The organism is Pantoea sp. SO10 (assembly GCF_005281435.1).
GTDB classification, from domain to species: Bacteria; Pseudomonadota; Gammaproteobacteria; order Enterobacterales; family Enterobacteriaceae; genus Pantoea; species Pantoea leporis.
This window is the reverse complement of record NZ_CP040095.1, coordinates 3,448,064-3,563,406: the sequence shown is the minus strand read 5'-3', so window position 1 is coordinate 3,563,406 and position 115,343 is coordinate 3,448,064. Positions and strand designations below refer to the sequence as shown.

The window sequence follows — 115,343 nt, the reverse complement described above, 5'->3', positions numbered from 1 at the left end:
AGCATGGTCAGCACCAGCGCGATGCCGGTCAGGACTTTGTTCGGCGGGCTTTGTTGCAGGCCAATCGCCTGACGCAGCAGAGCCAGCACAATAATAAAGCGGGTAAAGCAGGTCATCATCAGCATCATGATCGGCAGCAAGCCGAGCAGCGTCATCAGAATCAGAATTTCAATTTTTACGCTGTACTCCTGGCCACCATTGGCGGAGGGCACAGCAGAGAACAACGGCAGTCCGTTCTGTTCTGCCAATGCCAATGAAGGCACCAGCAGCAGGCCAGCCAGCGCCAGCCCTCCTTTAATCCAGCCGGAATTGCGCATCATCATTAGCCCGCCAGTTCGCTAAGATCGCTGTTGTTGAACTCAATCAGGCGCAGGCCATATTTGTCGTTCAGCACCACCACTTCGGCTTTACCAAACAGAATGCCGTTCACTTTCACGTCCAGCGGTTCACCGGCCAGCTTATCCAGTTCGATGACCGAGTCGTTGCCCACGCCAATCAGGTCGGCGAGAGAGATCTCTACTGACGCCACTTCCAGCGTCAGCGTGACCGGAATGCGGCTGAACAGCGCGAGGTTGCGCGGTGCGTCACGCGTGACCGCAGTAACCGGCTCGGCTACTTCCGTTTCAGGCTGGTTTTCCAGGTTAAAATCGAGGTCCAGCGCAGTGGCTAAATCATTTAAATCGCTCATGTTATTCACTCGTACGGTCACTGAATTCGGAGAAAAAGAGTTTGCCGCGCTCTTCGCAGATTACGGCGCTAAACAACGGTTGATCGCCCACCAGCAGTGGAATGCGGTCATTCATGGCAAAGGGCAGGACATCGTCCGGCTTCAGACGTGCCAGGTCCGCTACCGTCATCGGCAGCGTGGCTAAGCGTCCGCGCAGGCGCACCGGCAACTGCTTAAAGCTGTGTGGACGGGTCGGCACCGGCGTGTTGCGATTCGCCTCGGCAGGTTGGCGCAGCGTGCTGAGTAAACGGTCAACGTGCGCGGCATCCAGCAGCAGCGAGAACTTGCCATTGCTGTAACCGTCAAGGAAGAAATCCACACGATAAGACCATTGGGTTAATAACGATGCCGGGTCCGGTTTAATGGTCAGCGCTTCGGTAAATAACTCGTCACCGCAAATTAAATGCACCAGCTCGCTGGCCAGTTTCATTTGCAAACGCTCTTCCGTTTTGGTTACCGGAAAATTATTGGCCGTTAACTCATGCTGGTCGTCGCGTGATAATCCGTAATAGTCGTGTAAAATATTCAGTAATAAGGCGCGGTCGAGGCGAAATGCCAGGTTGCCCAATTCACTGCTGAAAATGGTGGCCTGCTTAACCGCACAATCCATCTGAAATTGCATATCGCGCAAACTGACATCAACACGAAACTTCTTCAGAAAATAGATACCCAGCTTGGCGTCTAAGCGATCGCTATTATCTTTAAATACTTTCGGCACCTTGTGATAAGGGCGACCGAGTTTATTGACTTCCAGTTTCATCAGCTCAGGCTGATTCTCTGCGGTATAGATTCTCATCCGATTGGATTTCGTGCGCATCTTCATGCTTCCGTTTGTCAGGGCGAACCTGTCTTTAATAGAATGAATGCGATCCCGCTGGCGATTCAGCTTATCAGCCACATCTTAAATATTAAGGATTTGCTGATATAGGAATCTTCTAATCTTTTTAAGCGAGATGTTTTCTCTGATGCAAATTAAAACGTTTCTGTCTGATTAAAACAAGATGAGAAAACTTATTAATCCATTAATTTAAAACCGCGATTAAGATTAATTAAATTAGCTAAGCTGCTAATAAACATAGATTAATGTTTTAATATTGCGAAGATGCTAGCCAGGAATAGTCCGATACGTATACTCAGCGCACAACACAGGCGGAACCAGCAATTCGGCATCTTTACCTGGCTTGAGATAAGCCGATTCTTAATAACGAATAGTCTGGCTTGCACCTTAGGGCTACGTATGAAATATCATGCGTAATAAAGGCCAATCTTCTCTATACAGATGAGCCTTTTATTTGGTGTTCAGGAATTTTTTCATTATGAATAGGGCTGACTCAATGCAAAAGAATAACGATGATCGTTTTATCGCTCAGGCATCATCGAGTGTGAATCTGTTTGCACTGGCGCAACGTGTAGCAAAATTCAATGTGCCGGTATTAATTACCGGTGAAACGGGCACCGGTAAAGAGTGTGTGGCGAAATATATCCATCAACACGCATTCCCCGCTTCGGCACCTTATGTAGGGGTTAACTGTGCGGCGATTCCAGAAAATATGCTGGAAGCGATTTTATTCGGTTATGAAAAAGGCGCGTTTACCGGTGCGGTCAGTAGCCAGCCCGGTAAGTTTGAATTAGCCAACGGTGGCACACTATTACTGGATGAAATCGGTGATATGCCATTAGCGCTGCAGGTTAAATTGCTGCGCGTATTACAAGAGCAGGAAGTTGAGCGCCTCGGCAGCCATAAAAAGATTCCGCTCGATATCCGTTTAATTGCCTCAACGAATAAAGATTTGGAAGTGGAGATCGCCGAAGGGCGTTTCCGTCAGGACCTGTTCTATCGCCTGTCGGTGGTGCCAATGCACATCACGCCGCTGCGTGAACGTACCGCAGACATCCTGCCGTTGGCCGAACGCTTTATCGAAAAGTATAAGGCTTTCGTTAAACATCAACCGCGCATCACCGAATGTGGCCGCCAGGCGCTGGAAAATTACAGCTGGCCGGGCAACGTGCGTGAGCTGGAAAACATCATGCAACGTGGCCTGATTATGTGCGCCGATGGCGATCTGCACGCAGGTTGCTTCAACCTGAAAGTCAGCACCACCTTGTTGCCCGAAGTGATGGTGCAGCCGCTGGGCGATGCCGCCAACGCCGACGAATGCCAGATCAAGAGTCACGGTCGTCGCGCCGAATCGCAATACATCCTTGATTTGCTGAAACGCCATCAGGGAAACAAATCCAAAACCGCCGAGTTTCTTGGCATTACTCCACGCGCACTGCGCTATCGACTGGCCTCCATGCGCGAGCAGGGCTTTGACCTCGGCTGCGCCTGATAAAAGAGAACGACACAATGTTAGACAAACTTCCCGCTATCGGCGTGCAGGGCAACATGATGGCCGAGATGCAACGTATGCAGCTGCAGGCGCAAACCAGCCCTATCGCGCCGGCCAGTCAAATGGCTTCGCTTAGCACCCCGAGTTTCACCGAGGTGCTGAAGGGGTCCATCGGCAGCGTTGATCGCCAGCAGCATGTCGCGTCTGAGAAGCAAACGGCCATTGATATGGGCCTGAGCGATGATTTGAGTGGCGCGATGATTGAAAGTCAGAAAGCCAGTGTGGCGTTCTCGGCGCTGATGCAGGTACGCAACAAGCTGCAACAGGGCTTCGATGAAGTCATCAATAGCCCAATGTAAATGGAGTTGAGACGTGCTGGATAAATTACAAGCGCTGCTGCCTGCGAACCTGCAAGCCACAGTGAAAAAATGGCTACTCCCGGCGGCGATTGCGGCAGTCATCACCGCGGTGATCGTGGCACTGCTGTGGCAGAGCAATAACAAGTGGACCACGCTGTTCGGCACGCAGGAGAACCTGCCGATGTCCGACGTGGTGGCCACGCTAAGCGGTGAAGGGCTGAATTATCGCGTTGCGCCCGACAGCGGCATGGTGCTGGTGCGCGAAGGTGATTTGCCTAAGGCGCGTATGGCGCTGGCCGCTAAAGGCATCCGCGCAGCCACGCCTGACGGCTACGAGCTGATGGATAAAGAAGAGATGCTCGGCAGCAGCCAGTTCGTACAGAACGTGCGTCTGCGCCGCAGCATGGAAGGCGAACTGGCTCAGAGCATCATGGCGCTGGACAGCGTGGATTTTGCCCGCGTGCATCTCGGCATTTCGGAAACCAGCTCGTTTGTTCTTTCCAATAAACCAAACAGCACCGCTTCCGTGGTTCTGCGCCTGAAATATGGTCGTCAACTCAGCGACGAACAGGTTGGCGCGGTGGTGAGTCTGGTGGCGAACAGCGTGCCGGGCATGAAGGCCGAGTTGGTAAGCGTTGTCGATCAACAAGGCGCGCTGCTGTCGGCGAATATCGCTGACCAGCTGAAGGGGCGTACCGGCCTGCGTAACAGCGGCGAGATGGTGCAGCAGATGCGTGAGCAGGTAGAACGCAACATCGCCAACCTGCTGGTGCCGGTGCTGGGACATGAAAACTTCCGCGTGAGCGTGGTACCGCGCGTTGACTTCAGCCAGGTCGAAGAGACGCAGGAACGCTTCCTTAACGAACCGCGCGTGGCGAGTGAGCAACTGGCGCAGGACAACACCACCGAGCAGCTGGCGGTCGGTATTCCGGGTTCACTCAGCAACCGTCCGGCCAATGCACCCGCGCAAAACAACGCACAACCGCAGATGTCCTCGCGTAATCAGGCACAGCGCCAGTTCAACTGGGATCGCGATGTTCGCCATATCAAACATCAGGGCTATCAGGTGCAGAAACTGACCGTGGCCGTGGTGCTGAATCAAAACGCGGCGGTGGTGCAGGGCTGGACGGCGGATAACCAAACGCAAATCAACGCCTTGTTGACCAAAGCGGCCGGTATCGATAGCGAGCGCGGCGATGAGTTATCGCTGGCACTGCTGGCCTTTAATCAGCCGGAAGTGCCACCCGAAGCTGCGCTGCCGTGGTGGGAACGCGACAGCACGCTGCTGTGGGCAGAGCGCGGCGGCATTGGCCTGCTGGCACTGCTGGTGATTCTGTTTGGTCTGCTGCCGATGATGCGCCGTGTGGCGCGCCAGCCGGCCGTGAGCGAGGCGCCTGACGCCAGCGCCGCGCTGCCAGCAACCGTGGCCGAGGCGGAAGAGGACACACCGGTATTGCCGGGCAACAGCTTTAACGGCGACGACAACTTACCGCCGCAGAGCTCTGGCCTCGAAACCAAAATCAATCATCTCCAAAACCTGGCGCAGAGCGAAACCGATCGCGTCGCCGAAGTGTTGAAACAATGGATCAGCAGCAATGAGCGAAGCAACAGAAAGTAAAAATAGCAAAAGCAGCGACCAGACCACCAAGGTGCGTTCGCGTCTGGAGCAGGCCGCCATCGTGCTGCTGAGCATTGGCGAAGAAGCCGCTGCGCAGGTGATGAGCAAGATGAGCCGCGAAGAAGTGCTGCGCCTGTCGGAAACCATGGCGCGCCTGCACGGCGTCAAACTGACGCATGCCCGCCTGGCGATGAACAATTTTTTCCAGGAATACCGCGAACAGAGCGGCATTAATGGCGCGTCGCGCAGCTATCTGCGCAACATCCTTGAACGTGCGTTGGGCGGTGAAATCGCCCGCAGCGTCATTAACGGCATCTACGGCGATGAGATTCGTCATCGGATGGCGCGGTTGCAGTGGGTCGATACGCCGCAGCTGGCGGCGATGATCGCCCAGGAACATCTGCAGTTGCAGGCGGTTTTTCTCGCCTTCCTGCCACCGGATGTCGCCGCTGGCGTGCTGGCGCAGCTCGACGAATCGCGTCAGGACGAAATTCTCTATCGCGTGGCGCGTCTTGATGACATCAACCGCGATGTGGTGGATGAGCTGGATCGCCTGATCGATCGCGGCGTGGCGGTGCTGTCCGAACACGGTTCGAAAGTGCAGGGCATGCGTCAGGCCGCCAACATCGTTAACCGCATCAGCGGTAATCAGCAGGCGCTACTGGCGCAGCTGGAGATGCGTGATGAAGCGGTGGTGGATGAGCTGAAAAGCGAAATGTACGAGTTCTTTATCCTCAGCCGCCAGAACAGCGCGGTACTTGGGCGTCTGCTGGAAGAGGTGCCAATGGATCAATGGGCGGTGGCGCTGAAAGGCACCGAGCCGATGTTGAGCCAGGCGATTTACGATGCCATGCCGCGCCGTCAGGTGCAGCTGCTGCAGAACACCACTTCGCGCCTCGGTCCTGTGCCGATCAGCCGTATTGAGCAGGTGCGTAAAGAGATCATGACGCGCGTGCGTGAACTGGCGGAAAGCGGCGAGATCCAAATTCAGCTGTTTAGCGAACAAACGGTGGAGTAAGCGATGACCAGCAAACAGATGCGTTTGCATCAGTTTCCCCCGCTGCGCAAAGCCTGGCAGCGCGGTGACGAATCCGGCGTACCCGCTGACGCGGCGACGCTGCAACAGCAGCTGATGGATGGTTTTCAGCAGGGCATCAGCGATGGTTTTGCCCAGGGTTTAGAGCAGGGCAACAGCCAGGGGTATGAGGAAGGCGTGGCGCGCGGGCGTGCTGAAGGTAAGCAGCAGGGTTTTGACGCTGGCAAGCAGCAGGCGCTGGAGCACTTTCTCAGCGCCGGGCAGCCGCTGGATGCGTTGAGCAGGCAGTTACAGCAGCAGCTGGATGAACACGAAGAGCGCCGCAAAAGCGAACTGTTAGCGCTGGTGGAGAAAGTGACGCGTCAGGTGATCCGCGTTGAGCTGGCGCTGCAGCCTTCGCAGCTGCTGGCGCTGGTGGACGAAGCGCTGACCAGCTTGCCGGAGCGGCCGAAGCAGCTGCGGGTATTGATGAATGCGGAAGAGTTCAGCCGCATCAAAGAGCTGGAGCCGAAGAAGGTGAAAAGCTGGGGCTTAGTCGCCGACAGCGAAATGGAGCCCGGCGAGTGCCGCATTGTCACCGATGCCAGTGAAATGGATATCGGCTGCAATCAGCGGTTGAGCCAGTGCATGAGTGTGCTGCAGGAGAATTTGTAAGTGCGCGGCGGCGGGCTGCCCTCACCCCAGCCCTCTCCTGCTGGCGGGAGAGGGCTGGGGTGAGGGGCAGGCCGCACAGCACTAACAGGAACCATCATGACGCAATCCTTCAATAACCTACTGCAATCGCTGGAAAATATCCCGCTGGCGCGTGTCGCCGGACGGCTGGTGCGCGTTAACGGCATTCTGCTGGAAAGCGTCGGTTGCCGCTTAGCCGTCGGCCAGCGCTGCAACGTCGAGCAGGCCGATGGCACGCTGCTGGCCGCGCAGGTGGTGGGATTTGATCGTGATGTCACCTGGCTGATGCCGTTCAAAAGTCCGGAAGGGCTGATGGCGGGCGCCCGCGTTTTTCCCCAGGAAAAACAGAGCGACATCCTGATTGGCGAAAGCTGGCTTGGGCGCGTGGTGAACGGCCTCGGCGAAGCCATCGACGGCAAAGGCAAGCTCGGCGGCGATGATGTGCTGCCAGCCCAGCCCACACAAATCCATCCGCTGACGCGTAAAGCGGTGGCGGAACCGCTGGATGTGGGCGTCAACGCCATCAACGGTCTGCTGACCATCGGTAAAGGCCAGCGCGTTGGCTTAATGGCCGGTTCGGGCGTGGGTAAAAGTGTGCTGCTCGGCATGATCACCCGCAGCACCAATGCGCAGGTGGTGATCGTGGGCCTGATTGGCGAGCGTGGCCGCGAAGTCAAAGAGTTTATCGACCACGCGCTCGGTCCGGCTGGCATGGCGAAATCGGTGGTGGTGGCCGCGCCGGCAGATGAATCGCCGCTGATGCGCATGAAAGCCACCGAGCTATGCCACACGCTGGCGGCGTGGTATCGCGATGCCGGTTATGACGTGCTGCTGCTGGTCGATTCACTGACGCGTTACGCCATGGCGCAGCGTGAAATTGCGCTGTCACTCGGCGAACCGCCGGCCACCAAAGGCTATCCGCCTTCGGCGTTTGGCATCATTCCCCGGCTGGTGGAGAGCGCGGGCAACAGCGCCTCGAACGGCAGCATGACCGCCATCTACACCGTGCTGGCGGAAGGGGATGACCAGCAGGATCCGATTGTTGACTGCGCACGTGCGGTGCTGGATGGCCACATTGTGTTGACGCGTGCGCTGGCCGAAGCGGGCCACTATCCGGCGATCGATATCGCGCAAAGCATCAGCCGTTGCATGAGCCAAATCACCGACAAAGACCATCAGCTGGCGGCGCGTACGCTCAAGCAGCTGTACGCCGATTACATGGCCATCAAACCGCTGCTGCCGCTGGGTGGTTATGTAGCGGGCGTCGATACGCAAGCCGACCGCGCGGTGCGCTTGCAGCCGGCAATCACCAGTTTCCTGTGTCAGACGGTGGATCAACCCGCCGCGCTGGCGCAATCCATTAATGACCTGCTGGCCCTGAGCCAGGCATAAGGCAAGGCATGATCAGAAAACAAAAAATGATCGCCACCCTGACGCAGCTGCGCGAAATGCGCGAGCGCAAAGTGAACGATCTCAGCAGCCAGCTGGCGCAGCAAAAGCAGCTGGTGCAGCGCTATCAAAATAATATTTCGGCGCTCAATCGTTTGGGCGGCGGCACCGGCACAGAAGGGGCGAATGCCACGCAGCTCAGCAATCTGGCGCGTTATAAAACCAATATTCAGCGCGTGATTGATTGGCAGACGCAGGCGTCGGCACTGGCTGAAAAACAGCAGGATGAGCTGCAAACCGAGCTAATCAGCCACGCGTGTCAGGAGAAAACCGTCTCGCTGGTGCTGGAGCAGCAACAGCAGGCGCTGGCACAGGCGCGTCAACAACAACAGCAGAAACTCACTGATGCGCAGGCCATGCAGTGCTGGCTGCGTAATCGAGGGAAATTCGCATGAGCAATCGGCTGTTTAACCAATTGATGAGCAAACGCCAGCCGCTGAAACAGGGCGAGCTGCCATTTATCAGCGTGGTGACGCCAACGTGGAATCGCCGCGAGTTTCTGCCTTATCTGCTGTACATGTTTCAGTATCAGGATTATCCGGCCGATCGCCGCGAACTGGTGATTCTCGACGATTCACCGCAGAGCAACGCCGAACTTATCGCCTCGCTGACGCGCTACTCGCCGCATCCGGAGCTGATCCGCTATTACCATCACAGCGAACGCATGACGATTGGCGCCAAGCGCAACCGGGTGAATGAACTGGCGCGCGGCGAATACATTGTGTGTATGGACGATGATGACTTTTATCGCGCTGATAAGCTCAGTTACACCATTAACGAAATGCGTCGCCACAAGGCGTTATTTGCGGCATGTAATGTGATCCCAATTTGGTACAGCCATGTGAATCGCATCTTTATGAGCAGCGATAACGGGGCGCGTAACGTGTTGAATGGCACCTTTGCCTATCATCGTAACTTCCTGAAAAAACACCGTTACGACGATCGTGCCACCTTAGGCGAAGAGCTGGGTTTCACCAATCACTTCACCGCGCCGGTGCTGTTGCTCGATCCGTGGCGCTCGATTCTCTGCGTGTCGCACAGCAGCAATACCTTTGACAAAGACTTTGTCCTCGGCAGCTGTGAAGCCCAGCGCGTCACGCTGGATGAAGCGGTACCTGACACGTTTTTGCGTAAGTTTTATCAGCGCCTGCATCAGGCACCGTTATCACAACAGCCGAACTGGGCCTTTTTCCATCGCGTGGTGCTGGTAGGCGACGACGCCAACCTGCTAACCGCATTTAGCCAAAGACTGCGGGAGGCGGGTTTAACGCTGGCTCAGCTGGAGCAGATTGCGCCCGTGAAAAACGATTCCCGCCTGACGCATTTGGCCGTGACGCAACGTGCCCAGCGCGAGCAGTGGCCAAACTATTTGCTGCTTGATAGCCGCCTCGATTGGGTACGTCAGCAGCGTTGCATCGATGCTCTTAATCGCCTGCTGCGCGCGCTTGAACATATTGCGTGGGACGGTTTTCATCTGGCTGCCGAAATCGAGTCGGGCCATATTCTCAGCCAGCTGGAAGGCGTGGTCAGCGCCACCGTGCAATCGCTGCCGCATCTGGCCTGCTGTGTGAACCAGCAGGCGTATGCCCCCTTAATCGAACGTTTACAGGATCAGCTGACAGCAGCTGGTTATCTCAATACTGCGGACCTGCGCTGGTTTGCCCTCTATCCCAGCATGTTTTTCCGCAGCGAAGATGACAATGGGCAGGCATGTACCGCGCGCTTTTTCCGTAAATTAGGTGTCGTGCCGCAGGCCGGTGCACAGGAGCAACCATGAATACCGCAAACAGTTATACCCCGGAATATGTGACTCGCCTGCAGGCGCAACCCTGGCAGTGCCGCTGCGCTGGCTGCAACGGCGAAAAACCGTTGCAGCATCTGCGCTGGCGTGAGGAGCAGCGTGCCAGCGCCGATCTGCGTTGTGATGCCGCCGCATCAGCGATTTTATTTGATGTCGATGCCTTCGCCTTACAGCATACCCTGGCTGCAGCGCAGGATGCGCCGGCACTTTGCTCGCGCTTGCAAATGCTCAATCAACAGGCGATTTTCCTGCTGGGCAACGAAGAAGCCCCGCTGGCAGAGAAGCTGTACGCGGCAGGTGTGCTGCTGAGCAAATGCCAGCAACTGCAGGAAGTGGATGAGATTCAGCAGGTGGGTGAGGAGTTGCTGGCGTTGATGAACAGCGGACTGCTGGCGGAAGCCTTTGCTTCGCTGCCACAGATTGATGCGTATCCGTTAGCTGTGCTGCGCCAGCTGGCGCAGGTTGAGCTGGATGCGACCCTCGATCCGCTCACCGGCATGACGCTGGTAATGAAACTCAATGAATTAGCCATGCTGAGTGATGCGCAGCTGTTACCGCTGCTGGCGGAACTGCGTGAAGATGCGCAGGTGCAAACCGTCATGCAGCGGATGGCCACTGTGTGGCGTAACTATCTGCTGTGGCATGCCTATCACGGCGTGTTCCCTGGCACCTCAGATGCACGGTGGGAAGCGGCGTTTCTGCAGTTGTGCCAGCGTGTATTCGGTATGCAGATGATCATCGCGCTGTTGCTCGCGGAACAGTGTGAGCTGGATGATGCCACGCTGGCCGCGCTGTTTGCCGCCTGGGAGCGTCAATCGCTGCCTGTGTTGCGCGAAGAGAATGCGTTGTTGATTGGGTTGTCGTTGTTGAAGTAAAGGACGTGGCCGACAGGGCTGGCTTAATGCCTGTCGGTTAAGCGCTGAAAAAAAAATCACTGAGCGCCGCACACAGGGTAGCGGCGCAATTCATTGTGCGATCAATCGCGCCGCTGCGAAATGGGCGGCGGTTTGATGTGGTGCTTAACCGATCGGCATTTTTGCCAATGATGGCCGCTTAATTTACCCCCATAAACAAAAAAGTCGCCAATGTGGCGACTTTTTTTATGCAACAAGCGGGAGGTTATCGTTGATAGAGGAAGTTTTGCTGGCCTTGTCCGGTCAACGATCCCAGCGTTTCCTGCTGCATAGATAACAACAAACCGTTGCGCTCATTCATCTGCTGACAAGATAACGCACTGAGCTCCAGCGTACGCCACCAGCTTTCTGCTTGCTGTGCCAGCGCGGCGGGCAGGTACGGCATAAGCTGGCTGATGCCGCGGCTGTCGGAAGCCAGCTTCAGCGCCTGTAAGGTTTCGCTGCGACGCTGCGCCGAACCGTGTAATTGCTGATAAATGGCCAGCAACTGCTCATTCACAGACTGCAGGTTCATCGCATCGCAGGCGATCATCGCCTCACGCTGCTGCTGCAAAAGTGCCGTCAGCGCATCGTAGTGCTGCGTATCCTGTTTGATATCACGCAGCAGCGTTTTTACGCGTTCCGCGGTGCTGTTCATGAGCGATAAAAGTCCATCATGGCCTGCGCCAGCGTGTCGGTATCCACCTGTAAACGACCAGATTTCAACGCGTCCTGCATGGCGCTCACAAAGGTCGCGTCCACGTCTGGCATTTCACGCAGTTGTTGCTGTGCAGCCTGCATTGGGCCTTGCTCGGTTTTGTCGCTGCGTACTGCTGCGGCCTGACTTTTGGTTGCAACAGATGCGTCGTTCAGCGATGTAGTAACAGATTTAGCAACTGGCGCTATGCCAGTCTCATTACGGGTGATTTTCATTTTCTTATGTCTCGGGTCGATTACGGCATACCTGAGCACAACGACACTGCCCAGCGGAAACTTAAATTCCGCTTTTAGGGGGTGCCCGGCGCGACCAACATTCGCACCACGCCGCGATCGTCGACGCGCGCGCTCACCACGCGCTGGCTTTGCAGATTGCGCACTTTAATGATGTCGCCTTTGCGGCCTTTTTTCAGCGCTTCGCCCATCATCTTCGCCTGCACGCCATCCTGCTCGGCAATCATCACAATCTGTTGGCCGCGTTCGATCAATACCGGCTGGTCGAGATGGGCCGGCGCGATCGCCTGCAACTCACGCACACGTTTTTTCAGCGTAAAACCAACCGCCTCGTCGGGATGGGTGAGAAAGCCGTCACGCAGTCCCACAATATTGCGCTTCTTCATTTCCACATCGCTGGCCGCCAGCTGTTTGCCCCGTTCCAGCATGTTTTTCGCCACCAGAATCGGCAGATAGACATCCGGTTTTACCGTCACGGCAATTTCCCAGCCGTTGGCACCATCGCAACGAATGTCATAGCGCAGACGCGCCAGATCCCTGCGATCGCCGGCCGGCAATGCCGAGGTTAAGGGGCGCGCGCAGCGCTGAAAACGGCTGACTTCGGAAGGAATAAAGACGTTGAGCTTGCTGCTGAAATCTTTCCAGCCTTTCTGTTTAGCAATGCGCTGGATGTCAGACGTCGCGTTGGCGACGGCCTGATTATAGATCTGCTTACGTGCCGTTTGCGCCTCAGGCGCGGCAAAAATCGGTGTTGAAAAAATCAGCAGGCTGAGCGGAATCAGGCGGAAAAGCGACTTCCCGTTAAAACGCAATGTGTTCATAAAATTCTCACCAAATCAAAGATTTAAAAGTTGGCACGCTGTTTGCTTAATGGCGTGTGAATCGCAACTGATGAGGAACACCACATGGGGATAAGTTTTGACAAAGCGCTGGGGGCACATCCCGCCGCCTTACAGCTTCGACTTTCGCGAGCAGAGCTGTTAACGGCCAACCTGGCAAATGTGGATACCCCGAATTACCAGGCTAAAGATATTGATTTTGCCGCAGAGATGCAACGTTCAATGCTGAAAAGTTCGTTCACTTCTTCGCCAGCAATTCAGTATCGCGTGCCGTATCAACCATCGTCCGATGGCAACACCGTGGCGCTGGACGTTGAGCAGGCCGAGTTCTCGAAAAACTCGCTGGATTACCAAACCAGCCTGCAATTTCTCAGCAGCAAATTTATCGGCCTGAAGCAGGCTATTGAAGGGAAATAATTTTGTCTTTCAACGATATCTATCGCGTATCGGGTTCAGCAATGACGGCACAAACCGTTCGTCTGAACACCATCGCCAGTAACCTGGCCAACGCGGAATCTCCGGCAGCAAGCGAAGCTGCCACCTATAAGGCGCGCCGTCCGGTGTTTGCCGCCATTTATCAGAACAGCAAGCTGATGGATTCACCGGCTTTGGCGGGTGCGCGCGTGCAGGTGTTGGATGTGGTGGAAACCGGTACGGCGGTACGCCGTTACGAGCCGGGCAACCCGCTGGCGAATGCGCAGGGCCACGTCTTCTATCCCGACATTAATACCGTCGAAGAGATGGCCGACATGATGTCCGCGTCGCGCAATTTCGAAACCAACGTGGAAGTGTTGAATAGCGTGAAAAGCATGCAGCAAAGCCTGCTGCGTCTGGGTGAGGCTTAAGTATGAGTGTGAATAACGTCAACAACAGCGGCGCGGGCGTAGAGACCTACGGCCAGACGCCGCAGAGCAACGGCGGCACCAGCAGCATGTTCCTGACCTTGCTGGTGGCGCAGATCCAGAACCAGGATCCCACCAATCCCACCGACAGCGCGGATTACATCAATCAACTGTCGATGATGTCGCAAATGGAGTCGATGCAGACGCTAACCGACACCATGACCGGCGTCTACTACATGGCCGAAAGCATGCAGGCGATGGGGATGGCGAATCTGGTGGGCCAGCAGGTGTATGCCAGCAGCAACAGCATCAAGCTGGAAGGTAACAGCATCGATGGACGTATCAATCTGCAGCATCCGGCGGAAAACGTCACGCTGCACATCAAAGACAGTGCGGGCAAAGAGGTCAAACTGGAACTCGGTAAGCAGCAGCAAGGCGATGTCGGATTCACCATCGATCCCGCCACGCTTGGCCTGGCCGATGGCGACTACACCTTGAGCGTGGTGACCGATGCGGGGGAAGAGAAGATTCCGATTGAGATCGCCGGCACCGTCAACAGCGTGCGTTTCGATCCGCAGACGGGCGCACCCATGATCAACATTCCTGGCCTGGGCGAAGTGGCTTACAACACCATTCGTCAGTTTGGCAGCAGTAAAAATCCGGCGCCCGCGCCATTTCTTTCTCCTGACGCGAATGCAGCGCGTCGTTTTTCCTAAGGGTTTTTTCCATGAGCTTTAATATTGCAACCTCTGGCCTGAACGCGGTCACTAAACAGCTTGGCGCGATCAGCAACAACATCGCCAACGGCGGCACCGCTGGCTACAAATCAATGCGGGCTGAATTCTCGTCGCTGTACGCGGGCGGCCAGGCGATGGGCGTTGGCGTAAGCAGCATCTCACAAAGCATCACCCAGAACGGTGGTATTACCGGTTCTTCACGTGGTCTGGATCTGGCGATCTTCGGCAACGGCTTCTTTATGACCAAAGATACCAGCGGCAACGTCAGCTATAGCCGTGCGGGATACATGGGCACCGACAGCCAGGGTTACATTACCAATAACCTTGGTAAACGTGTGCAGGGTTATCCCGTGGATGCTAACGGCCAGTTGCAGACCGGCGTCATTGGCGATCTGAAAATTTCTGCAGGCAGCATTCCAGCGAAAGCCACCGACAGCATGGGCTTCACCGGCAATCTGAACGCCAATGCCAAACAGCCAGAAGTCACGCCGTTCGATAAGAGTGACAGCAAAAGCTACAACAACACTTACACCAGCAAAGTCTACGATTCACTGGGTCGCGAACACACCATCGAACAGTTCTTCGTTAAAACCGCAGACAACGAATGGGAAGTGCACTATTTCGTTGATGGAAATACGGCTACGCCAGCTTCACAACCCCTGGAATTCAGCACCAATGGCGTCATCACCTCGCCAACCAGCGCCGTCAACATTACTGCCGCCATTCCGGGCGCAGATGGACTTAGCATCGCGCTGGATTACGCGGGCACCAGCCAGTACGGCTCTGAGTTCAATGTTTCGAAAAACAGCCCGAACGGTTATTCCGCCGGTGAGAAAAACGGCGAGCAGATCGACGACGACGGCAAGATCTACGCGACTTATAGCAATGGCGAACGTCTGCTGCAAGGCCAGTTAGTGCTTGCTAACTTCACCAACCCGAACGGCCTCAACTCTGAAGATGGCACCGCGTGGTCAGCAACCAACCTTTCCGGGCAGGCGATTATTGGCGTGCCGAAAAGCGGCCTGAACGGCGCTATCCAATCCTACGCACTGGAAGGTTCTAACGTCGATATGACGGAAGAGTTGGTCGGCTTGATGAGCGCGCAGCGTAACTATCAGGCAAACACCAAAGTCATCTCGACCAATGATTCGATGATGAACGCCCTGTTCCAGGCGCTGTAATTATGGATCGCATGATTTATACCGCCGTCAGCGGCGCCAATCGCAGCCTGACGCAGCAGATGATTCACTCAAACAACCTCGCCAATGCCAATACCGAAGGTTTTCGTGCCGATCTCGAACGCGCGACAACGCAAGCGGTCGCGGGTGGCGGTTACGACAGCCGTCATCAGGTGCGCAGTGAAAACGGCGGCATCAACATGGCGCACGGCTCACTGCAGGAAACCGGTCGCGAGCTGGATATCGGCATCAAAGGCGACGGCCTGATTGCGGTGCGTGAAGGGCGTCGTGAGCTCTACACCCGCAATGGTCACATTGATATCGATGACATGGGCAACCTGTCGATTGGCGGCAAACCGCTAATCGGTGAGAACGGCCCGATTCAGCTGCCACCGTTTTCGCAGGTGGCGATTGGCGATGACGGCACCATTACCATCATTCCGGAAGATGGCAACGTGGCGGCAGCAATGGATGTTGAGCGCATCAAGCTGGTGGATATTCCCGCCAATCAGCTGCGCAAAAACAACGACGGCTGGCTGATGGCCAATCGTCTGACCGCGCCGCGCAGCGAGAACGTGCAGCTGGCGAGCCAGCATCTGGAAGGCAGTAATGTCTCGGCGGTGAATGAGATGGTGCAAACCCTTTCGCTCAGCCGTCAATTTGAAGCGCAAATCAAAATGATGAAAGCCGCAGAAACCCTCGTGCAGGCAGGCAATCGCCTGATCCGCGGCAGCTAACAGGAAGCAAAGCAATGAATCCAGCTCTTTGGGTCAGTAAAACCGGTCTGGCGGCGCAGGACGCCAAAATGGCCGCCATCTCTAACAACCTGGCGAACGTTGATACCACCGGCTTTAAACGCGATCGCGTGGTGTTTGAAGATCTGTTCTATCAAACGCAGCGTGCGCCTGGCACCCAGTTAAATCAGAACAACCAGACGCCAACCGGCATTCAGTTCGGTAGTGGTGTGAAGATCCTCGGTACGCAGAAGCAGTTCACTCAAGGCGCGATGAAAAACACCCAGCAGGAGCTGGATGTGGCGATAGCCGGACAGGGCTTTTTCCAGGTAGAAACCGCCGATGGCGACATCGCTTATACCCGCTCAGGCAACCTGAAAATCAGCGCCGATGGCGTGATGACCAACGCTCAGGGCTTGCCGTTGATTCCACAGATTGAGCTGCCGGAAGGCACCAAAAATCTCACCATCGGCAAAGACGGCACCGTCAGCGCCACCGTGGCGGGCGAAACCGATCCGGTTGAACTCGGCCAAATCACCCTGGTGAATTTCGTGAATCCAGCCGGGCTGGAAGCGACCGGCAGCAACCTGTATCGCGAAACCGCCGCCAGCGGTGAAGCGGTAGAAGGCGTACCGGGCGAAGAAGCCTTTGGCCAGCTGGAGCAAGGCTCGCTGGAAGGTTCCAACGTGCAGGTGGTGGAAGAGATGGTTGACATGATCACCGTGCAACGCGCTTACGAGATGAACGCCAAAATGGTGTCGGCTGCCGATGACATGCTGAAGTTCGTCACGCAGCAGATGTAATTTTTTTTGGGCGGAAGGTGTTTTTCCGCCCATCGGGTAAGGCCATAAAAACAATGACACTGACAAAAAAACTCACCGGTGGTTTATTGCTGACCGCCGCACTGCTGCTGACCGGCTGTGAAAGCCCGGCGCTGCTGGTGCACAAAGATGACGCCGCCTTTGCGCCGCCGGAAGATCTGGCCCAGCCAGACGTCCGCGTCAGCGGAGGTGGGCTCTATAACACCCAATATCAATGGTCGCTGATGCAGGATCGTCGCGCTTACCGCGTGGGCGACATTCTCACCGTGCGGCTTGATGAATCGACGCAGTCGAGCAAACAGGCGCGCACTAACTTTGGCAAAAAGAATGATGTCGAGCTCGGCGTGCCGTCGGCGATGGGCAAAACCTTTGATGATTTAAGCGGCTCGATTAAGGGCAGCCGTAACTTCAACGGTAACGCCACGTCGGCGCAGCAGAACATGTTGCGCGGGTCGATTTCCGTTGCAGTGCACAAAGTGCTGCCGAATGGCGTGCTGGCGATTCGCGGCGAAAAGTGGCTCACCCTGAACCAGGGCGATGAGTACATGCGCGTAACCGGCCTTGTGCGGGCCGATGACATTGAACGCGATAACAGTATTTCATCCCAGCGTATTGCCAATGCGCGTATCTCCTATGCCGGGCGCGGTGCGCTCAGTGATGCCAATTCAGCGGGTTGGCTCACACGCTTCTTCAACCATCCGCTGTTCCCGATTTAAGGTGAAGAACATGATCAGAATGACCGTTCGCTATCTGCTGCCGCTGTTCCTCGCGGCCGGAATGATGGCATCCAATCACGCGAAAGCGCAGGCGCTGAGTTCGCTGGTCGATATTCAGGGCGTGCGTGATAACCAGTTGGTGGGTTACAGCCTTGTCGTCGGCCTCGACGGCACCGGTGATCGCAGCCAGGTGAAATTTACCGGCCAGTCGCTGGCCAACATGCTGCGCCAGTTTGGCGTGCAGATGCCGCCAAAAATCGACCCGAAAGTAAAAAACGTCGCAGCGGTAGCGCTGAGCGCCACGCTGCCTTCAATGTATGCACGCGGCCAGACCATCAACGTCACCGTTTCATCGATTGGCGATGCGAAAAGCCTGCGCGGCGGCACCTTGCTGTTAACGCAGCTGCGCGGTGCTGACGGTGAAGTCTACGCGCTGGCGCAGGGCAATGTGGTGGTCGGCGGGGTGAAAGCGGAAGGCGACAGCGGCTCCAGCGTCACCATCAATACGCCAACCGTTGGCCGCATTCCTAACGGCGCCTCGGTTGAACGTGAAGTGCCGAGCGATTTCCAGGACAACAGCGCGGTGATGCTGAACCTGAAGCGCCCGAGCTTTAAAACCGCTAACAACATTGCCGTGGCGCTGAATCAGGCATTTGGTGCCGGTACTGCGGTAGCGAAAAGCGGCACCAACGTTTCCGTCAACGCGCCGCACGATCCCTCCGCGCGCGTGGCCTTTATGTCGATGCTGGAAGATGTACAGATCAACGCCGGTAAACAGCCGCCGCGCGTAGTGTTCAACGCACGCACCGGCACCATCGTGTTGGGTGAAGGCATTGTGGTACGTGCCGCCGCCGTTGCCCATGGCAATCTCACCGTGACCATCGCCGAGCGCCCGAACGTCAGCCAGCCTGGCCCGCTCAGCAACGGTGAAACCGCGGTGACACCGGAATCGGATATCAGCGTCGACCGTGGTCGTGGTCAGATGGTTAACGTGCCGGCGGGCACCAGCCTGCGCAGCATCGTGAATACCATTAACAGCCTCGGCGCGGCGCCGGACGACACTATGGCCATTTTACAGGCGCTGCATGAAGCCGGCGCACTCGATGCAGAACTGGTGGTGATCTAAATGATTGATCGTATCTCAACCCCTTTTAGCCCGCTGGCCAACGGCATTGCGGGCGGCGCGAAGCCCAACAATCTGGAGCAGGCGGCCGAGAAATTTGAGGCGATGTTCCTGCGCACCATGCTGAGCGAAATGCGTAAAGGCACCGATGCGTTTGCCGGTGAAAGTGGCATGTTCAGCAGCCGCGAAGCGCGCAACCTGCGTGATTTTTATGATGATGCGCTGGCGCAGGAGCTGGCGAGTCAGCGCAGCACCGGCATCGCCAACGTACTCATTCAGCAGTTATCGCCAAAGTAGACTTAATAAACGCAGCATGAATGTCGCTCTGCCCAGGCAGAAACGGTGAATGCGAGAGGAAAACATGAGCATTATTAATATCGGTTACAGCGGCGCCAGTGCGGCGCGTATTGGCATGAACGTCACGGCGTTGAACATTGCTAATGCCGCTACCCGCGGTTACAGCCGTCAGCGCGTTGAGCAGCAGGCGATTGGCCCAATGGGCAATCAGCGCCTGGCGAGCGGCAACGGTGCGGAAGTCACGAATATCCGCCGTATGGCCGATCAATTTCGAATTGGCCAGGTTTGGCATGCCAACACGCAAACCCGTTATTTCGACGAGGGACAATCTTATCTCGGTGCGCTTGAGAAGCTGCTGGGCACCGACACCAGCGGCATCGGCGACGGTTTAGATAATTTCTTCAAGTCGCTGAGCGGCGCCAGTGAGAAGCCGGACAACCAGGCGATGCGCCAGGATGTGTTAACCGAAGCACGCGCGTTGTCAACACGTTTCAACAATATCCAGTCGTTCCTGCAGAAGCAGCGCACTAATAGCCAGCAGCAGCAGCGTGATTTGACCGTCTCAATCAACAGCGTGAGCGGCAACATCGCGGAGTACAACAAGCGCATCAAAGAGACCGAAGCGATGGGCGGCGATACCAGCATCTTGCGCGATCAGCGTGATGAACTGGTGAGCGAGCTCAGCGGCTACGTCGACGTGCGCGTGCAGGAGAATGAGAAAGGCGAATACAGCTTGATGCTCCCTTCGGGTCAGCCGTTAGTAAGCGGCAGTGATGTGGGGAGCTTGTCGATGGAGAAGGACGCCAGCGGTGAGCCCTTCCTGCAGCTGAATTTTGCTGGCAGCAGCTATCAGGTGGATATGAAAACCGGTGGCGCGTTTGGCGCGCTGCATGATTATCAGGTCAATACGCTGAACGGCATTGAAGAGAGCATCATTGGCATGGCGGAGTCGATGGCCAGCGCCTTTAACGATCAGCTGGCTCTAGGTTTCGATCTGAAAGGCAATGCCGGCAAACCGCTGTTTGATTTCGATATCAGTAATCCTAACGGCATGCTGCAGGTTAACGATCTCGCCTGGGATGAGCTGGCATTCTCCAGCGATGCAACCGCCACCGGCGACAATAAAAATCTGCTGGCGTTGATTAGCATTAAAACCAAAACCTTCACCATTCCGGGCATCGGCGAATCAACGCTGGATAGCGCCAGTGCGTCGCTGATCAGCACCGTCGGCATTAAAAGTCGCCAGAACCAAACCGAGCTCACGGCGGCGGCTGCACTGTTAGAAGATGCGGTGATGCAGCGTGATAGTTACAGCGCGGTGAACTACGACGAAGAGTACGTTGGCCTCACTAATTATACCCAGGCGTATCAAGCGAATATGAAAGTGATTGCCACTGGCGATCAGATCTTCACCGATCTGCTGGCCCTGTTCTAAGGAAAATACCATGCGAGTGAATAGCTTCAGTTTCTCCAGCACCATGTTAAACAGCATGGGGCGCAATACGACCCAGCTCAATAAACTGATGATGCAGATTACCGAGCAGAAGCGGGTGCTTAATCCTTCTGACGATCCGATTGCCAGCACGCAGCTGTCGCAAATCCGCCGTGAACAAGTGGCGATTGGGCAGTACCAAAGCAATATCGAGCGTTTAGGCCATAGCCTGGGCCAGCAGGAAACGCTGGTCGATTCAAGCAGTAAGCAGTTACTGAACATGCTGGATAAGTTGCGCGAAGCCAACAACAGCAGTCACGGTGCAGTCGATATGGCCGGTTACGCGACCGAGCTAAGCGCCATGAAAGAGATGCTGGTAGAGCAGATGAACAGCCGTGACGAAAGCGGACGCTATCTGTTTGCCGGTACCAAAACCAATCAGCAGCCGGTAATGCGTGATGCGACGACGGGTGAATGGATTTTTGCCGGTAACCACGAAAGCAACAACACACCGGTGGCGAACGGTGTACTGATGAAATCCAACACCGATTTAGCGGCGGCCTTTGGCGATGATCTGAAGCTGCTTAACCAGCTTGAGACATTGTTAGACAAAATGTCCGATCCGACCATCGCACCAGAAAGTTATGCCGACGAAATGACGGCGATGATTGGTCAGGTACAGAGTACGTCCGATAATGTTGCCGCGATTTTCACCGAACTGGGTGGACGTCAGAACAATATGGCGTTGCTGCAGGATGTGCATCTGGATAGCAAAATGATCCACGATGAAGTGGCGAATGGGCTGGAAGGACTGGATATTGCCACCGCGATGACCAATCTCAACAACTACACGATGGCCACGCAATACTCCTATAAAGCTTATGGTCAGATCTCCTCACTTTCACTGTTTAACCTGGGGTAATCGACATGATGCAGGTGGAGAATCGTCTGGCGCCGGGATTGCGCGCTCCCGCGCTGCACAGCGCACCGCTGACGGCAAAAGCGCCGGTCAGCAACGTGGCCAACACCCCCCCGCGCCAGAGCAGCAACTTTCCCGATGCGCCGCTGATCTCTTCTCAGCCGCTGCGCTACAACGTTCAGCTGAATCAACAGCTGACGCGCGTGCAGCAGGCCGATCATTTTTTGCAGGCGACCGAAAGTCAGCTGCTGAAGGTGAACCACGCGCTGAGCCGTCGCGGCGATCGCCAGACGGCGTTAGCCGAAACGCAGACGTTGCAGTCGCTGCTGTCACAGCGTCAAACGCTGTCCGGCGGCAGTGTGAATCGCCAGCTGCAGGTGTCGCTGGAGGGAAAATCACAGGTTAATTTCCAGCTGCGGGATGGTCGGGCATTAGTGAATAATCCCCAGCCGGAACTGCTGACGTTTTCCCTTGCAGGCCAGCAGCGCGAAATCAGCGCGGCGGCGATTGCCGCCGACAGTACGCCGCAGCAAACGTTACTGAGTCTGAACCAGGCGCTGGGTAAGTGGGGCATTCATGGCAAGCTGGATGCGCAGCGCGACGTCCAGTTTCAGGTCGATGAGCAGCAATGGTCACGCGTGAACCAGCATCTCAGCGTGCAGGGCGGCGGCGAACGTTATCCTCAGAGCCAGTTTTTTCCGGTTAAACCGCAGGCGGAAACCACGCTCGAGGATGAAGTGGCACGCGTGCTGGCGAATCCGGCACAGCTGGAATCGCTGCAGCCCACGCTCGATAGCACGCTGGAGCAGCTGACCCGGCAGCGTAAGCAGTTAGTCCGCACGAAGGCGCTGGTGCAGCAACGTGTTGATAGTATGTCGAATTTCAACAGTGCGCAGGCGGATAGCCTCGCACAAGAAGTGGCACAGCAGTTAGGGCAGCGTAATTATGGCCGTGTTGCGGATGCGATGGGCGCACAAGCGAACGTGCCGCGCGCCACCGTGAAAAACGTGTTGGGCAGCGCAGCGTTGCTGCGCGCCTGAGGTTAATGTTGCTGGTTGATCATCAATCCTGACGGCATCACCAGCATGCGATTGCCTTCAAACTCCACGCTATTAAAAGTGACGCCGTTGTGAGCATTAAAGTTAAAGATGCTTTTAACCAACGGCTTATCTTTACTGGCGTGCACCATCAGCGGTTGATAGCTGTAAACCACGCCGTTCCGCGTATTCGCTTGAGGGGTTAACAATATTTTGGCGAGAAATTGCCGGGTGGCGATTTCGCTGGTCAGCGTCATTAATACACTGTCAGATTTCACGGCAAAAAACGGCACATACAGCTCTCGCTGACCGTCTTCCACATCGTAAATACCCACTTCAATACCGCTACCGGTAAAATCTTCATCAAATATCGTATGACTTGACCACGGCAACCAGCCACGTACTGCTGCGGTAATCAGCAGTAACAAGGTCAGCAGCGCCAGACTAAGGGTTGCAAGACGCCATTTCATTCAGCTTTCTCTCCATCTCTTCAGTGAGCAGTTTGCTCAAGGCTTGCTGGTTATCTTCGGCATTAAATACGGTCATCACTAACTGCTGATGTGTGCAGGCGCTTTTAAGATTCAACGTCAGATTGATCACATCGCTGCTGGCGGAATAGTAAATATCCATGCGGGTAGCGCGCTGCTGCAGCGTGGTGTTCAGCTGACGCAAAGTGTTGCCAAGGAGTTCGGAGATATCTTTTTGCCGGGTGCTGGCGTCGCGCGCGGTATTGGTCAGTTGCAACAAGCGGATTTGCGTTGCGCCTTCCAGCGGCAGCTGCGCCAGATAAGGTTGCTGCTGCAGTGACGAGCGCCATATGCCCACCGCGAGCGCGATAAAAATCACCAGCGTTACGCCGAACAGCGCCATCCACAAATGAGGAGGTTTAGCGGCTGGCGGCGCTGCAGGAGTGGGCGCGGCTGACGGCGTCTCGGCGACAACGATGGGGGCTTGTTCGGCAGGTAATTCCGGCGGTGCGGTGGGCGGAGGTGAAGGCGGTGTCATGCTTAGCAGCTGCAGATCGCTCTCTTCGTCATCCTCTTCATTGACACGTCGCTGGAAATGGCAAAACTCGGCTTCGAGAATATAGCCTTTCTTCGGCACGGTTTTGATAATCAGCTGCTGCTTACCATCATCTTCCAGCGCCACGCGCAGTGCATGGATGGCATTCGGCAAGCTATTGCTGCCAATGACACGACGTTCCCATACCAGCTGATTCAGCTCTTCACGCGATAAAATCTGCCCGGCATGCTGAATCAGCACCACCAGCAGTTTCAATTGATATTCACCGAGTCGCCGCTGTTCGCCGCTCTCCTGGTGGATTAATGAAGCACTGGCAATATCGAGTAACCAGTGATTGATAATGCAATCTGACGTCATCGTTACTTTATTTCCCTTGGTATGGCGGGCATTGTTATCACCATCGTCGTCGCATCGAAAAAACGGGGTTAGACGATTATTATTTTATTATGCAAGACTAGTCTCAAAAAGAAGTGATTTCAATGCGTTGATTTAAGAACGATGAGATTTGTTGCAGAAAAAACCGGGAAAAAGGCTCTTAAGAAAAAGCATCATTCCTAAAAAATGATGAATAATAGCTATCAATATGATTCATTTTTAAATAAGTCGATATTTATTAGTGCGTTATCTATTTTTATCCTGTGCTTGTTTATAGTTTAATTTATCGGGTCACTCTGCCGCCTTTATTTTACCCTCTATATTTCATTCGCAAATAAATAATATTTTTTTCGCGAAAAGATTTTAAATGCATTTAAGAGATTCTATTAGCGTGCCGTTTTCTCCTGTTACTTGAAACGGAATCATCGGATTCCAACCTTTGGAGATAAACCTCATGTTAACTATGTTTACAAACTCAGCAGCTATGTCCTCAACTAACTCCATGAACCGTGCAAACTCTGCACTGTCCACCGCAATGGAGCGTCTGGGTACCGGTTACCGCATCAACTCTGCAGCTGACGACGCAGCTGGCCTGCAGATCGCTACCCGCCTTGATGGTCAGGCGCGTGGTATGGGCGTTGCGCAGAACAACATCTCGAAAGCTACTGCCATGATGCAGACCGCTGAAGGTGCTTTTGATGAAGTGAACAACATTCTGTTCCGCATGAAAGACCTGGCTACCCAGGCTGCGGATGACACCAACAACGCCGATGACCGTGGTGCGCTGCAGTCTGAGTTCGATGCACTGAACGCCGAACTGGGCAACATCATGAGCAACACCTCTTACGGCACAGAAAAACTGTTTGCCAGGGATGCAAGTGGTAATGGTGTTGGCAAAATGACGGGTGAGTTGCAATTCCAGATTGGTGCTTCTAAAGATGAAACGCTGAAAATTAACCTGAGCGGCGCGCTGGGTAAAGTCAGCAACGCACTGACTAAACTGTCTGCGTCAGGCATTTCAGGTGGCGCTGCTGCCGGTAACGCCATGCTGGAGAACGTCACGGCTGCACTCGATTCAGTGGGTTCAATCCGTTCAGATCTGGGTGCCAACATCAACCGTCTGGGTCATACCGCGGCTAACCTGGCCAACATGAAAGACAACACTGAGCTGAACCTCGGCATCATCCAGGACGCTGATTTCGCTGCAGAAGGTGCAAAAATGAGCCGTCAGCAGATGCTGATGCAGAGCAGCCAGCAGATGCTGAGTCAATCTAAAGGTATGGGCCAGATGGTTCTGGGCATGCTGGGCTAATTCCCTTTTAAGTTTTGAAAAACACCGCTCTTGAGGCGGTGTTTTTATTTCCGCCTGTATTGAAATCGTCTTCCTGTATAGCGGAAACGTTTCTTCCCTCATTTTTATGTAACCAACTGAATAATAACAAAAATAAAAACTGGCACGCTGATTGCTATTAACAAGTCATTCGTAGGAGAAAAAAAATGAACATGAGTATGGATCCTTCCCAGTACGCGGAAATCCTCGCCCAGAACAGTATTGCCGCGATGCAGTCTCGTTTGGTGGCGCAGCAGAAAAAAGTTGCTAGCGAGCAGAGTGCATTAACGGAACTGAAAACGGCGCTAACGGATTTCCGTACTGCGCTGAAAGGCTTTGGTGCCAAGGGCGAGTTGGTGAAGAACAGCGCTAAGCCAAACATGGAAGGCTACGTCAACCTCAAAGCCAGCGCCAATGCCAGCAAAGGTCTGTATCAGGTCGAAGTCAAGGAAACGGCTGCCGCAAAGCAAGACTCGTTTGAGAAATTGACCGATGAGGCCGTCAAAAATGCCACCGGCACCATGACGGTTGAAGTGGGTGGAAAAGAGATCGATATCGATCTGACTAAAGTTGAGACCATGGCAGACCTGCGCGATGCCATTAACAAACATCCGGACAATCCGGGCGTCACGGCATCGCTGATGAAGGTCAACGGTGAAACCCGCATGTTGATGGGCAGTGATAAAACCGGCGATAAAAATAAATTTGAAATTACCGTTAGCGGTGATGCGGCTTTTGAGGCGGCGCTCACTGCGACCACTATTTCTCCTGCGCGTGATGCTCAGATCTCGATTGGCAGCATGGTCATCACGAGTGACTCCAACACCTTCAAAGACGTGATCCCCGGCGTTGAAATCAACGTGGTGCAGAAGACCGATCCGGCCCGTCCACTGGTAATCAGCGTGGAGAACGACGAGACGCAAACCAAAGAGCAGGCGCAGAAATTTGCGGATGCCTACAACGCGCTGTTCACCAAACTCGGGGAACTGACCAAAAGCGGTGGCGATAAAGATAAACGCGGCGCGCTGGCGGGCGATTCCGGCCTGCGCGTGCTGGAACAGCAGATGACGTCACTGCTGCGTCAAACCACCAATGGCAAAAATCTGAGCGACTTCGGTATCTCAGCGGATAAAGCCGGCAAGCTCGAAATCGACAGCGAAAAATTCCTTGAAGCGGTGCGTGATAACCCCGCAGCGCTGGATGCCATGTTCGGCGGCGCTGACGGCATCATCAAGAAGATGGACAAAAGTCTTGATAGCTTCCTCAGCACCTCGACCGGTTCCATCAAGAGCCGCCAGGAGTCGCTTGACCGCAAAAACACTCAACTCACTAGCAAAGCCGATCAAATCCAGATGCGCTATGACAGCAGCTATGCCCGCTACCTGAAGCAATTCTCGCGTGCGCAGGCAGCCATGTCGCAGATGGAGAACACATTGGCGAACTTCTTCGGTTAATGAAGGTGACATATGTACGGTAATACTTCCGAAATTCATGGCTACAACGATGCGGATCTGGCGATCCGCACCGCCGCCGCCACGCCGCATCAGCTGGTGCTGATGCTGTTCACCGGTTTGCAGGACGAGCTGGTGCGTGCCAAAGGGCACGTTGCCGCGAAGCGTTTTGAGCGTAAAGCCAGCAGCATTTCTAAAAGCATCGACATCCTCAATGCGCTGACCAGTGCGCTGGATTTTGAACGCGGTGGCGAACTGGCGCTGCGTTTGGCCTCCCTCTACGACTATTGCGTGTATCGCCTGTACGACGCCAGCCACAACTTGTCTGTTGCACAGATTGAAGAAGTGGAAGGCGTGCTGGTGACCTTGCGCGAAGGCTGGGAGGGCATGCAGCCATGAAACAGCAGTTTGTGGCGTTGGGTACGGCATTAGAGCAGGCCGCGCAGAATGATGATTGGCTGCAGGTCACGCAGATTGATAAGCAAATCAACGATCTGTTGCTGCAACTGCGTCAGCAAAGTCTCAGTGAAGCCACGTTAACGCAGGTAAAAATGCTCCAGCAGCGCCATCAGCAGGTTGCGGCGCAGTGCCGTGCGCGTGTGGAGGCGTTACGCCACAAACTGCAACAGCATCAATCGCAACGTCAGGCCCGGCAGGCTTACAGCCTGTTTGGCGACGAGCCAGGAGGGGCATGATGATCCCGTCACTCTCCTTTTTCGTTCTGCCAAACAGCGGTGCGCCCGCTGTTGCACCGGGTACGCCGGGCGCGACAGATCTGGCGAATGCGCCGCTGCCGCTGGTGCCGACCTTCATGCTCGGCGGCAGTGTGCCAGCGCCGGTTCAGGCTCCGCAGCGACAGCAGGATGAAAAGGCTGCGCCAGCGGAAAGCAGCGATCCCGAACAGCTGATGCAGCTGTTGCTGGACCCGACGCTGACAGCGCCGATTGCTACCCCGCTGCCAGCGGTTATCACGCCACAGCCAGCGGTGACGACGCCGCAGCCCGCGGATACCACGCCAACGCCTTTGCCGTTCAGCGCACCACAGCATGTGCCTCAACAGGCAGCGCTGGTGCGTTCGGTGACACTGCCGCAAAGCGCCCAGTCTCCTCAACCGGCGATGCTGGCGGGGCAGGTGATGACGCCGGCTGAAACGGCGCCGAGCCAACCGGTAAAACTGCGCTCGCCGCAGGATGCGCGCGATGCCAGTAAGCAGGTTGTGGCGATGATGCAGGCATCACCGGATGAGCCGCTGGCAAAAATGTTGCCCGCGCAAGTGATTGCACACAGCCAACAGCTGATCGCCGCCAACCAGACGAACGTCCAGCCAGTAATCAAAATGCAGGCCCCGCTGACATTACCTGAGGCCGCACACGAGAAAGCCGAAGTGCTGCGTGAAGCCCTGGGCGATCGCCTGCAGATGCAGGTCGATCAACGCACGCAAAAAGCCACCATTCGTCTCGATCCGCCGCATCTCGGCAAGCTGGATATTTCCCTGCATTACGAGGGCGGCAAATTGCAGGTACAGATTCAGGCAGCACAGCCTGACGTCTACCGCGCTTTGCAGCAGGTGAGCCAGGAATTACGTGGCGCACTGAGCGACCAAAATCAGGTGGCGGTCAACGTACAGATTTCGCAGCAGCAGGGCGAACAGCGCCAGGCGCCGCGTCAACAGCCCGAACAGGACGTGGTGCTGAGTAACAACATTGCAGAAGTGACGGAAGAACAACGTCACCGCGATCTTTCCATACTGACAACGGTATAACTTAATGAAAACTAAAAATATTGCTCGCAATGTTGCAATGGTGCTGGGCAGCTCCGTGCTGACCGCCGCGCTGGTTGTAGCAGGCACTGAACTGATTCATCCCGCCAGCAACACCGGCGAATCCCAGGGCTTCTCTTCTCTGTTTGAGAAAAAAGAGGCACCGACACAAGTGCTTTATCTGGAAGTCAAAAACCAGGTCATCACCCTGAAAGGCAACGGCAGCAAAGAGCGTTATTTGCTGCTCGATCTGGCCTACGTCGCTAACAGCGATGAGAGCCTGAAAGCCGCTGAACACAACCTGCCGAAGATGAAAAGCGTGCTGGTCGCGATGTTCTCCGGCATGGAATACGACGCGGTGCGCACCATGACCGTTGATGACATCCATATGCAGATGATGGCGCGTTATGAAGGCGTGTTCGGCAGCGATCAGCCGTTCTCCGACGTGATGATCTCCAAAATGGTTTTCCAGTAAGGGGATGTCATGAGCGTATTTAATGAAGTGACTGAACTCACGCCCGTCGAAGAGAGCCGCTATCTACAGCAGTGGCTGCCGCTGGTTAAGCGCGTGGTGCGCCAGCTCTCGGCGCAAACCGATGCGGTGATGGATCGTGAAGATCTTGAGCAAATCGCCTTGATGGGCCTGCTGGAATCGCTGCGTCGATACGGCCATCCCGACGATCATTTTGCCGGTTACGCCTTGCAGCGCGTGCGTGGCGCTGTGCTGGATCAGCTGCGTCTGCACGACTGGCGTCCACGTCGTCTGCGTCAGAAAACCCACAAAATCAATGATGCGGTGCGTGAACTGACGCGCCGTCTCGGTCACGAGCCGAATGAAGAAGAGTTGCGTGTGCATCTCAAGCTCAGTGCCGAAGAAGTGCAGGAGTATCTGCTGCTGGAATCGGCCAGTGCGATGGAGAGCTTTGACGAGCTGCTGGCGGGCGAAGGTTTAGGCCTTGGTCAGGCGCTGAGCGGCCGCGCGTTAGAGGAAGAAGTAGGGATCCAGCGCACGCTGAAAACGGCACTGGCATCACTTTGCGAGCGTGAGCAGCTGATTCTGAGCCTCTATTACCAGCACGAAATGAGCCTGAAAGAGATCGCTCTGGTGCTGGAACTGACCGAAGCACGCGTTTGCCAGATCAACAAAAAGATCGGCGAAAAGATTAAACAATTCTTCGAGTAAAACATCATGCAAAAACTGATTGGATTAATTGTGGTGCTAGGCAGCGTGATTGGCGGCTATACGCACGCCGGTGGTTTGCTCAGCGCCTTCTGGCAGCCCGGTGAGCTGCTGATCATCCTTGGCTCAGGGGCCGGTGCGTTGGTGATTGGTAACTCCAAAACCGTATTGAAAGATATGTGGTCGCAGGTACGCGGCACCGTTAAAGGCAATATCTATACCGCAGAATTCCAGCAGCAGCTGCTGATGCTGCTGTATGAACTGCTGGAACTGGTGCAGGACGGCGGTCTGAAAGCACTGGATGCGCATATCGAAGTGCCGGAAAACAGCGAGATTTTCCAAAAGTATCCGCTGATTCTCGCCGATCGAAGCTTCATTTCCTTTATCTCGGACAACTTCCGTTTGATGGCAATGGGCAAGATTAACGAACATGAGCTGGAAGGGATTCTCGAATCTGAACTGCATGCGGTAGAAGAAGAGTTGCTCAAGCCGTCACGCTCCATGCAGCGTGTTGCTGAAGCGATGCCGGGCTTTGGTATCTGTGCGGCGGTACTGGGCATCATCATTACCATGCAATCCATCGACGGCTCCATCGCGCTGATCGGCGTGAAAGTGGCGGCCGCATTGGTCGGTACTTTCCTCGGCGTCTTCTTCTGTTACTGCCTGCTGGATCCGCTGGCGAATGCCATGGAACAGAACCAGAAAAAGCGTCTGGCGGTGCTGGAGTGCATTCGTACCGTGCTGGTGAATCAGGTAGCGGGCAAGCCGACGCTGCTGGCGGTGGATGCGGGACGTAAAATGTTGCCACTCGATACCAAACCGACATTTGCCACGCTGGATGGCTGGGTCAATCAACTCACTGAAGGTGCGTAATGAAACACAATGCGCATCACACCACCATCATCAAACGCGGCGGCAAAAAGGCACACCATGCGCATCATGGCGGCGCGTGGAAAGTGGCCTTTGCGGACTTCACGTTGGCGATGATGGCGCTGTTTATGGTGCTGTGGATCATGGGCGCGGTGAGTGAAGAGGAGCGTAAAGAGATCGTCGCGCAATTGAACGGCACGTCGGTTTTTGATGGCACCAATTTCAATCCTTTTGACGTTGAGAACTCCGGCGGATCGGCGATTATCGGCGAAACCATGGCAATTTCCCCGCCGACGCAAACAGCGACTGTCAGCCAAGGTAAGGCTGACATCAGTTTGAATGCCGGCAGCAAGCCACAGGAAGATTTAGACAGCGTGCTGTCACGCTCGGATGCGGAGTTGGTGTTGTTACACAACCAGCTGCAACGGATGATCAACAGCTATAACGCGCAAAATTACCTGATGCTGGAAACCTTGCCACAAGGGCTGCGCATTCTGATTCAGGACGATCAGGATCGCATGATGTTCCCACGCGGTAGCGCGGTACTAACGCCATTCTTCCAGAAACTGCTTACCGAGCTCGGCCCGGTGTTTAACCGCATCGACAACAAAATCATGATCAGCGGCCACACCGATGCCGCGCAGTACAGCGGCAACGCCGCCTACAACAACTGGAATCTGTCTGGCGATCGTGCGCTGGCGGCACGCCGCGCGCTGGAGCGTGGCGGGCTGGAGAGTGCGCGCGTATTGCAGGTTAATGCCATGGCGTCACGCATGCCGCGCGATCATGACGATCCCATGAGTGCGCGTAATCGCCGCATCGAAATTCTGGTGTTAACCGATGCCGCTGCAGAAACCCTGTTCCAGTTTTATGGCCGCGAAGGGGAGAACGTTGTGAAACCTATCGCTGAGCGCCTGCGATAACCTGTCAGTGCCTTTGAATCGCTTTTTTTTGATTCGGCCGGTGGCGAAATCCACCGGTTTTTTTTGCATTAAATTCATGCCGCTTTGCGGCCTGGTGCGCATAAATGCGCGCCAGTTAGGGCGACTCTCATTCACCCGCACGAGATGTTAATTATGTTGCTAATAAATTTGGCTTTAGTTAGCTAAATCATTCTTTTTTGTGAATTTTGTTGGTGGGCGCACATTGCAATGCCACTTTGGTAAGCCACAATTAAGCATCGTGATTAACCGGAGAAAGAGTATGACTGCCAACCACTCCAGCCTGCTGTTACTGATGTCTTTCGCCGCCGGCACCTTTTCCGCTGGATCCTCCAGCAATCCGCAACATCTGATGTTATCGCTGCCGTCGGGCGGCGTGCCCAACAGCCTGCTGCCGCTGATCATCTGGCCCGGCATTGTGCCGTATGACGATGAAAATCCGACGGAAGACAGCGCCGCCTGGTTTGAAAAAACCTTTACCCGCAACGGCTGGCCCGCCGCATGGCGTGCGCCGATCTTTCCTTATACGCATTACCATCCGAACACCCATGAAGTGCTGGGTGTTGCGGCTGGCTGGGCGGAAGTGCTGTTCGGCGGCGACAGCGGTCGCATGGTGACGCTGCGTGAAGGCGATGCGGTACTGATCCCGGCGGGCGTCGGCCACAAACAGGTGTTTGCCTCAGAGGATTTTTTCACCGTTGGCGCCTATCCTGAAGGCATGTCCCCGGAAACCGTGCGTGATGAGCCGTCGCGTTTACGTGCGTCGAAGGAGAAGATCCAGCAGGTGCCGCTGCCATCCCGCGATCCTTTTACCGGTGGCGAAGGCGCGATGACGGAGATCTGGCTGCCAATCGCGCAGCAGCTAATGCACCAGTAAAGTGCAAAACAGCCATTTCCGTTGACGCGGCGCGTGTGCCTTACCGGGGCAAGCCTCTGGCACAGTTTGTGCAGGAGAGAGTGAGGTCCTCTGACAAGCGCCGGGTAAATCATGAAAGAAAGCTACCAGATAGCATCACAATTCTATGATGAGATGTGGCTGAGCGATGGCCAACACCGCGCTCACTACCAGCAATACTGGGAATGGTTACAACAGGCGGACAAAGAGGCCGTGGCGCGCAAACGTGAAGAAGCGGAACTGCTGTTTCATCGCGTCGGCATCACCTTCAACGTCTACGGTGATGACGGCGGCGCGGAACGTTTAATTCCTTTCGACAGCGTGCCGCGCATCATTCCTGCCAGCGAGTGGGCAATGCTCGATCGCGGCATTCGCCAGCGGGTACAAGCCCTTAACGCCTTCCTGCACGACATCTACCATCAGCAACTGATCCTCAAAGCCGGCATCGTGCCCGCTGAACAGGTGCTGGTGAACGATCAATATCAGCCCTGTATGCAAGGCGTCGATCTGCATCGCCACATCTACGCGCACATTGTTGGGGTAGACATGGTGCGCAATAACGACGGCGAATATTACGTTCTCGAGGACAATCTGCGCACGCCGTCTGGCGTCTCCTATATGCTGGAGAACCGCAAGATGATGATGCGCCTCTATCCGGAACTGTTCGCCGGGCAGCACATCGCGCCGGTAGAGCGTTATCCTTCGCATCTGCTGCAAACCCTGCGCGAAAGCTCGCCGGTCAACGATCCGGTGGTGGTGGTGCTGACGCCGGGCCGCTTTAACAGCGCCTACTTCGAGCACAGCTTCCTCGCGCAGCAGATGGGCGTTGAGCTGGTGGAGAGCGCCGATCTGTTCGTCAAAGATGGCGCGGTGATGATGCGTACCACCGCCGGGCCGTGCAAAGTCGATGTGATCTATCGTCGCGTTGATGATGCCTTCCTCGATCCTCTGGCGTTCCGCCCGGATTCGATGCTCGGCGTGCCGGGCTTGTTGTCGGTGTATCGATCCGGCAACGTGGTGCTGGCGAACGCGATCGGCACCGGCGTCGCCGATGACAAATCGATCTATCCCTACGTACCGGACATGATCCGTTTCTATCTCGATGAGGATCCGATCCTCAATAACGTACCCACCTGGCAATGCCGCAAACCGCAGGATCTCACCTATGTGCTGGCCAACCTGGCGAAAATGGTGGTGAAAGAGGTGCACGGCGCAGGCGGTTACGGCATGTTGATTGGCCCGGTGGCGAGCCAGCAGGAGCTGAGTGATTTCCGCGATCGCCTCAAAGCGCGCCCGGATAACTACATCGCGCAGGACACGCTATCGCTCTCCACGTGTCCAACCTTTATCGATAACGGCCTCGCGCCGCGCCACATCGATCTGCGCCCGTTTGCGCTGTGCGGCGCGGATATTCGTCTGGTGCCCGGCGGCTTAACCCGCGTGGCGCTGAACGAAGGTTCGCTGGTGGTGAACTCGTCGCAGGGCGGTGGCACCAAGGACACGTGGGTTCTGGAGGATGACGCATCATGCTAAGCCGCACGGCCAGTGGCCTCTATTGGATGGCGCGCTATCTTGAGCGCGCAGAACAACTTGCTCGCGTGTTAGACGTGACCAACCGTTTGTCGTTAATGCCGGTGCGCGGTGACCAGGGCGACGATCTGCTGCTGCCGCTTAATCTCACCGGCACGCGTGAACTGTTTGAAACCCTCAACGGCCGCTTCACCATGCCGCAGCTGTTCAACTTTTTCGCCCTCGACGATCGCAATCCGTGCAGCATTTTCAGCTGCTGGCAGGAGGCGTGGAACAACGCGCATGCGGTGCGCGGCAGTTTGTCGTCGGAAGTGTGGGAGAGCATCAACTCGACGTGGATTGAGATGCGCAATACGCGGCGGCGCGGTATTACCAGCGCCAACGCCGATAGCTTTTTCGATTGGGTAAAAGAGCGCTCGCACCTGTTTCGTGGCGCGATGTTCGGCACCTTGCTGCGCGGTGATGCCATGAGTTTTATCCGCATCGGCACACTGATGGAGCGCAGCGACGGCACCGCGCGTTTGCTGAGCGTCAATCAGCAACTGCTGGAACAACAGTCCGATTCGGTGCGCGAATATTATCGCCTCGACACCTTGCTGCGCGCGGTGTCGGCGCGTGAAGCCTACAACGCCATCTTTAAGCAGCAGCTGTTGCCGGATCTGGTGAATGAGATGCTGATCCTGCGCAGTGAAAGTCCGCGATCGCTGCACTCCTGTATTGATGAGATCGCTACCCAGCTCGAGCAGATCGGCAGCAGCGGCGAAGATCGTCCGCGTTATCTGATCACCGTGCTGCTGGCGGAAATCAGGTTTAGTACCTGGGAAAGCCTGACGCAGGAAGGGTTAACGCACTGGCTCAATGCATTCCTGACGCGCCTGAACGCGCTGGCAGACAGCATCAATCACACTTATCTGGAGGCGAAATGAGACTGAACATCGAGCACAAAACCCGTTACGCCTACGAGCAGCAGGTGACACTCAGCACCCAGTATCTGCGTTTGACGCCGCAAAATTCGGTGCATCAGCAAATTATCTCGTGGGATTTGGAGCTGCCCTGCGCAGCCACCTGCACGCAGGATGCTTACGGCAACGTGATGCATGTGCTAACGCTGGATACGCCGCATCAGCAGCTTGATATCGCCGCGCGCGGTGTGGTGGAGATCCTTGATGCCGGCGAGTGGGCACCCGATCCGGAGTGCGCCTTGTCGCCGCTGGTGTTTCTGCGTGCCACGCCGCTGACGCTGCCCAATCCTGAGATCCGCGAGTTTGCCCAGCGCTACTGGCGGCCGGAAAAGCCGCTCGCCAGCCTGGAAAAGTTGATGGATGAATTGCTGCTGAAGATGCCGTATCGTCCCGGCAGCACCCAGGTAACTGATACCGCCGCGAAAGTATTTGCCGCAGGCAGCGGCGTTTGCCAGGATCACAGCCACGTGTTTCTCGCCTGCTGTCGCACTCTGGGAATTCCGGCGCGCTATGTAAGCGGCTATCTCTATACTGAAAACGTTGAGCACGTCGCCACTCACGCCTGGGTTGAAGCCTGGCTGGATGGCAGTTGGCACAGCTTTGATATCACCAATAATACCCGCAGCACACGCCAGCATTTACGTCTGGCGGTTGGTGTGGATTATCTCGATGCCTGTCCGGTGCGCGGTATGCGGCTGGGCGGCGGCGGTGAAGATATGCTGGCGGTGGCTGCGGTGCTTCAGGTGCATGCGCAGCAGTAATCAGAACAGGCGTAACTATGACTTATTGTGTGGCAATGCGTTTATCGTCAGGGATGATTTTTGTCTCTGATTCGCGGACCAATGCGGGCGTCGATCATATTTCCTCATTCCGTAAATTGCATGTGTTTCAGGTCGATGATGAACGCACGCTGGTGCTGCAAAGCGCTGGCAATCTGGCTACCACGCAGAGCGTGCTGAGCCTGCTGCGACGGCATAACGGCGATAACGATCAACCCAATTTGCTGAATGGACGATCGCTGTATGATATTGCGCTGATGGTGGGTGAAACGCTGCGCGAGGTGATCAAGCGCGATGGCGAGGAGTTTGGCGGCACGCTGCTGCTGGGGGGACAAATTCGTGGCGAGGAGCCGCGTCTGTTCCAGATCTATCCGCAGGGCAATTTCATCGAAGCCAGCGTTGATACGCCTTATTTCCAGATTGGTGAGAGCAAGTACGGCAAACCGATTATTGATCGCGTGCTGCGCTATGAAACGCCGCTCAGTCAGGCGATGCAGTGTGCGTTGATTTCAATGGATTCCACGTTAGCGAGTAATATTTCGGTGGGATTACCGCTGGATGTGATGGTCTATCGCACCGACAGTTTCAGCGATAGCGAGCAATATCACATCACCGAACAGCATCCCTATTTTTCACAAATTCGTCAGCTGTGGAGCAAAGGATTGTTGAGCGTGTTTTCGCAGCTGCCACCGTTAAAACTCTAATTGAGTGGGGTCGCCATGAATGAACTGAACCCCATAACCTGGACCGTTTAGTTAAAGCGCTGCGTAATGCTGAGTCCTGTACGCTACCGGACTCAGCCCACCCAACCCCATTTTTATCCGCTTAGTATTCCAGAAGTGGATATAGTCTCCGATATCCTTCTCCAGCTCCTCTACATCACGGTATTTCTTCAGGTAAAACATTTCCGACTTCAGATGACCGAAGAAGTTTTCCATCACCGCGTTGTCCAGGCAGTTTCCTCTGCGCGACATGCTCTGTGTTATCCCGTTTTCCGCCAGGCGCTGCCTATACTCCGGCATCTGATACTGCCAGCCCTGATCGCTGTGAAGAAGCGGACGCTGCTCGCCCGTCAGATGCCGTAAGGCACTGCTCAGCATATTGTTTATCATCGGCATCAGCGGCTTACGCGCCGTTTCCCAGCCCACGATTTCGCCGTTATACAGGTCCAGAACCGGGGACAGGTAGCATTTTTCACCCGCAACGCTGAACTCCGTTACGTCCGTTACCCACTTCTCGTTCGGTGCCTGTGCCCGGAAGTTGCGCTGCAGCACGTTGCCGGCTGTTCGCCCTTCGGGCCCCCGACAGGACCGGTATCTCTTCTTTCTTACCGGCGACTGCAGGCCCAGCGCCGACATCAGCTTCAGCACGGTTTTCCCGCTCAGCCCCCAGCCGTGCTGCCTGAGCAGGCAGCCCATGCGCCGGTAGCCGTAAAGACTGCGATGCTCCTCCGACAGCCTGACGATGAGCGCCTTCACCTCTGCGTACTTATCCGCCGCCTGCTGGCGGGCAAGCTGATAAAAAAATGTGCTTTTCGGCAGCCGCGATACGCTCAGCAGCACCGGCAGGCGATGCCGCGTGCGCAACCGCGTCACTGCAGCGGCTTTTTCTCCCGCTCCCGGCGCTTTTTTTCCAGGATAATCTCCTGCATAACCTTCAGATAGTCGTTTTCGGCGCGAAGGTATTCGAGCTCCTTAAGCAGCTCTTTCTCCGTCATTGATCCGGCAGGTTTTGGTGATTTTGCTTTGTCTGACATTCGTATACTCCGCGTGCTGTTTTCGGGCGGGAAAGCGTAGTGGCCTTTAAGGCTGTACTGACGGGCCCAGGATTCAACCGTTTTGTATGAGGTGAGATTAAAACGCGCCGCAACCGCGGCGTATGACTCACCGGGATGAGCCAGAACGTAATGCGCCACCTGAACTCTGAAGTCGGAAGAATAACGCCGGTGCCCGCGGGGAAGCAAAGCCTGCTCACCGTGATGCTGATAGCGTGCAACCCAGCGGCGCAGGTTAGTAGGGGCAATGCTGAAGTGCTTAGCCGTTCCATCAATACCGGCATGGCCGCTAAGAAAATAGTGAATGGCCGAGAGTTTGAATTCGACGGGATATTTTGTCGCCATAGACCTGCACCTTCAATGTCAGATTATGGTCCAACATTTGGGGTGCAGTTCATGAATGGCGACCCGATCTTTCACACTAACTCATTCAATTTTGCTGTCATATTAATGCCACTAATCCCTTTTAAACCTAATTTACGCAGGATTTTTATTTTATAGGTACTCACCGTTTTACTACTGAGTTGTAATTGTGAGGCGATCTCTTTATTTGTCATTCCCGACGCCAGTTTCACCAACACCATCAGTTCCCGGCGCGTCAGGCTCATCAATTTTTCACTCTCAATTAACTCGTTTACCTCGGCCGCTTCCTCCGTTACCGGATAAAAACGCTTACCACATTCCACCTCTTTTATTGCGGTAAGGAGAGTGTCTAAATTGCCGCGTTTACACACATAGCCTTCCACGCCTAATTGCAAGCAACATCGTTGATAAAAAAGGCTTTCTGAAGCGGTATAAACAATGATTTTGAGGTCTGGCAACGCGCGCTTGATGTCCGTAATCAACGGAATGCCAGCGCGTCCAGGCATGGTGAGATCGAGCAGTAAAACGTCCGGACGTGTCCTATGCAGCTCGGTTATTAACAGATCGCTTTTATTAGCAGTGCCAGCAATGGCGTAGTGATATGACTGCAGTAATGCCTGAATGCCCGTACAGATTAACGGATGGTCATCAACAATAAATACCGAATGAATCATATGTGTAGCCCAGAGGAAAAAATAAAAAATAAACGCAAAGTTAAAACACCCTTTAACAAACAATTTAACTGGTGTGACCAGATTAATTCACGCTGCTTAACAATAAGCTTTAAGTCATGTCTTGAATTTGGGGTTTTAAGGTCAGTTTTTGTTTTTTATGCGCAAGAACAATGCAAGTGGCTGCTTTTTAGGCTTTCACGACGCCGCAGTCATAAATCTGAAAACAAGCCGTTTTAACGTCGAAGCGATAAACCGCTGCGTGTAAAAGGTGAATGATGTTTTCCGTTGATCAGCTTCTCGATACCTACTGGCCAGGTCATCAACCGGCAAACTGGCAGAAAAGCGCCCTGAAATGGGCCGTTCGCGAACATGAATTCCAGGCATTTGCCGCCCGCTATCGTCACCTGAAAGGCGTGGATATGGTGGAGCAGGTATTGGAGCATCTTGATGTGCGCTGTGAACTGAGCGAGCGCGATTTGGAGCAGATTCCCACGCGTGGCCCGGTGGTGATTGTTGCCAACCATCCGCTCGGTGCGCTGGATGGTTTAGCATTGCTGGCGGCGGTTTCGCAGGTGCGACGCGATGTGAAAATTGTCGCCAACCGCATGTTGATGATGCTGGAGCCGATCAACAACATGATGTTGCCGGTGGATAACATGGGCAACCGTACCAGCCGCGAACAGCTAACGCGCATGCAGCAGCATCTCGATAATCAGGGCGTGCTGATTATCTTCCCGGCGGGTGAAGTGTCGCGCCTTTCCAGCCGAGGCGTGCGCGATCGTCACTGGCATCACAGCTTCTTACGCCTCGCGGCCCGCGCTCGCGCGCCCATCGTGCCGGTGCACGTGGTGGGGCGCAACAGCCTGGCATTTTACGCCGCCGCAAAAATTGCCTCGCCGCTCGCGCTACTGATGCTGGTACGCGAAATGTTTCGTCAGCGCGGTTCGCGCATTAAGTTACACATCGGCGAACAGATCCCGTTTGCCAACTGGCATGATGGCCACACGCCGGGCAAAGAGCTGGCGAAGCGGCTGCGCAAACATCTGTATCGCATTGGTCAGGGACGACGCGGCTTGTTTCAGACTGAAGCGGCGATTGCGCGGCCGGAAGATCGCGCCGAACTGAAAAAAGCGCTGATGGAGAGCGAGCGACTCGGCACGCTGCCGGATGGCAAGCAGATCTACCTGTGGCGACGCAACGGTGCCAGCTGGGTGCCGCTGCTGCGTGAACTCGGGCGCTTACGGGAAGTGGCATTCCGCGCGGTGGGTGAGGGCAGCGGGCGTCGTCGCGACCTCGATAAATACGATGACGATTACTATCATCTGATTCTGTGGGACGACGATGCGCTGGAGATCGTCGGTGCCTATCGCTTTATTCCGGGCGCCGAGCAGCTGGAGCGTCGTGGGCTGGAAGGCATCTACAGCGACAGCCTGTTCCACTACGACGAGCGCATGTTGCCGATCATCAATCAGGGGCTGGAGCTGGGCCGCAGTTTTATTCAGCCCGCCTATTGGGGCAAACGCGGCCTCGATTATCTGTGGATGGGCATTGGTGCCTACATCGCTAAATATCCCGAAACCCGCTACTTATTTGGTCCGGTCTCGATCTCGGGCGGCATGCCGCTGGCGGCGCGCGATCTGCTGGTGGCGTTCTATCGTCTCTATTTCCCTACCGAACTGCCGCTGGCGACTTCACGCCGCCCTTATCCAGCCTCGTTACCGGAAGTGCTGGCGCAGTTCACCGGCGATAATTACAGCGAAGATTTACGCCGGTTGAAACATCTGCTGGCGAATCTCGGCACCGCCATTCCCACGCTCTACAAGCAATATTCCGAAGTGTGCGAGCCGGGCGGCGTGCAGTTTATCGATTTCGGCAGCGATCCGGATTTCAATAATTGTATTGATGGCTTAGTGCTGGTGGATCTCACGCGGGTGAAGCCCGCGCGCTATGAGCGTTATATCGGCATGCATCTGTGAATCGCGTCATGCCGCTTAGTTAAGCACGGAGCGGCTTTCGTTCGCCTTGAACCTGGGCAGTTGCAGCACTTCGGTGCGGCGACCGAGCAGAGGACGCCTGGCCGCGCCCTCTGCACTCCCGGGCCTTGCGCCAGCCCAACCCGCCGCTTCGCGGTGCCTTCACTCATTCACGATTCCTGACGGACCGGCGGCGATTCGCTCCTGCTCAGCGCCGCCTCTCGCCGCATCCCTGCGGCTCGCCCTGGAATCTCTCATTCGTTCAGCGGGTTAGGATGTCGCCCCAACACCCGCGCTGCAGCAGTGGTGCGTATCCTTAACTCAAAATCGCTATCCATCCGCTGGGATTGCCATTCATGGCAACCAGATGCGCATAAATGCAGACTCTCGAAAAACCAAGCCAGGCATTCTGAGACTGCTGGATGCTTAGCGGGCGATACCCCTGCGATGTCAGCGCGCTGCTTATCAGACAAGCATTACGCCATTTAGGGCGACCAGCTTCAATGTCATGGAATCGTCATCACAGTGTCGTAGGGTCTTAGCCGGACGGTTAGCGAAAGGCCAGAAACATGGCATCAATCACACTGCGCGGGCTGCGCAAATCCTTTGCGGCGCAGCCGGTATTGCAAGACATCTCACTGCAGATTGCGCAGGGAGAATTTATCGCCGTATTGGGCCCGTCGGGCTGCGGCAAAACCACCTTGCTGCGCCTGCTGGCCGGTTTTGAAACCGCCGATGCCGGAGAGATCCACGTGGGCGAACGCTGCTTCGCTGCGCCGGGCGTGCATCTGCCGCCGGAAGATCGTCAGCTTGGCGTGGTGTTCCAGAGCTACGCACTATGGCCGCATATGACGGTGGCGGAAAATGTTTCCTACAGTCTGAAAGTGAACGGCGTCGCGCGTGCCGAGCGCGAGCGCCGCACGCAGCAGGCGCTGGAGCTGGTGGGATTGGAAGCGTTCGCCGCCCGTCGTCCCGCCGATCTCTCCGGCGGTCAGCGTCAGCGCGTGGCGCTGGCGCGCTGTTTAGTGGCGCAACCGACCTTAGTTCTGCTCGATGAGCCGCTCGCCAACCTCGATGTCCACCTGCGCGCCACCATGGAAGAGGAGTTCCGCCGCTTCCATCATCACAGTCACGCCACCTTGCTCTACATTACCCACGATCAGCATGAAGCGATGGCGCTGGCCGATCGCATCGTGGTGATGGATGCCGGCCGTGTGATGCAGTTCGCCACGCCGCAAACGCTATGGCGCGAACCGGCGAACGCCATGGTCGCGCGCTTTATTGACGACGGCAAAGTGCTGCCGATCAGCGATATCGAACCGCTCGGCGAGGGCCGCGCTTATGCCACCCTGTGCGGCCTGCGCGTGTCGTTACGCTGCGCGCCGCATCAGTGCCCGCAGCCGCAGGCGCAAGCCAGTTTTCACGCAGTCGATTTCCACTTAGCCGCGCCGGGCGAACCACAGTTTGCTGCACGCGTGCAGCGGGTGATCTATCGCGGCGGCCACCATCAGCTCAACGTGACGCCGCTGGCCGCGCCCGAATGCAGCATCACGCTGCTGCTGGCCGATCAGCCTTTACCCGTTGTCGACGCCACCGTGGGTGTGGCGCTGCGTGACGGCTGGATTCTTCCTTCTTAATCTTCTAAACCTTCAGGGAAATGCTATGCGTACGACGTTCAACGTGTTGATGTTAGCCAGTGGATTCGTGATCTCTGCCGCCAGCTTTGCCGACGAGGCGCCAGCAGGGAAATTGGTGGTTTATACCTCGCAGGCACCCGAAATTGCCCAGCAAACCATGGATGCGTTTAAAGCCGCCTATCCCAATGTGCAGGTCGAGTGGACGCGCAACGGCACCACGCAGTTAATGAACGTGCTGCGCACCGAAATGATGAGCGGCGAAGCCAAGCCGGATGTGCTGCTGATTGCCGACGCCATCAACCTCGGCGCGCTGAAAAACGAAAACCATCTCTACAGCTACAGCGATGCGCCGCTTAGCCACATCAATCCATCGTTTTACGACAAAGACAAAACCTTCTTCGGCACCAAAATCATCGCCACGGTAATTGCCTACAACACCCAGCATGCGCAGCCGATTGATAGCTGGAACGCGCTGGCGGTGGAAGCCAACAAAGGGCAGATTGCGGTACCAAGCCCGCTTTACTCCGGCGCGGCGCTCTACAAGCTGCACACCGATATCAACACGCCGTCGATTGGCTGGAGCTTCTACAAGAAGCTAGCGGCCATCGGCATCGCGCCGCAGGGCGGCAACGGCCCGGCGCTGAAGGCGGTCGCCAGCGGGCTGGATAAGTACGGCATCATCACCGACGCCGACGTGATTCTGGCGAAGAAAAAGGGTTCACCGGTGGATCTGGTCTATCCCAAAGAGGGCGTGTCGTATGTCACCGAACCGGTTGCCATCATGAAAACCGCGCACAACCTGCCGGCCGCCAAAGCCTTCGTTAACTTTATGCTTTCCGAGCCAGGCCAGAAGCTGGTGGTCGAGCAGGGCAACCGTCCGGTGGATGATCGCGTCTCAGCACCGGCAGGCTTCACGCCGATCAATAAAATCAAGCTGCTGTCGCCGGACGTGGCGAAAGCGATCAAAGAAGATGCGGCAGTGCGCGATCGGTTCAGCGCGCTGTTTGGTGGCTAAGCATGAGCGTGTTGAGCAACGAATGGCGCAATGTGACGCGCAAAGCGCCGCGCGTTAACAGCGAACGGCTGATTCTGGCGCTGCTGGTGCTGCTGATTGGTTTGCTGTCGGTGGCGCCGCTGATGCGGCTGGTGTGGACCGCCATTGCGCCCAGCGGCGTGCCGGATATCGCACGCTTAACGCGCCTGCTGGCGAGCGATCGCGTGTTGATCGCCAGCGGCAATACGTTGCTCATCGCGCTCAGTTCTACTCTGATTTCCGTGGTGCTCGGCACCGCCGCTGCGTGGCTGGTGGCGCTTAGCGATCTGCGCGCCAAAACCGCGTGGGTGTTTGCGTTTATCCTGCCGCTGATGATTCCGCCGCAGGTGACGGCGCTGGCCTGGCTGCAGGCGCTGGCTCCGAGCAGTCCGCTGGCGCTGCTGTTCGCCACGCTGGAGTTGCCGTGGTTTGCGCCCGGCGAGCAGCCGCTCTACACCTTAACCGGCATTGTGCTGCTGCTCGGCACGCACAATGCGCCGTTGGTGTTCCTCACCGTGCGCGCCGGTTTGCGTCGTTTGCCCGCCGATTTGGTGGAAGCGGCGCAGGCCAGCGGTGCGTCACGCGCGCGCATCCTGTTCACCATTGTGCTGCCGCTGGCGCGCCCGGCGATTTTTGCCGGTGCCGCGCTGACCTTCGTTGCGGCGGCGGGCAACTTCGGTATTCAGGCGATGCTGGGGATTCCGGCGCGCGTGCCAACGCTGATCACGCTGGTGTATCAGCAGTTGAATGGCATTGGTGCGAGCGCGCTGCCAAACACCGCGGTGTATGCGTTATTGATTGCGGTGATTACGCTGGCGGGCATGGCGGCCAGCGCCTGGTTGGGCGGACGCCATGATGTGCGCGTCAACGGTGCACCGCGCCTGTGGCAGCAATCGCTGGGGCGCGGGCGTATGGCGGTTGAGGGCGTCGCCTGGCTGTGGATGGCGCTGACCTTGCTGTTGCCGCTCAGCGCGCTGTTGATCACCGCGCTCACCAGCGGTTTTGGCCAGGCGCTCAGCTGGCAAACGCTGACGCTGGAGAACTTCCGCGCCGCGTTGTGGGGTTATCCGGCGGTGCGGCAGGCGTTTCTCACCAGCCTCGGATTGACCACGCTGGCGGCGCTGATTTTAACGGTTTGCGCGCTGTTTCTCGCCTATTTCCTCAGCTGGCGGCGAACTCAATTAGTGCGCGGATTGTGGCTGGCGAGTGAACTGACCTACGCGCTGCCGGGCATTGTCACCGGCGTGGCGGCGATGCTGTTCTTCCTGCGTCCGCTGCCGATCGTCAATGTCTCGCTGTATGGCACGGTGTGGATCATCCTTGCCGCTTATCTGGCGAACTTCCTCGCGCTGGTGCTGCGTCCAACGCTGGCCGGATTCGCCCAGCTGGAACCAGCATTAGATGAAGCGGCACGCTTGTGCGGTGCCGGTTTTCTGCGCCGCATGCGCGACATCTTATTGCCGCTGGCGGCACCGTCGGCGCTGGCGGGCAGCGTGCTGGTGTTTCTCACCGCGCTGAACGAAATCCAGGTTTCGGTGCTGCTGGTCACCTCGCAAACGCAAACCATCGGACCGACCATCGTATTCCTTGACGAAGGCGGATCCGCGTCGCTGGCGGCGGCGGTGGGCTGTTTGATGATTGTGGTGGTTTGCTTATTAATGGCGGTCGCCACACGCCTGACGCGACGCTTGCCGCACGGCATTTTACCGTGGCAAGCGTAACGCCAGCCTGCCGTCAACGTATGATGATTTGTGAAGATCCTACTGAACATTTTCTCGCCACTGCCGATAACTTACCTACCAACATTTGTCTGCGGATGAATAGCGCTTGTCAGCGCTGCGTATTTGCGCTTAAGTCTGCATGATAATTAAGAATTTTCTTAAGTTTCGACGATACCAGCCCAGCAATAGGCGAATAACAATGAATAATAACTCTGACGTCATGTACCGACTTTTAGTACAGAGCGTGGTGGATTACGCCATTTACATGCTCAAACCCGATGGCACGGTGGCGAACTGGAATAGCGGCGCGCAGCGCGCCAAAGGTTACACGCCCGATGAAATCGTAGGGAAGAATTTTGCGCTGTTCTATAGCGAAGACGATCGTAAAAACGGCGCGCCGCAGCGCGGACTGGCGACCGCGACAGCAACCGGGCGCTTTGAAACCGAAGGCTGGCGTTACCGTAAAGATGGCAGCGCGTTTTGGGCGCATGTGGTGATCGACGCCATCCGCGATGAGTTTGGTGAGCTGCTGGGTTTTGCCAAAATCACCCGCGACTGCACCGAGCAGCAAGAGCAGCAGCGTAAACAGCGCGAGCAGGAACAGCGCTTTCGCATGCTGGTGGAAGGCGTCAGTGATTACGCCATCTATATGCTCGATTTGGACGGCAACGTGGAAAACTGGAACGTAGGCGCACAGCGCGCGAAAGGCTACGTTGCCGAAGAGATTGTTGGACAGCACTTCTCACGCTTCTACAGCGCCCAGGATCGTAAAAACCATATCCCGGAAAAAAACCTCACCACCGCCTTCAAAACCGGTCGTTTCGAAGACGAAGGCTACCGGTACCGCAAAGATGGCAGCGCGTTTTGGGCACATGTCATCATTGACGCAATCCGTGATGATGCCGGCAAGCTGATTGGCTACGCCAAAATCACCCGCGACTGCACCGAACAACAGGCGCTGCTGCGTAAACAACACGAGCAGGAGAAGAACTTCCGTCTGCTGGTGGAAGGCGTGCGCGATTACGCCATCTATATGCTGGATGTGCAGGGCCGCGTGGTGAACTGGAACAACGGTGCACAGCGCGCTAAAGGTTATCTGGCTGACGAGATTGTCGGCCAGCACTTCTCGGTGTTTTACAGTTCAGCGGAACGTCATGCCAATGCGCCCGAAGCTAACCTCGGCATTGCGTTGAAAACCGGGCGTTTTGAAGATGAAGGCTGGCGCTACCGCAAAGATGGCTCGGCATTTTGGGCCCACGTTGTTATCGAAGCGATTCATGATGAAAGCGGCAAACTGATCGGTTTCGCCAAAATTACCCGCGATATCACCGAACGGCGTGAGAACGAGCAGCAGCTGCTGCGCGCACGGGATCTGGCGCAGTCGCAGAGCGCGAAAATGTCGGAGCTGTCGGGTTTTCTCGACACCATCATCAGCAATATTCCCTCGTGCGTGATCGTTGAAGATGCCATCAGCCGTGAAATCCTGATGGTGAATGACAAAGCTGAGCAGCTGTTTGGCATTAACAAAGCGTTGATCATGCACAAGCGCCCGCACGAATGTATGTCGGCGGAGCTGGGGGATTACTTCAACAGCCTGGCGGATGTGGCGCTGCGCAGCGAAGGCATTCACTCGCGCGAACAGCTGCTGCTGACGGCGGGCGGCGAGCGCATTCTGCATACGCGCGCCACCACCATTAGCGGCAAAGATATGCGTCAGAACTACGTGATGCTGATTGTTGAGGATGTGACCGACCAGCGTGAAGCCGATGCGCGCATTCGTCACATGGCACATCACGACAATCTCACCAGCCTGCCGAACCGCGTGCTGTTCCGCCAGAAGCTGAGTGAAGCGCTGCGCGTCGACAGTCAGAACCACCAGGTCAGCGCCACGCTGTGTCTCGATCTTGATAACTTCAAAAACGTCAACGATGCACTCGGCCACCAGATTGGTGATGACCTGCTGCGCGTGGTCGCAAAACGCCTGCGCAGCGCGCTGCGCGATCACGATACGCTGGCGCGCATTGGCGGCGATGAGTTTGCCATCGTGTTACCCAATGTTCGTGCTGCCGATGAAGCGGCGGTGGTGGCGCAGCGGCTAATCGAGGCGATTCGTCCGCCGATCAACGTTGAAGGGCATAATCTGTCGGTGGGCTTGAGCGTTGGCATCGCGCTCACCTCGCAGGCCACCAACACGCCGGAGCATATGCTGCGCTGCGCCGATATGGCGTTGTACGAAGCCAAACGTAATGGCCGCAATCGCTTTGAACACTTCACCATTGAGATGGACAATCAGGCGCGCAGCCGTCGCGTGATTGAGAACGATCTGCGTGATGCGATTTCTGGTCGTCAGCTTAAGCTGTACTATCAGCCGATTACCAACGAGCAGGGCATCATCGGCTATGAAGCGCTGATGCGCTGGCATCACCCGATCAAAGGGCTGATCATGCCGAACGATTTCATCCCGATCGCTGAAGAGACCGGTTTGATTCACATGCTCGGCGCCTATGCGCTGTATGAAGCCTGCCGCGAAGCGCAGAGCTGGAACACCGAACAATCGGTGTCGGTGAACCTGTCGCCGCTGCAGTTTAAAAACAGCTCGCTGGTGTCGGTGGTGGAAGGTGCGCTGCGGGAATCCGGGCTGGCGCCGCATCGGCTGGAAGTGGAGATCACCGAATCGGTGCTGCTGGACGACACGCTCGGTAATATCCGCACCTTGCAGAGTTTGAAAACGCTTGGCGTGCAGATTGCGCTGGATGATTTCGGCACCGGCTACTCGTCGCTCAGCTATTTGCGTTCGTTCCCGTTCGACAAAATCAAAATCGATAAGTCGTTCATCAACGATATGGGCGACAGCCGCGAGGCGCTGGCGATTATCCGCGCCATTACCGGCATGAGCCGCAGCCTCGATATTCAGATTACTGCTGAAGGCGTGGAGAACGGCGAGCAGTTTGCCAGGCTGCGCGAAGAGGGTTGTACGCTATTCCAGGGGTATTTCTTTGGCCGTCCGCAGCCGTCGGAGTTGCGGTTGAAAGAGTTGGAATAGGCATAAAAAAACGCCCGACATGTCGGGCGTTCTCAATTTTTGCTGTGTGTAATCTTTATTATTATGCGCCGTGGCCGTCGACGGACATGTGGCCGAGATCTTTGTCCACCAGGAACAGGCCTTCGCCTTTGTTGCCGACCATCGCCAGTTTATCCAGCACGGTTTTGAACAGCTTCTCTTCTTCATGCTGCTCGGCAACGTACCACTGCAGGAAGTTGAACGTTGAGTAATCCTGGGTGGTTAAGGCGGTGTGCACCAGCTCGTTGATTTTTTTTGTGATCAGCTGCTCATGCTTCAGCGCTTCTTCCAGCACGTCGTTCAGTGAATTCCAGCTAATCGCCGGCGCCGCAATGCTGCCCAGTACCGGCAAAGCGCCGGCATCGCTGACGTAATCGAACAGCTTCTGCATGTGCTGCATCTCTTCGCGAGAATGCATTTTCAGGAATGAGGCGGCACCTTCATAGCCTTTATCGCAGCACCAGGCGCTCATCTGCAGATAGAGGTTGGCAGAGAAGAATTCGAGGTTCAGTTGGTCGTTTAAACGCGAGGTCATTTCAGCAGTTAACATGGCTGAGTCCTTTTTAATTTGTCAGGTGAAGTACGGCGAATTATGCATCAATCTATACTTTTTTGTGAAGGGTTTTTCGCAAAAAGGTTGAATTTATCTTATTGATTGTAAATGGAATTATTCCACATGTTGAATGCGAGGAGTTCTCACTTTTGACTAATTTTCATTCACGCTGGATTGATTATAGCTGCGCATCGGGCGATGCTGAGGCTTGCCTTTACTTGTCAGGAGCTTAGCGGTGTCGAACGTCTTAGAGCATTACCATTTTCTGCATGAAATTCCCGAACTGGGTTTTCAGGAATTTAAAACCTCTGCTTATATTGCCGATCAGCTGGAGAGCGCCGGAATTAAGGTGACGCGCGGCATCAATAACACCACCGGCATGGTGGCGGAAATCGACAGCGGCGTGCCCGGTCCGGTGCTGGCGCTGCGTGCGGATATGGATGCGCTCGGTCATATCATTGATGGCGTAGCCTGTGCGCGTCACACCTGCGGCCACGATGGCCATTCGTCGGTGGTGCTGACGGCAGCGCAAGAGCTGATGAAAGAGGGCGCGATCAAGAAAGGGCGGCTCAAGCTACTATTCCAGCCGGCGGAAGAGCTCGGTGCGGGTGCGCTGGCGATGATTGAGGGCGGCGCGCTGGAGGATGTGGAGATGATTCTCGGCTTCCATGTGCGTCCGCTGGAAGAGTGTCATGTGGGACAGGCGACGCCAGCGGTGATTTACTCTGCCTGCAGCACGCTGGAAGCCACCATCAAAGGTGCACCGGCGCATGCGGCGCGTCCGCATTTGGGCGTCAACGCGCTGGATGCGGCGGTGCAAGCGGTACAGGCCGTCAACGCCATCCATCTGCCGCCGGGTTTGACCTGGAGCGTGAAAGCTACACGCTTTCTGTGCGATGCGGGCGTGACCAACTCGGTGCCGGATGAGGCGCGCGTGGTGTGGGATCTGCGTTCGCAGGAAAACGCGCCAATGGCGGTGCTGAAAGAGAAAGTCACGCTGGCGATTCAGCACAGCGTGGCGGCGCTGGGTGCCACGGCCGACGTGGTGGTGCTAAAAGAGATGCCAGCAGCAGAAATTCATGAAGAAGCCACGGCGGTGATTCGCGCGGCGATTGTCGACGTGCTGGGCGACGCCGGTTTGCTGGATACCAAAACCACGCCGGGCAGCGAAGATTTCTTCTATTATCCGGTGAAAAACCCGCAGGTGAAAGCCGGTTTCTGGGGATTGGGAACCAATCTGGTGCCGGGTTTACATCATCCTGAGATGCGCTTTGAGCTGAGCTCGCTGGAGATTGGGGTGAAGATCTTCAAGGCGGCAGTGGTGCGGGTGTTGGGGTGATTAGAGGGTTAGGGTGAGGGCTATTAGGGCACCGATTCCCCCTTTCTGCGAAATATTGTATGCTATGCCGCCTCAATGCTGACGGGATTCAGGACTGCCGCCAATGTAGATCGCACACCTCTTGCTGTGAACCGACGCCACTGCGTCGCCATTGGCCGCGTTATCCTGCGGAATGACCTCGAAACGATTTATTCGCAGCGCGCTGTCCGCGTGTTGCCCTTGAAGAAGAATTCACTCAATGTCTAATGCCTCCTTTTTAGAAGAAGTGGCGCGCCGCCGTACCTTTGCGATCATCTCGCATCCGGACGCCGGTAAAACCACAATCACCGAAAAAGTGCTGCTGTTCGGACAGGCGATTCAAACCGCCGGTACCGTCAAAGGCCGCGGCTCCAACCAGCACGCGAAATCGGACTGGATGGAGATGGAGAAACAACGTGGTATCTCCATCACCACCTCGGTGATGCAGTTCCCGTATCGCGACAGCCTCGTGAACCTGCTGGATACGCCAGGACACGAAGACTTCTCTGAAGATACTTACCGTACGCTGACGGCGGTTGACTGCTGTTTGATGGTAATCGACGCCGCGAAAGGTGTTGAAGATCGTACCCGCAAGCTGATGGAAGTCACGCGCCTGCGCGATACGCCAATCATCACCTTTATGAACAAACTCGACCGTGACATCCGCGATCCCATGGAGCTGCTGGATGAAGTGGAGAGTGAGCTGAAGATCGCCTGCGCACCTATTACCTGGCCGATTGGCTGCGGCAAGTTGTTCAAAGGGGTTTATCACCTCTACAACGACGAAACTTACCTGTATCAAACCGGTAAAGGCCACACCATTCAGGAAGTGCGCATTGTTAAGGGGCTGGCGAATCCAGAACTGGATGCCGCAGTAGGCGAAGATCTGGCACAGCAGCTGCGCGATGAGCTGGAGCTGGTACAGGGCGCTTCGCACGAGTTCGATCAGGAGCTGTTCCTGAGTGGCGAAATCACGCCGGTGTTCTTCGGTACCGCTCTGGGCAACTTCGGCGTTGATCATATGCTGGATGGCCTGGTTAGCTGGGCGCCGCGTCCAATGCCGCGCAACACCGACGCGCGTTTGGTGGAAGCAAAGGAAGAGAAATTTAGCGGCTTCGTGTTTAAGATCCAGGCAAACATGGACCCGAAGCACCGCGACCGCGTCGCCTTTATGCGTGTGGTATCCGGCAAGTACGAAAAAGGCATGAAGCTGCGTCAGGTGCGAACCGGTAAAGATGTGGTGATTTCCGATGCACTGACCTTTATGGCCGGCGACCGTTCGCACGTAGAAGAAGCCTATCCGGGCGACATCATTGGTCTGCACAACCACGGCACCATTCAGATTGGCGACACCTTTACGCAGGGTGAAAACATGAAGTTCACCGGCATTCCGAACTTCGCGCCAGAGCTGTTCCGCCGTATCCGTCTGCGCGATCCGCTGAAGCAGAAACAGCTGCTGAAAGGGCTGGTTCAGCTGTCGGAAGAGGGCGCGGTGCAGGTGTTCCGTCCGGTGCACAATAACGATCTGATTGTGGGCGCGGTCGGTGTGCTGCAGTTCGAAGTGGTGGTGGCACGCCTGAAAAGCGAATACAACGTTGAAGCGATCTACGAAGCCATCAACGTCTCAACCGCTCGCTGGGTTGAGTGTGATGATGCGAAGAAATTCGACGATTTCCAGCGTAAAAACGAAGTGAACCTGGCGCTCGATGGCGGTGATAACCTCACGTATATCGCGCCAACCATGGTGAACCTCAACATCACTCAGGAACGCTATCCTGACGTGAGATTCCGCAAAACGCGCGAGCACTAATCGCCGCTACCAGCAGGGCCTGTGATTTTCACTGGCCCTGTTTTGTTTGTTACAGACTCCTCCTAATTCCGCTGTTTTTTTCTCTTTTTGGCGATATATCAACCACAAGAGCCAGCAAAAGCTGTAATCCCTACTACTATTATCCTGTCGGACGAGAAAAGAGACCTTTCGGGTTTCATTACGTCCAGTAACTCAGCAACGCCGTTCGTTGCTGGCGCATCCGCGATAACGGATGAGTTAACTGATAGAAGGATGATATCGATGAATAAGACTAAGATTGCTAAAACCCTGATTGCTGCCCTGGCCGGTTCTGCTCTGCTGAGCGGTGCGGCGTTTGCAGATGAATCACTGTCGCAGAAAGCACAGCAAACCTCCGACAGCGCGGGTGCGAAGATCGATAGCTCTATGAAAAAAGTCGATGGCTATATGGATGACAGCGGCATCACGGCTAAAGCCAAAGCGGCGCTGGTGGATGATGACGCAATTAAAAGCACGGATATCTCCGTCAAAACGCACGATGGCGTGGTGACACTGAGCGGCTTCGTGGCTTCTCAGGATCAGGCTGAAAAAGCCGTCGCGCTGGTGCAGAAAGTCGAAGGTGTGAAATCCGTCAGCGACAAACTACACGTTAAAGACAGCAAAAATGCTTCTCTGAAAGGTTATGCGGGCGATACCGCAACCACCAGCGAAATTAAAGCTAAGCTTTTAGCAGATGATATCGTGCCATCACGCAACGTTAAGGTTGAAACCACCGACGGCGTGGTGCAGTTATCAGGGGAAGTGGCGAATCAGGCACAGTCCGACCGTGCTGAGAAGATCGCCAAAGCCATTGAAGGCGTGAAAAGCGTGAAGAATGACCTGAAGGTGAAATCTTAACGCGAGCGACTCGGCACCAGCAGGTGCCGTTTCGTAATAAAAACAAAGGTGTAAATAAGCAGTTCGATTTTCACAATGGTAAAGGAGAGGCTTATGTTTCGTTGGGGTATTATCTTTCTGGTCATCGCTCTGATTGCTGCGGCATTAGGTTTCGGCGGTCTGGCGGGTACGGCAGCATGGGCAGCTAAAATTGTCTTCATTGTCGGTATTATTCTGTTCCTCGTGAGCCTGTTTACCGGGCGCAAACGACCCTGACTACTTGCGTCTCAATAGACGCTAACCCGCGAGTCACCTAAAGCGGAGACCGGTCTTGTGCGGCATACTACGAAGCCGCAACGATTGCAGAAGCAATTGGTCAGGGAACGACAATGACTGGTTCTCCGGGATGCTGCTTCGGCGACTCCCTCAGAGCAAGCAACACTGAGGGACATCCATTGGGCACACGTATTCCGTTGACATTAGGTTCATTCGAACCGCTGGCTTTAACTCCTTTTAAATCGAATAAAATCGCCTTGGTGTGCGAAGGCGGCGGTCAGCGCGGCATCTTTACCGCAGGCGTGCTGGACGAATTTCAACGCGCAGGCTTCAATCCTTTTCAACTGTTACTCGGCACCTCGGCCGGGGCGCAAAACCTGTCGGCATTTGTCTGTGGCCAGCCTGGCTACGCGCGACGCGTGATCTCCCGTTACACCACCAGCAAACTGTTTTTTGATCCGCTACGATTCGTGCGCGGCGGGCATCTTATCGATCTCGATTGGCTGATCGATATCACTAAACAGGAATTCCCGCTGGCGCTCAACACCGCCGAAGGGCTGTTTGCCAAAGGCAGCGAATTCTATATGTGCGCCTGCCGCAGCGACGATTACCGCGCCGAGTACTTCAACCCGATCAGCACCAACTGGCACGACATCCTAAAAGCGTCCAGCGCGATCCCCGGTTTTTACCGCAGCGGCGTGCAGATGGACGGCGTGAGCTATCTTGACGGCGGCATCAGCGATGCCATTCCGGTACGCGAAGCTGCGCGCCGTGGCGCGGACACCATTGTGGTGATCCGCACCGTGCCGTCGCAGGTGTCCTACACGCCGAAGTGGTTTAAACGCATGGAGCGCTTTTTGTCCGACAGCGCATTGCAGCCGATGATCAACATCTTGCATCAGCATGAAGAGAGCTATCGCGAGATTCAGCAGTTCATCGAGCAGCCGCCGGATAATCTGCGCATCATCGAAATCTGTCCGCCAAAACCGCTGGCGAGCATGGCGCTTGGCAGCCGCTTGTCATCGCTGAATCAGGATTACCATTTAGGCCGCCGCAGCGGGCGCTATTTCCTCGCCACGCTTGGTCAATGGTTGAGTGATGCTGAGCCGCTGGTGCGTTCAACCACGGTTACGCCGCCAGCCGCCGTGGCGAATGCGCCTGACAATCGCCCGCTGATTACGCCCGCGCTGGCGGAAAACGATGCTGATTTTGATAAAGGTTCGCTGGCATGAAGTTTATCGACACGCATTGCCACTTCGATTTCCCGCCGTTCGTTGATGATGCGCACGCCAGCATTGCACGCGCTGCGCAGGCCGGCGTGGAACGCATCATTGTACCGAGCGTGGATGCCAGCCGTTTCGCGCTTGTGACGCAACTGGCGCAGCAGCATCCGGCGCTGTATGCCGCGCTGGGTCTGCATCCAATCAATATTGCTGAGCATCAGGAAGATGCGCACCTTGATGAATTAGCGCGCTGGCTGAAAAAGTCCGATAGCAAGCGTGTGGCGATCGGCGAGATCGGTCTCGATCTCTATATGGACGATACGCAATTTGCCAAACAGACGCGGCTGCTCGATAAGCAGCTCAAGCTGGCGAAGCAATACGATCTGCCGGTGATCCTGCACTCGCGCCGCACCCACGATCAATTAGCGCTGCATTTACGTCGTCACGATCTGCCACGTCGCGGCGTGGTACACGGTTTTGCGGGCAGCCAGCAGCAGGCGGAGCGCTTTATTCAGCTTGGCTATGCCATTGGCGTTGGCGGCACCATCACCTATGAACGCGCCAGTAAAACCCGCAACACCATCGCCAACCTGCCGCTCAAGGCGTTGTTACTGGAAACCGACGCGCCCGATATGCCGCTGCAAGGATTTCAGGGGCAGCCCAATCGCCCCGAGCGGGCGCGCAATGTGTTTGACGTGCTGTGTCAGTTACGCAGCGAGTCCCCTGAAGCGATCGCCGATGCGCTGTGGCATAACAGCCAGCAGCTGTTCGCCTTGCCTGCCTGATTCTCACCCGACAGATTCTGCGTTTACGCTGCCTTACGCCTGATTAGCTACATTGATAAAGCTGAGAGTACACTTTTGCGTCCATTTTTGTGATAATAATAACAATGGCCATCACGGCGCATTCCCGCCTGGTTAGCGATTATTTGTGATAATCATCACTAAATAATTGTATTTAAATGACAGGTTTTCTTTTTCGTGTGACGTGAAGCGCAATTCATTGTCACGGTAGTTGTTAGAATTATCACATTCCCCGGTGGGTTGTGCCCGCCGATCTGAATTTTGGAGAGCATCATGACCGACCTGAAAGCATCAGCACAGCGCGCATTGCAACTGATGGATTTAACCACCCTGAACGAAGACGACACCGACGAGAAGGTGATCGCGCTGTGCCGTCAGGCGAAATCCCCAGCCGGTAACACCGCTGCCATCTGCATCTATCCGCGTTTCATCCCGGCAGCGCGTAAAGCGCTGCGCGAGCAGGGCACGCCGGAAATCCGCATCGCCACCGTCACCAATTTCCCGCACGGCAACGATGACGTTGAGATCGCGCTGGCCGAAACCCGCGCGGCCATCGCCTACGGCGCTGACGAAGTGGATGTGGTGTTCCCGTATCGTGCGCTGATTGCCGGCAACCGCGATATCGGTTTCGAGCTGGTAAAAGCCTGTAAAGAAGCCTGCGCGGCGGCGAACGTGCTGCTGAAAGTGATTATCGAAAGCGGCGAGCTGAAAGACGAAGCGCTGATTCGTGCCGCTTCGGAAATCGCTATCGATGCGGGTGCCGATTTCATCAAAACCTCCACCGGTAAAGTGCCGGTCAACGCGACGCCAGAAGTGGCGGCGATCATGATGCAAGTGATCCGCGACAAAGGCGTGAAGCAGCAGGTTGGTTTCAAACCGGCGGGCGGCGTGCGCACTGCAGAAGACGCGGCGCTTTATCTGCAGCTGGCGGACGACATTCTGGGTGAAGGCTGGGCGGATGCGCGTCATTTCCGCTTCGGTGCCTCCAGCCTGCTGGCAAGCCTGCTGAATACGCTGGGCCACGAAACCGCGACCAGCAAAGCCGGTTATTAATCTCTTTCGCTGATGGTTTCGCGCCGCTACGGCAGGTGCAAGCTGCCGTACCATTTCAATTTCTATCCCTTCAGGGAGGCAACCGTGTTCCTGCCACAAGAAATTATTCGTAAAAAACGCGACGGCCAGGCGCTGAGTGAAGCGGAGATTCGCTTCTTCATCAACGGCGTGCGCGACAACAGCGTTTCGGAAGGTCAAATTGCCGCATTGGCGATGACCATCTATTTCCATGATATGACGCTCGACGAGCGCGTGGCGCTGACTATGGCGATGCGCGACTCCGGCACGGTGCTGAACTGGAAATCGCTCAATCTCAACGGCCCGATTGTTGATAAACACTCCACCGGCGGCGTTGGCGATGTCACTTCGCTGATGCTCGGCCCGATGGTAGCAGCGTGCGGCGGTTATGTGCCGATGATCTCCGGGCGCGGCCTTGGCCACACTGGCGGTACGCTGGATAAACTGGAAGCGATTCCGGGCTTTGATATCTTCCCGAGCGACGATCGTTTTCGGCAGATCATTAAAGACGTCGGCATCGCGATTATCGGTCAGACCAACTCGCTGGCGCCGGCCGACAAACGTTTCTACGCCACGCGCGATATCACCGCCACCGTGGACTCCATTCCGCTGATCACCGCGTCGATCCTCGCCAAAAAACTGGCGGAAGGATTGGATGCGCTGGTGATGGACGTGAAAGTGGGCTCCGGCGCCTTTATGCCGACCTTCGAAGCCTCAGAAAATCTGGCGCAGGCGATTGTTGGCGTTGCCAATGGCGCAGGTTGTAAAACCACCGCGCTGCTCACCGACATGAATCAGGTGCTGGCTTCTACCGCCGGTAATGCGCTGGAAGTGCGTGAAGCGGTGCAGTTCCTGACAGGCGAGGCGCGCAATCCGCGCTTGCTGGAAGTGACGATGGCGCTGTGCGCGGAAATGCTGATCTCCGGCAAACTGGCTGAGAATGACGCCGATGCGCGCCAAAAGCTGCAGCAGGTGCTGGATAACGGCAAAGCCGCTGAACTGTTTGCCCGCATGGTGGCGGCGCAAAAGGGTCCGGCAGATTTCATCGAGCGCATGGACAGCTATCTGCCCGCGCCAACGCTGAGCAAAGCGGTATACGGCGATGGCGCCGGTATCGTCAGCGCAATGGATACGCGTGCGCTCGGCATGGCGGTGGTTGCGCTCGGCGGGGGGCGCCAGCGCGCCAGCGACAGCATTGATTACAGCGTGGGCTTGAGCGACGTGACCACGCTCGGCACGCAGATTGACGCGCAGCGTCCGCTGGCAATTATCCACGCTGCGTCGGAAGCGCAGTGGCAGCAGGCCGCCGCCGCCGTTAAAGCAGCCATCACGCTGAGCGACACTGCGCCAGCGATCACGCCGGTAGTTTATCGTCGCATTAGCGAATAACTGGCGCTTCTTCGTGCCAGGCAGCGGCCGTTCGGGTATACTGATCTGATCGCTTTTTTTTGACTTGTCATCGCGCATTGCGCAGGAGACTTGCATGAAACGTGCTTTTATTATGGTTCTCGACTCCTTCGGGATCGGCTCCAGCAAAGACGCCGATAAATTCGGTGATGAAGGATCGGACACGCTCGGCCATATCGCCGAAGCCTGTTTCGAAGGCCGCGCCAATGAAGGTCGCGAAGGCCCGCTGCACTTACCGAACCTGACCAAACTGGGCCTCGGCAAAGCGGCTGAGCTCTCTACCGGTCGTTTCCCGCCAGGCCTCGATCCCAACGCGGAAATCATCGGTGCGTATGCTTACGCCAGCGAATTGTCGTCCGGTAAAGATACGCCGTCGGGCCACTGGGAAATCGCCGGCGTGCCGGTGCTGTTTGATTGGGGCTACTTCAGCGATAAAGAGAACAGCTTCCCGCAGGCGCTGCTGGATACTCTGGTGAAACGTGCCGATCTGCCGGGCTATCTCGGTAATTGTCACTCATCGGGCACGGTGATCCTCGACCAGCTCGGCGAAGAGCACATGAAAACCGGCAAGCCGATTTTCTACACCTCGGCGGATTCGGTGTTCCAGATTGCCTGCCATGAAGAGACCTTTGGCCTTGATCGTCTGTACGAACTGTGTGAAATCGCCCGTGAGGAGCTGACCAATGGTGGCTACAACATCGGTCGCGTGATTGCGCGTCCGTTCGTTGGCGACAAAGCGGGTAACTTCGAGCGTACCGGCAACCGTCATGATCTGGCGGTGGAGCCGCCTTCAGCGACCATGCTGAAAAAACTGGTTGATGAGAAGGGCGGTGAAGTGATTTCGGTGGGTAAAATTGCCGATATCTACGCCGAGCAGGGCATCACGCAGAAAGTCAAAGCCACCGGCTTAGACGCGCTGTTCAACGCTACCATCGAGCAGATGAAGAAAGCGCCAGATACTTCGATTGTGTTCACTAACTTCGTTGATTTTGACTCAACGTGGGGACATCGTCGCGATATCGCCGGTTATGCGGGCGGACTGGAGTTGTTCGATCGTCGTTTGCCAGAGCTGATGGAATTGGTGAAAGAGGGCGACATTCTGATCCTCACCGCCGATCACGGCTGCGATCCAAGCTGGAAAGGCACCGAGCACACGCGTGAACACATTCCGATTCTGATCTACGGCCCGAATGTGAAGCCAGGATCGCTGGGATACCGCGATACCTTCGCGGATATCGGCCAGACCATCGCAAAATATTTTGGCCTGTCCAGCATGGACTACGGCAAGAGCATGCTGTAAAACAGCGCCCCAAATTTAATAAGGAAAATAACCATGGCAACGCCTCATATTAATGCAGAAATGGGTGATTTCGCGGACGTCGTGCTGATGCCAGGCGATCCGCTGCGCGCAAAGCACATTGCTGAAACCTTCCTCGAAGATGTGGTGGAAGTGAACAACGTGCGCGGCATGCTGGGTTACACCGGGACTTATAAAGGCCGCAAGATTTCGGTGATGGGTCACGGCATGGGCATTCCATCCTGCTCGATCTACACCAAAGAGCTGATCACCGATTTCGGCGTGAAGAAGATTATCCGTGTCGGTTCTTGCGGCGCAGTGCGCGCAGACGTGAAACTGCGCGACGTGGTGATTGGTATGGGTGCCTGCACCGATTCCAAAGTGAACCGCATGCGCTTCAAGGATCACGACTTCGCGGCGATTGCTGACTTCGACATGGTGCGTAACGCCGTTGATGCCGCGAAAGCGCTGGGCGTTGATGCGCGCGTGGGTAACATCTTCTCCGCCGATCTGTTCTATACGCCAGATCCGCAGATGTTCGACGTGATGGAGAAGTACGGCATTCTGGGTGTGGAGATGGAAGCGGCGGGTATTTACGGCGTGGCAGCAGAGTTTGGTGCGAAAGCGCTGACCATCTGTACCGTGTCGGACCACATCCGCACCCACGAGCAGACCACGGCGGCAGAGCGTCAGACCACCTTCAACGATATGATTAAGATCGCGCTGGAGTCAGTGCTGCTGGGCGATTGATTTTTTCCCTCACCCGAACCCTCTCCCGCACGCGGGAGAGGGGACCAGTCGGCGCTTTTTTTCTCCCTCTCCCGGTGGGAGAGGGCCGGGGTGAGGGCACCAGACCGCACCATCCCGTAAACATCTGACACACTTTTACCCAGGCTTGTGCATCTTCGTGCTGGCTCTGAAACAATCTCTGCTTATCATTAGCGTGATAACAAAGAGACTAAGCCCACCTGATGAATTTCCGTAATTTCGAAGCAGAAGAAAAGCTGTTTGCCCGCCGTGCGATTGTCGCTTTTGCCCTGGTTGTCATCTGCTTTACCATTTTAGGCATCAACCTGTATCGCCTGCAGGTCGATCAGCACAGCTATTACCAAACGCGTTCCAACGAAAACGACATCAAAATGATCCCTATCGCGCCCACGCGTGGATTGATCTTTGATCGCAACGGTATTCCGCTGGTGCGCAACGTCAGCTGGTATGACATTCATATCACGCCGTACAAAATCGACAACATGCAGGAAACGCTGAAAGAGCTGACGCCGATTGTCGATCTCACGCCGGAAGAGATTGAAACCTTCGAGCACGAGCTCAAACAGAACAGCCGCTACAAGCCGGTTGAACTGAAAGCGGAACTGACTGACGAAGAAGTAGCGCGCTTCGCCGTCAATCAATTCCGCTTTAGCGGCGTCACCGTCGATACCTATCAGGACCGTGAATATCCTTACGGTGCCGACCTGGCGCACGTGCTTGGCTATGTTTCGAAAATCAACGATAACGACTACAAACGCCTGAACGCAGAAGGCGTTGGCGAGAACTACGCGGCTGACCACAACATCGGTAAGCAGGGCATTGAAGGCTATTATGAATCGCTGCTGCACGGCAAAACCGGCTATCAGGAAGTGGAAGTGGATAACCACGGCCGCATCGTGCGCGTGCTGAAAGAGGTGCCGCCGGTGGCCGGTCAGAACATCACGCTGACGCTCGATCTGCATCTGCAGCAGTACGTCGAGAGTCAGCTAGCCGGGCAACGTGCGGCGGCGCTGATTGAAGATCCGCACGACGGCAGCGTGCTGGCGATGGTTTCCGCGCCGAGTTACGATCCCAATCCGTTCGTCAAAGGCATCAGCTACAAAGCCTATAAAGCCCTGCTGCAGGATAAAGACCTGCCGCTGATCAACCGCGTTACGCAAGGCTTGTATCCACCAGCGTCCACCGTGAAGCCTTATATGGCGATGTCGGCGCTGCTGACCAAAGTCATCACGCCGAGCTTTACCCTCTTTGGCGCGCCGACCTGGACGCTGCCGGGCACCGATCGTAAATATCGCGACTGGAAAAAAACCGGTCACGGCATGCTGGACGTCACCAAAGCCATCGAAGAGTCGGCGGACAGCTTCTTCTATCAGGTGGCGTTTATGATGGGCATCGATCGCATCCACACCATGTTGAGCCAGTTTGGCTACGGCAAATCGACCGGCATCGATCTTAACGAAGAGTACGCCGGATTGCTGCCGAGCCGCGAATGGAAGCAGAAGGTGCACAAACACGTGTGGTATCAGGGCGATACCGTTTCAGTAGGCATTGGGCAAGGTTATTGGGTGGCGACGCCGATTCAGATGGTGAAAGCGATGGTGGCGCTCATCAACAACGGGCGTGTGATCAATCCCCATCTGCTGGAGAAATCACAGCGCGGCAAGGAGGTGCAGCTCTACCAGGCAAAACTACCGCAGCCGCAGATTGGCGATGCTAAATCGCCGTATTGGTCGCTGGTGCGCCACGCCATGTTCGGTATGGCGAATGCGCCGAACGGCACCGGCTACAAATACTTTCACACCGCGCCGTACGGCATTGCAGCGAAATCGGGCACCTCGCAGGTATTCAGCCTGAAACAGAATCAGGTGTATAACGCCAAAATGACGCCGATGCGCCTGCGTGACCACATCTTCTACACCGCGTTTGCGCCGTTTAACGATCCCAAAGTGGCGGTGGCGTTGATTCTTGAAAACGGCGGCAACGAAGGCGTCACGGCGGCGCCGCTGATGCGCAATATTCTCGACCACATTTTTATGCCGGAAGCCACACTGCCGCCGGTGGCGACGGCGGCGCACTAAACCATGCGGCCTTGGCAGGTTATTGTCAGGCCGCCTGGTTTGTGGGGTCGCGGTACATTGCGACCTGCAACGCATCACTCCTCTCGCAATGTCGCGGTAACATGCCCAATCGCGCGCACCACTTCGCTGGAACTGTCACGAATATCCGCCATCATGCCGCCAGCCTCTTTCGCCAACCCCACGCCCTGATCGGCGCGTTTCAGGTTGGAGGCGATACCTTTCAGCGCTTTCTCCGCCAGCGTATGGTTCTGCTGCACCATGTTCTCAATTTCGGTGGTGGCGCGGTTGATGTTGGCTGCCAGCGTGCGCACTTCATTGGCCACCACGGCAAAGCTGCGACCATGCTGACCGGCACGCGCCGCTTCCACCGCGGCGTTCAGCGCCAGCAGGTTGGTTTGATCGGCAATCCGGCGAATACTCTCAACAATGGCGCCAATGCGATCCGACGACTGACTCAGATCGTTGATATCACCAGAAATGCCGTGCAGCTCGCCCGCCAAATCATTCATGGTCTGCACGCTGTTCTCAATCACCGTGGCGCCAAGGCGCGTGCTTTCGCTGGTTTGCAGTGCGGTTTGATACGCCTGCTGCGCCGCGTCGCGCTCTTGCTGATTCTTCTCCACCTGCGCGGTGACATCGGTGGCGAACTTCACCACTTTGTACAGCTCGCCGGTTTCGTTAAACACCGGGTTGTAAGTGGCGCGCAGCCACACCGTTTGGCCGCGCTTATTCACGCGCTGGAACTGGCCGGAGATAAATTCGCCCTGATTCAGCTTGTGCCAGAAGCGGCGATATTCGTCGCTGTTGCGCATCTCCGGCGGGCAGAACTGGCTGTGATGCACGCCGATCACTTCTGACGCGTTATAGCCCATGGTTTTCAGGAAGTTGTCGTTGGTCATCAACACTTCCCCCTTGAGATTGAAGGCGATCACCGCCATCGAACGCTCAATCGCAGTGGTCATGGCGCGCTGCTCTTGCGCGTCCATGATGCGCGCGGTGATATCGCTCGCCAGCTTGACGATTTTAATCACGCGGCCGCTGCGATCCTGCACCGGCACATAATTCGCCTCCAGCCAGATAGGACGGCTGTGTTTCGCGAGGCGCAGGAATTTATCGCTGAAGCCTTCGCCCCGATTCAGGCGTCGCCAGAAGTCACGGTATTGCGGCGAGTTAAGCATATCTGTGGTGCAGAACATGCTGTGATGCTGACCAACAATCTCTTTGAGCGTGTAACCCATGCGCTCGAGAAACAGCTCGTTGGCAGTAAGGATTTTCCCTTCTGGGGTGAATTCGACCATGGCGATGGCATCTTGTAATGAACTGAGCGTTGCCTTGCTGTGACCGCGTTTTTGCCACGCAAGGCGTGACAATATTCCTGATGTAATAGTGCTGAACATGGTGGACCTTATTATTGGTATCGGTTGTCAGCAAGGTTATCGGCACAAGCGACTAAAAATTCACCTATACCAGCGATAGGCGAATGAATTTTACCGGTTGGTCTGGAGGTTGCTGTAAAAGGCATCAGTCAGCTGATTTTTGCCGAAAAGCGTTTGACGGTGCCGCGCGAGTAGGGTTTAATGCGCCCCGTTGCCCGGATAGCTCAGTCGGTAGAGCAGGGGATTGAAAATCCCCGTGTCCGTGGTTCGATTCCGCGTCCGGGCACCATACATCGAAGCACACTGGTTAGAAGTGAGATCTCTAACGGGTGTCTAAACGAAGGTGGTGTTCAAGCAACGTTGGCTGCATGTGTAGATGCACCATCCAAGATTGAACATAAAAATCTTCAAGAAAGGGTACTAGTTAGCGCTAGTGCCCTTTTCTCGTTGTCACAAATCATTGCAACCTAAGCCCAAGTTGTCAACCGTCTATCAACATCCAATCCTTTTCTTACAGCCCTTCTCTATCAAATAAGCTAGACTATTAATCCAGCTAATCTAGAGAGACTGCGTGTGCAAGGAATGGCATGGAACAAGTGAATCAATGTGCAACGAAAATTAAATGCTATGAATGTGGAAAGTATTTTGATTTTCTCGCTCCGCATGTAACCAAAACACATCAAATGTCTGTTGTGGATTACAAGGAAAAGTGGAAAATAGCGCGACACATTCCATTATCTAGCATTTCGCACCGAAATGTCTGCCGCAGAAATATTAAAGAGCGAATCAGAAAGAGAGAACTTGATCCAACTGCGCAGATTGAAATGATGAAAGTGGCGTATGCTAAATCTACTAAAAGAGGTGGAACAACAGAACTTGCGAAGAATAGTGCATCTGTAACTGCGCGTCGGTATCAAATTTGGTTGAAATCTCCGGCCATTAAGCCTGCTTCTCAAGAATTGAAACAAGAGGCTTTACGGAGAATGCAGGAGAGAGGAATTACAAATGAGAGAGTTAAAGATATTGCTGATGATCTGAAAGTTTCTGTCAGCCGCCTTTATGCCTGGTTTGCAAAGAGAGCTAATTAAAGTCAATTGGTAACATTGAGTAAAAGAATCATAATGAATAGATAAGTGTACTTGCCCTGAAAATTAAAATATGTAGTAAATTTTATTCATACACCACAGTAGTGGTGCCATGCTAGCCATTTATCATCTTTTTTCTTTAGGCATTATGTTCAATGTCACACTAAAAATAACACTCCTACTTATACTGATTAAAGAGCAGGATTGAGATGTATATTAACATCATACGTCCATTGTAACTCTGTGACTTAAAGCTTCATGCTCGCATAAGAATCGAAGAGGAATACTGATTTCCTGCATGATCGTGTGAAAAGCAGACCCGGTGCCTTTGTTCAATGTGTATTGCAATATCTCGACTGTTTTGTTTCATAAAAGTTTTTTCCGATGTAGGCTTTGCGTGGAGACCGATTTCCGATTTCATTGTGTTTTGTAGCGTTACCCTGTCAGCTCAAGCCTAAGCTAATACATATTAAGTTTGTTCAAAGACCACGCGCTGGATCAAGACTGCTGGTTATTACCGCAGTACTTTAGTAATAAATGCCTAATTTTATTTCCTTCTTTGCTCATGTCATAGAACTGATATCGGAGTTGCTCGCACCGGTTAGTAGATTGTTGGCCAAATAGTAATCTTAAGGAAAGGGAAGAACATTGCTATTTGCAAACCCTCCTTCCTGAAATTAAAACCCTTTAACTTTGAATGCTCGTAATAGAACTATTACAATCCCTAATGCTGCCCCTCTAAAATCACCGATTTTAACCCCGCGAGAAACTTCATTCCATGTCAATTCAAATTCATCAGTTAAAAGCCATAAAATGATTGGCAAGCATAATTTAACTAATAATCCTGCGATTGTCACTGACAGTAAACAGCCAAAAAAGATGCAAAAGATAAGAGCTAATTCTTTTTTAGATTTATCGTTACAGAAACTCACTTTCACCTTGATATTGATATCATGATGTTCAGATTTAACGCCCAGAACTGGATGGACCACTAAAAGAGGATAGGCCCCGATTTCAGAATCGGGGCATGGGAGTTTATTTGTTATAACGAGAGTTGAATCTATAAATTAGCCAGACACCAACTCCAGATATAAACCCACCTACTGCACCTGCCCGCATGAATAATAGAATGTCATTTAATTCAATATTCAGTGTTCGAGTGTAAAAATACACGCACGCTATGAAAATCATCTTTATTATAAGGGCGCGTAAAGTAATCGCCAACGTATGGAGACCAACAATTATGATTAACATCTTAAAATCACTCATTCTTATTCTTCTCCAAATATTCTAAAACCTGCGGCCCTAGCTGGCTTCCTGCCTCAGTTCCCAATGCAGCTCCACTATTACCTGATATTCCAGGAATTGGGCTTAAAGGCACAGGTTTACTGATCCCCATCCCCATTTCAACCCAGTCAAAGCTTTTCACGTTTGTATTGATAATTGTATTTAATGGAGCCTCAATGACATATTTACCAATACCGTAGCCAAGGGCGGAACCAACTGAGCTCCAACCAGCGCCAGTTAGGGGATCGTCTCCCTTCAGATAATTCGATGTTGCACCACCTGCTGCATTCCAACCCACTGTGCCAAATAGCCCTGTAGTTCCTGTAAATGCGCCTACATAGCTTGCGATAAGCACATCAGTTGGGTTAACTGTTCCATTAGCCACATATTGAATTCCCGCATTTGCGGTTGCGCCTATACCCGCTGTCATCTGCATTCCACCAGGTAAATATAGCAATCCACCTGTTGCTATCGCTCCAGCCATAGCTTTATTAACAGCCTCACCACGGCGGCAGGACTCTGAAGAAGGATCATCAGCACATGACATTACGTCCTTCGCATGCGCCTGCAAGAACTTAAGTTGCGATTATTCATTACCTCCAAAGAGATTATTTTCAACCGTCGTCTTACCGGCCTGCGCTCCCGCAACCGCATCTGCCGTACTACCTCCAGTTAGGCCGCTTGCCAGACCTGCCGCCAGAGTAGCCAGTGCGCTCACGGTCTGTTTCTGTGTTTCGCTAAGTTGACCAACCGGTTTGCCGTAAGCCTCCAGCGCGATCATACCGACCATTTCCGCCGTAACTGCACCGCTCGCACCAACCAGCGCATTATTTCCCTGAGCGGCTGCCAGGGCCGCATTTACAGCCGCATGCGCCAGTACTTTCTCCGGACCATCAAGTCCACTATGGCCGATAACATTGGCAATGTACGGTGCGGAAGCTCCGGCTAGTGCTTTACTGATGTCTCCGCCCGCCAGCCCCTGAACCGCCGCTGTTGCTGCCTGGATGGCTTGCTGAACCTTACCGCCGGTACCTAACTCACTTTTGGTAAAGGCTTCGTTATAGAAGTTTTCATAAGCCTGGCCGCTGATGTCGTCAGCCGTTGGTGTTTTGCCCGGATTGGCTTTGCTCCAGTCATCCTTTGCCGCCTGCAGTTGGTCCGGCGTTACGTCCTTCATTTTCTCTCCAGCATCTTTTGCCGCCGCGATTTTTCCCTGCGTGCGCACAACATCACCTACCTGAGTACCAATCTCACCAATCAGTTGCGCTTCCTTCAGCCGGTTCTGCTCTTTCTCCTTATCAAAGATTTGTCCCAGGCCTGGATTGGCATTCTCCACGTCGCGGCTGAGATCGGCGATGTCCTGTTTCTGCGCGTTCTGGTCGCGAATAACAATCGTGCCGTCCGATACCGCCGCTTTGGTAGTGCTGTCGGTGCTGCCCGAGTTGTTCGCGCCGGTCAGCAGGCCGTTGGCCATGTTCCCGGCAAACTGGCTGCCGATACTGCCGCCGGTGCTGATGCCCACGCTCTGGTGCTCGGTTTTAAACGCCGCGCTGTTGTGGATGTCGCTGAAGCCCAGCGTGCCGGTGTCGAGCCGGTTCAGTGCGGCGTCTGCGGTTGAACCAATCACCGCGCCGTTGAGCTGGGTGTGGCCGCCCACCGTGACGTCGAAGCCTCCTTTGCCCGCCAGCAGGCCGGTCTGCTCCTGCACTGACTGATAGTCGCTGTGCATCTTGTCCTTGCTCATGTTGATGCTGGCCGAGCCGGACATCGAGCCAAAGTTGAAGCTGGCTCCCGCGCTGGTATTTTTCTGCTGCGCATCGTAGGTCGCGCTGTCCTGTTCACTGGTTAGCGTCAGGTTGCGACCAACATCCGCTTTAATGGATTCACCGCTGACCTGCGCGCCGGTGAGGGTGGTGTCACGTCCGCTGACCAGCGTCACGCGGTTCCCGGCGGTCACCTGCGTTTCATTGTGGGCCAGGCTGTCGCTGTTCTCGTGTCCGCTGCCTTTGTTGATGCTGGCAGACACGTTGATACCCCAGCCGCCAGAACTCGCGCCGATGCCGACTCCCACCGAGCCGCCGCTGGACGAGTTGGTGCTGCGCGAGCGTTCGGTGTCCTGGCTGGAGGTGAGGTTGAGGTCGCGGCTGGCGTTCAGCAGCACGTCGTTGCCTGCCTGAAGCTGGCTGCCCTGCACGTTGATGTCGCCTGCATTAGCGATAACATTCAGGTTATTGCCGGCGGTAAGCGTGCTGCCCTGATGGGTTTTCTGCGTCAGGTTGGTTTCAGACTTTGACTGCTGGCTGCCGTAGGAAAGGCTGACGCCAATCGCGTTGTCCTGACTTGCCGCGCGCCGCCTGTACGCCGGATAAGGCTGCCTGAACACCTTTCAGCGCCTGCAGGCGTCCGCTGCTTTCCTCGCGCGAGTCTCTGGCGGTAGTGACCGCGGTATTCAGCGCGCTGCCCGCCACGCCGGAGAGCGCCAGCGTCAGGCTACTTTGCTTAGTTTTATCCGGTTAAGTCATTTAGCGTCGTACCACCGTAATTACCGTTAGATGCAAATGCAACCATTCGCGCAGCCGAATTCCCATTAGACTTCACGGTGCGAAAAATCATTAATCTGGCGATTGAGGCTGATATAAATAATGGGATCTGCCGATCCGGAACTGGCTACATGCGATAACTCGTTTTATTATCGAATTAGATAATTTTCTGAGTGGACATTTTTTATGTAGTGGCAGTTACTCAGATTTTTTTAAAGATCCTGCCTAATAGATAAACATTGAAATACTAAAAGTCTCGACACTGCGGTCGAGACTTTTTTAGCTTACCTTAACTCAAAAGTAAACTTATCATCCCAGTTGAAACGGATGTCTTGCAATTTTGTTTCTTCGAAAATGTTTATGATCTTGTCAAAACATTCACCAAGATGACTTTTGGAAATATTAGAGTTCATCCAAATCACCTTTACGGGACGTTCAACATCACTACTTAATCGGTCCCATAAGGCATTCATATTCTGTCCATAATAGGGGCCAAATTTCAGCTTTTCAGAAATTATTTCATGAAAAACTTCAATTGAAGATATTAGCTCCCCATCTAATACAATCTCTTTGCTACTCATTTCCATGTTCCAATTGATATCGCCGGTTTTCTTAGTATATGTTCCTTTCCGGTGTAATGCTGTCGATGCTACAGCCGATGTTTATCATTGCTGACCGCTTACGGCTCGGTTACCCGCGTGAGTTTCATGCCGGAAAGAGCTACCTATCCCGACTCGGTAATTGAGAACCTTTACTGTTCATTATTTTTATTTTTTGCTTTTCCCAAGAGATTAAAAATCAAAATACTTAACCATACTGCGGTTCCCGCGATAGAGCCAAATACAATGGCTCTTTCAATTTGGTTTTTAGGGAAGTTAAATATTCCATCTTTTAAATAATATATTGAAGAGATAGCCAGCCCTATAACCAGCAACGCTATTATAAAAAATGCACAGCTGTACATAAATAACACCACGTATTTTCCGAAAGAATGAATCATTTATCAGCCTCTTCTTTAGCTTGAGATTGTGGCGTGGGTTTATTGATATCTTTCACAAAGCCATTCGTAAATTCAAACACGGCACCACTCCCGATGTCATAGGTGAGTCCTGGAACGTTGTTATTTCCGATTACTTTCTCTACGATATTTGGAGCGTATTTCCCGAAGGCTCCCCCAAGACCAGAACCAATTGCAGCACCGCTCAACGCCACAGGATCTGGCCCATCAGTAAACGCTGTTCCTCCCAGCGCAATCCCAACGTTTGTCCAAAGACCACGTCCCGGAGCAAGACCTCCAGTCGCCCCTGCCGCCGCAGCACTCCAGTAATCGAACGACTTATTATCGTTACCTTCTTTACTCATGTCATAGAACTGGTAGCCCGTAGTAGACTCAATAGGTGGAACTTACAGATTATGGATGGCTATTTATTATTTTTTTCATTATGTTCATCTATTTTTTTAAAAACCAAACACCCTACTGCAATAAAACCACCGGCAATTAAACTCATCTTTGCGACTTTAATAATACCTACAAGAGATAAATAAAATTCACCAATGGACATAAACGCCACCACAATACGCGTGACCAGTCCCAATGTAAAAAAAGCCATGCTCATATACATGAAAAATTAAAATAAATGTGCGCGGCGTTATTTTTTTCCTCACTTTTACTTTTCCTTGTTATTAATCAGCTCTTTGGTTACATCATTAGATGTTTCAAACACGGAAGCTGAGCCAATATCTCCAATAACGCCAGAAAAAGAGCCAACATATGGCGTCAACAATTCTGGTACATATTTTCCAAAAGAACTGCCGGCAATTGAGCCTGCGATGGCTCCACTTTGGACACTCAAATTTGGACCATCGGTTATAAATGCGCCTCCCATGTTGATTAGGGTATTGCCACCAATTTTATATCCAGGAGCTAGGAGCTAGGAGCCAGGAGCCAGGTAGCCAGCACCTGCAGCAACCGCTACACCGTAATAACTAAATTCACTGTTTGAATCCATATTCATATACTGGAACGCAGAGTTAGCTCCACCACCAATAATCGCACCAGCAATGCCTTTTCCAATCGTTACTATTGACCCAAGATATAATGCCCCTGCCATGAAGACCCCATCCTGATAACCTTCGACAATAGCTTTAGGGATATTCGCCCCTTCGGGCAAATCACCTGTAACGATTTTATCCATCCCCGCCTTTGTCTGCTCTGGGGGCAGACTTTTGTCCACGGCATACTCATACCATGATTGATTAGCTGCACCTGTACTCGTCATGCCTGTTCCAAAACTCAGCGCATTATTCTCCGCCGAGTTTTTACCTGCCTGCGCACTCGCCAACCCGTCACCGGCAATACCGCCCGCCAGACCCGCAGCCAGCGTGCTCAGCGCACTGTTGGTCTATTATTCAGTCTCGCTCAGCCCACTGACTTTTTTGCCCGTATACAGCTGATTCACGACCAGCTGTGCCATTACTTCGCCACTGACCGATGAAGGATCTCTAAACGTGGTGATATTCAGCTTATGTTTTAGAATTTGATGATGGTGGTTCTGTTTTTTTACGGTCATCAATTTTTGCAAAAATCCATGCTCCAAGGCTGGCACAAAATCCTGCAATACCACTCATTTTTAATAAGTGAATGATTTTATCAATATTGAAATCAACAGCGCCTAAGTTTTTAATCTCAATAAAAGTTCGGATGATAATTCCCAATATGAAAAAACATCCAGTGCAGTAAAGTACACTGAGAATAAATAGTGATGGTGTCATTTTCTTCATTACTGTTCCTTTCCATTAATTATTTCTTTTGTTACTTGATTGGAATATTCAAATGAAAATGCTCCTCCAATGTCACCAATATAACCTGCAGCTGAACCTAATACGGGTTTCAGTACAACGGGAGCAAACTCACCGAAAGCGCCGCCTGCGGCAGTGCCAATGAGTGCTCCGCCTTGAGCTGATGAACTAAAGCCGTCGGTCATGAATGCACCTCCCATATTGATTAGGGTATTACCGCCTATCTTATATCCAGGAGCCAGGTAGCCAGCACCTGCAGCAACCGCTGCACCGTAATAACTAAATTCACTGTTTGAATCCATATTCATATACTGGAACGCAGAGTTAGCTCCACCACCAATAATCGCACCAGCAATGCCTTTTCCAATCGTTACTGTTGGCCCAAGATATAATGCCCCTGCCATGAAGACCCCATCCTGATAACCTTCGACAATAGCTTTAGGGATATTCGCACCTTCAGGCAAATCACCTGTAACGATTTTATCCAGCCCTGCCTTTTTTTCTTCTGGGGTCAGATTTTTGTCCACGGCATACTGATTCCACGACAGATTTGCTGCACCTGTGCTCGTCATCCCCGTTCCAAAACTCAGAGCATTATTCTCCGCCGAGTTTTTACCTGCCTGCGCACCCGCAACGGCATCTGCCGAGCCGTCACCGGCAATGCCGCCGGCCAGTCCCGCAGCCAGCGTGCTCAGCGCACTGATGGTCTGTTTTTCTGTCTTACTCAGTTCGCTGACTTTTTTGCCCGGATACAGCTGATTCATCACCAACTGCGCCATTACTTCGCCGCTGACCGCACCGGCTGCACCTGCCAGCGCGCTGTTGCCGGAGGCATAGGAAACAACCGCGCCGACCACCGCGTGCGCCATCGCCTGCGCCTGCGGATTGCCTTCGGTTAACTTATGAATCTGCTCTGCCAGATAGGGCGCGGCAGCACCGCTGAGAGCCTGACCGAGATTACTTCCCGCTAGCCCCTGAACCGCCGCCGTAGCGGCCTGAATTCCCTGCTGAATGGCGCTGCCGGTTCCCCACTGCTGCTGCGCCTGTTTATAGCCGGAGGTTTCCGTCAGAGCGTTGTTGTAAGCGGCGATGTCTTTTTCGGATGCACCTGGACCCGGTTCGTTAATGCCCTGTTTTGCCAGTTCAGCCTTGCCGGCTTTCGTTGCCTCAATGTCACCCTGCGTGCGGGCAATATCGCCCACCTGATTGCCAATCTCACCAATCAGCTGCGCTTTCTTCAGCCGGTTCTGCTCTTTCTCCTTATCAAAGATTTGTCCCAGGCCCGGATTGGCGTTCTCCACGTCGCGGCTGAGGTCGGCGACGTCCTGTTTCTGTGCGTTCTGGTCGCGGATAACAATCGTGCCGTCAGATACCGCCGCTTTGGTGGTGCTGTCCGCGCTGCCCGAGTTGTTGGCGCCGGTCAGCAGGCCGTTGGCCATGTTCCCGGCAAACTGGCTGCCGATGCTGCCGCCGGTGCTGATGCCCACGCTCTGGTGCTCGGTTTTAAATGCCGCGCTGTTGTGGATGTCACTGAATCCCAGCGTACCTGTGTCGAGCCGGTTCAGCGCGGCATCTGCGGTTGAACCAATCACCGCGCCGTTGAGCTGGGTGTGGCCGCCCACCGTGACGTCAAAGCCACCTTTGCCCGCCAGCAGGCCGGTCTGTTCCTGCACAGACTGATAGTCGCTGTGCATCTTGTCCTTGCTCATGTTGATGCTGGCCGAGCCAGACATCGAGCCAAAGTTGAAGCTGGCTCCCGCGCTGGTATTTTTCTGCTGCGCATCGTAGGTCGCGCTGTCCTGTTCACTGGTTAGCGTCAGGTTGCGACCAACATCCGCTTTAATGGATTCACCGCTGACCTGCGCGCCGGTGAGGGTGGTGTCACGTCCGCTGACCAGCGTCACGCGGTTCCCGGCGGTCACCTGCGTTTCATTGTGGGCCAGGCTGTCGCTGTTCTCGTGTCCGCTGCCTTTGTTAATGCTGGCAGACACGTTGATGCCCCAGCCGCCCGAACCCGCGCCGATGCCCACGCCCACTGAGCCGCCGCTGGACGAGTTGGTGCCGCGCGAGCGCTCGGTGTCCTGGCTTGAGGTCAGGTTGATGTCGCGGCTGGCATTGAGCAGCAGGTCGTTGCCTGCCTGCAGTTGGCTGCCCTGCACGTTGATGTCGCCTGCATTAGCGATGACGTTCAGGTTGTTGCCGGCGGTGAGGGCGCTGCCCTGATGGGTTTTCTGCGTCAGGTTGGTTTCAGACTTCGACTGCTGGCTGCCGTAGGAGAGGCTGATGCCAATGGCGTTGTCCTGACTTGCCGCGCCTGGCTGCATGGCCTGCGCGGCCTGTACGCCGGACAAGGCTGCCTGCACACCTTTCAGCGCCTGCAGCCGTCCGCTGCTTTCCTCGCGCGAATCTTTGGCGGTGGTGACCGCCGTATTCAGCGCGCTGCCCGCCACGCCCGAGAGTGCCAGCGTCAGGCCACTCTGTTCGGTTTCATAGGTATCGCGCTGGCTCAGCCCCTGTTCGGCGGCGCTGACGGTGACGTTTTTTCCGACCAGCGTCAGGTCTTTACCGGCTATCGCGTCGGAGCCGTGAACGAGGAGGTCGTTGCCCGCCTGCATCGTCAGGTTGCCCTGCACGCTGCCCACCGTGCTGCCGCGCACGCTGTCGGTGTGCATGGTGGTAGTAGATTTTTGTGAATTGCTGCCGTAGCTGACGCCGATGCCGCCGGTGCCGGACAGGCCCGATTTCGTTTCCTGAATCATGCGCGATTCGTCGCGCTGTTCAGCGGCGGTGGTGATGGTGAGGTTATTGCCTGCCGCCAGCCGCACATCCTGCGTGCCCACCACGTCGCTGCCTTTCACCAGCAGGTCGTGACCGGCCAGCATCTGCACGCTGTCGCCAGACAGCGAGCTGCCAACCGACGTGCGCGCATCAATGGTGGTGTGCGTCTCGCGGGTGGTTTTTGAGGCGATGCCACTGGTGCCACTGGCTTTGGTGTGCTCGTCCATCTGCGTGCGGGATTCGCCGCTGACGATGCTGAGATCGTTACCCGCGCTCAATGCCAGCTTGCCACCGGCATTGATGCTGGCCGCCGTTGCCAGCAGATTATTGCCTGCGGCCAGGCCGACGTTGCCTTTACCGGCAATCTCGGTGCCCAGCTGCGTGGATGACGACTGATGCAGCCAGTTGTCGCTGTCGAAATTGAGATTGTCACGGCTGCCGGTGGTGACAGCGTTCAGGTTCAGGTCGCGTCCGGCGACAATCGCCGTATTACCATTTTCGCTGCTGTTCACCACCTGCGCGGCAGTCAGATTGATGTCGCGTCCGGCCTGCAATGCCAGCGTGCCGTCGCCTTTGTCCACGTAAATACCTGCTATACGATCGAGGCTGGTGCGGGCAAAGCTGCCGTCGGCGCTTTCAGCGGTGCGGGTGGCGGTGGTGACATTAATGTCACGTCCGGCCAGCGCCGCCAGCGCAGAGCTGCCTTTGAGTACGCCGCCGAGGTTATTGATGTCGGTGCGCGCCTGCAGGGCAGTGCTGTCGCCCTGAATCAGGCCGCCGAGGTTGTTGATATTCTCGGCCACCACCTGGGTATTGGCGCGCGCGTTCATGCGACCGCTGTTGTTCAGATCGCCGCTCAGGTTCAGGCTGACGTTTTTCCCGGCCAGCAGCGCGCCGCTGCCGTCGAGGTCGCCCGGCTGCACTTTGGCAAACAATTGTGGCACCAATACTTTTTGTTGGCTGCCGTCGGGCAGGGTAACGGTCTGCGTCACCAGCCACACCATGTCGCCGGTCATCAGGCTCATCTGCTCGGCGGTCAGTGCCATGCCCGGTACCAGATTCAGCTGTTTACCGAAGGCGATGCCCGCATCCATCAGCACTTTGTACTGCGTCTGATCGCTGTCATAACCGTCCAGATAGCGCTGGCCAGTTAAGGCAATCACCTGCTGACGGATAAGATTCTGCTCGTAGTAGGCGTCGCCCAGCCGCTTGTGCACGTTGTCAGGATTGGTGACAAATGCCTGCATCATGTAATCCGAGCCAAGCCATTGCTGCGCGTTGGTAAAGCGCGGGTCTGTTTCGACCAGGTAATCACTGCCAGCCGGATTGGTTTTGTACAGGCTGTTATCCGGCAGGCGAGTGTTTGGACCCTGCGTGCGGATCACGCTGCCCGCCGCGTCGCCTTGCGCAGAGGTATTAACCGGCACTTCAAAGGTTTTGCCCGGCGGCAGCAATACCGCATTGCCGGGATTAAACGCCGCGCCTGCGCTGAGATCGCCCAGCGAAATGTCGCCCACGCTACCGCCTGTCCTGTTATCAATCACCAGACCGCTGCCGTCGACTTTTTGATGTTCCTCTAAGGTACTGGGTTTTAAGGTAATGCTCTGGATAACGGTGGGCGGGATGTAATCCGCCGTGCTCTTGCCCTGACTGTCACCGCCTTTTTTGTGGATGCGCCAGTAGTGGAAAGCTTTGCCGACGTCGCTGATGTGGCGCTCACCGGCCACCTCCACGTTGTCGAGCGTGGCCGCGTTAATCACTAGATTATTACCGGCAACGATCTGGCTCTTATCGTTCAGCACGTTGCCCGCGTTAATCGTCAGATTTCCGCCTGCAATGATGCGTGCCGGATCGCTGGTTTTGATGCGCGTTTCTTCTACGGTGCGTTCATATTCGTAACGATACCAGTTGTCATTTTTATCGTTTTGTCGCCACGGATAATCGGGCGTGAGCACAAAATCGACCTCATCATGCGCAAAACTCACCTCATCGCGACCATAGCGATTGGCATTGCCTGAGACCTGATACTCCTCAATATCTTCACGCGACACTTCAACGATCTCGGTTTCAAAATTGTCGTTGATGTTGTTCAGACTACCGACGTTGAGCAGCATATCGCCCGCAGATTCGATGGTGGCGCTGTGGTTGTTAACGGTTCCGGCCTGTCCGGTGGCGTGACCATTGGCATCAATTGCGCCGCCCAAGCTCATTGCACCTTCACTGTAGATCAGCCCGTGATCGCGATTGTTTAGCGTGCCGACTCCGAGATCTAAACGCTGACGGGCCGCGATGGTGGCTGCGGTACCGTTCTCAGCGAGGTTGTTGAGCGTGCCCGCCTGGATGCTGAGGAAATCGCCGTAAATGCGCCCGGTGCCAATATTACTGACGGTCTGGCCGTTAAGGCGCGTGGCATAGCCATCAACCAGGCCGTAGTTAGTCAGCGTGTTGCTGGCATCGAGAATTGTGCTGTAACCGCTGAGTTCCGCATCCTGCAGATTAGTCAGATTGGTGGCGCTGACGTGCAGCGTTTCACCGGCTTGAATCAGCTTTTCATTGCGGATATCACCGTGGCTGGTGAGCGTCAGATTGCCGTTGGCCTGCACGTTACCCTGATTGGTGAAGCTGTTCGCCAGAGTCACCGCCATGTTGCCTGCGGCTTGCAGTGCACCGCGCAGGTTGGTCAGCGTGCTGGCAACCAGCGCAAAATCGCCTTTGCTGGCGAGCGTGCCGTCGGTGTTGTCGAGTGCGGCGGTGTTCAACGCCAGATTGCTGCCGGAAATCACCTGACCTTCACGGTTGTTCAGGTCACCGCTGCGCAGGGCGAAATCGCCTTGAGCGCTAATCAGACCGCTGGCGTTATTGAATGCGTTGCCCTGTGTATTCCAGCCAAGAGCACCGCCAGACTGGATGGTGCCTTGCTGGTTATTCACCGCGCCGGTTTGCGCCGTGATGCCGTTCAGCCCGGTGATTTGCCCGAACTGGTTCAGCACCTGCCCGGACGCCAGGTTGATGGCACCGGAGGCCAGTAGCGCGCCATGCTGATTATCCATCTCGCCGGTCGCCAGATGCATATCGCCCTGGCTTATCATCCCGCCGGTTGCGCCGCTGTTGGTGTTGCTCAGCCGCTGGCCGTGGGTATCAATAGACAGTGCCGCGCCACTCTGGATCAGACCGCCGTTGTCGTTTTGCAGTTGTTGCGTGCTGAGCGTTAAATCGCCGACCGCGCCGATTTGTCCCTGACGATTATCGAGATTCGCAGTAGCAAGCGTGGCTGTGCCGCTGCTCATCACCAGCCCGTTGCTGTTCAGCAGATCTGCGCTTTGCAGTGCCAGCGACTGTCCGGTCACCAGATTGCCCTGCTGGTTATCAATATCCTGAGCGGTAATGCTCAGCGCATTCTGCGCCGCCAGCAGACCATGTTGATTATTGATATCGCCGTTAAACAGGGTTAAATCTTGCGCATTAATCACGCCGTTGCGGTTATCCAGCAGGCCGGAACGGAGCGTCAGTGAACCCAGCGCAATAACGCCGCCGTCAGTGCTGCTGTCGTGGTTGATGAAAGCATTGCCTTGCGTATTGATGTGCGCATCGCCGAGGCTTTGCAGCAGCCCGGCGGTGTTATCGAATCTGCCGCTGGTGATGCTGAGCTGTTCGGTGGCGGCAATGGTGCCGCGCTGATTGTTGACTGCGCCGCTCCCGAGCTGCAATGCGGTGGTGGTGGCGGTAAGCAGGCCATCGCTGTTGTTCAGACCGTTGCTGGTGACAGACAACGTTTTACCGGCGTTGATTTTTCCGCTGCTGTTATTTAGCGTCTGGCTGGTCAACTGCGTGTTGCCCGCCACGGCGCTGATGGCACCCGCCGTGTTATCCAGCATTCCGGCGTTAACGGTCAGGTTCTGGCTGGCCGCCAGCGTGCCGCTGCGGTTATCCAGTTTTTGCGCAATTTGGGCATTGAGCGAACCAGTGCCGGCGGCAACTAACTGACCTTTCTGGTTATTTAGAGAACCGGCATTGAGGTTCACGTCACCGTTACCGGCGAGCTTGCCGTCGCTGTTATCCAGCGCCGACGCCACGTTGATCGCCATCGCGCCATTGCCGCTCTGTACCATCTCACCCTGACGGTGCGAAAGGGTGCTGGCATCAATGCGGATTTGCGCAGCAGCGGTGGTCGCGCCGTCAAAATTAAGCGCATCACCGCGCAGTGCTAATCCACCGTTGCTGATCAGGCTGCCCTGAGTGCCATTCAGTGTAGTGGCCTGAATGTTCAGTTGTCCGTCACCCGCATGCTGAATTTTGCCGAGGCCGTTATCCAGCACATTGGTATTCAGCGTCAGGTTGTAGCCGTTGCTGGCAATGGTGCCGCTATGGTTGTCGATGCCTGTGGCGTGCGACAGCAGCAGATCGGTATCACCCAACTGGCTAAGTATGCCCTGACGATTGGAAAGAGCTGGGGCTGTAAGATTCAGCGCGCTTGCCTGAACTTTGCCGCCGTCGTTATTAATGCGCGTTTTACTGCTGGCGCGCAGGATGTTCTTTGCTTCAACCGTGGCGTTGCGCGTGGTGACGTCGCCGCTGCTGGCATTCAAATCAATATTGCCGCCATAAGTCTGGCTGCCGCTGAGATCCACCGCGCTGCCCTGAGCGCTGAGATTACCCGCCGCGAGGTTACGCCCGTTGCTGGTGAGCTGCCCGCGCGTGGTCAGGCTCAATTCGCCTTGGGTACCGAGTGCGCCGTCAGCCTTCATGCCTGCGGCCAGCACGCCGCTGCTGGCATTATTAAGTGAACCGGCCTGAAGGCGGGTATGGCCTGCGGACGCCAGCACGCCCTGATTACTGACTTCACCAGCAGCCTGAATCTGGCTGTCACGTTGTGCGTAAACCGTGCCACTGTTGCGAATATCGGCGTTACTGGTCAGCGCAATATCCTGTGCGCTGTTAATGCTGCCGCTGTTTTCAATGCGACCGTCGCTGGAAAGGGTAAAGTTGCCTGCCGTCGCGCCCAGCGAACCGGCGTTGCGCACGCCGACGCCCTGTTCGGTGCCAATCAGACGGATTTTACTGGCGTACATGCCGCCCAGCGCCGCCACATCCAGCGCGACTTGAGGACGACTGGCGGCATCGGTCTGGCTCGCTGTCAGCGTTTCATGCGCCGCATCGACCTGATTGAGACCGGTCGTTACCTTTAGATCGTTGGCCCAGACGCCCGCGTTCACCTTCACGGTGCGGGCAATGATGTCGGTGTAATCCTGGCCGCGTGAATCCAGACCTTTGCCGTTAATGACAACGTCGCCGCCGCTGACCTGATAACCGGTCAGATTGCCGTTAGTCAGTTGCGCCTGGCCGGTGGTCAGCGTGGCGCGGTTGGCGTTGATAAAGCCGCAGCCGTCGCAGGTGATACCGGACGGGTTGGCAATCACCACCTGCGCTTTTCTGCCTGCGACTTCTACGTAGCCGTTGAGCTGGCTGGGATTGCGCGAGTTCACTTCGTTGAGAATCACGCTGGCTTCGCCGCGCGCCAGCCACGGGTTCCCGGTGACCATGCCGCCAAGCTGAGTATTGGTGTTGCCGTGTGAGTTGTTAAGAATCACGCCTTTCTGATCGACATCGAACTGGCTGTAGTTATTGCGTGAGACGCCGCCCGCGCTTGGCGTCTGGATGTTGACCTGCGGCGTGCCGTTGGCCGTGCCGATAACGGTGGGTTGCTGGTTACCCGGCGCCTGGCCATTGGCGACAATCTGCGCCTGAGCGGGCAGCACGGTGACGCAGCTCAGCGCGCTCAGCAGGGCGAAACGCAGCGCCGACAGCGCACAAATCTGGCTGGCAGCCTGTTGCATTCGACGCGCGCGCGCCTGTTTGCCTTGCCCGCTGCGGGCGATATCGGCGACTACCATCAGCATGCCGCGCGCTTTGTTGAAAATGATGCGATAGAGAAGTTTGTTCATCTGATGTCCTTATCCGATTTCCGGCAACGCCACGCTCAGTGGATGTGCCTGCCGCCATTGCCTGGCGGCGGAATTTTTAATGCTCTTTCCATGGAAAAAACGCACCCGCTGGCCGCGATGAGCGCCCTGATGATCTAATGCGCGGAAGCACTGCTCAGGCAGAATCACCTCGCGGGTGAGCTGCTGCAGCGCGCGTACCTCGCCAAATGGGGCAATGAAGTCAGTTAGCCACAGCCGGTTACCGCTGATCCAGTCAGCTTCTTGCATCATCACTGAGGCCTGTGTGAGATAGCGCCGTTCAGCGTCTTCATCCATCCACGCCCAACCAAGGAAGAACAGCGGCCTGCCATCTTTAATGGCGATGGCGTACTGCTGTTGTTTAATCAGTGGCAGCAGCAAAGTGGGTAAAGTATGCAGTGGCGCATCGCGATGGCGTTCTGAGTGCATCCACAGCCAGACCGCCATGCCCAGCACTTCGGCTTCGCTGGTGTCATCGGGTGTGACCCACGGCGCAATTAACCGGTAGCCATTGATTTCCATCAGTAGCTCCAGTTGAGGTTAAAGCCCAGCGTCAGGCCGCTGGTCTGGTAGCCTGCGGGTTTGGAAAGTGGGATCCCGGCGAACAGGTCATAGCTGGTACGTAGCGCATAACCGCGCAGCCCCACCGCGCCACCGGCCAGATGTTTGCCGATGAGATAATCCTGGCCGCTGTTACGACCGCCGACTTCGCCATAATCCAGCGCCAGATAAAGTTCCTGTGACGGCAGCGGCGTGGCCCAGCCAATATCGTTGCGGAGATACCAGCCTTCATCGGCGTTGAGCGTGCGTTGGCCGTCAAAACCGCGCACCGACCAGCGGTTGCCGATGGCAAACTGGTCCTGCGAGGTCAGCGGCGTGTTGCTCATCTGGCGTAAATATTGGGTGTTAAAGCTGAATCGCTGATCGAGCAGCGAGAAGGGCACGGCCAGCTGAGCGTTAAGTTGGATGATTTTCGACAGTGCAGTGGCTTCACCCCAGTATTCTTCCGGCGCAGGCTGCGCGCCAAACCAGCGCGTGCCGCGCTGATAGCTGACGCCCGCATCCAGCGTGGCGCTGCCGATATAGTGGCGATGTTGCAGGCCAAGTTTCCACGCCGACGTCTGGCGGCGCTGCACTTCAATCTCAGTATCGTTGATGAAGTTGCGGGTTTCACGCGTCATCACGTCGTAGCTGAGCGTGGTTTTCTGGCTGCCGTTGCGGTGCAGCACGCGGCTGAGATTGGCGTTGAGGCTTTTACTCTTGCCGCTGTATTCATAGTCGGTGAACGCCCCGGCCACCGTCTGGTTGTAGCGGTAATCACTGGTGGTGATGCCCGCCAGCCAGTAGCCAAACGGTACCGAATAACTGCCGGTGAAGTTGTTCGTGCCTTTGTCATTGCCGAACTGCAAATCATGGCTCGCCGAGACGTACAACATATCGCTCAACGAAAGGGGATTATCGACATACAGCGTCAGGCCGCCCTGATAGCGTCCGGTGGAGGTTGAACCGGAATCATCGAGTGATGCGCCCAGGCGCCACATTTTGCTCTGATTCCACTGTACGGCCATCACACTTTCACCCGGCGCACTGCCGGGTATCAGCGCCATATCGGCCTGAACGGTAGGCAGGCGTTGCAGGTTTTCCAGCCCCTGCTCGGTGTCACGCAAATCGTAAAGCTGGCCTTCTCGTGAAGGCAGCGCGGTGGCAAGCGTGACATAGCGATCGCTTGAGTTGGTGCGCGTAACGTGGCTGATTTTTCCGGCCAGCAACTGTAGCGTTAGCGTGCCCTGCGTCAGATCCTGCGGCGGTGCCAGCACGCGACTGGTAACGTAACCGCTGTCGATCATGCGGTTTTGCAGCACGCTCATCAGCTGGTTAATTCCTTTCAAGCCCAGGCATTTTCCCTGGCCCTGATTGGCCAGCTGCTGCAACGGTAACCAGCCCGGAAAATCATTCAGGCCGTTCAGCGTGATGCGCTGAATATCAAAGCAGGGATTTTCGCGCGGGAAGCTCAAGCGTGATGAACTGCTTGCTGGCGCAGACAGGCGCACGTCAGGCGTCGGTGGCTGAAGCTGGGCTTCAATCGCTTTCTGGCGCTGTTGTTGAATAATGTCCTGTTCGCTAGCGGTTGCCGCCTGCGAGAATAGAGTGCCGATTGCCAGCGTCAATACGCCAGCGGCAAGCGATATGCCTGCTTTCTCATCCATGAGTGTGTTCCGTAATTAAGTTTGTTTCTGGCTACTATTTATACTTTACCTGTTTATTTTTGGATGGCAATATTTCCGGTGGATTTTTGTTGAGTTGAAATATAGGAAATTTCCTGCATCTATTAAGACTATTCTTAAGTACTGTGCGACTAATAATATTTATGGTCCAGAGAATTCGGGCGGACGAACAAATATGAGTAACATTCCTCATAATAATCTTGCCAACTGGCTGTATTGGTCATACATTTTGTTAAGTTCAATTATTCGTTAATTGATTGCCCGAAGTTATTTCAATTTGCTGAACTTTTTAAAAAGAAAATAACTCTTCCCTAATTCGATAATGATGACATAAGAGAACTGTTTCTTATCAAATATTCCGACTTGACAGTAATTATACTCATCGTGGAAAAAGGAGATAATGCCTCTCTAATTATCCCCTCTTCAGTAATTAGTGAGTCAAAAGTGGTCGATGTGTTAAGCTCTTTAAAATTTTTCAGTAAGTGTCGATATTGATCAGATAGACCATACTCTGCCATGAGTTCTAAAAATAAGTCACGATACGATATTTTTTGATTGACAAGGTGAGCATCCACCATTTCTGCTAAAGTACTCAAAATTAAGATATCCCAAGCTTTAAATGGCCATAGCATGGGATACTCGCTTTTCCTTCTTAATATGCTGGGAAATGAAGGGTTCTTTTTATTTGGAGTGGATGCAAAAAGTTTATTTTTCATCATCCATTTCTTCCATTTTTTATAGTCTCGATCAAAATAATTCTGGTAATTTTCAGAATATTCGGCTGCATGTTTGATTACTTCATTTTTCAGATGTAATAATTTTTCTCTTTTATAATGCTCACGCTTGCATTCAGCTATAAAGTGTAAGTTAATTTCATTGAATTTTGCTTCTATTGAAGGATGCTTGACCCAACTCCAAACTGGAACATCCGATTCTTTGGAGTAATGGCGGCAAACTATACTTCTTTCATCCTGAAAGTCCAGGATAGGTATTTCTTCGTTAAATGAGTAAATAATTGATACAACACGGTTCCCACGATATGCTTCGATAACTGCGTAGTCCTTTGATTCAATATGAAGTGAAACTTGGTCGCAGGAATAATTCCTCTTGGCATAAATTAGGCGCAACTCTTTGTAAGTCTGACCGCAATAAACGCACTCCATCTCTTTGTGTATGCTTGGCAGGTGAATTATTTTATTGTAAATTGAATTTCTCATAGAAATTAAGGCTTTTCGTTTTCTTTTTATCTTTTTCTTTTCTTCTTCTTGTTCAATTAACTTAAAATGTTGAGATTTCTTAGCCTCAAGAGCAGAGTAATAGATCCATTTATGCTCAACGATATTGTCTGTTAACATTGATATCCATTCAGCAATGCTTCTCCCCTCAGCGAGAGAGAAATAGTACTCTATAGAATCAACTTTCTGAGCATGGTAATACTGTTCTTTTTCTTCACTACATTCATGAGTAACGCAAACCTCAATAGCTATATTGCCAATATTTGTAATAAGATATACATCAGCCAGATATGGTCCAATTCTATATTCGATCGCTGACTCATTTATTTTAATTGTTATACTGGGGGAGAAAATATTACTTTCATCAATAGTTTCCTCATGTGGTGGGAGTGTAATCTCAGATAATGAAGAAAAATGTTTTTGCATCGCCATGTGTAACTGCGTCATTTTACAATCACGACTTTCTTCTTTTGTTGTATGTGAGAAGTGGTGTTGGATTATCTTCCCATTGTTCTTTGCAATTAAAGCATCACCACAATTCTTACATATACAGTTGCAACGTTTTCCGTTTGGCACATCATCTACATGAACTATTTCTTTTGAATCATTGTTGAGAGCATATTCAAAAAGCATCCGTGCTATTCCTATCCGTTTTTATGTTTTATAGAAAATAAAGCATGACTTTAATAACCCGATATTATTACAAATATCCAAGCGACTCATCAAGGTCCATCAATCATCGTACCATCATTTTTTTACTTTCATCAAGTTAGGTTACGTCGATGTATGATGTCTATGCTTGAACTATCTCATAAAGAGCGTCTTAAACGCAGGTGTCGGAGGCATGATTTAAATCGGCATTAGGCTCGCCTTTAGAAGAAAGCATCCATTTTTGAAAATTCAAATCATAGCAGATATATGAATGTAATTACTTGCACCTTTCCCGTTACTTAGCTCGCCAATGGGATTGTAACTCCTGATTTACTCAGTGTTAATCCTGTGAGTATCGAGGCGTGTATACTGGCTGTGGTAGTGGCTTTCCTTAAATGGGCTGTGGAGCGCTACTGACAACAGTAGTCGTGATATCAATTAAATACATCAAATTGAAATCAGCATCAGCAAAAAAAGAACGTGATAATTTAGCTGCCATGCAATCTCTGACTAATTAATCAGTAATATAGTCCGCCGGGAACAAATACCCAGGCGGACTATGCACAATCGCCTATCTAAGTAGAAACGTAATCCCTGATGTTCTTTTGGTCAGTATGTAAACCCAGCTCTTTTTCTAACGTTCTTCCGGTTATATCCAGGTTGATATCGATATATTCCATCGTTGTCGTTAAGCTTCGATGCCCCAATAATCCTCTTACCATCTGTAAATTTCTATCTGGTGATTTCATTAACTCAGATGCCAGGGTATGTCTGAAGCGATGAGGCGACACTGCAAAACCGCATTCTTTTGATAATCGCCTAAAGAAAGATTTTATGGGTTGTATTGGCGGAATCTCTGATAATTTTTGACGCTCTTCCGCGCTGCAGACATAGCGATTAACATCAAAAAGTGCATCACTCGAATTCGAATCATTTTCGATTGCTTTAGATAACAATGCTTCTAACTGTACTTTTAATGGCCCAACAATAGGTACACGCCACTCTCGGTGAGTTTTACTACCATCAAGACGCAGCTCGATCTAGTTCTCCTCCAGATTGACGTCCTTAAGCCGTAAATGCATTAACTGATTCACCCGCATACCGGTATAGCGAAGCGTATCTAACACCGTTATCCAGTACCATGCCGGATACAAAGCACAACGCTTCATTTCGATGGTCGTAATATTCTTGTCCATGTCAGCGTACTGCTGCATTAATAAATAAACGCGGGTTAATTGCTGGCGAGATAACGTCTTTTTTCGCTTGTTATCGGCGCGCATTGAGACATCGTTAAAAGGATTTTCAACCTGAGTAACGAGATTGGCTTTAATGGCGAAATTAAGCAGCGCTCGCATATGAGCGACTTTGTTATTCCAGGTGTTGGCCGATGACTTTTCTATATTAATCACATGACGACGCCATTGTTGAACGTCGCGGCGGCTGATGTCACCAGGCTTCTTTTCCTCACCATAATATTTTCGGAAGACATTAACGACTTTGCGATAGCTCCACTCCGTATCCGGACGAAGCACTTTCACAAAGAAGTATTCATCGAGCAAAAATTCCCAGCTAGTATCGCTTACCTGACTCATAACATTTCCTTTAATCAGCAAAATAACCGCTGCTCCCATAGCAGCAACTCTCCTCCTTACACCTTCCTGAAAAGCGTCAGGGAACCACTAAAAACTGGCTATCATCAGGCACATGGTTGGCCTGAAACAGCACTGTGGATTTGACCAGATAGCCTTTCACACGTTTATAAGGGCCATTACGGTCGGCACTGTTGTAGAGAGTGGCAAAAGTAAACCGCTTGCCGTTTTTACGCCGATGTCGGTTGAGTCTTTCAAACCCTGCCTGAACGTTTTCACGTTCGTCTGCAGACTGACCGGTATGCTTCAGATAACGATAAAAAATTCCCGGTACTAGCAAGAAAACAAAACCTGCGACCAGTTGCACACGTGAATCTGCTTCATTGCATGCTATCGTTCCATTTTCGAGACCCTCACTCAGCCAGTGCCAAAAGGCCTCGCCGATCTGTTTCTTAGAAATTTGTGAGCTTGTCTTAGGTGCTACAGGGGCCGATTCTTGATCAGGTTTTTGCGTTTGATAAGTATTTCTGACGTTTATTTGATCACTTTCGGAAGATCCGTAGGTCATGAAATCAATCACTTGGTGATCGCCGTCTGTATTTATTCCTATTTTTTGGGTTTGATTTTCATCTAAATCAGAACCGATACTCCGTTCCTGGTGACGGATCTTAAACTGTTCCTCCAGATCAAAACTGGCTCCATCCTGTGACGTCACATTACCTTGGTTAAAGTATTGTTCGTAAATATCATCGAGCTCGGGTCGTGGCGCGTTTTTGTGCGTTTTAACGTCCACCGCACGAAGATGTAATTCCTCATCATCGACGTGAGTATTTTCCGCTAAATTTGATGGCTTACGGCTGAGTAGATATGAAACTCTGTTAATTAAATCGTGGATCTGTTTTTCCGGCGATTCGAATCCAGCCAATTCTAAATAAAAGCAATTTCTCGCAGCGGGCTGAGATTCTAGCCAGCGGATCGCTTCTTTAGGCAGCATGGCAACAGCAAATGCGAGACGTGTTACTCCCGCAGTGTCTAAACCATCATCAACGTGATTCAGCTGGAAGCGAAACGGTTGTTGCGGTGCAATGGATAGAGGATTCCAGCTATGGCCATCATCAAGTTCGCCCTCGATGTTCAACAATTCCGGGACATACCAATAAAGCGCCAGCCAAAACACCAGGCAATTCCAGTGGCTGCTCTGTGCAGATTGGTCCTCTGGCAGCGCATTGGCTGGCAGGATCATGCCTTTAGCCAGTTGCATCATTACCACGATATTTTGCAGCGTTAGGTCTAGTAAACCGCCGCTATATCGCCATTCCGGTAAGCATCCCGTGGGCAGATTTTGGAAGCGTTCGGCAAGCTCCTGCAGTGGCTGCAGGCAAAAGGAGTCGAAGAGAGAGCGGGATAACAAAGAGCTCTGCCAAATTTTCTTTACCTGCATCTGCCGCACTGGCGTGCCTAGAAGCGTTGGGTAATTTTGCGGTGTGAAGTAGCCTTCGCGTTTAGCCGATAATGAAGGCTGAATAGTGCTGCGTCTTAACTTGTATTGTAATTTTTGGAACATGATTCACCTCCGGATCGGGGGCACTATCGTTCCAGGCGGCAATTAATCACAGCCTAAAATCATTTTTGGAAAATGCGATTAAATTGTCCCTCAAAAAGAAACCATCTCCGAAGAGATGGTTTTGGTTTCAGGCGGCGTCTTCTTCAACCTCTGCATTGAGCGGCTTCAAAAGGTACTCTGATGCTTCACGTGCCATACGGCTTGCACGGAACAACGCCTTTTTATCTGACTTCATTATCTTCAGCCAGTGATCGATATAGCTGTCGTGCTGCACTTCACCGTACACACCTAAGTGAGCACACAGGAATGCGCTGCCCAGCTCAGCAATCAGCTCCTCAAACGCATAAACCGGATCGCCAAATTTGCGCGATGTCGATGTTATGCCTTCCCGATCAAGTCGGTTGTGATGGCCGGTTGCATGCACCAGTTCGTGCAGCAAGGTTGAGTAAAAGTCTGCTGCGGTAAAAAACTGCTTACGTAGCGGCAGGACGATTTGATCCCTCAGAGAATGGTAATAGGCCTGGTTTTGCTCGGAATATGAGACGCGAACCCCAGATTCACCTGCAACAGTCACAATGTCATTGAAGATTGGCACGCTCACCGAATCCTCGGATTCATCATTCAGAATTTCAGCTGGAGCGCTGCCGAATCTCTCCGGTAGTCCTTCACATTGCTCAGTATTAAACAGCATGATGCTGCGCAGCATGATGCGTTGCTCCATCACTGCTTCACCTTGAGCGTTGGTGCGCGGTTGGCCAGATTTATCGGTGGATTCAACTTCAAACGGTTTAAAGAACACCGCCAAAGTCGCTTTCTCGCCTTTACGAACGTTGCCACCGGCAGCTTGTGCCTGTTTCCACGTCAGCCAGCGATTGGAATTAAACCCTTGCTCCTCAGCTGACAGCCACAACAGCATGATGTTGACGCCATTATAGTGTCGACCGGTCGATGCATTGGATGGTATCGGTGATTCAGCGGAACGCTTGCTGTCTCGCCATGGTTTACGCCAGGGTAAAACTCCTCGCTCGATCGACGAGATGATTTTCTCCGTGACCTGCTGATAGAGATCAATATTGTTGGTTGATGACTTACGGGATTCGGTTTTGGTCGGCATGGGATACTCCTTACGTGGCGTATCCCTTCCCGTAATGGCGAAGTGATACGCCATTGGGCAGGTTGAAATTGAGGGTGATTACTCGGGGTTATTGAGGATTGCTTCAGGTATTGGCCACTGGCCACCTAAGTGCTTAGTTAGCCACTCCTGAACATCAAGCCATCCAGCAAGCGTGCCATCCGATGAGATGTCATAGCAGCCGATGCAGAATCGATGTGCCAGTAGCAGCGTGGCTTTCACCATAAAGTCATAGGGCCGGTCTGGAGACCAGTTAAACGATGTCTTACAGAATTCACTGCCAGATGAATGTTGGCCAAGGAAGAAACTTTCATACTCAAGATCTTCCTTCTCCTCGCCGTTAAAAGAGATAGCGGGTTGTCGAATGCCGCTTTGTACTATCAGTTCAGCGGGCTGCAACAGTGGATAACGGCCATCGCTTGTGCAAAGCACCAGCGGTTGCTTATAGCCGGGAACATGTCGGTTTTGTATTATCAAAAACACATTTGATAGCTGTACGGTGAACAGTAACCACTGATCGTCAGGTACTGATTTCAGTTGGGTGTAGCAATGGCAATAGCCCATGGGTAAATCCTCCAGATGTGAAAAAGGGGATTTATCCGCTAACGGGAGTAAATCCCCGTTAGGGTGGGTAATGTGTGCCGTGCGGCGAGGTGATGAGAGAACCTTAACCATCGTGGATGGCATCCGCTCTAAAGGTGTGCGGGTATAGGGACCGCCAGTTGGCGCTTCTTTCAGGTCCGTGAAGCTTCAAAATGCACCCAAACCTTAACCTGCTAATGTAATATTTACAACAGGCTTCAATCATAGATGCCAAATCTATGACTGTTAGATATTTAAACCCTCTATTAAATGGAATATATCGTGCGATTCAGAAATCTTAGGAATTGGGATTCACCAGCAGAAAGTTCAAGTCTCCTTTATTTTTGTCAGATGTTTGAAGAAGCATTTTTTGACTTTAGTCTTGATACATACAAACCATCAGCAATGAATTCAAGTTTGTTGTGCGGAGAGGCTTTAGTTGTCATTAATGCAGTAAAAAAAGGACAAATAAAAGAACCAAATATAGAGCATGTTATTGAGGAGTTGTGCGATAGCATAGAAAGAGATCCTGTGGTTTTAAGCTTGTTAGACATTGATCTAAAAGAGTTTATATCAATATTAAAACCACCAAAAACATCAATGGACGAGAAGAAGACTACAATCGAAGTTCTGTTGAGTTATATTAATCTGCCTAAGTATAAATTGAGAAATGAAGAGCTATTGGTTGAGCAAATAACTAGAGTTCATGATAGGAAAGTAATCAGGAATTTGGCAAGAAGTTATGGCACGACCTTATTGAACTTCAATTATAGCGAGCGTTATATTAGTGATTCAATTCAAAAATTCTTCTACCATGGACAAAGACGTGTAGAAGGCAATGTCGCAATAATAGAGTATATTAAGCTTTTCCCAAACACACCCGATCAGTTCTGTCTAATATATAAAGGATTAGATCTTTATTCTGGATTGGAAGATGCTGCAAAGGTTTTAAATATTTCAATTTCTGAGGGTTTCCCCGAAATTGAAGGTGTTGAGGTAAATAACAATACAAGAGGTATGCTGTCTAAAACAGATGGCCTTTATTTGAAGGTTGATAAAGTTGAAGCTATGGATTTGAGTTCAGCTAAACAAGACGCAGACGAGAGGTTGAAAACTTTTGGGACCATTTTTTCTCTTTTCCATCATAAAGAGCAGTTATCTTTTAAAGATGAATGTCTAGTTATAAACTTAACTAAAGGTGAAATAAAAAAGAGAAAAAGTGGCGTTAACCCTATGCTTAAATGCGTTGACACAACAAAAGTTAAGTCACTGTATAAAATTAATGAATTTATTACAAAGTTTGGAATGAAGACAGGATCTTTCCAAAAATTTGCAAATGCGGCTCAATTACACTCAATGGCGTTAAACAGTGATTCTGAGCACAACCAGATAATAAATCTTTGGATTGCCTTTGAGTCAATAATCCCGGCTAATAACGATAAAAGTAACATCTCAAACATTGTTGAATCTACTCTTCCCTTTCTTAATCTTACATACTATCCTAGATTAGTTAGAATGTTGACTAGAGATCTAATTAACTGGAATGAAAAGTTAACTCGCCAAGTATTGAATGGTATTGATGGAGAAACTGCGCCTTTAAAAATGATGAAGCTTTTATCCTTACCAGAACATAAAGAAAAACTGGATGCATTAAAGCAATCTACAAAAGACTTTCATCTTCTTAATGATAGAATAGAATACTATGAAGCGATAATGTCTTCTCCGAAAATGATAACTTCAGGCTTGGAAACGCATTCCAAGCGTGTATCTCAACAAATCCGAAGGATATACAGAGCGCGAAATCTTATAGTTCACACCGGAGTCATTCCAACTTACACGAAGATTTTAATAGAGAATCTTCATGATTATTTAGATTTAATCCTTGAGACGATAATTGAACTAAATGTGTCTCATGGAAAGATATCAACTATAGAACAGGGCTTTAAATTCATGGAATTAAAGAATGCAACTTTTATAAGAAGAATTTCAGCAAAAGGATTTGCATTTAGCAACGATAACATCAAGGATGTATTTTATTGATCATTAAATAGTGTTAAACGTTATAAATACTATTTATATACGCTCCGCGTCCATCGCCATGCCCTAAATCCATCGAAACCATCGCCTCAGCTTCTTTCCTGCTGAGGCCGTTTTTCAAATGCCACTCTGTGGCCTCACGCGAATACGCATATCTCAGGCTATGCGGTGCATATTTTCCCGTAAGTCCAGCATCCTTAGCCACATTTCGGTAGCGATCGATCGCGCTCCTCAGCCCAACTTTATCAACCAACTTTCCACCATGTTCTGCCGAATAAGCCACTGCTGCATTCAAGCTTCGCACCAGTTCTTCGCGCCTAACGACCGTTGTATCTCTCGGTCTGCCGCCTTGAGTGCCGAATACTACACGCAACCGTTCATCCCCACGCGCCAGCGCCTGCTTCCACGTCTTAAGCGATTTCGCCGACTGCACCGCTTCTTCAGTTCTCAGCCCGAGATAACGCGCAATTTCCATCGCCAACGCGACACCTTCGTCTTTACTTCGTGCAAGGGCGAGCGCCTCGTGAAAGCGCTCGTCCGTAATCGCCGTCTTTGATCCGGCTCGACTGGCACCCGACAGGTTGAGCGCATCGTTACTCAACTTCTCATGCTTTGAATCGGCCAGCTTGGTTCTGCCTGCAGTGGTCAGGATCGCGCGCAACGCTGCCATTTCATTCTGCAGCGTGCGTTTTGAAATATCCTCCGCCAGGCGGCTTTGAACGTAATGCTCGATGTGATGGGTCTTGATATGGTTCACGTCCCTGATCTGGATGTTGAGTTTCAGCATTTGCTCAGCCAGCCGTGCTGCTATGCGCGAACGATCGGCAACGGTTTTGAAACTGCCGCCAGATTGTCTGGCCAGCGTTACCATCTGCTTGCTGAACTGCTTGTTTCCGCGTGACATACATCCTCCAAAACATCTCTACCCCGACGGCACGGTTTCAGGTTGCGCTTCCTGCGTCTGCGGATATCTGTGCATCGGGGCGGCGAAATGTTGAGTTGTTGCGAGGTCTCCACAGCTCTCAGAGCTGATCGCGGCTAATGCCGGTTCCTGATTTCTCAGGACGCCTCCGTCCGTCAGGTTTGCTGACGTCGCCTTGATATCGCGTTGATTTCCTCCTTAGATAAGTTGCCAACGTTTATGGAATGTTGGGTTAATTGATGGTTGTAATAGCGGACTACGTGTTGGTCAGACGGTAAGCGTCGTCGCAGAAGGCCGTATTACGTGGTGTTGACGTATACGCGCTGCGCGCGTCACTTGGTTTTTGCTACGCGCCAACGCAAGTGACGCCGCGCAGCTTCTGCCTGTGTTTACGAGGTCTGTTCGTCGCCAAATGTTCCAAATGGCGGAAACGATCACGCAAACTGGCCGTGCGCAGTAGCTTGTATCGATGAGATGAAGTTGATTGAACCGTAGTGAAGTGGTGGAAACCTTGGGCGTTGCTCTTGCCCGCTACTTGCAAAGGTTGAGTAGCTTTGCCGGTTATCCCGGATGCAGCCGCCAAATGGCGTTTCTCACAGGCTGCTGAAACTTTCGCTGATGACCGCCGCTAAGGTGCCCCTTTCAGGTCATGAGGGCTTTGTTGGTTGCGTAAACAACTTTGGCAACGGTTTAAACTTAGCAAGCACGGTCTTTGTGATCTACTCACGTTGCTTTCTTGTAGTCAAAAAGATAAACGTGAAACTTGGAATTGAAAGACATATATTGTCCTCGCAATAGATTTGCTGAGGATTCTTAATATTGTGTAATTAACTATCAACGAAAAATAGATACAATCGAATGTCATTTACGGAGGAGTGATGATGCGTGCGATATATGAGAAGGTTTTGAACTGGAAAAAACAACTCACTTTCACAGTTGTGTTAGGCTTGTTTGTTTCTCTGATTATATGGTGGAATCCACGTTCAATTAGTGACGAGAGAACTGATGCTATAGTTGGTCGATGGTCATTCGACTACGCAAGAACGCAAGCAGGATTAACTGAATCGATTAAAGGAAAAACAACTTACTATTCGACGGGAAAGTACAATGTCATAGGCGATATTACCTATCAATGGCAGAAGGATGGCAATCATAATTTCTTAACATTTAGGACGGATGGTGCCGGCAGCTGGAATATCTACGATAAGAAACTGATTGTTTCGCTTGAAGATATGAAGTCAAACCCAATCAAAATGAAAGTGTCAGGAAAAGAGTATTCTGACTCGGAAATGGCTTTATTAAGAACCCTTGATTTTCCCTCACCAGAAAAGACGATGGCAAAAGGAAAGTCACAATCGTATCTAATAAATGGACAAAGTGAAGAAAAGATTATTTTAGAAGCTGATAATCCCTATGGGAATAATTTTGAAATTATTATGTTTAAGGATAAATGAATTCAATTTTTAACTTTTTTATCCTTATAGACTACCGCACTGTTTTCGTGGCTCGGCTACTGACAATAGCGTACAAAATCTGGCTTTGTATGCTATTGTCCTATTTCAATGAGCTGCTCAGCATATGAGCAGAATGAACCTATATACAATATTTTTCAATACTACCTTCACGATCGTAAACATCGACCGATCCTCGAATATCTGTGGAGGGATTGGCATTTCATTAGCTTATTATTTTTTAATTAACTTCATGGTTATTAAGTAAACAGCCGTGGTGATGGACACCACGATGACAACATCAATGTAGAAATAGGCGTCGTAGAGAGTTTCAATGTTGGATTCGCCGCTTATTAACACGGCAACCTTTCGTGCGAAATTCTGTGAGATGTACGTTTCAGCGCCACCGAGCGATCTGCCCACAGCCAGCGTTATTAGTATGAAGAAAACGCATTTTGCGACCCTACGGGCAAGTGTTTGAGCCATTGGCAACAACCTCAATTAATCCTCGGGCCATCAGCGAAGGCTTGCCTGGCACGGGCACCATTAATGTGTTCATAAACGCCTGGCGGATACGCGCATAATCGGAGTTGTGGGGGATGGTGATGCAACCTTCTGATACGGTTCCCGGATGAAGCCGGAACAGTTCGCGGCGCACGCCCTGATACCAGGTCTCGTCGTCAATGGCTGAGTCTTCTCGGTAGAGTGCAAACCATTCACTTCGGCCAAAGGCCACGCCTTTCGTGTACTTGTTCCAGGCGTCCTGTAATTCCGCCTTTCGCTTACCAAAGAAACCACCCGCGCCGCGATCGACAACCCAGTATTTCCCGGGTGGCAATGGGCCGTCACCCGAAACTGCGCCGCATCCACCTCGATTTCGATAAGCGCCGTTACCAGAAAACGCCATGAAAACGCCGACGCCATAGATGTTTAATGGTGCGTAATCCGCGCCGTTCAGAATAAGTGTTCCATTCAGTGCCATCGTTCCCTCATTAACCATGTAATAACTGTGGGTGATAGTAACAACGAATGGAATATAGCGCCAATAATTATTAGGTTTTCTTATTAGTTCATCTAACGTTTTGAACTAATAGTTTTATTGAATGGCGTAGTTTTTGGTTTTTTTATTCCATATAAACAGTTGGATATAAATATTCATCTCTAGAGTTCGTTAGGTAAAATCAGCACTGCCACTTGAATTATCGGTAAGACTGTCGAAAGTTTAACTCCAGAAATCAGCCTAACCACAGCAGCTATGTCCAAATAAAGAATCGCTTGTCGCCCACAACCATCCTTCATAAATTCTTTCACACCCCAACCAAATTTTCGTAGGCCGCAGAGATGAGTGAGTTCGTCGTAGAAGAGTGGAACAAAGAGGGTTATTTGATTAGCACGGATGAAAACAAACTCGACCTCGCCGCCATACACCGTTATCTCACCACTTCGACATGGGCAGCAGGCATTGATGAAGAGACGGTTTATGCTTCGGTACAAAACAGCCTTAACTTTGGTCTTTACCATCAGGGCGAACAAATTGGGTTTGCGCGGCTTATCACGGATTACGCCACCTTCGCTTATCTGTGCGATGTTTATGTGCTCGACGCGTATCAGGGAAACGGCCTGGCACGCTGGTTGATGGCGTGTATTCATGCGCATCCAGTTTTTGCGCGGCTGCGCAGAATTACGCTGTTCACCAGCACGGCGCCGTGGCTGTATGAAAAGTTTGGCTATCAACCGGTTAACCAGCCGAATTACGCGTGGACGATTACCCGGCCTGATATCTACAAAAATAAAGCGTGATAAATCTCACAGCGCCAGCTGAATCGCCTGCACCTCATCCTCCTGCTGCGCCGGCCGCGCGCAGCAGATCAGCACTTCATCATCCGCCACTTGCGCGCTCGGTGGCGTTGGGTAAGTCACCGCGCCTTGCAGCAATTTGGTTTTACAGCTGCCGCAATGTCCGGCGCGACAGCTGTACGCTGGGCTCAGGCCACGCGCTTCCGCCAGCTCCAGCAGCGAACCAGTATCCGGCGTCCAGCGCGCCTCTTTCAGTGAATCCATGAACTTCACCGGCACCGATTGGGTTGCTATCGGCAACAGCGGTTTTGCTTCTTTAACAATATCGTTGGTGCGCTGCAGCGACGACGGCCCAAAGGCTTCGGCGTGAATGCGATCGTCGGCGATATTCAAGGCGCGCAGCCCGTCGTACAGCGCCTGGGTAAATTGCGGCGGACCGCACAGATAGAAGTCGTAATCGTTAAACGGCAGCACCCGCGAGAGCAGCGCCATATCGATGCGGCCGGCAAAATCGTAATCAACATCCGGTTGTGCATCCGCCGTCTGGCTCAGCACGCGCACCAGTTTCACCGCGCCGTGCGCTGCCGCCAGCAACTGGTCGAGTTCGCGCACAAAAGGGCGCTCGGCTTTGCTGCGCGCCGACTGGAACAGAAACGTAGGGCGCAGGCGCTGTTTGCGCGCTCCTTCGTATATCAGATGGCGCAGCATCGCCAGCATCGGCGTGATGCCCACGCCAGCGGCAAGCAGCACCGCCGGACGCGGTTCGCTGGCGTCAAGAGTAAAATCACCCGCCGGCGCACGCGCTTCCAGCGTATCTCCGGTGTGGAGATGATCGTGCAGGTAGCACGAAACCACGCCATCGCGCTTGACGCTGATGCGGTAAAAATTCTCCGACGGCGCGACCGAAAGCGTATAGGCGCGCATCAGCGGCTTATCCGTACCGGGCAACTGCAGGCGGATCGGCAGATGTTGACCGGCCAGATGCGGCAACAGACCCGCGCCATCATCCGGCACTAAATGAAATGAGCGGATCGTGGCGCTCTCATCCACCACCTTAATCACCTTGAACGGACGCCAGCGCGATGCCAGATCCGCTGCACGCAGGCGTTCGGCGGCGGCTTGCCAGTCGCCGGTCATCAGCGAACTGGGTGCGACGCCATCCGGCGGCGTTAACCAGCGTAAGGCGAGGGCGGCACGACGACGCACGATACGGCGCGGGCGAAACGTCCATAGCCGCTCGGCACCCTGAAAGGCGGCGATCTCGGGCGAGTCGAGAATCACTTCGGCATCGCCGCTCAGTTGCAGCGTGTCGCCGCTGGCGTAATCAACAAACAGCAATCCCGCTTTGCCATTCTGGTGAATGTTGCCCAGCGTGGAGAAAAACAGATTGCCGTTGAAGTCGGGAATGGTCAGCAGACCACTTTCGCTCACGCGCACGAAACCCGGTTTGCCGCCGCGATGCGAGGCATCAACCTGGCGTTCGGCATAGGTGGCGACGTAGAAGGTATCCGCCGCGCCGATGCTGGCGCGCGCGGCATCATCCAGCGCGCTCAGGGTTTCCACCTCACCGCGATAAGGTTCGGCGGGAGGATGTGCAAAGTGAAAGTCACGCAGCTGGATATAGCGCGGGCAGTTGCCAAAACTCTGTTCCACCTGCACGCGAAAACCAGCGCCAATCGCCTGCAGCACGCCGTTCATGCGGTTACGTCGCCGCGTATGCAGTTCGATGCCGAGCAGCCCAATCGGCGCGCCATCCTGCATGCCCGCCGCCGCGGGATCGCCTTGATGCGGACGCGCCTCGATATCCAGCGTGGTGGCATTCGGCGAGAAGATAAAACCGGGTTGGCCTTCCAGCAGCGTGGCCCACGCATCGCCGTGCGCATCCACGCTGCCCGCCACAATAAACGGCAGCTGCGCGTAGAAGTTGCGGTGTTGATCGGGCATGTGATCGCGGATCACGCGCTGGCCAACGTCCGCCATGCGTTCCGCCACGCCCGCCTGTTGCTGAAGTGCAATTTCACCCTGATGCCAAACCGGCCGTTTATTGCTCATGATGGTGGACTCAGGCGATGCTGCGCAGGCCAGCCGCAGTTTGAGGGAAGGGCACAAAGCCCGGCAGCGCTTCGATGCGACGCAACAGCGTGTTCACCGCCGGATAGCCGGAGAGATCGACATTGCCTTCTGGCGCACCCACGATATAGCTGTACTGCGCGACGTCGGCGATAGTCGGGCGATCGCCAACCAGCCATTCACGGCCTTCAAGATGCTGCTCAATGCGTGACAGCACCAGATGCGCGCGGGCAATCACCTCTTCTGGATTGAACGGGCGGCCAAACACGGTAATCAAACGCGCCGCGGCCGGACCAAAGGCGATATCTCCGGCTGCCACGGTGAGCCAGCGCTGTACCGCCGCCGCGCCCTGCGCATCTTCCGGCAACCATTCGCTGCGACCGCTTTTCTTCGCCAGATAGACCAGAATGGCGTTGGAATCGGCAATAAACACGCCGTCATCTTCCAGCACCGGCACCTGACCAAACGGATTCATGGCGAGGAATTTCGGCGTTTTGTTTTCGCCAGATTTGAGATCAACATCGATGACTTCATGCGGTAAATCCAGCAGCGACAGGAACAGACGTGCGCGGTGAGCATGACCAGAAAGCGGGAAGTGATAGAGTTTCATGTTGCGGTTCCTTAGGTGTTGCTCGGGATAATCCCGAGCCTTGCCATAAGGTTCGCACAGACAATTTAGCGGCAGAATAGCCGGGTTAGCGAAGTCATTGTTGCGAAAAATGGAAGAATCGTGCGCGCGCTACTTCTTAGCTTCCACGCCTGGCGTAGCGGAGCGAATCAAATACTGTTCGGTCACGTCCGGCAAATGCGTCAAGGTCCAGTCGGCCATGGCGATTTCCTGCTCGCGGATGCGCGAGAAGATATCGGCACTTTCGTGATCGTTGAGATGCTGCGCCGCCGCAATCAGTGAGGTGTAACTGGCAATCTCAAGGTGCTCAAACACGTGGCCGCTGATCGCGCCTTTCACCACTTCATCTTCCACCATCACGCCGCCAATCGACTGACCAAAAGCGGAGATTTTGCCGGCGAGGTCTTTCAATACCGATTGAGAAGTGGAGTAGCGATCGATCACGCTCTGCACCAGCGTCTGATGTTCACGGGTCTCAACAATATGCTGTTCGATACGCAGTTTAAGGTCGGGATAGTGTTCAAGGCGCGAGGCCATTTTTTCCAGCATGCTTTCAGCCTGTTTTTCCATGGCATGGGCATCTTTTACCCAATCGAGAAAGTGCTCTTCGCTGTTGTGGCTCATAATATTTTCCTGACAAATAAATAAAAGGAGATTGCGGCTGTTGCCGAATTACCGGCCAGCCGCAATAACGTTATGCGGGAGATTTATCGACGACTCGACGGCTTTTTTTACCGCCTTTTCGTCCCGCTTCAATCGCACGTTCTGGATTATTACGAAAATTGCCGCCGCTTAATTGGCCGCCTTTTTTACCCGCTTCGCGGGCTCTTTCCGGGTCCATGGCAAAATTGCCAGAACCGCCACGTGGTGCTGTCATAATGAATACCTCAGATAAAGGGGATAACGCATATTTCATTTGCTACTTAAGGTTAGCCCTAAAAGCCAAACGTACAACCAATTGCAATTAGGAATTATCCTAAGAGGATTGAAATCGTTAAGTTATTTTGCATACTTAAAATAATTTGATTTGGCAAAAAAGATAATTAAAGCTTCGCGATTAATGGGTGAGAGAAAATAATTGACCGCTGCGCTTATAACTTTTTTCTCTTCCAATGTGATGAAATAAATTAACATTCCTGATGCTTTTATTTATTTCTCAGACAGAGAGTGGCGACTAGATCATTAGCCATAATCTTAAAAGGGGTTTAATAAATATAAATGCTAATAAAAAAGGGATTATTTTAAGCGAAGCGCACTATTTCTGCTTTTTAACCATAAATAGTGCGTTGGGATTATTTTACCAGCACCTGCGCACCGGCGTTTTTCTCCAGTCGCATTACGTCAAATAGCGACAGCAGCACCAACAGCGCCACACCGGCGAAGGCGATATGAATATCGCTTTGCGCAATTTCGCTATGTTCCTGCCACAACATGGATGCGCGCAGGAACAGCGCCGCCAGCGCAATACCCGCGCTCATGCTGAACTGGAAGAAGATGCTGAACACCACCGAGGCATCGCTCATCTTGTTTTGCGGCACATCGGCGAAGCCCAAGCTGTTGTAGCAGCTGAACTGCAGCGAGCGCGAGAGCCCGCCAACAAACAGAATCGCGGCAATCGCGAAGTAGCCCAGCGACGGAGTGAGCAGCAAGCAGCCGAGCATCGCTGCAAGGCTGATCATGCCATTGAACATCAGCACGCGACGAAAGCCCCAGCGCTTCATCAACCAGGTTGTCGCTGGCTTCATCGCCAGGTTTCCGGCAAATACCCACAGCACCATCGCACCGGCCTGCGCCGCGCTCCAGCCAAAGCCCAGCTGAAACAGCAACGGCAGCAAATAGGGCACCGCGTTGATCGAGGCGCGGAACAACGAGCCGCCAATCACCGCATTACGGAAGGTGGCAATTTTCATCGCGCTAAACGGCAGCAGCGGCTGCGCATGGCGGAAGCTGTGACGATACGCCAGCCAGCTGCACAGCATGCCCAGCAGCAGCAACGGAATGCCAAAACTGAGATGCATCTGCCCGAGCGCTTCCAGCGCGATAATTAATGAGGTGCAGGCGGTGGCGGTAAGCACAAAGCCGCGCACATCAAACGGCCGCCGCTGTTCGCTTTTAAACTGCGGCACCAGATAAGCGGTGGCGATAATGGCGAGGATGCCGAGCGGAATATTGAGCCAGAAAATCCACGGCCAATGGCCGTAAGTGACAATCAATCCGCCCAGCGGCGGGCCGAGCACCGGCGCAATCAGGCCCGGCCAGGTAATAAAGGCGACAGTTTTCACCATGTCCTTTTTTTCGGTGACGCGCAGTACCACCATGCGACCGACCGGCACCATCATCGCGCCGCCAACCCCTTGCAGAATGCGGCTCAACGTGAACATCGCGAGCGTGTCGCTCAATCCACACAGAATCGACGCGAGGGTGAAAATCAGGATCGCGCTGGCAAACACCGTACGCGCGCCAACGCGCTCTGCCAGCCAGCCGCTCATGGGAATGAACACTGCCACCGCCAATAAATAGGCGCTGACGCCAATGTTCAGCGCCACCGGGCTGGAAGCGAAGTCGCGCGCCATCTGCGGAATCGCGGTGGTAATCACCGTGGCATCGAGGTTTTCCATAAAGAAGGTCACGGCGACCAGCAACGCTAACAGCAGGGTGCGATGGGAATACGGTCTGGCTTCTCTGCCTGAGTCGATCATGCGAGGTCCTGCGAAAACAGAAGGATGCAAAGACTTTTAATGAAAAGCGCGGCAGGTGCAAATCAAAATCACAGAATGTATAAGTCTTAGCGGCGCAATTCATTGCGCGATAAATCGCGCCGCTAAGCAATGTGCGATGACAGGATGCGCACTGGATAAAATCAGATGGTTTCTGCCACGGTAGCTTTTGCCTCAATAAACTCCACCACCGCACGCGTTACCTCAGCGGTATTCGCCGTGCCGCCGACATCCGGTGTCAAAATGCCCTGAGAGCAGACATATTCAATACCTTGCATAATCAGCGCCGCAGCATCCCGCTCGCCGAGATGCTCCAGCATCTGCACCGCCGTCCAGAACGTGGCGATCGGGTTGGCGATGCCTTTGCCGGTGATATCAAACGCCGAGCCGTGAATCGGTTCGAACATCGACGGGAAGCGACGTTCAGGATCGATGTTGGCGGTGGGCGCCACGCCTAAACTGCCCGCCAGCGCTCCGGCCAGATCCGACAGAATATCGGCGTGCAGATTGGTGGCGACAATGGTATCGAGGCTCTGCGGATGCAGCGTCATGCGATGCGTCATCGCATCCACCAGCATTTTATCCCACTGCACGTCCGGGAACTCCTGCGCCACTTCAGCGGCAATCTCATCCCACATCACCATGCCGTGACGCTGGGCGTTGGATTTGGTCACCACCGTCAGCAGCTTGCGTGGGCGTGACTGGGCCAGTTTGAAGGCATAACGCATAATGCGCGTTACGCCAACGCGGGTGAAGATCGCCACTTCGGTGCCGACTTCTTCCGGCAAACCACGATGCGCGCGTCCACCATTACCGGAATATTCGCCTTCTGAGTTTTCCCGCACAATCACCCAATCGAGATCGCCCGGACCGCGATTGCGCAGCGGCGAGGTGACGCCCGGCAGAATTTTGGTCGGACGCACGTTGGCGTACTGGTCAAAGCCCTGACAAATCGGCAAACGCAAACCCCACAGCGTGATGTGATCCGGCACGTCGGGCGCGCCGACCGCACCAAAGTAAATCGCATCAAACGTCTTCAGCGTTTGCAGGCCATCTTCCGGCATCATTACGCCGTGTTGCTTGTAGTAATCCGAGCCCCAGTCAAAGGTTTGCACCGCAAACGTCAGCTGCGGATCGTGACGCGTCAACGCGTGCAGCACGGCTACGCCAGCAGAGATCACTTCCGGGCCAATACCATCCGCAGGAATCGCGGCAATTGAGTAGTTACGCATGATGTTTCTCCAGTTAGGTCAATGTGTATGAGGATGAGCAAGCTCTGCGGGATGCGGTGTTTTGCCGCGGGCAGAGAGAATCAGAACTACAATCGCCGATAGCACCAGCAGCCCGGCAACAAAATAGAGTCCCCACGTATAGCTGCCCGTTTGCTGACGGATCACGCCAATCATCATCGGGCCGACAAAACCGCCAAGGTTGCCGATAGAGTTGATGGTGGCGATGCCCGCGGCCGCCGCGGGACCGCTCAGGAACAGCGTCGGCATGCTCCACAGCGGCGGTTTGGAGGCGCTGATGCCGACGGTGACCAGCGTCAGGGCGATAATCACCGTAAACAGCGTGCTGACGTTCCCGGCATAAATCAGTCCGGCAGCCGCCAGCAAACAGGCACCGATAACATGCCAGCTGCGCTCTTTGGTGCGGTCCGAATGGCGCGCCCACAGAATCATGCCGATCACGCCCAGTACCGCCGGGAAGGCGTTGAGGAAACCAATTTCTATTGAGGACGCGCCGAAGCTGCGGATGATTTGCGGTGACCAAATGCCCAACGTGTACAAGCCTGCGGATGTGCCGAAATAGACCAGTGCCAGCGCTAACACACGCTTATCGGCCAGTCCGCGCCAGGCGCTGCTGTGGCTTTGATTGGCCGCGCGCGCCTGTTCTTCGGCCTGCATGGTCTTTTCCAGCCACGCCCGTTCTTCATCGGTGAGCCACCTGGCTTTCGCCGGGCGATCGGTGAGGTAAAACAGCACCACGATGCCGAATATCAGTGCCGGTATCGCTTCCAGCACAAACATCCATTGCCAACCGGCGTAGCCAAGCAGGCCATGCATCTCCAGTAATGCGGCGGAAATGGGCGAACCTAACGCAGTGGAAAGTGGGGCCGCAGCCATAAAGATGGCGGTAACCTGCGCACGTTTCGCCGCCGGGAACCAGTAACTGAGATAAAGGATGATGCCGGGGAAGAAACCGGCTTCTGCCACGCCAAGCAGAAAGCGCAGCAGGTAGAAGCTGGTGGTGCCCTGCACAAATGCCATGCAGCCGGACACCAATCCCCATGTGATCATGACGCGCGCAATCCAGATGCGGGCGCCGACTTTATGCATAATTAAATTCGACGGTACTTCAAACAGAAAATAACCGAGGAAAAAGATTCCAGCGCCAAAGCCAAATACCGTGGGCGAGAAACCTAAATCCTGATTCATAGTTAATGCAGCAAAACCAATATTGACGCGATCGAGAAAAGCGATGAAGTAGAGCAGCATGATGAAGGGCACAATGCGTAACGTCACTTTACGCATCACCCTTTTTTCGAGGTGAGAGTTCATATTAAAGTGCTCCAGATTGTGTAGGGTGGTGTTATTTTTTTGTAATCGAGTTCAGTATGCAGTTTTGCTTTGGCTTATCATCAGATGTGGATTATATAAACTATTTGCATAATCAACGGGTGAGGGGAATGTGGATATAAATCAATTGCGTTGCTTTGTTGCGGTCGGTAAAGAACTGCATTTTGGTCGTGCCGCACAAAAGATGGAAATGATGCCTGCGTCACTTTCTCGCTTCATTCGTTTACTGGAAGAGGACCTCGGCGTGCGTCTGTTAAATCGATCGACGCGTAATGTTTCATTAACTGCCGAAGGCGCGCTCTTTTTTGACGACGCCAGCAAATTAATCGATCAATTTGATGCGCTGGCGAAACGTTTTAAAGTGGGATTAAAAGATGAACGCCGCACATTACGTATTGGCGCGATTGATAGTGCCGCGCGTGGATTAGTTCCGGCGTTACTAAATTTATTTTTTCCGCTGCATCCGCACAGCGATATTCATATTATTGAAGACAAAACCATTAATTTAATTCCGAAATTAAAGTCGGGTTGGCTGGATATGATTTTTATTCGCGAGCCGCAAAGTATTGATGCGTCATTAGCGGTGCGCTTTATCACGCGCGAAAGCTGCGTGCTGGCGGTGCCGATTCAGCATGTGCTGGCGGACCGTGAACGGGTGGCGGTGGCTGATTTTCAACACGAAGCGATGATCATTCCAGACCGGCGCACACGCCCGCACAGTCACGATCTCACCATGAGCCTGTTTAAACTGGCGGGATTCACGCCGCACATCGCGCAGTTTGCTGAAGAGAAGCAAACCATCCTGAGCCTGGTTGCTGCGGGGCTGGGATTGGCGGTGGTGCCCGCCTCGTATCGCACCATGAACAGCGACAGCGTTAGCTATATTGCGCTGGATCTGCCGGAGCAGATTAAAGGATTGCCACTGAGTATTGCCTGGCAAAAGGGCAATGAAGATAGTTTTCTACTGGATATGCTGCGTTTGTTGCGTGAGCATCATGGCGAGTTGACGGAGAAGTTGTGATTTCCCTCACCCTAACCCTCTCCCAGAGGGAGAGGGAACTGGCCGCTGCGGAGTCTAACAATTCCCTCTCCCGCTTGCGGGAGAGCAGCTGTGTTTAAAGTCAATGGATGCCGCTACGCCGGCCTCCATTCTTTATTGTCCCTCAGCATCGCGTTCAAAATGGTTATCAGCTTTCTCACACACGCCGTTATCGCGACTTTAAACACTTTTCCCCGCCCTGTCAGGCGCTCAAAAAAAGCTTTGATTGTTGGGTTGTAACGCACCGCCGTCAGCGTGGCCATATACAGCACCGACCGCACCGCACTTCGGCCGCCCCAGATGCAGCGCTTACCTTTCATTTTTCCGCTGTCGTGCGCGTAAGGGCACACGCCGACCAGCGCACTGATTTTATGACGGCTCAGCGCTCCCAGTTCCGGCAACATTGACAGCAACACAGCCATCGTCGTCGGTCCTATTCCCTTTACCTCTTCCAGAAGCTTAACCTTCTCTTTCCACAGCGGCATCGTTCTTATCTGTCTGTCGATATCGTCATCCGCATCCTTAATCTCCGCTTTCAGCCAGTCAATATGACGCTTGAGGCTCGCCGATATGGCAACGTCATCACAGCTTTTATACCGGTTTATTTCCATCGCACGATTCTCAACCAACTGCCTGCGACGGGTCACCATGCCTGCCAGCCGTTGTGTCTGCTCATCCGGCGTGGCGCGTACTTCCGGCTCCATGCGCCGGCCAAACTCGCAGATGAGGCGCGCGTCGTTTGGATCGGTTTTATGCAGCGTTCCCGTTGCGCGGGCGAAATTTTTTACCAGACGCGGATTGACTACAGCAACGGCAAAGCCCTGCAGCGTCAGCGTGGCGGCCAGCAGCGAGTGATAGCGGCTGGTTGCTTCCATAACCACAAGTTTCACGCGAAGGGCAGACAATACGCTCAGCAGTTGCTGATGACCGTCGGGTGAATTATCGAGATGCAGATAAGTACAGGAAGTATCGATATAAACGTCAAACGTCTCTTTAGCAATGTCGATGCCGATTACAGAGTATTCAGTCATTTCACATCTCCCGGCCTTGTAAGATACGGACTCGCAGAGCGGTCCTGGCAGCTGTTCGGGTTAAGAGAAAAACTGACGTTCCGCCATAAGCTCTCCCGCGGGCTTGATGTCCCAGAGGGCAGACGGGCTGAAACGTCAGGTACAACGCTTTGACAGTGTACCCGCCCGGAGGCGGGTAACTAAGATGACTTTAAACATACAAGGGCCAGGGTGAGGGGCAAAGCGCACTTTCCCACCCTGTGGCTAATTCCCACCACTCTCTCTATGATGGAAACTTTCCCGCGCCAATGTCGGGAACGATCAATGAGTTAGGGAAAAATCGCGCGATGACCATTTTAAACGACATGGATTTGCGGCAGCTGGAAGCCTTTTCGGCGGTGATCTCTGCCGGTAGCGTCACGGCGGCGGCGAAGGCGCTCAATCGCTCGCAGCCGGCGGTGTCGCGTTTGATTCAGGAGCTGGAACAATCGCTGGGTTATCCGCTGTTTATCCGCAACGGGCCGCGCATTCATCCTTCGGAAGAGGCGCTGCAGCTGCATCAATACGTGCAGAAAGCGCTGCTCTCGCTGCAGCAGATTCGCCTGCGCGCGCAGGAGATCGCCCATCAGCAGCATCGTCCGCTGAGCATCGCCGCCACGCCGGCATTGGCGGCGGGTTTGCTGCCGCAGGCGCTGGCCGCGCTGAATCTGCAGAACAAAGTGCAGATCATCAGCGAATCCGCCGTACAGACGGCACATGCGGTGATCACTGCCGAAGCCGATCTCGGTTTATGCAGTTTGCCGCTGGAGCATCACGCGGTGGAGCTGCACTGGATTGGCCAGTCGCAATGCGTGGTGGCGCTGCCAGAGCATGACGAGCTGGCGGCGCAATCTCAGCTGTCGTTGAGCAGCCTGGCAGGACGCCGTTTGATTGCGCCGTGGAGCCCGCAGCGGTTGCGCGGGCGCTACGAAAAGGCGCTGAAAATGGTCAAAACGCCGCTGCACGAAACCATCGAAACCAACTCCTCCGCCAATATTCTTGGCTGCGTGCGCGCCGGGCTGGGCGTGGCGATTCTCGAACCGGTCACCGGTTGGGGCATGCCGCTGGCCGGTGTGGCGATCCGTCCAATTGAGGAGGATATTCCCTACTACTTTGGCGTGATCACGCCGCAGGGAAGACAGATTTCAGCTGCCGCGCAGGCGCTGGTTGAGGCGTTAGCCAGCGCGGCCGCCGATTTGCTGCCGGGTTTTGAGCGTCTGCCCGCCAGCGAGCATCCGCGTATTATGCGGTTGATTAATCAGGATTAAACATCTTACCCCAATCGTATTTTGTAGCGGCGCAATGTTTTGCGCGATAAATCGCGCCGCTACGGAATGTACGTGATTTCAGTCATCAGCCTGCGTATGAAAATCTTCTTTTAAAAGCCTTATAACATTTCCGGCATAAGATATAAGAAATCCATTGGTCAAAAGCTGAGCGCGATTATTGACTCTGTTTTAGGGCAAGAGGATTATGCGAAACCTTAGCTCTTACTATGTGATTTAGTGATTAATGACCATTAACTATGTGTTATCAGGATAATGGAAATGCACAGTCACTGACGCGCTTTGGTGGTTTCGTCCGCACTCTGGCCGCCGCTTATTTCTGGGAAAACATGTATGACTCATGCCGCCGATGGCCTTGCCGCGCTGGAAGCTCAGCTTCAGCAGGATCTGGAATATCTTGAACTACCCGCTAAATCCTGGGTGCCCGAGCGCACGCAGGATGGCGCACCCGTGCGTGACGTGGTGGTGATCGGCGCGGGCATGTGCGGGCTGGCGGCGGTGGCGAAATTGCAGTTCAGCGGCATCAGCAATGTGGTGGCGTATGACGCCGCACCCGCTGGGCTGGAAGGTCCGTGGGTGACCTTTGCGCGCATGGAAACGCTGCGTTCACCGAAATCTCTACAAGGCCCGGCGCTCGGCATGGCGCAACTGACGTTCCGCGCGTGGTTCACCGCGCAGTGGGGCAAAGAAGCCTGGCAAGCGCTGGATAAAATTCCCAAAGCGCAGTGGATGGATTATCTGATTTGGTATCGCAAGGTGCTGAATCTGCCGGTGCGCAACAATGTGCGCGTCACCCACATTGGCTTTGCTGGCGATCTGATTGCGCTCGATGTAAGCGGTGCCGAAACCGGCCGCATTTTTACTCGTCGTTTGGTGCTGGCCACCGGACGCTCTGGTCTTGGCGGCTTCGCCGTGCCGGATTTCCTGCAAGGTATTAGCCGCCAGTTCTGGGCGCACTCCGCCGACGACATTGATTTCGCTGCCCTGCAGGGCAAACGCATCGCGGTGATTGGCGCAGGTGCATCGTCAATGGATAACGCCGCCACCGCGCTGGAAAACGGCGCGGGCGCGGTGGATCTGCTGATTCGTCGTAAGCAGATGCCGCGCATCAACAAAATGACCGGCATTGGCAGTCAGGGCGTGGTGCACGGCATGCATCAGCTGCCGGACGCGTGGAAGTGGAAGTTTGTCGATTACACCGCCACCACGCAAACGCCGCCGCCGCGCTCCTCGACGCTGCGCGTATCGCGTCATGCCAATGCTCGCTTCTTGCTTGATTGCGGCATCAAAGCGGTTAAGCAAGAGGCCGATGGGCTGCTGATCGAAACCACGCAAGGCGCGCTGCGCTACGACTACCTCATTGCGGCTACCGGCTTTAGTAACGATTTCCACGACCGCCCGGAGTTTGCCGCGCTCGCGCCACATATCCGCAGCTGGCGCGACGGACGTTATCAGCCCGAAATGGGCGCGCCGCGAGCCAATCTGCTGGAAGCGCCGGATCTCGGCCCCGCCTTTGAATTCCGCGAACTGACACCAGGCGCATGCCCGCTGTTGGCGCACATTCACTGCTTCAACGATGCCGCGATGCTGACGCACGGCAAAGTCTCCGGCGATATCCCGGCGGTGAGCGCCGGTGCCGATCGTCTGGTGCGCGGCATTACCGCTTCGCTGTTTGCCGAAGACGTCGAGCAGCATTACGCCAACTTACAGGCTTTTGACATCCCTGAATTGCAGGGCGATGAATGGGTGGATTCCACGCCCTTACTCAACCAGGAGAACGCGCAGTGAGTGACGCAATTGATCGCGCAGTCGGCTTAAACGCTGAAGATGCGCTGTACGGCACGCGCCGCCTGCGCCCGGAATTTGTTGACGGCGCGGAGCAGTGCCGCATCTCGGTGCTGGCACCCAACGACGATCAGGGCTTAGCGCCGGATGTGCGTTTAGCGCTGGCGCAGCGCATGGCGCAGCTGAATAACGATGCCGCGCTGCAACAGGATTATCAGACGCAGCTGGCGGCGTTGCAGCCGTCAGAGGCGCTGCTGGCGCTGGCGGCAGGCGCCACCGATCTGCCAGAACCGCTGGCGACCATCGCGCGCCACGCCGATCTCATTACCCAGCAGCCAATGCACGCCACCGAGCAGCACATTCGCCTGCTGGAGCAAGCCGGATTGAGCAATTCACAGATTGTGGCGCTCTCCGAGCTGATCGCTTTTATTAACTTCCAGACGCGCGTCGCGGCCGGATTACGTTTGTTGAGGTCTGCATGATTCCGTCGGTTAATCTCAAGCCGCTGCACTGGCATCCGTATATCGCGCCGGTTGAGGTAGAGGAGGCCACGCCCGCGCAGCTCGATGCGATGAAAGTGACGCCATCGAATAAGAAGATCTCCGAATATGTGCGCACGTTAGCGCACGATCCCGACAGCTACGTGGCGCGTACCGTGCTGTTCAACGCCATTATGTATGTCGATGGCGGGCTGGATCGCGCGGATCGTGAACTCGGCGCGCTGGGCGCGTCGATCGTTAACGGCTGCAAATATTGCGCGGTGGTGCATGCGCGTCGCCATGCGCAGCTGGCGGAGAGCGATGCGGTAGTGAGCGCCATCTACTTTGATCGTGCGGATGTGCTCGGTGAGCGAGATGCGGCGATCTACCGTTTTGCCCGCCGCCTGTCGGTGACGCCGTCAGAAGCCAGCGTCGAAGATATGGCGGCACTGCGCGCGGTCGGCATGAACGATCAGGAGATTATCGATCTGATCCACGCCATCGCCATTTTTGGCTGGGCCAACCGTCTGATGCATGTGCTTGGCCATGCTGACCTGCACAAATAAGGGCTGCTGCATGTTAGAACTCAACGATATTACGCTCTCTTACGGCAGCACGCCGATTCTGAAAGGTGTCGATCTGTCGGTGAAACGCGGCGATGTGGTGTCGATCATCGGGCCAAGCGGCACCGGCAAAACCACGCTGCTGCGCTGCATTAACTATCTGGCGAAACCGGCGTCGGGCACCATTCAGCTCGATCAGATCCGCATGGATTATCAGTCACCGGATAAAGCGGCGATCCAGGCGATCCGCCTGCGCACCGCGATGGTGTTCCAGCAGTTCAACGTGTTCAAAAACATGACGGTGCTGGAAAACGTGATGGATCCGCTGATCGTCATTCAACGCAAAAGCAAACAGCAAGCGCGCGATATCGCCGTGCAGGAGCTGGAGCGAGTGGGATTGGGCGCCAAACTCGATCACTATCCGTCGCAGCTTTCCGGCGGTCAGCTGCAGCGTACCGGCATCGCCCGCGCGCTGGCGGTGCGTCCTGATGTGATGTTGTTTGATGAACCGACCTCATCGCTCGATCCGGAGCTTGTGGGCGAGGTGCTGAAAGTGATTAAAGATGTGGCGTCCTCCGGCATTACCTCGCTGCTGGTGACGCACGAAATGCAGTTCGCCAAAAGTATCTCGAACCGCATCGTCTTTATGGATCAGGGCGTGGTGGCCGCGCAGGGCAGCCCGACTGAGATGTTTGATAATCCAACCCTGCCGCGACTTGCTCAGTTCCTCAATTCAGAACGCGTATTCTAATAATTAAAGGAATCAACGACATGCCTGCAATCAAAACCACTTTACGTCGCCTGGCCGCGCCTGGCATCATCGCGCTGGCACTCATCAGCGGTAACAGCTTCGCCGACGCGGTGCGCACCATCAAAATCGCCACTGCGGCGGAGTCTAAACCGCTGTCGTGGGGCGCGATTGGTCACGAGCCGCAGGGCTACGAGCCGGACGTGCTGAAAGCCATCAACGCTAAACTGCCGCAGTACAAATTTGTGATGGAAGGTGCGGCGGATATCGCCCAGGAAACGGGCCTCGCCACCGGCAAATATGACATGGCGACCGGCGGTTATTACAAAGCGCCAACGCGCAGCAAACAGTTCCTGATCCCGGATGCGCCGATCGGTGCCAGCCTGATGAAGATCTACAGCCGCAGCGATAGCCCCATCAACAGCATGAAAGATCTGGTCGGCAAGAAGATTGTGCCGGTTACCGCCGGCGGCGGCGTGTACAAATTCGTGACGCAGTGGCAGCAGGACAACCCGAACGACAAAGTTGAGATCAAAGCTTCGAGCGCTGGCGTGCCTTATCCGGATCGTCTGAAAGAGGTGCAGCGTGGCAAATATGATGCGCTGATCCTGCCTTCGAACCTCGGCGAGCAAACGGTGATCGACAACCAGAAACTGGCGATCAAAGCCAGCGAGCCGGTTGCCATCAACAACACTTACGTGCTGATTCACCGTTCTGCCGAAAACCAGGCGCTGAACGATGACATCAACAAAACGCTGCAACAGCTGAAAGCGGACGGCACGCTGGATAAGCTGGCGCAGAAGTGGTTTGGCGAAGACGTCACGAAGTACATGAAGTAAGGACTCACTAAAGCTGCGCCCGGTGCTGAGCCGGGCGTTGCTTCATTGTTAGCAGGAGTGTTTCACCGTGAATCTGACTTCGATGATTCCTGAGCTGCTCTCGGCGCTGCCGTTGACGCTTGGCATAATGTTTGTCGCGATGATCGTCGGGTTCTTCCTGGCGCTGATCGCCACCGTGTTCCGCGTGCGCCGCATCCCGGTTATCAGCCAGTTTGTGGATTTGTACGTCTCATACGCGCGCAGCGTGCCGGTGGTGCTGCAGCTGTTTGTCGCGTTTTATGGCTTGCCGCTGGTGGCCGAGCAGTTTGGCTTCAGCGATTTTGTCACCGCCAACATCGCGGCGATGATTGGCCTGAGTCTGTATCACGGCGGTTATCTGTCGGAAGTGATGCGCCCGGCGTTTCTCGCCGTGGAGAGCGGCCAGCATGACGCCGCCGACAGCATGGGCTACAGCTTCCGCCAGAAAATGCTGCGTATTGTCGGTCCGCAAGCGGTGCACTATGCGCTGCCGGGTTACGGCAATGCGATTATCTATCTGATTCATAACGTGGCGCTGGTGATGTACATCGGTGCGGCGGATGTGATGGCGACCGCGCATCTGATCATGGAACGCGACTACAACCAATATCAGTTCGGCACTTATCTGGTGCTGGCGGTGCTCTATTCGCTGCTGTGCGGCGTGGCCTGGTTGATTATCCGTTTCTTCGAACAACGTCACGCGAAGTACAGCTCGAAAACTGCTGCACGCGTCAAATTCACCAGCGTCTGATAAGGGAGAGAAACCATGTTTGATCTTGAGGTTTTACTGCCGGACTTCTGGAGCATTCTCGATGCGGTGCCGGTGACGCTGCTGATGGCGGTGACGGTGTTTATCTGTTCAACGCTGCTCGGCGGGCTGTTTGCCTTTGTTGAACATCGCCGCCTTCCGGTGCTGCGTCAGTTGGTGATCGCCTACAAAATTGCCTTTAAAGGCGTGCCGATGGTGGTGGTGATTTTCCTCGCCTATTACGGTTTGCCGCCGGCGCTGGATTTCGTCGCCACGCTGTTTGGCGTGAAAGTGAATGCGCACTCGCTGCCGAACTGGGTGATCATCATCGTCGCCCTGAGCGCCTGCGTCGCGGCGTTTCAGGCGGAAGTGTGGAAGGGCGCGCTCAACTCATTTGATAGCGGACAATCGGATGCAGCGCTGTCGCTCGGTTACAGCGGCGGCCAGCTGTTCCGCCGCGTAATGTTCCCGCAGATTATCGTGGCGGCGATTCCTGATCTGGCGAACGCCTTTATGGTGATCATGAAAGCGCTGTCGCTGGCGTTTGCCATCGAAGTGGTGGATATCTTCGCCCAGGCGCAACTGACCGCGGCGCTGAATTTCTACTATCTCGAAGCCTTCCTGGTGGCGGTGGTGTTTTACATGGTGATTGCCTATGTGGTGACGAAGATCGCCGATAAGATTGAGGCGAGATTGCGGGTACGGACCTGACCAAATCCGCGCGATAAATCGCGCCGCTACGATCAAGTGCGCCCAACCGTAGCGGCGCACTTTATTGTGCAAAGAAGCCACCGCCAAATCACTTTCACTCTGCAAGTTACTTGCAAAATGAAAGTCACTCTGCAACAGTATCCGCCATCAAACCGATGCGGGATAGCTAACCTTGAAAAACCAAACGCTCCACAACATGCCTTGTCCCATCGCGCGCAGCCTTGGGCGCATTGGCGATGGCTGGAGCATACTGATTATGCGCGATGCGCTGGCCGGTTTTACGCGCTTCGATGAGTTCCAGAAAAGCAGCGGTGTAGCGCCCAACATATTGTCGCGGCGGCTGAAAGAGCTGGTGAACGATGGCTTGCTGGAGAAGGTGTGTTACAGCACCAGCCCGGCGCGCTTCGAATATCACCTGACGGCCGTCGGTCGCGATTTTCGCGGCGTGATTCTGGCGCTCACCGAGTGGGGCAGCACGCATTTCTCGCCGGAAGGTCGCCAGATGCAACTGGTGGAAAGCGCTACGCAGCGTCCGGTGAAGATGCAGCTGGTCGATAGCGAAAACGGCCAGCCGCTGACGCTGGATAACTATCAGATGGTGCCCGGCCCGGCAGCGGAGCCGATGATGCACTATCGCCATGATTATCTGCAGAAAAAACGCGCTGGAGATAACACCCAGAAATTTGCGCCGCCGCCGCTGCACCAGCCGCAGTCATAACGCTAACGCGCAAGTAAGCATCCGCAGATTAAGGAATGAAAAATGAAACGAATTGTCATTACCGGCATGGGGGTGGTATCGCCGCTGGGCTGCGGCACGGAAGCGGTTTGGCAGTCGCTGCTGGCGGGAAAATCGGGCATCAGCGCCTTGCCGCCAGAGATGGTGCAGGACATCGCCTGCAAAGTGGCGGGACAGGTGCCGACGCTGGAGCAGGATCCCCAGCACGGTTTTAATCCCGACGGCATTATCGCCGCCAAAGATCGCAAGAAAATGGATCGCTTTATCGAGTTCGCGCTGGTGGCGGCGCATGAAGCGCTGACGCAGGCCAGCTGGTTCCCGCAGGACAGTGCGCAACAGCAGCGCACCGCCACGGTGATCGCCACCGGCATCGGCGGCTTTAACGAAATCGCCAACGCGGTTGAAACCACCGCCGAGCGTGGGCCGCGTCGCTTGTCGCCGTTTACCATTCCTTCGTTTCTCGCCAATCTGGCCGCCGGACACGTTTCGATTGCACACGGTTTTCGTGGGCCAATTGGCGCGCCGGTAACCGCGTGCGCGGCGGGTGCGCAGGCGATTGGTGATGCGGCGCGCTTGATTCGCAGCGGCGAAGCGGATATTGCGCTGTGCGGCGGCACCGAAGCGGCGATCCATCGCGTGAGCCTGGCCGGATTTGCCGCAGCGAAAGCGATGTCGGGCAGCTTTAACGATCGTCCAGAGCAGGCTTCGCGTCCGTTTGATCGCGACCGCGACGGTTTTGTGATGGGTGAGGGCGCGGGATTGCTGGTGATTGAATCGCTGGAACATGCGCAGGCGCGCGGCGCGACACCGCTGGCGGAGCTGGTGGGTTACGGCACCAGCGCGGACGCTTACCATCTCACCGCCGGCCCGGAAAATGGTGAAGGGGCACGCCGGGCAATGGAAACCGCGCTGGCGCAGGCGGGCATTACGGCGAGCGAGGTGCAGCATATCAATGCACATGCTACGTCGACGCCGGTCGGCGACAAGGGCGAACTGGCAGCAATTAGCTCACTGTTCGCTGGCAGCAAGGTAGCGATCACCTCCACTAAATCGGCCACCGGACATCTGCTCGGTGCGGCGGGCGGTGTGGAAGCGATCTTCTCGATTCTGGCGCTGCGCGATCAGGTTGCTCCGCCGACGCTCAATCTGCAGCATGCGGATGAAGCGGCTGTTGGGCTGAATCTGGTGGCACTCAAGCCACAGCCGACGGCAATGACCTATGCGCTTTCCAACGGTTTTGGCTTTGGCGGCGTGAATGCCAGTTTGTTGTTTAAAGCCTGGCAATAGGTTTCCTATAATGGACCGACGATAGCGCGCAGGAATCGCCCCTTTGAGCACTGAAAATGAAACCCAGCAGCTGGCGGAAGAGCTCCGTAAGATGGTCAGTCATTTGGTACGTAACGTCCGCGTCAGCACCGCGACCGTGCGCACCTCGCAATATGAAACCTTAGATCTGCTCGACAGCCATGACGCGCTTTCTATCGCCGATCTCGCGCGGCTGCGCGGCGTGAAGCATCAAAGCATGCGATTAGTGATTAACGAACTCGAGGCGCAAGATTTGGTGCTGCGACAAAAAAGCGCGCAGGACGCGCGGGCGCAGGTGATTGTGCTGAGCGATCAGGCGCGCGCTGCGTTGGCGGCCGCACGTCAACAGCGTGCCGACTGGCTTGCGGCGCGCATCAATGAAACACTCGACCAGCAGGATCGCGACGATCTGCAAAAAGGGCTGGCTGCGTTACGCAAACTGCTTTAACTGCGTTATCACCGCCGCCAGCGTGTTCATGCCCCAATGTTCCGCGTATTTTCCCTCTTCAATTCGCACCATATCGATCACCGCGATCGTTACGGGTAAACCGGTGGGCGCGATGCCCATCAGCGATCCGCTGTGAACGCCGGTTATTGTTTTGCGCGTGGTGACCCAATCGCGCTCGGCGATTTGATCTTCAACGTGCACCTGAAGATGGGAGAAAGCGGGGCGCAGGATCTGATCGAAGGTGTGCCAAAGACTTTCGCGATCGCTGGGCGCGCCGGCTGGCGCTGAGCGGTTAATGAAGTTTTCGCCGACGAGCTGATCGAAAGCCTGGCGATCGCCTTCGGCAATCACCTGCTGATTGAAACGACGCACAACGGCTTTGTTATGTTCTGACATGGTGATTCCCCGCTGAATATGTACAGTTTGACTGTATATATTTAACGGCAAGTGGGGAAGGCGAGTTTGTCAGGTTGTGCGGTGATTATGGTGCGCGCTGATGCCCTCACCCCGGCCCTCTCCCACGGGGAGAGGGAGCAAAAAGTTCCTCTCCCGCTTGCGGGAGAGGGTTAGGGTGAGGGACAAAGCGCACCCAACTCAGCGCTTACTCAGCGCTTCCCACAATCCCAGCAGATAGGTGGTGCCTAGCGCGCGGTCGTACAAACCGTAGCCCGGACGGCCGGTTTCGCCCCAGATAAAGCGGCCGTGATCCGAACGGATGTAGCCATCAAAGCCGTTGTCATACATCGATTGCAGCACTTTATACATATCCAGCGAACCGTATTCGGTTGGGTGCGCGCATTCGTAGAAATCTTTATCCCGAATAATCTTGATGTTACGCACATGGGCGAACGGAATACGTTTGCGGCGCGAGAACTCCGCCAGAATGGCGTACACATCATTACTCGGATCTTCGGCAATCGATCCGGTACATAGCGTGATGCCGTTAGCCTCGGAATCGACCACGTTACAGATCCAGTCGAGATCGTCGCGGTTCTTCACCACGCGCGGCAGGCCAAAAATCGAATACGGTGGATCGTCCGGGTGGATCGCCATCTTCACGCCCACTTCTTCACATACCGGGATCACCGCTTTCAGAAAGTAAGCGAGGTTTTCACGCAGCTTAGCGTCATCAACATCTTTGTATTGGGCAAACAGATCCTGCACTTTTGCCAGACGCTCCGGTTCCCAGCCCGGGAGGGCGAAACCATTGGCGTTGCCCAGCACTTCCTGCACCACTTCGTCGAG

At 54.2% G+C, this 115,343-nt stretch carries 107 protein-coding genes, 1 tRNA gene and 3 pseudogenes (2 of these 111 running past the window's edge); 68 read left to right on the top strand and 43 right to left on the bottom strand.

Annotated features, from left to right (window positions below; genetic code table 11):
• The 3 genes in view from fliP to FCN45_RS16385 are tightly spaced (at most 1 nt apart) and all read right to left on the bottom strand, a layout consistent with a single transcriptional unit that may run on beyond the window.
• Positions 1–323 carry the beginning of a flagellar type III secretion system pore protein FliP gene (gene fliP / locus FCN45_RS16395; protein WP_137386527.1) on the bottom strand. The gene continues 445 nt to the left of window position 1, outside the view, so 323 of the gene's 768 nt are visible here — the first part of the coding sequence; its start codon is at positions 321–323; its stop codon lies beyond the left edge, outside the window.
• Entirely contained in the window at positions 323–688 is a 366-nt protein-coding gene (gene fliN, locus FCN45_RS16390) for a flagellar motor switch protein FliN (protein WP_137386526.1), read from the bottom strand. Before fliN ends, fliP begins: the two co-directional genes overlap by 1 nt.
• A gap of 1 nt (position 689) precedes the next feature.
• Positions 690–1,523 carry a FliM/FliN family flagellar motor C-terminal domain-containing protein gene (locus tag FCN45_RS16385; RefSeq protein ID WP_246862538.1) on the bottom strand — a complete coding sequence of 278 codons (834 nt, stop codon included), beginning with the start codon at positions 1,521–1,523 and terminating at the stop codon, positions 690–692.
• Between the two features lie 538 nt (positions 1,524–2,061).
• Here FCN45_RS16385 and FCN45_RS16380 point away from each other — a divergent pair.
• The 9 genes from FCN45_RS16380 (at position 2,062) to FCN45_RS16340 (ending at position 10,867) form a co-directional block, all read left to right on the top strand.
• Positions 2,062–3,057, top strand: a complete 996-nt coding sequence (locus FCN45_RS16380) for a sigma-54-dependent Fis family transcriptional regulator (protein ID WP_246862537.1) — start codon at positions 2,062–2,064, stop codon at positions 3,055–3,057.
• Positions 3,058–3,074: 17 nt separating this feature from the next.
• A complete protein-coding gene (locus FCN45_RS16375) occupies positions 3,075–3,416 on the top strand; it encodes a flagellar hook-basal body complex protein FliE (protein WP_137386523.1) in 342 nt (113 codons plus the stop codon).
• Between the two features lie 13 nt (positions 3,417–3,429).
• Complete coding sequence (fliF, locus tag FCN45_RS16370) at positions 3,430–5,034, top strand: flagellar basal-body MS-ring/collar protein FliF (RefSeq protein ID WP_137386522.1); 1,605 nt, start codon at positions 3,430–3,432, stop codon at positions 5,032–5,034.
• Complete coding sequence (locus FCN45_RS16365; protein WP_137386521.1) at positions 5,012–6,052, top strand: flagellar motor switch protein FliG; 1,041 nt, start codon at positions 5,012–5,014, stop codon at positions 6,050–6,052. Before fliF ends, FCN45_RS16365 begins: the two co-directional genes overlap by 23 nt.
• Before the next feature lie 3 nt (positions 6,053–6,055).
• Positions 6,056–6,724 (top strand): flagellar assembly protein FliH, encoded by a 669-nt coding sequence (gene fliH, locus FCN45_RS16360; protein ID WP_137386520.1) that lies wholly within the window; start codon positions 6,056–6,058, stop codon positions 6,722–6,724.
• Positions 6,725–6,820: 96 nt separating this feature from the next.
• Positions 6,821–8,134: a flagellar protein export ATPase FliI gene (gene fliI / locus FCN45_RS16355; RefSeq protein ID WP_137386519.1), complete on the top strand. Its 1,314-nt coding sequence runs from the start codon at positions 6,821–6,823 to the stop codon at positions 8,132–8,134.
• Between the two features lie 8 nt (positions 8,135–8,142).
• Positions 8,143–8,586 carry a flagellar export protein FliJ gene (gene fliJ / locus FCN45_RS16350; protein ID WP_137386518.1) on the top strand — a complete coding sequence of 148 codons (444 nt, stop codon included), beginning with the start codon at positions 8,143–8,145 and terminating at the stop codon, positions 8,584–8,586.
• Positions 8,583–9,968: a glycosyltransferase family 2 protein gene (locus FCN45_RS16345; RefSeq protein ID WP_210421267.1), complete on the top strand. Its 1,386-nt coding sequence runs from the start codon at positions 8,583–8,585 to the stop codon at positions 9,966–9,968. Before fliJ ends, FCN45_RS16345 begins: the two co-directional genes overlap by 4 nt.
• Positions 9,965–10,867 carry a hypothetical protein gene (locus FCN45_RS16340; RefSeq protein ID WP_137386517.1) on the top strand — a complete coding sequence of 301 codons (903 nt, stop codon included), beginning with the start codon at positions 9,965–9,967 and terminating at the stop codon, positions 10,865–10,867. Before FCN45_RS16345 ends, FCN45_RS16340 begins: the two co-directional genes overlap by 4 nt.
• 244 nt (positions 10,868–11,111) lie before the next feature.
• Here FCN45_RS16340 and flgN read toward each other — a convergent pair whose 3' ends face one another.
• The 3 genes from flgN to flgA form a co-directional block, all read right to left on the bottom strand.
• Positions 11,112–11,543: a flagellar protein FlgN gene (flgN, locus tag FCN45_RS16335; RefSeq protein WP_137386516.1), complete on the bottom strand. Its 432-nt coding sequence runs from the start codon at positions 11,541–11,543 to the stop codon at positions 11,112–11,114.
• Positions 11,540–11,818: a flagellar biosynthesis anti-sigma factor FlgM gene (flgM, locus tag FCN45_RS16330; RefSeq protein WP_137386515.1), complete on the bottom strand. Its 279-nt coding sequence runs from the start codon at positions 11,816–11,818 to the stop codon at positions 11,540–11,542. Before flgM ends, flgN begins: the two co-directional genes overlap by 4 nt.
• Before the next feature lie 74 nt (positions 11,819–11,892).
• The gene (gene flgA / locus FCN45_RS16325) at positions 11,893–12,657 is read right to left on the bottom strand and encodes a flagellar basal body P-ring formation chaperone FlgA (protein ID WP_137386514.1); all 765 of its coding nucleotides are present in this window, start codon (positions 12,655–12,657) and stop codon (positions 11,893–11,895) included.
• Between the two features lie 84 nt (positions 12,658–12,741).
• Between flgA and FCN45_RS16320 the strand changes: the two genes are divergently transcribed.
• The 12 genes from FCN45_RS16320 to FCN45_RS16265 all read left to right on the top strand — a co-directional run bounded on the left by FCN45_RS16320 (position 12,742) and on the right by FCN45_RS16265 (position 22,514).
• The gene (locus FCN45_RS16320; RefSeq protein ID WP_137386513.1) at positions 12,742–13,092 is read left to right on the top strand and encodes a flagellar basal body protein; all 351 of its coding nucleotides are present in this window, start codon (positions 12,742–12,744) and stop codon (positions 13,090–13,092) included.
• Between the two features lie 2 nt (positions 13,093–13,094).
• Complete coding sequence (gene flgC, locus FCN45_RS16315) at positions 13,095–13,520, top strand: flagellar basal body rod protein FlgC (protein ID WP_137386512.1); 426 nt, start codon at positions 13,095–13,097, stop codon at positions 13,518–13,520.
• A 2-nt stretch (positions 13,521–13,522) separates the two neighbouring features.
• Positions 13,523–14,233, top strand: coding sequence for a flagellar hook capping FlgD N-terminal domain-containing protein (locus tag FCN45_RS16310; RefSeq protein ID WP_137386511.1), 711 nt, complete (start codon positions 13,523–13,525; stop codon positions 14,231–14,233).
• Between the two features lie 11 nt (positions 14,234–14,244).
• Positions 14,245–15,435: a flagellar hook protein FlgE gene (gene flgE / locus FCN45_RS16305; RefSeq protein WP_137386510.1), complete on the top strand. Its 1,191-nt coding sequence runs from the start codon at positions 14,245–14,247 to the stop codon at positions 15,433–15,435.
• A 2-nt stretch (positions 15,436–15,437) separates the two neighbouring features.
• Positions 15,438–16,169 carry a flagellar basal body rod protein FlgF gene (locus FCN45_RS16300; RefSeq protein WP_137386509.1) on the top strand — a complete coding sequence of 244 codons (732 nt, stop codon included), beginning with the start codon at positions 15,438–15,440 and terminating at the stop codon, positions 16,167–16,169.
• A 14-nt stretch (positions 16,170–16,183) separates the two neighbouring features.
• Complete coding sequence (gene flgG, locus FCN45_RS16295; RefSeq protein ID WP_137386508.1) at positions 16,184–16,969, top strand: flagellar basal-body rod protein FlgG; 786 nt, start codon at positions 16,184–16,186, stop codon at positions 16,967–16,969.
• A gap of 53 nt (positions 16,970–17,022) precedes the next feature.
• Positions 17,023–17,703, top strand: a complete 681-nt coding sequence (flgH, locus tag FCN45_RS16290; RefSeq protein WP_137386507.1) for a flagellar basal body L-ring protein FlgH — start codon at positions 17,023–17,025, stop codon at positions 17,701–17,703.
• Positions 17,704–17,764: 61 nt separating this feature from the next.
• Positions 17,765–18,829, top strand: a complete 1,065-nt coding sequence (locus tag FCN45_RS16285) for a flagellar basal body P-ring protein FlgI (protein ID WP_246862565.1) — start codon at positions 17,765–17,767, stop codon at positions 18,827–18,829.
• Entirely contained in the window at positions 18,830–19,123 is a 294-nt protein-coding gene (locus tag FCN45_RS16280; RefSeq protein ID WP_137386505.1) for a rod-binding protein, read from the top strand.
• A gap of 64 nt (positions 19,124–19,187) precedes the next feature.
• On the top strand, positions 19,188–20,558 hold the full coding sequence (gene flgK / locus FCN45_RS16275) for a flagellar hook-associated protein FlgK (protein WP_137386504.1): 1,371 nt from the start codon (positions 19,188–19,190) through the stop codon (positions 20,556–20,558).
• A gap of 10 nt (positions 20,559–20,568) precedes the next feature.
• Entirely contained in the window at positions 20,569–21,477 is a 909-nt protein-coding gene (locus tag FCN45_RS16270; RefSeq protein WP_137386503.1) for a flagellin/flagellar hook associated protein, read from the top strand.
• A gap of 5 nt (positions 21,478–21,482) precedes the next feature.
• Positions 21,483–22,514: a hypothetical protein gene (locus FCN45_RS16265; protein ID WP_137386502.1), complete on the top strand. Its 1,032-nt coding sequence runs from the start codon at positions 21,483–21,485 to the stop codon at positions 22,512–22,514.
• Positions 22,515–22,516: 2 nt separating this feature from the next.
• Here the strand turns inward: FCN45_RS16265 and FCN45_RS16260 are convergent, their stop codons facing one another.
• Both FCN45_RS16260 and FCN45_RS23850 read right to left on the bottom strand, forming a co-directional pair.
• Positions 22,517–22,981: a hypothetical protein gene (locus tag FCN45_RS16260; RefSeq protein WP_137386501.1), complete on the bottom strand. Its 465-nt coding sequence runs from the start codon at positions 22,979–22,981 to the stop codon at positions 22,517–22,519.
• Positions 22,956–23,891 carry a transcriptional regulator gene (locus FCN45_RS23850; protein WP_137386500.1) on the bottom strand — a complete coding sequence of 312 codons (936 nt, stop codon included), beginning with the start codon at positions 23,889–23,891 and terminating at the stop codon, positions 22,956–22,958. Before FCN45_RS23850 ends, FCN45_RS16260 begins: the two co-directional genes overlap by 26 nt.
• A 502-nt stretch (positions 23,892–24,393) precedes the next feature.
• Here FCN45_RS23850 and FCN45_RS16250 point away from each other — a divergent pair.
• From FCN45_RS16250 to FCN45_RS16185, 14 genes are all read left to right on the top strand, one after another.
• Positions 24,394–25,221, top strand: coding sequence for a flagellin (locus FCN45_RS16250; RefSeq protein WP_246862536.1), 828 nt, complete (start codon positions 24,394–24,396; stop codon positions 25,219–25,221).
• 185 nt (positions 25,222–25,406) lie between these two features.
• Complete coding sequence (fliD, locus tag FCN45_RS16245) at positions 25,407–26,693, top strand: flagellar filament capping protein FliD (protein ID WP_137386498.1); 1,287 nt, start codon at positions 25,407–25,409, stop codon at positions 26,691–26,693.
• A gap of 12 nt (positions 26,694–26,705) precedes the next feature.
• Positions 26,706–27,089, top strand: coding sequence for a flagellar export chaperone FliS (gene fliS, locus FCN45_RS16240; protein WP_137386497.1), 384 nt, complete (start codon positions 26,706–26,708; stop codon positions 27,087–27,089).
• The gene (locus FCN45_RS16235) at positions 27,086–27,385 is read left to right on the top strand and encodes a hypothetical protein (protein WP_137386496.1); all 300 of its coding nucleotides are present in this window, start codon (positions 27,086–27,088) and stop codon (positions 27,383–27,385) included. The genes fliS and FCN45_RS16235 overlap by 4 nt, the downstream gene beginning before the upstream one ends.
• Complete coding sequence (locus tag FCN45_RS16230; protein WP_137386495.1) at positions 27,382–28,452, top strand: flagellar hook-length control protein FliK; 1,071 nt, start codon at positions 27,382–27,384, stop codon at positions 28,450–28,452. The genes FCN45_RS16235 and FCN45_RS16230 overlap by 4 nt, the downstream gene beginning before the upstream one ends.
• A 4-nt stretch (positions 28,453–28,456) precedes the next feature.
• Positions 28,457–28,924 (top strand): flagellar basal body-associated FliL family protein, encoded by a 468-nt coding sequence (locus FCN45_RS16225; RefSeq protein ID WP_137386494.1) that lies wholly within the window; start codon positions 28,457–28,459, stop codon positions 28,922–28,924.
• A gap of 9 nt (positions 28,925–28,933) precedes the next feature.
• Complete coding sequence (locus FCN45_RS16220; protein WP_137386493.1) at positions 28,934–29,632, top strand: FliA/WhiG family RNA polymerase sigma factor; 699 nt, start codon at positions 28,934–28,936, stop codon at positions 29,630–29,632.
• 6 nt (positions 29,633–29,638) lie between these two features.
• The gene (gene motA, locus FCN45_RS16215) at positions 29,639–30,502 is read left to right on the top strand and encodes a flagellar motor stator protein MotA (protein WP_137386492.1); all 864 of its coding nucleotides are present in this window, start codon (positions 29,639–29,641) and stop codon (positions 30,500–30,502) included.
• Positions 30,502–31,422: a putative lateral flagellar export/assembly protein LafU gene (gene lafU, locus FCN45_RS16210; protein WP_137386491.1), complete on the top strand. Its 921-nt coding sequence runs from the start codon at positions 30,502–30,504 to the stop codon at positions 31,420–31,422. Before motA ends, lafU begins: the two co-directional genes overlap by 1 nt.
• Before the next feature lie 280 nt (positions 31,423–31,702).
• A complete protein-coding gene (locus tag FCN45_RS16205) occupies positions 31,703–32,317 on the top strand; it encodes a cupin domain-containing protein (protein ID WP_137386490.1) in 615 nt (204 codons plus the stop codon).
• A 111-nt stretch (positions 32,318–32,428) separates the two neighbouring features.
• A complete protein-coding gene (locus tag FCN45_RS16200; protein WP_137386489.1) occupies positions 32,429–33,868 on the top strand; it encodes a circularly permuted type 2 ATP-grasp protein in 1,440 nt (479 codons plus the stop codon).
• Entirely contained in the window at positions 33,862–34,791 is a 930-nt protein-coding gene (locus FCN45_RS16195) for an alpha-E domain-containing protein (RefSeq protein ID WP_101761812.1), read from the top strand. Before FCN45_RS16200 ends, FCN45_RS16195 begins: the two co-directional genes overlap by 7 nt.
• A complete protein-coding gene (locus tag FCN45_RS16190) occupies positions 34,788–35,588 on the top strand; it encodes a transglutaminase family protein (protein ID WP_101761813.1) in 801 nt (266 codons plus the stop codon). Before FCN45_RS16195 ends, FCN45_RS16190 begins: the two co-directional genes overlap by 4 nt.
• 17 nt (positions 35,589–35,605) lie before the next feature.
• Positions 35,606–36,310, top strand: coding sequence for a proteasome-type protease (locus FCN45_RS16185; RefSeq protein WP_101761814.1), 705 nt, complete (start codon positions 35,606–35,608; stop codon positions 36,308–36,310).
• A gap of 51 nt (positions 36,311–36,361) precedes the next feature.
• Here FCN45_RS16185 and FCN45_RS16180 read toward each other — a convergent pair.
• A protein-coding gene (locus tag FCN45_RS16180) for an IS3 family transposase (protein WP_137385294.1) occupies positions 36,362–37,725 on the bottom strand; the annotation gives its coding sequence in 2 pieces (ribosomal slippage) (positions 36,362–37,230 and positions 37,230–37,725; 1,365 coding nt in all).
• 71 nt (positions 37,726–37,796) lie between these two features.
• Positions 37,797–38,417, bottom strand: a complete 621-nt coding sequence (locus FCN45_RS16175) for a response regulator transcription factor (protein ID WP_101761815.1) — start codon at positions 38,415–38,417, stop codon at positions 37,797–37,799.
• 275 nt (positions 38,418–38,692) lie between these two features.
• On the opposite strand from FCN45_RS16175, the gene FCN45_RS16170 reads away from it, so the two are divergent.
• The 5 genes from FCN45_RS16170 (at position 38,693) to FCN45_RS16150 (ending at position 47,824) form a co-directional block, all read left to right on the top strand.
• Positions 38,693–40,393 carry a lysophospholipid acyltransferase family protein gene (locus tag FCN45_RS16170; protein WP_101761816.1) on the top strand — a complete coding sequence of 567 codons (1,701 nt, stop codon included), beginning with the start codon at positions 38,693–38,695 and terminating at the stop codon, positions 40,391–40,393.
• Between the two features lie 566 nt (positions 40,394–40,959).
• The gene (locus tag FCN45_RS16165; RefSeq protein ID WP_137386488.1) at positions 40,960–42,027 is read left to right on the top strand and encodes an ABC transporter ATP-binding protein; all 1,068 of its coding nucleotides are present in this window, start codon (positions 40,960–40,962) and stop codon (positions 42,025–42,027) included.
• A gap of 49 nt (positions 42,028–42,076) precedes the next feature.
• Entirely contained in the window at positions 42,077–43,042 is a 966-nt protein-coding gene (locus FCN45_RS16160; protein ID WP_225608357.1) for an ABC transporter substrate-binding protein, read from the top strand.
• A gap of 2 nt (positions 43,043–43,044) precedes the next feature.
• Positions 43,045–44,781 carry an iron ABC transporter permease gene (locus FCN45_RS16155; RefSeq protein WP_137386486.1) on the top strand — a complete coding sequence of 579 codons (1,737 nt, stop codon included), beginning with the start codon at positions 43,045–43,047 and terminating at the stop codon, positions 44,779–44,781.
• 199 nt (positions 44,782–44,980) lie between these two features.
• Positions 44,981–47,824, top strand: coding sequence for a bifunctional diguanylate cyclase/phosphodiesterase (locus FCN45_RS16150; protein ID WP_137386485.1), 2,844 nt, complete (start codon positions 44,981–44,983; stop codon positions 47,822–47,824).
• Positions 47,825–47,885: 61 nt separating this feature from the next.
• Here the strand turns inward: FCN45_RS16150 and ftnA are convergent, their stop codons facing one another.
• Positions 47,886–48,392, bottom strand: coding sequence for a non-heme ferritin (ftnA, locus tag FCN45_RS16145; protein WP_137386484.1), 507 nt, complete (start codon positions 48,390–48,392; stop codon positions 47,886–47,888).
• Positions 48,393–48,630: 238 nt separating this feature from the next.
• Between ftnA and FCN45_RS16140 the strand changes: the two genes are divergently transcribed.
• The 11 genes from FCN45_RS16140 (at position 48,631) to mrdA (ending at position 61,340) form a co-directional block, all read left to right on the top strand.
• Entirely contained in the window at positions 48,631–49,734 is a 1,104-nt protein-coding gene (locus tag FCN45_RS16140) for an amidohydrolase (RefSeq protein ID WP_137386483.1), read from the top strand.
• Between the two features lie 238 nt (positions 49,735–49,972).
• Positions 49,973–51,562: a peptide chain release factor 3 gene (gene prfC, locus FCN45_RS16135; protein WP_101761823.1), complete on the top strand. Its 1,590-nt coding sequence runs from the start codon at positions 49,973–49,975 to the stop codon at positions 51,560–51,562.
• 261 nt (positions 51,563–51,823) lie between these two features.
• Complete coding sequence (gene osmY, locus FCN45_RS16130) at positions 51,824–52,438, top strand: molecular chaperone OsmY (protein WP_101761824.1); 615 nt, start codon at positions 51,824–51,826, stop codon at positions 52,436–52,438.
• Positions 52,439–52,531: 93 nt separating this feature from the next.
• Positions 52,532–52,693 carry a DUF1328 domain-containing protein gene (locus tag FCN45_RS16125; protein WP_007893192.1) on the top strand — a complete coding sequence of 54 codons (162 nt, stop codon included), beginning with the start codon at positions 52,532–52,534 and terminating at the stop codon, positions 52,691–52,693.
• 179 nt (positions 52,694–52,872) lie between these two features.
• Positions 52,873–53,925 (top strand): patatin family protein, encoded by a 1,053-nt coding sequence (locus FCN45_RS16120; RefSeq protein WP_110867276.1) that lies wholly within the window; start codon positions 52,873–52,875, stop codon positions 53,923–53,925.
• Positions 53,922–54,701, top strand: a complete 780-nt coding sequence (locus FCN45_RS16115) for a TatD family hydrolase (protein ID WP_137386482.1) — start codon at positions 53,922–53,924, stop codon at positions 54,699–54,701. The genes FCN45_RS16120 and FCN45_RS16115 overlap by 4 nt, the downstream gene beginning before the upstream one ends.
• A gap of 291 nt (positions 54,702–54,992) precedes the next feature.
• Positions 54,993–55,772 carry a deoxyribose-phosphate aldolase gene (gene deoC / locus FCN45_RS16110; RefSeq protein WP_137386481.1) on the top strand — a complete coding sequence of 260 codons (780 nt, stop codon included), beginning with the start codon at positions 54,993–54,995 and terminating at the stop codon, positions 55,770–55,772.
• An 84-nt stretch (positions 55,773–55,856) separates the two neighbouring features.
• Positions 55,857–57,179, top strand: coding sequence for a thymidine phosphorylase (deoA, locus tag FCN45_RS16105; protein ID WP_137386480.1), 1,323 nt, complete (start codon positions 55,857–55,859; stop codon positions 57,177–57,179).
• Between the two features lie 94 nt (positions 57,180–57,273).
• Positions 57,274–58,497, top strand: a complete 1,224-nt coding sequence (gene deoB, locus FCN45_RS16100; protein WP_101761829.1) for a phosphopentomutase — start codon at positions 57,274–57,276, stop codon at positions 58,495–58,497.
• Positions 58,498–58,530: 33 nt separating this feature from the next.
• Positions 58,531–59,244, top strand: coding sequence for a purine-nucleoside phosphorylase (gene deoD, locus FCN45_RS16095; protein WP_008103284.1), 714 nt, complete (start codon positions 58,531–58,533; stop codon positions 59,242–59,244).
• Positions 59,245–59,465: 221 nt separating this feature from the next.
• A complete protein-coding gene (gene mrdA / locus FCN45_RS16090; RefSeq protein ID WP_137386479.1) occupies positions 59,466–61,340 on the top strand; it encodes a penicillin-binding protein 2 in 1,875 nt (624 codons plus the stop codon).
• 74 nt (positions 61,341–61,414) lie between these two features.
• Here mrdA and FCN45_RS23845 read toward each other — a convergent pair whose 3' ends face one another.
• Positions 61,415–62,737 carry a PAS domain-containing methyl-accepting chemotaxis protein gene (locus FCN45_RS23845; protein ID WP_137386478.1) on the bottom strand — a complete coding sequence of 441 codons (1,323 nt, stop codon included), beginning with the start codon at positions 62,735–62,737 and terminating at the stop codon, positions 61,415–61,417.
• 192 nt (positions 62,738–62,929) lie between these two features.
• Between FCN45_RS23845 and FCN45_RS16080 the strand changes: the two genes are divergently transcribed.
• Together FCN45_RS16080 and FCN45_RS16075 are read left to right on the top strand one after the other, a co-directional pair.
• Positions 62,930–63,005 (top strand) — tRNA-Phe (locus tag FCN45_RS16080).
• Between the two features lie 298 nt (positions 63,006–63,303).
• Complete coding sequence (locus tag FCN45_RS16075; protein WP_137386477.1) at positions 63,304–63,804, top strand: MucR family transcriptional regulator; 501 nt, start codon at positions 63,304–63,306, stop codon at positions 63,802–63,804.
• Positions 63,805–64,077: 273 nt separating this feature from the next.
• Here FCN45_RS16075 and FCN45_RS16070 read toward each other — a convergent pair.
• From FCN45_RS16070 to FCN45_RS15985, 19 genes and pseudogenes are all read right to left on the bottom strand, one after another.
• Positions 64,078–64,152 (bottom strand): annotated as a pseudogene (locus tag FCN45_RS16070) (NIPSNAP family protein); the annotation flags it as partial.
• A 326-nt stretch (positions 64,153–64,478) separates the two neighbouring features.
• Positions 64,479–64,739, bottom strand: a complete 261-nt coding sequence (locus FCN45_RS16065; RefSeq protein ID WP_137386476.1) for a hypothetical protein — start codon at positions 64,737–64,739, stop codon at positions 64,479–64,481.
• Positions 64,740–65,062: 323 nt separating this feature from the next.
• Positions 65,063–65,635: a hypothetical protein gene (locus FCN45_RS16060; protein ID WP_210421266.1), complete on the bottom strand. Its 573-nt coding sequence runs from the start codon at positions 65,633–65,635 to the stop codon at positions 65,063–65,065.
• A 51-nt stretch (positions 65,636–65,686) separates the two neighbouring features.
• A pseudogene (locus FCN45_RS23690) lies at positions 65,687–67,589 on the bottom strand (hemagglutinin repeat-containing protein); the annotation flags it as partial.
• 323 nt (positions 67,590–67,912) lie between these two features.
• Positions 67,913–68,209: a barstar family protein gene (locus FCN45_RS16050; protein WP_137386475.1), complete on the bottom strand. Its 297-nt coding sequence runs from the start codon at positions 68,207–68,209 to the stop codon at positions 67,913–67,915.
• A 170-nt stretch (positions 68,210–68,379) separates the two neighbouring features.
• A complete protein-coding gene (locus FCN45_RS16045; RefSeq protein WP_137386474.1) occupies positions 68,380–68,628 on the bottom strand; it encodes a hypothetical protein in 249 nt (82 codons plus the stop codon).
• The gene (locus FCN45_RS16040; protein ID WP_137386473.1) at positions 68,625–68,990 is read right to left on the bottom strand and encodes a hypothetical protein; all 366 of its coding nucleotides are present in this window, start codon (positions 68,988–68,990) and stop codon (positions 68,625–68,627) included. The genes FCN45_RS16045 and FCN45_RS16040 overlap by 4 nt, the downstream gene beginning before the upstream one ends.
• 59 nt (positions 68,991–69,049) lie before the next feature.
• Positions 69,050–69,190, bottom strand: a complete 141-nt coding sequence (locus tag FCN45_RS23745; RefSeq protein WP_246862535.1) for a hypothetical protein — start codon at positions 69,188–69,190, stop codon at positions 69,050–69,052.
• 105 nt (positions 69,191–69,295) lie between these two features.
• On the bottom strand, positions 69,296–69,514 hold the full coding sequence (locus tag FCN45_RS23740) for a hypothetical protein (RefSeq protein WP_246862534.1): 219 nt from the start codon (positions 69,512–69,514) through the stop codon (positions 69,296–69,298).
• Between the two features lie 45 nt (positions 69,515–69,559).
• A complete protein-coding gene (locus FCN45_RS23735; RefSeq protein ID WP_246862564.1) occupies positions 69,560–69,985 on the bottom strand; it encodes a hypothetical protein in 426 nt (141 codons plus the stop codon).
• 166 nt (positions 69,986–70,151) lie between these two features.
• Entirely contained in the window at positions 70,152–70,409 is a 258-nt protein-coding gene (locus tag FCN45_RS16025) for a hypothetical protein (RefSeq protein WP_137386472.1), read from the bottom strand.
• On the bottom strand, positions 70,409–79,147 hold the full coding sequence (locus FCN45_RS16020; RefSeq protein WP_137386471.1) for a hemagglutinin repeat-containing protein: 8,739 nt from the start codon (positions 79,145–79,147) through the stop codon (positions 70,409–70,411). The genes FCN45_RS16025 and FCN45_RS16020 overlap by 1 nt, the downstream gene beginning before the upstream one ends.
• Before the next feature lie 9 nt (positions 79,148–79,156).
• Entirely contained in the window at positions 79,157–79,687 is a 531-nt protein-coding gene (locus FCN45_RS16015; RefSeq protein WP_137386470.1) for a toxin-activating lysine-acyltransferase, read from the bottom strand.
• Positions 79,687–81,372 carry a ShlB/FhaC/HecB family hemolysin secretion/activation protein gene (locus FCN45_RS16010; protein WP_137386469.1) on the bottom strand — a complete coding sequence of 562 codons (1,686 nt, stop codon included), beginning with the start codon at positions 81,370–81,372 and terminating at the stop codon, positions 79,687–79,689. The genes FCN45_RS16015 and FCN45_RS16010 overlap by 1 nt, the downstream gene beginning before the upstream one ends.
• A 329-nt stretch (positions 81,373–81,701) precedes the next feature.
• Positions 81,702–83,258 carry a hypothetical protein gene (locus FCN45_RS16005; RefSeq protein ID WP_137386468.1) on the bottom strand — a complete coding sequence of 519 codons (1,557 nt, stop codon included), beginning with the start codon at positions 83,256–83,258 and terminating at the stop codon, positions 81,702–81,704.
• Between the two features lie 593 nt (positions 83,259–83,851).
• Positions 83,852–84,868, bottom strand: a pseudogene (locus FCN45_RS16000) (tyrosine-type recombinase/integrase).
• Positions 84,869–84,944: 76 nt separating this feature from the next.
• A complete protein-coding gene (locus FCN45_RS15995) occupies positions 84,945–86,429 on the bottom strand; it encodes a conjugal transfer nickase/helicase domain-containing protein (protein WP_137386467.1) in 1,485 nt (494 codons plus the stop codon).
• A 127-nt stretch (positions 86,430–86,556) separates the two neighbouring features.
• Entirely contained in the window at positions 86,557–87,543 is a 987-nt protein-coding gene (locus tag FCN45_RS15990; protein ID WP_137386466.1) for an ArdC family protein, read from the bottom strand.
• Positions 87,544–87,621: 78 nt separating this feature from the next.
• Complete coding sequence (locus FCN45_RS15985; protein ID WP_137386465.1) at positions 87,622–88,236, bottom strand: hypothetical protein; 615 nt, start codon at positions 88,234–88,236, stop codon at positions 87,622–87,624.
• A 189-nt stretch (positions 88,237–88,425) separates the two neighbouring features.
• On the opposite strand from FCN45_RS15985, the gene FCN45_RS15980 reads away from it, so the two are divergent.
• Entirely contained in the window at positions 88,426–90,183 is a 1,758-nt protein-coding gene (locus tag FCN45_RS15980; RefSeq protein WP_137386464.1) for a HEPN domain-containing protein, read from the top strand.
• Between the two features lie 13 nt (positions 90,184–90,196).
• Here the strand turns inward: FCN45_RS15980 and FCN45_RS15975 are convergent, their stop codons facing one another.
• Positions 90,197–91,084 (bottom strand): integrase domain-containing protein, encoded by an 888-nt coding sequence (locus FCN45_RS15975; protein WP_137386463.1) that lies wholly within the window; start codon positions 91,082–91,084, stop codon positions 90,197–90,199.
• Between the two features lie 896 nt (positions 91,085–91,980).
• Here FCN45_RS15975 and FCN45_RS15970 point away from each other — a divergent pair.
• The gene (locus FCN45_RS15970; protein ID WP_137386462.1) at positions 91,981–92,556 is read left to right on the top strand and encodes a hypothetical protein; all 576 of its coding nucleotides are present in this window, start codon (positions 91,981–91,983) and stop codon (positions 92,554–92,556) included.
• Positions 92,557–93,016: 460 nt separating this feature from the next.
• On the opposite strand, the gene FCN45_RS15960 is transcribed toward FCN45_RS15970, so the two are convergent.
• On the bottom strand, positions 93,017–93,535 hold the full coding sequence (locus FCN45_RS15960; RefSeq protein ID WP_137386460.1) for a DUF2778 domain-containing protein: 519 nt from the start codon (positions 93,533–93,535) through the stop codon (positions 93,017–93,019).
• 359 nt (positions 93,536–93,894) lie between these two features.
• On the opposite strand from FCN45_RS15960, the gene FCN45_RS15955 reads away from it, so the two are divergent.
• The gene (locus tag FCN45_RS15955) at positions 93,895–94,353 is read left to right on the top strand and encodes a GNAT family N-acetyltransferase (RefSeq protein ID WP_137386459.1); all 459 of its coding nucleotides are present in this window, start codon (positions 93,895–93,897) and stop codon (positions 94,351–94,353) included.
• A gap of 6 nt (positions 94,354–94,359) precedes the next feature.
• On the opposite strand, the gene FCN45_RS15950 is transcribed toward FCN45_RS15955, so the two are convergent.
• The 7 genes from FCN45_RS15950 to FCN45_RS15920 form a co-directional block, all read right to left on the bottom strand.
• Positions 94,360–96,402: a pyridoxamine 5'-phosphate oxidase family protein gene (locus FCN45_RS15950; RefSeq protein ID WP_137386458.1), complete on the bottom strand. Its 2,043-nt coding sequence runs from the start codon at positions 96,400–96,402 to the stop codon at positions 94,360–94,362.
• Positions 96,403–96,412: 10 nt separating this feature from the next.
• The gene (locus tag FCN45_RS15945; protein WP_137386457.1) at positions 96,413–97,030 is read right to left on the bottom strand and encodes a glutathione S-transferase family protein; all 618 of its coding nucleotides are present in this window, start codon (positions 97,028–97,030) and stop codon (positions 96,413–96,415) included.
• A 129-nt stretch (positions 97,031–97,159) separates the two neighbouring features.
• Positions 97,160–97,672 carry a ferritin-like domain-containing protein gene (locus FCN45_RS15940; RefSeq protein WP_137386456.1) on the bottom strand — a complete coding sequence of 171 codons (513 nt, stop codon included), beginning with the start codon at positions 97,670–97,672 and terminating at the stop codon, positions 97,160–97,162.
• 70 nt (positions 97,673–97,742) lie between these two features.
• Positions 97,743–97,925, bottom strand: coding sequence for a general stress protein (locus FCN45_RS15935; protein ID WP_101761861.1), 183 nt, complete (start codon positions 97,923–97,925; stop codon positions 97,743–97,745).
• Between the two features lie 415 nt (positions 97,926–98,340).
• Positions 98,341–99,747, bottom strand: a complete 1,407-nt coding sequence (locus FCN45_RS15930) for an MFS transporter (RefSeq protein WP_137386455.1) — start codon at positions 99,745–99,747, stop codon at positions 98,341–98,343.
• Between the two features lie 161 nt (positions 99,748–99,908).
• Positions 99,909–100,997: a tartrate dehydrogenase gene (locus FCN45_RS15925; protein WP_137386454.1), complete on the bottom strand. Its 1,089-nt coding sequence runs from the start codon at positions 100,995–100,997 to the stop codon at positions 99,909–99,911.
• Between the two features lie 18 nt (positions 100,998–101,015).
• Positions 101,016–102,326 carry an MFS transporter gene (locus tag FCN45_RS15920; protein WP_137386453.1) on the bottom strand — a complete coding sequence of 437 codons (1,311 nt, stop codon included), beginning with the start codon at positions 102,324–102,326 and terminating at the stop codon, positions 101,016–101,018.
• Between the two features lie 130 nt (positions 102,327–102,456).
• On the opposite strand from FCN45_RS15920, the gene FCN45_RS15915 reads away from it, so the two are divergent.
• Positions 102,457–103,365, top strand: coding sequence for a LysR family transcriptional regulator (locus FCN45_RS15915; RefSeq protein ID WP_137386452.1), 909 nt, complete (start codon positions 102,457–102,459; stop codon positions 103,363–103,365).
• A 113-nt stretch (positions 103,366–103,478) separates the two neighbouring features.
• Here FCN45_RS15915 and FCN45_RS15910 read toward each other — a convergent pair whose 3' ends face one another.
• On the bottom strand, positions 103,479–104,414 hold the full coding sequence (locus FCN45_RS15910) for an IS110 family transposase (RefSeq protein WP_137385699.1): 936 nt from the start codon (positions 104,412–104,414) through the stop codon (positions 103,479–103,481).
• Between the two features lie 326 nt (positions 104,415–104,740).
• Between FCN45_RS15910 and FCN45_RS15905 the strand changes: the two genes are divergently transcribed.
• The 11 genes from FCN45_RS15905 to FCN45_RS15855 all read left to right on the top strand — a co-directional run bounded on the left by FCN45_RS15905 (position 104,741) and on the right by FCN45_RS15855 (position 114,098).
• Entirely contained in the window at positions 104,741–105,700 is a 960-nt protein-coding gene (locus FCN45_RS15905; protein ID WP_210421265.1) for a LysR family transcriptional regulator, read from the top strand.
• Positions 105,701–106,051: 351 nt separating this feature from the next.
• Positions 106,052–107,506, top strand: coding sequence for an NAD(P)-binding domain-containing protein (locus FCN45_RS15900; protein ID WP_137386450.1), 1,455 nt, complete (start codon positions 106,052–106,054; stop codon positions 107,504–107,506).
• Positions 107,503–107,985 (top strand): CMD domain-containing protein, encoded by a 483-nt coding sequence (locus FCN45_RS15895; protein WP_110867263.1) that lies wholly within the window; start codon positions 107,503–107,505, stop codon positions 107,983–107,985. The genes FCN45_RS15900 and FCN45_RS15895 overlap by 4 nt, the downstream gene beginning before the upstream one ends.
• Entirely contained in the window at positions 107,982–108,548 is a 567-nt protein-coding gene (locus FCN45_RS15890) for a peroxidase-related enzyme (protein WP_137386449.1), read from the top strand. The genes FCN45_RS15895 and FCN45_RS15890 overlap by 4 nt, the downstream gene beginning before the upstream one ends.
• 10 nt (positions 108,549–108,558) lie before the next feature.
• Entirely contained in the window at positions 108,559–109,296 is a 738-nt protein-coding gene (locus tag FCN45_RS15885; RefSeq protein ID WP_101761870.1) for an amino acid ABC transporter ATP-binding protein, read from the top strand.
• 20 nt (positions 109,297–109,316) lie between these two features.
• Complete coding sequence (locus FCN45_RS15880; RefSeq protein ID WP_137386448.1) at positions 109,317–110,132, top strand: transporter substrate-binding domain-containing protein; 816 nt, start codon at positions 109,317–109,319, stop codon at positions 110,130–110,132.
• Between the two features lie 82 nt (positions 110,133–110,214).
• The gene (locus tag FCN45_RS15875) at positions 110,215–110,901 is read left to right on the top strand and encodes an amino acid ABC transporter permease (protein ID WP_154155525.1); all 687 of its coding nucleotides are present in this window, start codon (positions 110,215–110,217) and stop codon (positions 110,899–110,901) included.
• Positions 110,902–110,916: 15 nt separating this feature from the next.
• Complete coding sequence (locus FCN45_RS15870) at positions 110,917–111,609, top strand: amino acid ABC transporter permease (protein ID WP_110867259.1); 693 nt, start codon at positions 110,917–110,919, stop codon at positions 111,607–111,609.
• Between the two features lie 172 nt (positions 111,610–111,781).
• On the top strand, positions 111,782–112,327 hold the full coding sequence (locus FCN45_RS15865; protein ID WP_137386447.1) for a helix-turn-helix domain-containing protein: 546 nt from the start codon (positions 111,782–111,784) through the stop codon (positions 112,325–112,327).
• A gap of 42 nt (positions 112,328–112,369) precedes the next feature.
• On the top strand, positions 112,370–113,632 hold the full coding sequence (fabF, locus tag FCN45_RS15860) for a beta-ketoacyl-ACP synthase II (RefSeq protein ID WP_137386446.1): 1,263 nt from the start codon (positions 112,370–112,372) through the stop codon (positions 113,630–113,632).
• Positions 113,633–113,675: 43 nt separating this feature from the next.
• Positions 113,676–114,098 (top strand): MarR family winged helix-turn-helix transcriptional regulator, encoded by a 423-nt coding sequence (locus tag FCN45_RS15855; protein ID WP_101761875.1) that lies wholly within the window; start codon positions 113,676–113,678, stop codon positions 114,096–114,098.
• On the opposite strand, the gene FCN45_RS15850 is transcribed toward FCN45_RS15855, so the two are convergent.
• Both FCN45_RS15850 and uxuA read right to left on the bottom strand, forming a co-directional pair.
• Positions 114,081–114,494, bottom strand: coding sequence for an ester cyclase (locus tag FCN45_RS15850; protein ID WP_137386445.1), 414 nt, complete (start codon positions 114,492–114,494; stop codon positions 114,081–114,083). The two genes, FCN45_RS15855 and FCN45_RS15850, sit on opposite strands and share 18 nt — an antisense overlap.
• 198 nt (positions 114,495–114,692) lie before the next feature.
• Positions 114,693–115,343, bottom strand: partial view of a mannonate dehydratase gene (gene uxuA / locus FCN45_RS15845; protein WP_137386444.1) — the 3' portion only. The gene runs 414 nt beyond the window's last position; only the last 651 of its 1,065 coding nucleotides appear in the window; its start codon lies off the right edge, out of view — the gene reads right to left on this strand; its stop codon occupies positions 114,693–114,695.

Bases quoted from the DNA above. Each gene is read 5' to 3' on its own strand.
- FCN45_RS15925 (WP_137386454.1), bottom strand. From the start codon at position 100,997: ATGCGTAACTACTCAATTGCCGCGATTCCTGCGGATGGTATTGGCCCG.
- motA (WP_137386492.1), top strand. From the start codon at position 29,639: ATGCAAAAACTGATTGGATTAATTGTGGTGCTAGGCAGCGTGATTGGC.
- FCN45_RS16320 (WP_137386513.1), top strand. From the start codon at position 12,742: ATGGGGATAAGTTTTGACAAAGCGCTGGGGGCACATCCCGCCGCCTTA.
- FCN45_RS16190 (WP_101761813.1), top strand. From the start codon at position 34,788: ATGAGACTGAACATCGAGCACAAAACCCGTTACGCCTACGAGCAGCAG.
- FCN45_RS16155 (WP_137386486.1), top strand. From the start codon at position 43,045: ATGAGCGTGTTGAGCAACGAATGGCGCAATGTGACGCGCAAAGCGCCG.
- FCN45_RS16020 (WP_137386471.1), bottom strand. From the start codon at position 79,147: ATGAACAAACTTCTCTATCGCATCATTTTCAACAAAGCGCGCGGCATG.
- FCN45_RS16345 (WP_210421267.1), top strand. From the start codon at position 8,583: ATGAGCAATCGGCTGTTTAACCAATTGATGAGCAAACGCCAGCCGCTG.
- FCN45_RS16060 (WP_210421266.1), bottom strand. From the start codon at position 65,635: ATGTCATGTGCTGATGATCCTTCTTCAGAGTCCTGCCGCCGTGGTGAG.
- FCN45_RS16115 (WP_137386482.1), top strand. From the start codon at position 53,922: ATGAAGTTTATCGACACGCATTGCCACTTCGATTTCCCGCCGTTCGTT.
- flgE (WP_137386510.1), top strand. From the start codon at position 14,245: ATGAGCTTTAATATTGCAACCTCTGGCCTGAACGCGGTCACTAAACAG.
- FCN45_RS16260 (WP_137386501.1), bottom strand. From the start codon at position 22,981: ATGAAATGGCGTCTTGCAACCCTTAGTCTGGCGCTGCTGACCTTGTTA.
- fliI (WP_137386519.1), top strand. From the start codon at position 6,821: ATGACGCAATCCTTCAATAACCTACTGCAATCGCTGGAAAATATCCCG.
- FCN45_RS16225 (WP_137386494.1), top strand. From the start codon at position 28,457: ATGAAAACTAAAAATATTGCTCGCAATGTTGCAATGGTGCTGGGCAGC.
- FCN45_RS15940 (WP_137386456.1), bottom strand. From the start codon at position 97,672: ATGAGCCACAACAGCGAAGAGCACTTTCTCGATTGGGTAAAAGATGCC.
- FCN45_RS16300 (WP_137386509.1), top strand. From the start codon at position 15,438: ATGGATCGCATGATTTATACCGCCGTCAGCGGCGCCAATCGCAGCCTG.
- FCN45_RS16235 (WP_137386496.1), top strand. From the start codon at position 27,086: ATGAAACAGCAGTTTGTGGCGTTGGGTACGGCATTAGAGCAGGCCGCG.
- FCN45_RS15920 (WP_137386453.1), bottom strand. From the start codon at position 102,326: ATGAACTCTCACCTCGAAAAAAGGGTGATGCGTAAAGTGACGTTACGC.
- FCN45_RS15970 (WP_137386462.1), top strand. From the start codon at position 91,981: ATGATGCGTGCGATATATGAGAAGGTTTTGAACTGGAAAAAACAACTC.
- FCN45_RS16230 (WP_137386495.1), top strand. From the start codon at position 27,382: ATGATGATCCCGTCACTCTCCTTTTTCGTTCTGCCAAACAGCGGTGCG.
- FCN45_RS16200 (WP_137386489.1), top strand. From the start codon at position 32,429: ATGAAAGAAAGCTACCAGATAGCATCACAATTCTATGATGAGATGTGG.
- FCN45_RS16050 (WP_137386475.1), bottom strand. From the start codon at position 68,209: ATGAGTAGCAAAGAGATTGTATTAGATGGGGAGCTAATATCTTCAATT.
- FCN45_RS15930 (WP_137386455.1), bottom strand. From the start codon at position 99,747: ATGATCGACTCAGGCAGAGAAGCCAGACCGTATTCCCATCGCACCCTG.
- flgN (WP_137386516.1), bottom strand. From the start codon at position 11,543: ATGAACAGCACCGCGGAACGCGTAAAAACGCTGCTGCGTGATATCAAA.
- osmY (WP_101761824.1), top strand. From the start codon at position 51,824: ATGAATAAGACTAAGATTGCTAAAACCCTGATTGCTGCCCTGGCCGGT.
- FCN45_RS15910 (WP_137385699.1), bottom strand. From the start codon at position 104,414: ATGACTGAATACTCTGTAATCGGCATCGACATTGCTAAAGAGACGTTT.
- FCN45_RS15995 (WP_137386467.1), bottom strand. From the start codon at position 86,429: ATGTTCCAAAAATTACAATACAAGTTAAGACGCAGCACTATTCAGCCT.
- FCN45_RS16160 (WP_225608357.1), top strand. From the start codon at position 42,077: ATGTTAGCCAGTGGATTCGTGATCTCTGCCGCCAGCTTTGCCGACGAG.
- fabF (WP_137386446.1), top strand. From the start codon at position 112,370: ATGAAACGAATTGTCATTACCGGCATGGGGGTGGTATCGCCGCTGGGC.
- FCN45_RS16045 (WP_137386474.1), bottom strand. From the start codon at position 68,628: ATGATTCATTCTTTCGGAAAATACGTGGTGTTATTTATGTACAGCTGT.
- FCN45_RS15885 (WP_101761870.1), top strand. From the start codon at position 108,559: ATGTTAGAACTCAACGATATTACGCTCTCTTACGGCAGCACGCCGATT.
- flgK (WP_137386504.1), top strand. From the start codon at position 19,188: ATGAGCATTATTAATATCGGTTACAGCGGCGCCAGTGCGGCGCGTATT.
- FCN45_RS23740 (WP_246862534.1), bottom strand. From the start codon at position 69,514: ATGGGAGGCGCATTTATAACCGATGGTCCAAATTTGAGTGTCCAAAGT.
- FCN45_RS16015 (WP_137386470.1), bottom strand. From the start codon at position 79,687: ATGGAAATCAATGGCTACCGGTTAATTGCGCCGTGGGTCACACCCGAT.
- FCN45_RS15870 (WP_110867259.1), top strand. From the start codon at position 110,917: ATGTTTGATCTTGAGGTTTTACTGCCGGACTTCTGGAGCATTCTCGAT.
- FCN45_RS16380 (WP_246862537.1), top strand. From the start codon at position 2,062: ATGCAAAAGAATAACGATGATCGTTTTATCGCTCAGGCATCATCGAGT.
- FCN45_RS16220 (WP_137386493.1), top strand. From the start codon at position 28,934: ATGAGCGTATTTAATGAAGTGACTGAACTCACGCCCGTCGAAGAGAGC.
- FCN45_RS16150 (WP_137386485.1), top strand. From the start codon at position 44,981: ATGAATAATAACTCTGACGTCATGTACCGACTTTTAGTACAGAGCGTG.
- FCN45_RS15890 (WP_137386449.1), top strand. From the start codon at position 107,982: ATGATTCCGTCGGTTAATCTCAAGCCGCTGCACTGGCATCCGTATATC.
- FCN45_RS15950 (WP_137386458.1), bottom strand. From the start codon at position 96,402: ATGAGCAATAAACGGCCGGTTTGGCATCAGGGTGAAATTGCACTTCAG.
- flgA (WP_137386514.1), bottom strand. From the start codon at position 12,657: ATGAACACATTGCGTTTTAACGGGAAGTCGCTTTTCCGCCTGATTCCG.
- FCN45_RS15850 (WP_137386445.1), bottom strand. From the start codon at position 114,494: ATGTCAGAACATAACAAAGCCGTTGTGCGTCGTTTCAATCAGCAGGTG.
- FCN45_RS15935 (WP_101761861.1), bottom strand. From the start codon at position 97,925: ATGACAGCACCACGTGGCGGTTCTGGCAATTTTGCCATGGACCCGGAA.
- prfC (WP_101761823.1), top strand. From the start codon at position 49,973: ATGTCTAATGCCTCCTTTTTAGAAGAAGTGGCGCGCCGCCGTACCTTT.
- FCN45_RS16285 (WP_246862565.1), top strand. From the start codon at position 17,765: ATGATGGCATCCAATCACGCGAAAGCGCAGGCGCTGAGTTCGCTGGTC.
- FCN45_RS16340 (WP_137386517.1), top strand. From the start codon at position 9,965: ATGAATACCGCAAACAGTTATACCCCGGAATATGTGACTCGCCTGCAG.
- FCN45_RS16270 (WP_137386503.1), top strand. From the start codon at position 20,569: ATGCGAGTGAATAGCTTCAGTTTCTCCAGCACCATGTTAAACAGCATG.
- deoC (WP_137386481.1), top strand. From the start codon at position 54,993: ATGACCGACCTGAAAGCATCAGCACAGCGCGCATTGCAACTGATGGAT.
- FCN45_RS23845 (WP_137386478.1), bottom strand. From the start codon at position 62,737: ATGTTCAGCACTATTACATCAGGAATATTGTCACGCCTTGCGTGGCAA.
- FCN45_RS15985 (WP_137386465.1), bottom strand. From the start codon at position 88,236: ATGGTTAAGGTTCTCTCATCACCTCGCCGCACGGCACACATTACCCAC.
- FCN45_RS15960 (WP_137386460.1), bottom strand. From the start codon at position 93,535: ATGGCACTGAATGGAACACTTATTCTGAACGGCGCGGATTACGCACCA.
- FCN45_RS16185 (WP_101761814.1), top strand. From the start codon at position 35,606: ATGACTTATTGTGTGGCAATGCGTTTATCGTCAGGGATGATTTTTGTC.
- flgM (WP_137386515.1), bottom strand. From the start codon at position 11,818: ATGAAAATCACCCGTAATGAGACTGGCATAGCGCCAGTTGCTAAATCT.
- FCN45_RS23745 (WP_246862535.1), bottom strand. From the start codon at position 69,190: ATGTCCATTGGTGAATTTTATTTATCTCTTGTAGGTATTATTAAAGTC.
- deoB (WP_101761829.1), top strand. From the start codon at position 57,274: ATGAAACGTGCTTTTATTATGGTTCTCGACTCCTTCGGGATCGGCTCC.
- fliH (WP_137386520.1), top strand. From the start codon at position 6,056: ATGACCAGCAAACAGATGCGTTTGCATCAGTTTCCCCCGCTGCGCAAA.
- FCN45_RS16195 (WP_101761812.1), top strand. From the start codon at position 33,862: ATGCTAAGCCGCACGGCCAGTGGCCTCTATTGGATGGCGCGCTATCTT.
- FCN45_RS16165 (WP_137386488.1), top strand. From the start codon at position 40,960: ATGGCATCAATCACACTGCGCGGGCTGCGCAAATCCTTTGCGGCGCAG.
- FCN45_RS16005 (WP_137386468.1), bottom strand. From the start codon at position 83,258: ATGCTTTTTGAATATGCTCTCAACAATGATTCAAAAGAAATAGTTCAT.
- fliN (WP_137386526.1), bottom strand. From the start codon at position 688: ATGAGCGATTTAAATGATTTAGCCACTGCGCTGGACCTCGATTTTAAC.
- FCN45_RS16170 (WP_101761816.1), top strand. From the start codon at position 38,693: ATGTTTTCCGTTGATCAGCTTCTCGATACCTACTGGCCAGGTCATCAA.
- FCN45_RS16310 (WP_137386511.1), top strand. From the start codon at position 13,523: ATGAGTGTGAATAACGTCAACAACAGCGGCGCGGGCGTAGAGACCTAC.
- FCN45_RS15905 (WP_210421265.1), top strand. From the start codon at position 104,741: ATGACCATTTTAAACGACATGGATTTGCGGCAGCTGGAAGCCTTTTCG.
- FCN45_RS16040 (WP_137386473.1), bottom strand. From the start codon at position 68,990: ATGAGTAAAGAAGGTAACGATAATAAGTCGTTCGATTACTGGAGTGCT.
- FCN45_RS16010 (WP_137386469.1), bottom strand. From the start codon at position 81,372: ATGGATGAGAAAGCAGGCATATCGCTTGCCGCTGGCGTATTGACGCTG.
- deoD (WP_008103284.1), top strand. From the start codon at position 58,531: ATGGCAACGCCTCATATTAATGCAGAAATGGGTGATTTCGCGGACGTC.
- FCN45_RS15900 (WP_137386450.1), top strand. From the start codon at position 106,052: ATGACTCATGCCGCCGATGGCCTTGCCGCGCTGGAAGCTCAGCTTCAG.
- FCN45_RS16025 (WP_137386472.1), bottom strand. From the start codon at position 70,409: ATGAAGAAAATGACACCATCACTATTTATTCTCAGTGTACTTTACTGC.
- flgH (WP_137386507.1), top strand. From the start codon at position 17,023: ATGACACTGACAAAAAAACTCACCGGTGGTTTATTGCTGACCGCCGCA.
- FCN45_RS16365 (WP_137386521.1), top strand. From the start codon at position 5,012: ATGAGCGAAGCAACAGAAAGTAAAAATAGCAAAAGCAGCGACCAGACC.
- FCN45_RS15990 (WP_137386466.1), bottom strand. From the start codon at position 87,543: ATGCCGACCAAAACCGAATCCCGTAAGTCATCAACCAACAATATTGAT.
- fliJ (WP_137386518.1), top strand. From the start codon at position 8,143: ATGATCAGAAAACAAAAAATGATCGCCACCCTGACGCAGCTGCGCGAA.
- FCN45_RS16175 (WP_101761815.1), bottom strand. From the start codon at position 38,417: ATGATTCATTCGGTATTTATTGTTGATGACCATCCGTTAATCTGTACG.
- FCN45_RS16385 (WP_246862538.1), bottom strand. From the start codon at position 1,523: ATGAGAATCTATACCGCAGAGAATCAGCCTGAGCTGATGAAACTGGAA.
- FCN45_RS15975 (WP_137386463.1), bottom strand. From the start codon at position 91,084: ATGTCACGCGGAAACAAGCAGTTCAGCAAGCAGATGGTAACGCTGGCC.
- FCN45_RS16125 (WP_007893192.1), top strand. From the start codon at position 52,532: ATGTTTCGTTGGGGTATTATCTTTCTGGTCATCGCTCTGATTGCTGCG.
- FCN45_RS16250 (WP_246862536.1), top strand. From the start codon at position 24,394: ATGTCCTCAACTAACTCCATGAACCGTGCAAACTCTGCACTGTCCACC.
- FCN45_RS15945 (WP_137386457.1), bottom strand. From the start codon at position 97,030: ATGAAACTCTATCACTTCCCGCTTTCTGGTCATGCTCACCGCGCACGT.
- fliS (WP_137386497.1), top strand. From the start codon at position 26,706: ATGTACGGTAATACTTCCGAAATTCATGGCTACAACGATGCGGATCTG.
- FCN45_RS16280 (WP_137386505.1), top strand. From the start codon at position 18,830: ATGATTGATCGTATCTCAACCCCTTTTAGCCCGCTGGCCAACGGCATT.
- FCN45_RS16075 (WP_137386477.1), top strand. From the start codon at position 63,304: ATGGAACAAGTGAATCAATGTGCAACGAAAATTAAATGCTATGAATGT.
- flgG (WP_137386508.1), top strand. From the start codon at position 16,184: ATGAATCCAGCTCTTTGGGTCAGTAAAACCGGTCTGGCGGCGCAGGAC.
- fliD (WP_137386498.1), top strand. From the start codon at position 25,407: ATGAACATGAGTATGGATCCTTCCCAGTACGCGGAAATCCTCGCCCAG.
- mrdA (WP_137386479.1), top strand. From the start codon at position 59,466: ATGAATTTCCGTAATTTCGAAGCAGAAGAAAAGCTGTTTGCCCGCCGT.
- ftnA (WP_137386484.1), bottom strand. From the start codon at position 48,392: ATGTTAACTGCTGAAATGACCTCGCGTTTAAACGACCAACTGAACCTC.
- FCN45_RS15875 (WP_154155525.1), top strand. From the start codon at position 110,215: ATGATTCCTGAGCTGCTCTCGGCGCTGCCGTTGACGCTTGGCATAATG.
- FCN45_RS23850 (WP_137386500.1), bottom strand. From the start codon at position 23,891: ATGACGTCAGATTGCATTATCAATCACTGGTTACTCGATATTGCCAGT.
- lafU (WP_137386491.1), top strand. From the start codon at position 30,502: ATGAAACACAATGCGCATCACACCACCATCATCAAACGCGGCGGCAAA.
- FCN45_RS16375 (WP_137386523.1), top strand. From the start codon at position 3,075: ATGTTAGACAAACTTCCCGCTATCGGCGTGCAGGGCAACATGATGGCC.
- FCN45_RS16205 (WP_137386490.1), top strand. From the start codon at position 31,703: ATGACTGCCAACCACTCCAGCCTGCTGTTACTGATGTCTTTCGCCGCC.
- FCN45_RS15955 (WP_137386459.1), top strand. From the start codon at position 93,895: ATGAGTGAGTTCGTCGTAGAAGAGTGGAACAAAGAGGGTTATTTGATT.
- FCN45_RS15880 (WP_137386448.1), top strand. From the start codon at position 109,317: ATGCCTGCAATCAAAACCACTTTACGTCGCCTGGCCGCGCCTGGCATC.
- FCN45_RS16265 (WP_137386502.1), top strand. From the start codon at position 21,483: ATGATGCAGGTGGAGAATCGTCTGGCGCCGGGATTGCGCGCTCCCGCG.